The sequence below is a fragment of the Pseudomonas sp. SWRI18 genome, assembly GCF_014268345.1.
GTDB lineage: Bacteria > Pseudomonadota > Gammaproteobacteria > Pseudomonadales > Pseudomonadaceae > Aquipseudomonas > Aquipseudomonas cedrina.
In genome coordinates, this window is the sequence record NZ_JACCQQ010000010.1 from 1 (window position 1) to 113132 (window position 113132).

Below are 113132 nucleotides of genomic sequence, written 5' to 3' on the forward strand. Positions count from 1 at the left end.
CGGCATTGATGCGGCGGCTGATCAGGTGCAGGCCGTCGGCGTATTCGTAGCGGGTGACGTGGCCCAGTTCGTCGCGTTCGGAGGTGATTTTGCCGTAGGCGTTGTAGCTGTATTCCCGTGTGGCGCCACCGGGCTGAGTCAGTTTCAGCAAGCGGCCTGCGGCATCCCACTGATACTGCGTCAGGGCGCCGTGTTCGTCTTCGCGCGCAATTTGCCGGCCTAGATCGTCGTAGCGATAGCGCTTCACGCCGCCATTCGGCAGTTGCTCTTCAAGCAACTGGCCGCGCGCATTCCACACCAAGCGATGACAGCTGTGATCGGGGTACCAAACGCCAATCAGTTGTCCGTATTTGTTGTAGCTGTAGTCGGTAGAGTTACCGGCGGGATCGGTCTTACGCGTAACGTCGCCCTGTTCATTACGCTCATATTTCCAGACCGCTTCACCACGCCGCACCACCCGCACGAAACCGTTGTCATGCTCGTAGGAAGTCGGCTCATCGTCCCCCGGAAACAACGCCACCAAGCGTCCAGCTTCGTCGTACTGATACGCCGTGATCGCCCCGAGTGGGTCCTGCTCAACCGTCAGCCGGCCGTTGTCGTCATAGGATTTGAAGTGCTGAGCGCCATCCGGGTCGACCCGCTGTACCAGCCGCGCCCGAGCATCATGGACATACACTTCCTGGCTGCCATCGACGTTATGAACGACAACGCTGCCGTCATCGCCCCAGGCATACCGCGTATCCATCTGCGAAAAGCTGGCCCAATGCCGAACACACCGCGCCGCTTTGCCAGTCCGCTCCCATTCCCAATAAAAACTCGCCCCACCGGCCAAACCACGCTCAAGAATGACGTGCTGTTCGTCGTACCGATAAACCTCACTCTCCCCTACGGCATTGGTCGCCGAAACCAGCCGTCCAATGTCGTCATAGGCGTAGGAAACAACGTTTTGCTCGGTCACCCAGACAAACGGACCCTCGTCGACCGCCCGCTCAATCTGGTAGTCCACCGCCACGATGCGCCCCGACGCATAGCGCAAAAACAGCGAACGCCCGACGCCGTTATCAACCCGCTCGATGCGCCCCAAAAAATCCCGGGAAATGCGCAGCCGGTTGTCATACGCATCACTGATCGCCGTCAGCACACCGCCGCGAAAGTGATAGAACCGTGACGCTTGCGCCAGCACCAGTTCATCCGGCAACGCCCCCAGATAAATCGCCGCTTCCGCCAGGCTATTGGTAATCGCCGGCCGAGCAGCAGACGGCAAGGGCAGGGCAGTCGACCGGTTCTCATGATCGACCCACACCACCGAATCAGCGGAAACCCTCAGCCGATGCGATAAAGAATGACTCCAGCCGAACCCCAACCCGCCATCCACTTCCACCGCACTGGTGCGATACAACCGAGCCCACTCAAACGGCAAAACCCCGTCCAGCACCCCATCGGTCAGCGTCAGCAATTCCTCGCCCGTGACCATCGACACCGGGCAACCGTTGGTCGCGGTCTTATCCGAAGCCGCCGCCGCATCCCCAGCCGGATTCTTAGCAACAGCAGGCACATCGTCGACATGCTCTATCTGCTTCAGCACCGCGTTCTGCCGCGCCTTCCAGCGCATCTGCAGCGTACCTTGCTTCAGCCCGCCAACCACCCCGCGCACCGCGACGGCCTTGTAGCGATCCACCGCCTGCATGAACTGCGTCAGAATCCCTAAAAGACCCTTAACAAAGCCCACCGCAGCCTCAAAAATCCGAGCGCCATACTTGCTCAGCCGCAAGCTCAAATACGCCACGCCCGCCGCTGGCAACGCGATGGTCAATACTGCGCCAATTACCAGGTCAATCAGCAACGACACCACGAAACCGGCGACCACCTCAGCAATATCACTGGGCGGCAATGCGGCCAACCAGATCATCGCCGTGCGCAGCATCAGGAACAGCGCCGCTTCATCACTGGCCAGCAACATCGCCTGTTCCATGACCTTGGGCGCATCCATAGCGATCCGCGCCAACTGGGCGGCCTGATCACCCAATTGCTCGACGAATTTCAACGGGTCTTCAAGAATCGCCTGCACCAGCTTGATGCTGTCCCACACATCGCGAATCGCGGCCCAACTGCCCGCCAGCACGCCGCTGCCAATCGCGCTGACGGTAGAGCGCTCCCAATGCGGCTTGAAACCAGACCACTGCGACCGAAGCCAGCGCTCCAGATCCCCCATCAGCCCGGCGTAAGAGGCAAACAACGCGTCCACCTGCTCGGTAGAAACGCCGCCCTGCACCCGCACCTGATAGCGCCCGCCCGCCGCGCAGTAGTGCGAGCCTTTGCCCTGTTCATCCAGCATAATCAGGCTGGAACTACCGTCATCCAGTCCGATCACCTCAACCGGGATATTGCCGATCGGCACGTCATACACCGACTCGAACAGACTCTCGATCTTCAGCTCGCCGCCCACCGGGCACTGGGCCACGGTGGCAAATTCAGAGTCGGAAATACTCACGGAACGCTGCGAATCCCCCACCCGCACCACCCGATCCATCCCCAGCAATGACGGCATGTCCATCGCATGGCTCACTGAATCCAGCGCACGGGAATACCAGGCGTTCATCTGCTGGCGATAAACCTCCAGGCTCTGATGAAAGCCATTGAGCTCAAATTCGATAAGGGCAATGTGGGCAGCGTGGGTCATCCGTGACGCCTCAACGAGGGGCAAGGCGTCGGAGAATGCCGCAGCGAAAAGCTACTGGATGAACGGTTGGGAAAATCAGATTGGGCTTACGAAGGGGCTGCCAAAGTCAGCGCTAACTCGCGCTGAAGAGCTACGTCAAATAGCGACCATACTGATTGACGAGCATTTGCCCCGATATTCTGATCCGCCAGGCCGAACAGGGAGGTACCAAGGCTTGCACAGTTGCCCAGGTATCACCAACTGGCTCTGCTGGATAAACTCCCCGGCCCCGAAACCCGACGCTGATGCGTTAGCCAGGCAATCGAGCACAACTGGTCGCGCAACACGCTGGTGATGCCCATCGAAAACCGTCTGCTGGAGCGCAGTGGTCAGCTGAGAACTGGCAAAATAACGGCGAAAGCCTGCTTCTAAGGGCAGGCTTGTCGTACGGCTTTGCTTACTTACTTCTGATGCGCCGTCAGCGCGGCATACCCATTCATCAAGTTCCGATAGTTAGGAATCCGCTGCGACAGCAAATTCCCCAACCCTTCAATATCGTTACGCCAGTCGCGATGCAGCTCACACGCCACCGAGAACCAGTTCATCAACTGCGCACCCGCCTGGGTCATCCGGCTCCACGCCGCCTGCTGCACCGTGGTATTGAACGTGCCCGATGCATCGGTCACCACAAACACATCAAACCCTTCCGCCAGTGCCGACAAGGTCGGGAACGCGACGCACACATCCGTGACCACACCGGCAATGATGATCTGCTTACGGCCGGTGGCTTTGATCGCCTTGACGAAGTCTTCGTTGTCCCACGCATTGATCTGGCCAGGGCGGGCGATGTACGGCGCGTCCGGGAACATCTCTTTCAACTCTGGAACGAGCGGGCCGTTTGGGCCTTGTTCAAAGCTGGTGGTGAGGATGGTCGGCAGGTTGAAGAACTTGGCCAGGTCGGCCAGGGCCAGCACGTTGTTCTTGAACTCGTTGGGCGAGAAGTCCTGCACCAGGGAAATCAGGCCGGTTTGGTGATCGACCAGCAAAACTACGGCGTCGTCTTTGTTGAGGCGGTTGTAGGTTGGAGTGCTCATGGTTGAATCCTTTTTTGTTTAGGTTGGTTGGGCGTTGCGTTCAACATGGGCACAGATTAATGGGTAGAAGCTGGGTGATAAATCGGCTGGAAGGCGTCTTACTGTCAACTTAAAAGGGACGATTGGATTTGGCGGTTTGTGCAGCAGCCTGTTGCACAACTCTAGGTAGCGAGTGATTGCTGTCTGGTTGGGGCCCTGATCTTGAGTGGCCAGCAGGGCCTCTCCCTTTCATTTGCAGGACGTTTCCGAGAGAATCCCAACCGCATTGCGCCAGCGGGGATGGGGGACTAGGCTGCGGATTATCACTGCACATTCAGTGATCGGGTTTAGTCGCCCGGATTCGATTGGCGTATGAGCAACTCATGAGTCAGGCACCCCTTCGCCTGCATCTTATGGTGGCTGTACGCAGGGCACCTTCGGGTGCGCCGGGTTTCCAATCGACCGGTCGACTAACCTGCGTACAGCTGCCGCCTTTTGTTTAGTCGCGGGAAGTGGCAGCTCCAAATTATCGATTGGAGGTTTGCTATGGATAACGTTGTTTCGGGTTCCCCGCCATCGGCTGCGACCAAGCCATTTGTTGTTAATGAAGAACTGAGCTTTGAGGATGCCTGGGTGCGTGTGGCTGAGCTGCTGCAGTGTGCGGTGGCGACGTCGCAGATGCTCGGGGAGCCGCAAGGTGCACCGCAAAGGGCGGTGATGCATTTGGTGGAGATGGCGAAGATGGTGGCGGATCGGGCTGTGGAGTGTATGCAGCTTAGGTAAGTCGAAGTCGCCTGTTCGGGCTTCACCGTTCAGGCGACTTAATTCTTACTGTTCAGTCATAGAGCCTAAATTCGTTGCTTTCGCGAATTAGCAGTTGCATCAGCTTGGGATGAATGAAGAGCTTCTCTTTGCCGACCTGAACCTCTCGCAAAACACCAATGGAGACCAAGTCTTTGAGGTAGCGAGCGGCGGCCTGGCGCTGAGCAATCTGTTTATCGACGACGTTGGTAATGCGGCAGTAAGGCTGTTCGAAAATTACATCCACCAGTTCACGGGAGTAGGTTTTTGGCAGACGCTCGCGAACAAACTGGCTGGTGTGTTCGGAAAGGCTACGAATGGCGGCAATTTTGGCGCTGGTCCAGCGAGCGGTTTCTTCCACCGCGGTGAGCATATACAGCAGCCAGGGTTCCCAGGCTTGATTGCGTGTGACGTCAAGCAGAAGCCGGTAGTAATCGGCCCTATGCGCAATGATGAAATGGCTAAGGTAAAGAATCGGTAGATTCAGCAGACCTTCCTGGATCAGATACAGAGTATTGAGCACTCGCCCAGTACGACCGTTGCCGTCGGTGAAAGGATGAATTGCCTCGAATTGGTAGTGCCCTACTGCCATTCGCACGAGAGGATCGAGGTCGGTCTCGTTGTGCAGGAAACGTTCCCAGTTGGCGAGCAAGTCGCGTAAGCGATCTTCGCCCTCTGGTGGGGTGTAGATAATCTCGCCGGTACGATCATTGGCGAGTTGGACGCCTGGCACTCGGCGGATGTCCATGTTTACGCCCTTGAGCGTGCGACATATCTCTACGGCCGTGCCGGTGGACAGTGGTCGCTCAGCCAACGATTGGTAACCGTTATGCAGAGCCTTGCGGTAACGCAGTGCTTCCTTGGTTGCGGGGTCTGCATGGTTGGCGCCATCCTGGGCGTGCTGGAAGAGCAAGTCCGTAGTAGTGACGATACTTTCGATCTCGGAGCTGTCCTTGGCTTCAAGCAAAGGGATGGTATTGATAAGCATCGTTTGATTAGGGATCAGCTCGGCCGCCTGTTTCAATTCAGCCAGGGCTGCACGGGCTTCAATACAGCGTTTAAGTACTGCTCGAGTTTCAAGCTCAGCAGTCGGCGGCAATGGCGGAAGCTGGTTGTAGGGCTTATCGGCCTGCCAGGGAAGATGAGGTTTAGTCATGGGAGCGCGCGCTCACTAGGTCGTACAGTTAAAGGCGAGAACGCCCGTATAAGCGTCTTTTTTCATGTCGTCAGTGTAAGCACGTGTGCCTATCGTGTCGCTGTTTTTTGGTTTTTGCGACACGTTTCGCGTTTGTGTCGCTGTTAGCGACATGTCGGATAAGGCCTGCGAGGCTCTCCACGGTATTTGCAAAAAAAAAGGGCCGCAGATGCAGTGGCCTAATCCGTTATCTGAGTTGAAGTGTGCAAGGCCGGCACATAAATGCGTAAGTCACGTTAGCTTGACGAGGTTAGGGCGAGTTTAGTCAATGGGCATTGAGCCATCGACTTGCGAATGCGAGATTCTTCAGACATTAAAAAGCCGGCTTGTGGCCGGCTTCTCGCTGACTGCTTCAGCTTGTTTTTGACAAACCTCACCAGCCTTCAAATCGCTCAGCCCACATCGCGTCGGGCTGAATAGTAGGGGCATCCGCGGGAACTCCTCCGCATCGCCGAGCAGGGTGAATAGCTTCAAGCCACCCCCTGCCAAATGTGCGGCGCATGATACCCACATCCATCTCAGTTGCCCACCTCCGGATCCGATTTAGAGCCTTCCCAGCCCAACAGGTGATCATCCAGCGGCACCGGTGGCCTGCGGTTGTTCAGCGTGGACCACCAGAACACCCAGCCCAGAATCTGGAAGTTCTGCTCAAAGCGTTGTTCGTACGTAAGGTATTCATCCGGATGTTCGCCGGCATTGTGGCTACGCATGCGCAAACCACCTCCGGGTCGGTTGTAGAGGTATTTGATGCGCAGCATGCCGTCGTGTTCTACGGCGTAGATCTCGCCGTCGATGATTTGGGTGCGGCCTCGGTCCACGGCGAGGGTGGCGCCTTGTTGGATGATGTCGATCATGCTGTTGTCGACCATGTAGGCGCCCAGGGCGCGGTCGGGGTTTACGTTGAGGGTTTCGAAGGTGTGCAGGGAAATGCGGATGCGTTCGGTTGAGGTGAATGAGGCGTGGAGGTCGATCTCCACGTCGATTTTTTCCGGGGTGCAGGCGGGGCCTGTGAGGTATTTGCCGCTTCCTTCGCGCAGTGTGGGCAGTCCTTTTCGGGTGTCCGGGCCTTCCAGCAGGAAGTTGGCCGGTGGGTGTTTGGGGCCTTCGCCGGTGCGCAGCCAACGGCTGGAGACGCAGAGCAATTCTGCGATCTCGTTGAGTCGGCCCATGGGTACACCGCGCTTGAACCAGTTGTTCACGTGTTGAGGCGTGACACCGCGGTTCTTGGCGAAGTCGGAGGCGGAAAGATGAACTTCCCGCAGTAACGCTTTTAAACGATCACCTGATGTATTCATAAACGCAGAGTTTACTGGCGGGATTTACAGATCAAATAAACCATGCGTTGAGTTGCGCGTGTAGGCTTTTGCTTAGTTGTAGCTTGATACTTCAGAATCAGGCGCTAGTTAAACGGTGTTTATAAAATATTGAACTTGTCGTTTAATTTTTTCCACAAAAAAGCCCCGAATGATCGGGGCTTTTTCAATTGCGCAGGCAATGAAGAGCAGGTATCAGCCTTTGTAGGCGGCGACCGACTTCATGATCTCGGCGCGGGCGGCTTCTGCGTCGCCCCAACCGTCGATCTTCACCCATTTGCCTTTTTCGAGATCTTTGTAGTTCTCGAAGAAGTGCTTGATCTGTTCCAGCAGCAGGGGCGGCAGGTCGGTGTATTCCTTCACGTCCACGTACAACTGGGACAGCTTGTCGTGGGGGACCGCGATAACCTTGGCGTCGCCGCCGCCGTCGTCGGTCATGTTCAGGATGCCGACCGGGCGGGCGCGGATGACCGAGCCTGGGGTGACGGGGTAAGGGGTTACCACCAGCACGTCGAGGGGGTCGCCGTCGTCAGCCAGGGTGTTGGGGATAAAACCGTAGTTGGCCGGGTAGAACATGGGGGTGGCCATGAAACGGTCAACGAACAGGCAGTCGCTGTCTTTGTCGATTTCGTATTTGATCGGCGCGTGGTTGGCCGGAATCTCGATGGCGACGTAGATGTCGTTCGGCAGGTCTTTGCCAGCCGGAATCTTGCTGTAGCTCATTGGGCGTTGCCCCCGTTAGTTGGCCATATGACATGGCCGGATTGGCCTAAAAGTGGCGGCGATTATAGGCATATTCCGGCGCCGATGCCATGCGCCAGACGTCGTACGGTCATTCGCCTTGTGGTTGATAACGCGGGTCACTGGCTTGCAGTTGGGCGAGGCGGGCCAGTGGATCCTGGCGGTAAAAGCGGCTGAGTTGGGCGTACACCTGTGGATAACTGTTAGCCAGCAGGTCCGGGGCGCTGAAAAAATATTCGCTGGTGACGGCGAAGAATTCCGCCGGGTTTTCCGCAGCGTAGGGGTCGATCTCGGTGTCGGCGTTCGGGTTGGCGTCCAGTTGGCGATTGAGGTCGTCGTAGGCGCTTTGCATCACGCTGGCCCATTCCTGCACGCGCATGTCGTTGTGCAGCGGCGGCAGGCCGTTGGCGTCGCCGTTGAGCATGTCGAGCTTGTGCGCCAGTTCGTGGATGACCAGGTTGTAGCCTTCCCAGTTGCCACTGGCCAGTACGCCGGGCCAGGCCAGGATCACCGGGCCCTGTTGCCAGGCTTCGCCGCTGTGTTCGCCGTCCCATTCGTGTTCGATGCCGCTGCTGTCGCGATGGCGCTGGGGGCTGACGAAGTCGTCGGGGTACAGCACGATTTCGTGAAAGCCCTGGTACCAGTCGAGGTCGCCCAGATGCATCAGCGGCAGTTGCGCCTGGGCGGCGAGCAGCAGGCGTTGTTCCTGGTGCAGTTCGACGCCGGGCAGGGCGGTAAGGTGTTTGTCGGCGAGGAACAGCACGCACGCTTCGCGCAGCCACTGGTCCTGCTCGGGGCTGATGCCGTCGAGAAAGGTGAGGTGCTCGCGCACCCGCTGCCAGGTGTCATCGGCAATCGGGTGCTTGGCCAGCAAGCGCTGGCGACGCCAGGCGCTGAGGGACCACATGATGGGTTACTGCTGCTTGGCTTCGGAGGACGCACGGCCAAAGCGGCTGCGGAACACGCCAATGATCATCGGCACCAGCGACAGCAGGATGATGAACACCACCAGCAGCGACAGGTTTTTCTTGATGAACGGCACGTTGCCGAAGAAGTAGCCCAGGGTCACCAGGCCGCCTACCCAGAGGATGGTGCCGAGCACGCTGAAACCGAAGAAGCGCGGGTAAGGCATTTTCGCGATGCCGGCAACGAACGGCGCAAAGGTGCGTAGAATCGGCAGGAAGCGCGCCAGGGTCACGGTTTTGCCGCCGTGCTTGTCGTAGAACTCGTGGGTTTTTTGCAGGTAGTCGCGGCGGAAGATTTTCGAGTTCGGGTTATTGAACAAGCGTTCGCCCACCGTTCGCCCGATCACGTAGTTGGTGCTGTCGCCGAGGATAGCCGCGAGCATCAACAGGCCACCCAGCAGCACCGGGTCCATGCCCCCGCCTGCAGCCACGGCGCCGGCGATAAACAGCAACGAATCACCTGGCAGGAACGGCATGACCACCAGGCCGGTTTCGCAAAAAATGACCAGGAACAGAATGGCGTAGATCCACGGACCGTAATTGGTTACCAGCAGGTCGAGGTAAACATCGAGATGCAGGATAAGGTCGAGCGGGTTGAAATCCATGGATGGCACCTGTGTGAATGGCCCGGCTCTGCAGGCCTGTGCGGAAGCTCGGGTAATAAGGCTACAAGTGTATGCCGCATTTCTTACAACCCTGAAAGGTCCGCATTATACGGATTGAGAGGTGAAAAGCGTGTTGGTTTTGTAGCGGGGGATGTCTCGGTTCTCTTGGCACACGCGGTTTAAATGTGGGAGCGGGCTTGCTCGCGAAAGCGGTGCTTCAGTCAGACAATTTATAACTGACCCACCGCTTTCGCGAGCAAGCCCGCTCCCACAGGGGGAGTTGTGGTGTTTGGGCTAGTGCGGTCAGTCTTCGTTGATAGGCAACGTGTAGTTCTTGAATTCGGTGTCCTCGCGAAACCCGATCGACTCATACGTCTTCTGCGCCACTTCGTTATCGCTGCTGGTTGACACCCGCAGCCGCACCGCGTGGGTTTCCTTGGCCATCTTCTTCGCCGTGCGTATCAGGTTGTCCGCCACCAATTGGCGTCGCGCATCTTCGGCGACATAGATGTCGTTAAGAATCCACACGCGCTTGAGCGACAACGATGAAAAGCTCGGATACAGCTGGCAAAACCCCAGCAGCCGTTTGTCGTCATCATCCGCCAGCGCCAGGTAAATCACCGATTCCTTGCGGCGCAGGCGTTTTTCCAGAAAGGCTCGCGACGAATCCGGGAAGGGCAGGGCCCCGTAGAACTCGCGGTATTTGACGAACAACGGGGTCAACAGGTCCAAGTGTTCCAGGGTCGCTTGAGTAATCCGCATGCCAGGCCTCAACTTCCTAATGGGTATGACCACGCGCGCGGCCGTGATTCGATGCTGCCTAAAGGTGCGAAAAAGCGCAATCGTGCAGCGATCAGTCCTGCGGCGGGCTGAGCAGGAAGTTACCTTTCATCAGGTCCGGATCGTCGGACTCGAGGGTCTGAACCTGCGCCTCGTCCTTGAGATTGACCCCCGACAACTGCCTGCGACATGCCTCTCGCATCAGGTACAGCAGGCGATGGGCCGCCATGCCGTAGCTGAGGCCTTCCAGGCGCACGTTGGAGATGCAATTGCGATAGGCGTCGGTGAGACCGACCTTGGGGTTGTAGGTGAAATACAGGCCCAGGCTGTCCGGCGAGCTGAGGCCGGGCCGTTCGCCGATCAGGATCACCACCATTTTGGCGCCGAGCAAATGCCCGATTTCATCCGCCACCGCCACGCGGCCCTGCTCTACCAGGATCGCCGGCGACAAGGACCAGCCCTCGGCGTCGGTGTGTTCCTCCAGTCGCGCCAGGAACGGCAAGGTATGTTTATGCACGGCCAGCGCCGATAAACCATCGGCCACCACCACCGCCAGGTCTACGCCGCCGGGATTGGCCGAGGCGTGATCACGCAAGGCCTGTGCCGAATCGTTACTGAGCCGCCGCCCCAGGTCCGGGCGTTGCAGGTAGCTGTGCCGGTCGGCGGCGGCACTGTGCAGCAGCAGGCTGTCGCGGCCGCGTTCGGCCAATTGGCGGCTGAGGCCGGCATGGTCAAACGGCAAGTGCACCGCGTCGCGCGCCTGGGCGTGGGCGAATTGGAAATCCAGCTGCGCGCTGGTGGGAAGGCTGGTGCCGGTGCGGCCCAGCGCAATGCGCGCCGGGGTGAGGCGGCGCAGTTCCAGCCATGGGTTGTCAGGCAGGTCGAGTTGCACGGGCGGCTCCTTCATCCCAGTTGCGCCAAGGCGTGGCGGAACGCCGGCGGCAGGCTGTTGCCGAAGCGCACCTTGCCGTCGGCTTGCGTGAAGATGCCCATCTTTGCCAGCCACTGTTCAAACTCCGGCGCGGGTTTCAAGCCCAATGTCTGGCGGGCATACAAGGCGTCGTGGAACGAGGTGGTCTGGTAGTTGAGCATGATGTCGTCGGAACCGGGGATGCCCATGATGAAGTTGATCCCGGCCACGCTCAGCAGGGTCAGCAGCGTGTCCATGTCGTCCTGGTCGGCTTCGGCGTGGTTGGTGTAGCAGATGTCGCAACCCATGGGCACGCCGAGTAACTTGCCGCAGAAGTGGTCTTCCAGGCCCGCGCGGATGATCTGCTTGCCGTTGTACAGGTACTCGGGGCCGATAAAACCCACCACGGTGTTCACCAGAAACGGCTTGAAGTGCCGCGCCACCGCATAGGCGCGGGTTTCGCAGGTTTGCTGGTCGACGCCAGAGTGCGCATTGGCCGACAAGGCGCTGCCCTGGCCGGTTTCGAAATACATCAGGTTCTGGCCGAGCGTGCCGCGATTGAGGCTCAAGCCCGCGTCGTAACCTTCCTGCAGCAGGCTCAGGCTGATGCCGAAACTGGCGTTGGCCGCTTCGGTGCCGGCAATCGACTGGAACACCAGGTCCAGCGGCACGCCACGATTGATCGCCTCAATGGAGGTGGTGACGTGGGTCAGCACGCAGGCCTGGGTCGGGATCTCATAGCGCTGGATGATCGCGTCGAGCATCTCCAGCATGGCGCAGATCGAGGCGGTGCTGTCGGTGGCCGGGTTGATGCCGATCATGGCGTCGCCGTTGCCGTACAGCAGGCCGTCGAGGATGCTCGCGGCGATGCCCGCCGGCTCGTCCGTGGGATGGTTGGGTTGCAGTCGTGTGGATAAACGCCCGCGCAGGCCCATCGTGCCGCGAAATTGCGTGACCACGCGGATCTTCTGCGCCACCAGGACCAGGTCCTGCACGCGCATGATCTTGGACACGGCGGCGGCCATTTCCGGTGTCAGCCCCGGCGCCAATGCGCGTAGGGATTGTTCATCGGCGGCGTCGCTGAGCAGCCAGTCACGCAGGCCGCCGACGGTCAGGTGGCTGACGGTGGCAAACGCCTGCTTATCGTGGGTGTCGATGATCAGTCGGGTGACTTCGTCGCTTTCATAGGGGATCAGCACTTCCTGCAGAAAGTGTTTGAGCGGGATGTTCGCCAGCGCCATCTGCGCCGCCACCCGCTCGCCGTCGTTCTGCGCCGCGACACCGGCGAGAAAGTCCCCGGAGCGTGCGGGGCTGGCCTTGGCCATCACGTCCTTGAGGCTGTCGAAGCGGTAGGTCTGTGCGCCCACCGCGTGGGAAAAGCTTGCCATACAGAGTCTCCTTGACGACGCGAGCAGCTGCCCGCGTCGAGGTTTACGGCATTCAGTGCAGGGCGGCCTCTGCGGCCTGGATCGCCGCGAATTCCTCTTCGGGCGTGCCCGCTACCAAGTGATGCCGGCTGTAGAAAGCAAAGTAAGCAATTAATACTCCATAGATGATCGCGGCGCCAATCACCACCCGCGGATCCACCAGAAAGCCCGCCACTACGGCCACGCAGGCCAGTACCAGCGCGACGCCCGAAGTGAAGATGCCGCCCGGCGTGCGGTAGGGGCGATCCATTTTGGGGCGGCGGATGCGCAGGGTGATGTGCGCGGCCATCATCAATACATAGGAAATGGTCGCGCCAAACACCGCCACCAGGATCAGCAAATCACCCTGGCCGGTCAGCGACAGGCCAAAACCGATGATGCCGGGGATGACCAAGGCCAGTACCGGCGCCTTGCTTTTGTTGGTCTGGGACAGCTTGCGCGGCAGGTAGCCGGCACGGGACAGCGCGAAGATCTGCCGCGAATAGGCGTAGATGATCGAGAAGAAGCTGGCGATCAGCCCGGCCAGGCCGACCAGGTTGACGAAGCTGCCCATCCAGGTCGAACCGCCGTAGGCCAGGGCCAGCGCTTCCACCAGTGGGTTGCCGGATTTGACCAGTGCATACGTGCCGGCGCCGCCCGGAGCGATGACGAGGATCAGCAGGGCAAAGCTGGTCAGCACCACAATGGCGCCGATCAAGCCGCGCGGCAGGTCGCGTTTCGGGTTCTTGGTTTCTTCAGCCGCCAGGGGCACGCCCTCTACCGCGAGAAAAAACCAGATGGCATAGGGAATCGCCGCCCACACCCCCACATAGCCGAACGGCAGGAAGCTGCTGGCGCCCTTGGCTTCGCTCACCGGGATATCCAGCAGGTTGGCGACGTTGAAGTGCGGCACCATCGCCACCAGGAATACGCCCAGGGCAATCGCGGCCACGGCGGTGATCACAAACATCAGCTTCAAGGCTTCGCCGACGCCGAAAATGTGGATGCCGATAAAGATGATGTAGAACGCCAGGTAAATCATCCAGCCGCCGATACCGAACAGCGACTCGCAATAGGCACCAATAAACACTGCGATGGCGGCGGGGGCGATGGCGTATTCGATCAGGATGGCGGTGCCGGTGAGGAACCCGCCCCAAGGGCCAAAGGCGCTGCGGGCAAAGCCGTAGCCACCCCCTGCGGTGGGGATCATGGAAGACAGCTCGGCCAGGGAAAAACACATGCACAAGTACATGGTGGCCATCAGTAATGTGGCGAGGAACATCCCGCCCCAGCCGCCCTGGGCCAGGCCGAAGTTCCAGCCGGCGTAGTCGCCGGAAATCACGTAGGCGACACCCAGGCCAACCAGAAGCACCCAGCCGGCGGCGCCTTTTTTCAGTTCGCGTTGTTGGAAATATTGGGAGTCGACTTTTTCGAAGTCGACGGAGGATCCAGTGGGTTCGCTAGGCATAGGGAAGTACCTTTCGTTTGTTATTGTTTTTAACTCGGCCTCTGTGTGCCGAATGCAGTTGCAAGTACTTGTGAAGAACTAAATGTGGGACGGGAGGTTGGTTAGAAAAAGCCCAACGGATTAATGTCGTAACTCACCAGCAAGTTCTTGGTCTGCTGGTAGTGATCCAACATCATCTTGTGCGTCTCACGGCCCACGCCAGACTTCTTGTAACCGCCGAACGCGGCATGCGCCGGGTACAGGTGGTAGCAGTTGGTCCACACGCGGCCCGCCTTGATCGCCCGGCCCATGCGGTAGGCGCGGTTGATGTCGCGGGTCCACACGCCTGCGCCCAGGCCGAACTCGGTGTCGTTGGCAATCGCCAGGGCTTCGGCTTCGTCCTTGAATGTGGTGATACTCACCACCGGGCCGAAGATTTCTTCCTGGAACACGCGCATTTCGTTGGTGCCCTTGAGCAGGGTCGGCTGGATGTAATAGCCGCCGGCCATATCGCCTTCGAGCTTCTCGACCTTGCCGCCGGTGAGCAGTTGCGCGCCTTCGCCCTTGGCGATTTCCAGGTAGGACAGGATCTTGTCGAACTGCTGCTCGGACGCCTGGGCGCCGACCATGGTGTCGGTGTCCAGCGGGTCGCCGCGTTTGATCTGCTCGACTTTCTTCATAACCACTTTCATGAAGTCGTCGTAGATCGACTCTTCCACCAGCGCGCGGGAAGGGCAGGTGCACACTTCGCCCTGGTTGAAGAAAGCCAGCACCAGGCCTTCAGCGGCCTTTTCGATGAACGAAGGTTCGGCTTTCATGATGTCGGCGAAGAAGATGTTCGGCGACTTGCCGCCCAGCTCGACGGTGGACGGAATAATGTTCTCGGCCGCCGCATGCATGATGTGCGAGCCCACCGGGGTCGAGCCGGTGAACGCGATCTTGGCGATGCGTTTGCTGGTGGCCAGCGCTTCGCCGGCTTCCTTGCCGAAACCGTGCACCACGTTGAGCACGCCCGGGGGCAGCAGGTCGCCGATCAATTCCATCAGCACGTTGATGCCCAGCGGGGTTTGCTCGGCCGGCTTGAGCACTACGCAGTTGCCGGCGGCCAGGGCCGGGGCGAGTTTCCAGGCGGCCATCAGCAGCGGGAAGTTCCACGGGATGATCTGGCCGACCACGCCCAGCGGTTCATGGAAGTGATAGGACGCGGTGTGTTCGTTGATCTCGGCGCTGGTGCCTTCCTGGGCGCGGATGCAGCCTGCGAAATAACGGAAGTGGTCAGCGGCCAATGGGATGTCGGCGTTGAGGGTTTCGCGCACGGCCTTGCCATTGTCCCAGGTTTCGGTGATGGCCAGCAGTTCGAGGTTCTGTTCGATGCGGTCGGCGATTTTCAACAGGACCAGCGAACGGTCCTGGGCCGAGGTCTTGCCCCAGGCGTCGGCGGCGGCATGGGCTGCGTCCAGTGCCTTGTCGATGTCCTTGGCAGTGGAGCGCGGGAATTCAGCGATTGGCTTGCCGTTGACCGGCGAAGTGTTGGTGAAATAGTTGCCATCGGCCGGCGCAACGAATTCGCCGCCGATGTAGTTGCCGTACTTGGCCTTGAACGAAACGATGGCACCTTCAGTGCCGGGGTGTGCGTAACGCATGGTGGGTATCTCCTGGCTTTTATGTTTATTGGGAGCGCAGCGCAAAGCGCTTGATAAAGCGTAGAGCAAAGGTTGGGCCACTGCTGTACGGGCCAGCAAACTCAAGGGGTTGGAGTTGTCGCAAGGCGTGACTGTCACGACCGTGGTACAGGCAGGGTGACAGTTTGTGCCATAACCGGTACAGCCAGTGACCGGTGGGCCGGCCCGGGATTGCATTGCCTGGATGGCTGAGGGATGCTGGGCGTTCTCACGCAGGGAGAATAATAAGAAATGCACAACGATCATTTCAGCCGGCATGCCCAGCAGGTGCTCACCGTGGCCCATGGCCGCGACCCGTCAAGCGACCCGTCCATCGCCCGCTCCTGGCTGCGTTGCCTGGAGGACTACCACCTCGACCCTGCCCAAACCATTGCTCCCACCGTGCTTGAACATGGCCGCCTGCTGGAAAGCCGCGAACGCCTGCAACAGGTGCTGCACATCGCCGGCAGTGAGATGAACAGCCTGCATCAACAGCTCTCGGGTGCGGGTCATGCCGTGCTGTTGACCGATGCGCGCGGGGTGATCCTCAACTGCGTCACCGCGCCGTCCGAACGCAAGATCTTCGAGCGAGCCGGGCTGTGGCTGGGCGCCGATTGGAGCGAAGCCTGCGAAGGCACCAATGGCATCGGCACCTGTCTGGTGGAGCGCCAGTCCCTGACCATTCATCGCGACGAGCACTTCCGTGGTCGCCACACCGGGTTGACCTGTTCGGCGAGCCCGGTGTTCGACCCCCATGGCGACCTGCTGGCGGTGCTGGATGTGTCCTCGGCGCGCGAAGCGGTGTCGCGCCAGAGCCAGTTCCATACCATGGCGCTGGTGAACCTGTCGGCGAAGATGATCGAGAGTTGCTACTTCCTGCGTCATTTCGAAAACCACTGGTTGCTGCGCTTTCACCTGCAGGCGGAGTCGGTGGGGCTGTTCAGCGAAGGACTGTTGGCATTCGACGGCGAAGGACGCGTATGCGCGGTCAACCAGAGCGCGCTGAACCTGCTGGGGCAGTTGCGTGGCCGTTTGCTGGGGCAGCCGGTGGAGGCGTTTTTCGACTGCTCCCTGGACCAGTTGCTCGAACGCGCCAGCGCCAATGCCACGGCCAGTTGGCCGTTGCGTACCCGTGATGGGCGGCAGCTGTTCGCGGCATTACGCGGCCAGGCACGCCGCCCCCCGGCGTTCGTCGCCAAGCCTGCCGCATTGGAGCGGCCGCGCCTGCCTGGTATCTGCCTTGGCGATCCAGCGCTGCAGCAGGATTTCAGCAAGGCGCTGCGGGTATTCGAGCGCGACGTGCCGTTATTGATCATCGGCGAAACCGGCTCCGGCAAAGAGGCCTTCGCCAAGGCGGTGCATCAGGCCAGCCAGCGCGCCGACAAGGCGTTCGTTGCACTCAACTGCGCCGCCATTCCGGAAAGCCTGATCGAAAGCGAACTGTTCGGCTATCGCGGCGGCAGCTTTACCGGCGCGCGCAAAGAGGGCATGCAAGGCAAGTTGCAGCAAGCGGATGGCGGCACCCTGTTCCTCGACGAGATCGGCGATATGCCCCTCGCGCTGCAGACCCGTCTGCTCAGGGTGCTGGAAGATCGATTGGTCGTGCCTATCGGTGGTGAGCCCCAAGCCGTTAACGTCAGAATTATCAGCGCTACCCACCGCAATCTGCTGGCCCGGGTAGAGGACGGCGGCTTTCGTGAGGACTTGTATTACCGTCTCAATGGCCTGGAAATTGCCCTGCCGGCGTTGCGTCAACGCAGTGACAAATCGCAATTGTTGGACCTGTTGCTGGCGCAGGAAGCCGGTGAACACGCTGTATGCCTAGAGCCGGCTGCGCGTGACGCGCTGTTGGCGTTTGCCTGGCCGGGCAACGTCCGACAGTTGCGTACGGTATTACGCACGCTGGTCGCGCTGTGCGAAGACGGCAAGGTGGGGGTGGAAAATTTACCGCCGATGATTCGTCACGCTCGTGTGCCTCACGCTCAGTTAAGTGTTTCTTCGCTGTCCCCCTTTGAAGAGGCCGAGCGGTCAACCTTGCTGGCCGCTCTGGAGCAACAGCGCTGGCATATGAGCCATGCGGCAACGCAATTGGGCGTGAGCCGAAATACGTTGTACCGCAAGTTAAGGAAGTACGAGATTTCACGAGGTTCGGTAGTTTAGCCTACAGCGTTTTTTAACTTTTATTCGCGTGTAAGTTAATACTTGACCGTGGTGTGTAAGTTGTCGGAAGTCGGCAATATTATGTCGATTTTTAATGTCGCGCGTTTTTCAGGTTTGTCCCACTCATTGAGTATGTTGAGGCGTCGGTTGTTTGGACACTCAGTCGCTGCGTTGAGGGTGGGCTATGAAGATTACAAATGTGCATGTACCCCAAATGACGACGCCCTTCAGCTCGCGAGCTGATAGGGGTGAAAATTCAATCACGATTGATAAAAGCCGCCTTTCGGCTCAATCAACTGAACGCTCAATAAGCCGAGCTGAGGCCGATGCTGAAGTCGCCCGTTCATTCGCCGCCTTATTGCTTGATGGCAGTTATAAAACTTCCCTCGAACCGCCCGATATGCAAGTTCCGCCGCACTCTACAGTGGCGCTCTGGTATGCCCAATTGGACAGTGCATTTAAAAGCGAGGGCTTTGTGGCGTGGGCTGAAAAGCAGGGGCTTGATTTGCGCTGGCTGACGCTGATTCCGGCTCGCGGAGAGATAAAAGGCTATGTAGACGGTCGGCCCAAAACCTTTTATTTGTCAGACGATTCAGGGTGGTCTGATGTTTCCCGCACGCTCCTATCCCTTGGCAGGGTGTTTGCCCCCGAGCACGGTCAAGCGCTGCGATACCCCGGGAGCGGGCAGGGTGGTGTGTCGATGACCCTGGTCGCGCAATTCTACAAAGAGCCTGACCTTTTCAACGCCGCCCAAGTCAGCGTCCGCCTCAAACAGTTCAAGGATAATCCCGGCTTCAAGCTGGATGAAGCTCACCTGTCGACCCACTCCGACGCCGCGCTGGCGGCGCATCGGCAAGCGCTGGGCGATGAGGCCAACCGGCACAGGCTGATAAGCGCATTGAACGCCCTGGTCGACGACGCCGACGGGCGTGTCGATCTGGAGAAAATCAACGTGCCCGTCGATCCTCGTTCTGCGCTATTTGAGCGTGAGCGGAGCAGTGCGATGAGCCTCGCCCACATGCTCAGGCTGGAGGACTACAAAGTGCCTGTGAACCGTGTCCAGGCTAACGCGTTGGCCTCTGCGTTGTCCTTTGACCTGGCGCACAGGGCGCCGGGCGTGTATGCCGGTGGTGTACGGCCTATCGGACGTGAGCTGTCGTCTACTTCACTGCGCAAGATGGGACTGCTTGTAAAAGCGCAGACACAGCCATCCACTACGCCAGAGGCTGCGACCGCGCCTGGAGCGAGCAGCCTCTTGAGTCGGTTGATCAACCATCTTCCAGGCCATCTGAGAAAGGCCATGACGGATTCCCCGTCAATCGCCCTTGACCAGCTCCTGCGGACACCTGAGGCGCAGCGGCTGGGTAAGTTGATCCGCAGGGAGCTCAATCTTGCCAATACACCCACGAGCGCGATTGAAAGTCTCAGCGTTGCCCTGGTGCAGGAGCTCGATCCTGGCCTGGGCAAGTCGCCGTTCAACCTGGCGGGATACAACCTTTACAGCGGCGATAATGCGGGCGCCTCCGTGGCAGAGATCGTCAAACGCTTCACGGCGCATCTGGCCGGCAAGATTGGCGACGAGGGTGCAGCCGTCGCCGCACGCCTTTTATTATCGGCAGCAGCCCCTGAGTTTCTAGTTAAAAACATCCCGCCCAATCTTGTATACGGTTCCCATACTTGGACGAATTTTTGTATAGAGGTTTCGCGAATAGAGCAGCAAGTGCCTGGCGCGGCGGCGAACATGACGTTCAGCCAAGTGATGGCTTTCGGTAATACGCCGCCGGTTTCTATTGAGGGCGAGGATCAACTGAGCGTCGCCGCGCGCGACCCCATCATTGCGTGGGGTATTGCCAATCGGGTCATCGACACCAGCGCGAGTCATGCCTATTCGGATGCTCAGGCCGAGCATGCGCAAGAGGTACTCAACAAGCAGCAAAAAGAGCTTCGCTGGGCGAGTGATGCCATGAAGACAGCGCCGACGACGCGTCGGGAATTGGCGCTGGCAGAGTTGAAACGAGTATTTCCGGAGGTGGACCCAACGCTTGAGGTGGTGGAACAGGCATCCGTGAAACATAAACCGATATCGTTGTTGGATATTTACATGACGGGGCCGATCCAGCCGGACTCTTGGGTATCCAACGATGAGCGGCGTTTTCCCTATGAACGCATGAAGTCGCGTTTGTCTGAACTGACACCTGATATTAATAAAGTGTTTGCAACGAGGTTTCAGGAGTACCGCAAGGTACAGGCAAGTGCCTGGGCTATCCTGTTCAAATATCAGCTTTCACTGTTGCCCGTGGCGGACAAGGCACGTATCAGCCAGTCGGACATAAGTTTTTTTGAGGTGTCTCGCGCCTATATCGAGAACGGGCCTTGTACCTCCGGTTTGTTGACACCCAGGGAATGCCTGCCTCCAGCGCCCACGGCGCAGGAGCTTGAAGCGTTGAAAGGCAAGCATGGGTTACTGATGAAGGTGGTAGAGCCTGATGGGGGCGTCAGCGCCTACAGTTACTTTCCCGCCGAAGGCAAGATCATTAAAGAAGATGGCTTTCCGGGCAGGCGGATCGACCTGGATGACCGTGCTTTTTTTGGAGGGAAAAGCGAAGGGTATATTCCGGGCTTGCCGCATACCTACGCGCAGTATGGGAAAACCGATAAAAAACGCGATCTGCCCGCGCCGGAGGGAAAGAAACAAGGTGATTATTTCTCTGATAAATATGGTGTGCTCGCACAAACGGCAGGTGGTTATTTCACCAAAGACTATAGCGCTCTTGCCAATGAAACGGCGGGTGTCACCGACCTTGAAAAAGGACGCGCTTATGACCAAAAGTTGAAGGGTTTTTTTCTGAGCCTCGTGCCTTTTTATGATGGTGTTCAAGACGCCATCAACGGCGACGTAGGTGGGGCGCTTTTCAATATTGGGTTCGATATTCTCGGCTTTGTCATTCCGGGCGCGAATGCCGCGCGAAAAGCCGCCAAGGCCGGCAAAAGTGCCTTGAATATAATTAAAAGTGGCGTGGTGGCGGGTGTCGGGGCGTCCGTGGGTTATACCGATTCCGTCAATATTGCCAAAAACTTAAATAAAGGCGCACGCGCCGGTTATAAAGATGTGAAATTCTTGGCGGAGCAGGGTCAGGATGTGTTGTCGCGCTTGAGAGGGCATTATGGAAGTTACGATGTTACTAAAGTCTATAAGGAGGGCGATATTGTAAAAGGTTTTTTTCACGCAACCGAGGAAGGTGTATGGCGGCCGACCGTGGCAGTCCTCAAAAAAGGTGCATGGTATGCCTATAACGTTGTCACTAAAACGCCGTTCGGTGTTCAGCTGGCACAGTTTGGTGTTGTAAGTTCATTGCAGACTTGAATCGGGGATGTGTTCAGGTCGTGGAGTGTTTCCAAAGTAGCCTATTCATTCGACAGGAAATATGAATGTTTTTTACCTACCCAATAAGGTGAATGACGATGAAGCGTTCAACAACAAGAACAACGACGTTACTTTCTATCCGCACTTCGATTGTATTCAAAGCGGGTACCGGTCACAAAAAAGCGTATCGAGTTATCAAATGTTCAAAAATTGGTGGATTAATTGGCGGTATCCTGAGGAGCGGCTCCAGAGAGAGTTTGCCGAGTCCGGCACGGGTTGAAGCGCCCAGCTCTGGAGGTACCCTACGCGGCAATGTGGACGCAGGTCATCAAACGTTCGATCAAGCGTTCGTGAATTCCAAAGTGAATGGTTTTGATGGCCCAGGTCATGCGAGTGGAACCCGGCAGCCGGACGACGCATCCTCCTCAGGCGCTGGACAAACCCCCGAAATGGCCGCGTATGTAGAAAAACAGCGAAAAGCCTGGCGCACCGCCAGGGATGCGCGAATCCGTGACCAGTTGTTCGGTCAGCCCAGTCCTGGCCGTGTCAATGGGCAAGATGCCGGACCCTTTTCCGCGCATACCCTTGAAGAGAATGCCAAAGCCGCCGTCAAGGAGAAGGAGACAGCCCTTCCACCGACTAACAAGACCCTGCTCAAGACAGCAGCGATCACGACGGCGATCAACGTACCGGTAACGTCGATTTTCATGGTTGCCGTCGGGAGTGCCAACGAACGGCTCAAGCCAATTATCAATCCGACGGCTGAACCCGCGACTCAAGAAAACATCGAAGAGGAGCGGCTCGTCGATCATGCGCAGAACAGCGTTTTTCTGTTGGTCAACACCTTGTCGAAACTGCGTGACGAGCAGAGTGTCGGGCCGAACCTGAAATGGGTGATGCAAACAAGAGAAGAGCGCCTTGACTCGCTTGAGGCCATGATCGGTTATGTCGAGGGGCAGCTGGGTAAAGACGCCAAGGCCCAGGGAATTGACTTCCAACCGGCGTCCACGGGGCCTGATAAAGACGACATCAAGGAGCGCGTTATCGATCTGGAGAGCCGGATGGCAGCCCTTTCTGCCTTGCTGGGGGCCCTGAAAGTCACGTCTGTGCCTAAATCCAATACGCCCGTGCTGCCTATGGATAAAGTATCGGACCGGTTGATCACTCTCCAGGATGGCTAGCGTCGCGTTAACCCTGCCCATGCGCCCGTCGTATCCCACCGACGGGCGTTTCGCCCTCAGCTAAAGCGTGCGAACTTTTCCACCCTGCGCTAACCTGCCTCGATGTTTTACGAGGTCGACTATGCACATTCATATTCTCGGTATTTGCGGCACGTTCATGGGTTCGATGGCGGTACTTGCCAAAGAGCTGGGCCATCACGTGACGGGCTCCGATGCCAACGTTTACCCGCCCATGAGCACGCAACTCGAGGCCCAGGGCATTGAGCTGACCCAAGGCTACGACCCCTCGCAGTTCAACCCGGTCCCGGACCTGGTCGTGATCGGCAACGCCATGTCGCGCGGCAACTCGGCCGTCGAATACGTGCTCAATAAAGGTTTGCCTTATGTGTCCGGCCCGCAATGGCTGGCGGACCATGTGTTGCAAGGCCGCTGGGTGCTCGCGGTTGCCGGCACCCACGGCAAGACCACCACCAGCAGCATGTTGGCCTGGGTGCTGGAGCATGCGGGCATGGCTCCGGGTTTCCTGATCGGCGGCGTGCCGCAGAACTTCTCGGTGTCGGCGCGCCTGGGCGATACGCCGTTCTTCGTGATCGAGGCGGATGAGTATGACAGTGCCTTTTTCGACAAGCGTTCCAAGTTCGTTCACTACCGCCCGCGCACGGCGATCCTGAACAACCTGGAATTCGATCACGCTGACATTTTCCCCGATCTGCCAGCCATTGAGCGTCAGTTCCACCACTTGGTGCGCACCATTCCAAGCGAGGGCCTGGTGATCCATCCCACCACCGAGCCCGCCTTGCAGCGCGTGATCGAGATGGGCTGCTGGACCCCGGTGCAAACCACCGGCGCGGGCGGGCAGTGGCAGGTCAACCTGCTCAGCGAGGACGGCTCCAGGTTTGAAGTGCTGTTCGAAGGCCAAGCCCAAGGCATTGTCGAGTGGGACATGACCGGCCAGCACAACGTTGCCAATGCGTTGGTCACGTTGGCTGCCGCACGGCATGTGGGCGTGGTGCCGTCCATGGGCATTGCCGCGCTCAGCGTCTTCAAGAGCGTGAAGCGGCGCATGGAAAAAGTCGCCGACGTGAACGGGATTACCATCTACGACGACTTTGCCCACCACCCGACTGCAATCGCTACTACCTTGGATGGCCTGCGCAAGCGTGTCGGCGATGCGCCAATCATTGCGATTGTCGAGCCGCGTTCCAACTCCATGAAGTTGGGCGCCCACCGTGATGGCCTGCCGCAAAGCGTCGACGATGCCGACCAGGTGGTGTGGTACGCGCCGGCCAATCTCGGCTGGGACCTGCCGGCGATTGCAGCGTTGTGCACGGTGCCGTCCACCGTGTGTGATTCCATCGAAGGCATCATCGAACACGTCAAGCGCTTGGCCACGCCCGGCACGCACGTGGTGGTCATGAGCAACGGCGGCTTCGGCGGCCTGCATGGCAAACTGGCCGAGGCGCTCGAATGAGCGGCCCGGAGCGCGTCACCCTGGCGATGACCGGTGCATCCGGCGCGCCCTATGGTTTGCGCCTGCTCGATTGCCTGGTGCGTGAAGACCGTGAGGTGCACTTCCTGATCTCCAAGGCCGCGCAGTTGGTGATGGCGACCGAGACCGACGTGGCGCTGCCGCCCAAGGTGCAGATGATGCAGGCCTTCCTGACCGAATACACCGGTGCGGCGGCGGGGCAGATCAAGGTTTACGGTAAGGAAGACTGGATGTCGCCAGTGGCCTCCGGCTCCGGTGCGCCGGCGGCGATGGTGGTGGTGCCGTGTTCCACCGGTACCTTGTCGGCGATTGCCACCGGTGCCTGCAACAACTTGATCGAGCGCGCGGCGGACGTGACGTTGAAGGAACGGCGCCAGTTGATCCTGGTGCCCCGTGAAGCGCCGTATTCGAGCATCCACCTGGAGCACATGCTCAAGTTGTCGAACATGGGCGTGACGATCCTGCCGGCCTCGCCAGGGTTTTATCACCAGCCGCAAACCATCGATGACCTGGTGGACTTTGTGGTGGCGCGCATTCTCAACCTGCTGAACATCCCTCAGGACATGCTGCCGCGCTGGGGCGAACACCATTTGAGCAATGATGAATAAGGTCCTGTTGGTGGTGCTGGCGTTGCATCTCACGGGCTGCGCCACCGTGCGCACGCTGGACGCGGCGCAGCCAAACGCGCCGGTGGTGTATGCCGGTACGCGCCTGGATCTGTATGCAATGAATGGCGGTTGCTGCGCCAAGGACAGGTTTGGTGCCGAGGCGCCGGGTTACCCCGGTCTTGACCTGCCGGCGAGTGCGTTGCTCGACACGCTGCTGTTGCCCTTGTCGGTGTTGACGGTGATTGGGGTGGGTTTCAACGCCACCGGCGGTCTGTAGCGTAATCTCACTGGCAACACAAAAATAATGTGGGAGCGGGCTTGCTCGCGAAGGCCGTGCATCAGTCGACTAGTAATGTGACTGATCCATCGTATTCGCGAGCAAGCCCGCTCCCACATTTGGATCTCTGTCAGTCAGTTAAATCGGATTACTTGCCCAGCTTGCGCAACTCATCCGACTCCACCACCCGCACCCCATCCTGCTCTTCGAGCGCCAGACGCCACATGGCTCGGGCCAGCTCGCACACTTCAATGCCGTGGTACTTGCCTGGAATCAGCCGTGACAATGGCCCGGCCAGTTGCTCGGCCAGGCGCGGTTCCAGCCGTTCCCCCAGTAACAGCGAAGGCCGCACGATGGTCAGTTGTGGCCAGCCCTGGGCCTTGAGCGCCTCTTCCATTTCGCCTTTGACGCGGTTGTAGAAGATCGAGGATTTCGGATCGGCGCCGATTGCGCTGATCACGATCAGGTGCCGCGCCCCCATGTCGCGCGCACGCCTGGCGAAGGCCACGACCAGGTCCAGGTCGACGGCGCGAAAGGCGGCTTCGGAGCCCGCTTGTTTGATGGTGGTGCCCAGGCAGCAGAAGGCGATGTCCACCCGGCCGCTCAGTTGCGGCAGGATCACCGCCGGGTCGCCGACGGGGTTTTCCAGATGCGGGTGTTCGGCCAGCGGTTTGCGACTCGGTGCAAGCACGCGGGTCACGGTGGGTTCGTTGAGCAGGCGGTCGAGCAGGTGTTCGCCGGTAAGGCCGGAGGCTCCGGCAAGCAGGATATGCTGAGGCGTCAGGTACATGGTGTTTCCCCCTTGTTACACGTTACAGCTTAGTTGCCTTTGGCTTCCTTGCTATTCATTGAGACGCTTTCGAGCGCCTTTCGTGCCTGCTGCTTGCGTAATAATTGCCAGTGGGCGATGACGCCCTTGGGGGCCCAGATCTGTGGTTCAGAGGCTTCGAAGTTGTCCGCCTGTTCGCGTTCGGCCACATGCAGTTGGGCCAGTTTGAAGGCGTGCTGCAAGTCGTCGGTCTGGTTGAAGGCCTGGGCGAAGAGGGCGTCGCCGAAGTAAGTGAAATCGGCTTCCTCCGAGCAGCCGAACGACACGCGATCGGCCCGGGAGGCGGTCATGATCAGGGTGCGCTCATCTTTCAAGGCCGGGATGAAGCCGCCGGAGTAGCAGGCCGAAATCACCACGATCTTGTCGCGGTTCTTCAGTGGCGCCAGCACGGCGGCCAGCTCATCGGCGGGCAGGTCGGCCAGTTCCATGCGCGGTTGGTCCAGCACCAATTCATGTTCGTGGGTGCCGTGGCTGGTCATGTAGATAAACACCAGGTCTTCCGGCCCGGTGCGTTCGGCCAGGGTTTGCACGGCGCGACGCAGGCTTTCTCGGGTGGCCAGCGGGCGGTCGGTGATGTGGTCGCGGTGGTTGACCAGGCGTACCTGCCCGCGCGCGCCGAAACGGGTGGCTAGCAGGTTGCTGACGTAATCGGCCTCGCGCAGGAACACGCTTTGCTTGCCGTCGCCGGCCACGGCCAGGGTGTACAGCTCCACCGCAGGCGTGGAGGCGGGCACGGCGATCAGGGCCGCGTCCAGCAGGCGGCCCTGGGCCAGCACGCCGATTTCCAGTGGGTCGGGCAACAAGCCGCCGTCGGCGTCACGCACGCGCATGCCGTTGACCCAGGTGCCGGCCTGTACGGTGCCGTCGGTTAGCACAAGGGTACCTTTGCCCTGGTAGCTGTCGCCGTCGAAGCCGCCGATATAGAAGCTGCCGTCGGTGAGGTTCAGGCGGCCTTCGCCGCTGAAGCGCCAATCGCTGAACTGACCGACATAGTGGCTGCCGTCGACACCAATCAACTCGCCCTTGCCGCTGAGCGCGCCTTCCTTGAATTGGCCGATCCACACGTCGCCGTCGGCGTTCTCATAGCGGCCTTTGCCGTTGAGCTGGTTCTGTTTGAACTGGCCAACATAGATGTCGCCATCGGCGCTGTTGAACGTGCCGTTGCCTTCCAGTTGGCCATCGACGAAATGGCCGCTGAACTGGTTACCGCTGTCGTCGTTGCGCTGGCCTTCGCCATTGGGCTTGCCGTGGGCGAACTGGCCCTGGTACTGGCTGCCGTCGGCCAGCTCCAGGCGACCGAGGCCGGAGTACTGGTCGTCCTTGAACTCGCCGCGATACGTCATCTTGCCCTCTTTGAGGGTGCCTTCGCCGTTGCGTCGCCCGTTCTTGAACCCGCCCACGTACTGGCTGCCCGCGGTGGTCAGGCTGCCCTGGCCATCAAACAGGCCCTGCTTGAACTGGCCCTTGTAGACTTCGCCGTTGCTGCCATGCCACTCGCCCTGGCCGTGCCATTGGCCCTTGTCGAACTGCCCGGCGTACCAGCTGCCATTGGGATAGTCCACGCGACCCTGGCCTTGCAGCAAGCCATCGACCACGTCGCCCCGGTAGCGCCCGCCATCAGGCAGGCGCGCATCGGGCGGCAACAGCGATTCGCCGTCTCCGCAAGCGGTGAGCAACAGGGCAAGGGCAAAGGGAGCGAGTGGGCGCATAGCGGGATCCGGATAATTGAGCGCCGAGTATGCCGCAGCTGCGAGTTTCATACATAAATTTACATACACTGTGGCAAGGTTTATTGCCTCGCCACAGGTACGGCCCTACACGAAGCAGAGGGACAGCGACTCGGCGATGTAAGCGGGTTTTTCCTGGCCTTCGATCTCCAGGGTGGCGGTGGCCTTGAACAGCCATTGGCCAGGTTTTTTCTCGGTCACGTCGGTGAGGGTCACGTTCAGGCGCACCTTGGAATCAACCTTCACCGGCTGGATGAAACGCACGCTGTCCAGGCCGTAGTTGACCGCCATCTTCAGGCCTTCGGGCATGATCAGGATGTCTTCCATCAGCATGGGCATCAGCGACAGCGACAGGAAACCGTGGGCAATGGTGCTGCCAAACGGCGTCTGCGCGGCCTTGACCGGGTCGACGTGGATGAACTGATGATCGCCGGTGGCTTCGGCGAACAGGTTGATGCGTGCCTGGTCGATGGTGAGCCATTCGGAACGTCCCAGTTCCTTGCCGACGTAATCTTTGAGCTGCGCTACGGGTACAGAGGGCATTGCGTCTCTCCTTGGTTCATCAGTTGTTATGGGTGACAGAGAACCAATGTAGATCATCATGGCCATTGGGCCCGGTCAACCCTCCATGCTTTTGGCGAATGCCGATGCATAGGTCGGGCGTGCTTATAATGCAGGCGAGTCTTGAGGGGGAATGACGGATGCTGTTACGTGGCCTGACCTGGCTGGTGCTGTTTCAACTGATCGGCACGGCGATCAATCATTTGCTGCTACCGGTATTGCCGGGGCCGATCATCGGCTTGCTATTGATGCTGGGCTTTCTGGTGTGGAAGGGCGAAGTCGGCGAGCCCTTGAGCTTGGCGGCCAGCAGCCTGTTGCGTTACCTGCCGTTGCTGCTGGTGCCGCCGGCGGTCGGGGTGATGGTGTACGCCAAGAACATTGCCGCAGACTTCTGGGCCATTGTCGGCGCCCTGGTCCTGTCGCTGGTGATCGCCATGGGTTTTGTCGGTGTGCTGATGCAGCACCTGGTCAAGCGCAAGGAGGGGGATCAATGATCTTCGACTGGCAGGGTGCGTGGACGGCGGTGATTCATCATCCGTTGTTCGGCATCGGCATTACTCTGGGCGCCTATCAACTGGTGCTGGCAGGGTTTGAGAAAACCCGCTGGATCTTTCTGCAACCGGTGCTGGTCTCCATGCTGTTGGTGATCGGCGTGCTGCTCACCTGTGGCCTGAGCTATGCCGAATACCGCAAGAGCACCGAGATCATGGGCGTCCTGCTGGGCCCGGCGACGGTGGCGCTGGCCGTGCCGCTCTATCTGAACCTGCGACGCATTCGGCAATTGTTCTGGCCGATTTTTACTACGCTGGTGGTAGGCGGGGTGTTGGCTACCGGCCTGTGTGTGCTGCTGGGCTGGTGGTTCGGCGCCGAGCACAGGATGTTGATGACCATGGCGCCCAAGTCGGTGACCTCGCCGATCGCCATGCTGGTGGCCGAGCAGATCGGCGGCGTCGCGGCATTGGCGGCGGTGTTTGTGCTGATCACCGGGGTGGTGGGCGCGATGGTCGGCCCGGCGCTGCTTTCACGCTTGGGTGTGTACAGCGTTGAGGCGCGCGGCATGGCCCTGGGCATGACCGCCCACGCCGTCGGCACCTCGGTGGCCCTGCAGGAAAGCGAAGAGTGCGGCGCCTTTGCGGCGCTGGCGATGAGTCTGATGGGCGTGGCCACGGCGGTGTTCCTGCCGCTGGTCGTGTCGGTGATTGTTTAAACCGGGTTTAAGGAAACCTTTATGAGTCTGGCGCTGTTCCCGCTCAATACCGTGCTGTTCCCTGGCTGCACCCTCGACCTGCAACTGTTCGAGGCGCGCTACCTGGACATGATCAGCCGCTGCATGAAAAAGGGCGAAAGCTTCGGTGTGGTGTGCATCCTCGACGGCACGGAAGTGGGCCAGGCACCGGACGGCTATGCGCTGGTTGGCTGCGAAGCGCTGATTCGCGACTTCAAGCAACAGGACAACGGCCTGCTGGGGATTCGCGTCGAAGGCGGGCGCCGGTTTCGCGTGCGGGATGCGGGCGTGCAGAAGGACCAATTGCTGGTGGCCGAGGTGCAATGGCTTGAAGAGCTGCCGGACCGGCCATTGGAAGAAGAGGACGCCGACCTGCTTGCGCTGCTCCAGGCGTTGGCAGAGCACCCCATGGTGGCGTCGCTGGACATGGACGCCCATGCGCAAGGGCAGCAAGCCCTGGGTCATCAGCTGGCGTATCTGCTGCCCTTCTCCGAGGCCGACAAGATCGACCTGCTGCAACTCGACGACCCGCAGCAGCGCCTGGATGCGATCCAGATGCTGCTTGATGAGTTGCAGGGCGAGCTGTTTACCTGATGGGGATCTTGTAGTGAGCGGGCTTGCCCCGCGCTGGGCTGCGAAGCGGCCCCAATCCAGGCACCGCCGAACTCAGGTAGAACCAGGTCGCCTCGGTTGGGGCGGCTTCGCCACCCAGCGCGGGACAAGCCCGCTCACTACATGTTCCTGTGTGTGCTCAATAGGCGTAGCGCAGCAGCGCGTGCGATGTGCCGGCCAGTGCGATAAAGCTCAGTACCGCCACCAATGCCGGCAGCAGCAGCCACCAAACTTTTTGCGACATGGCCGGCAGCGGGCGGCGGTATTCGCTGATGCCCAGGCTGAACGCGCACACCGTCATGGCCAGTAGCGTGCCGGCGAGAATGTCGGTGGGCCAATGGGCGCCTAGGTAAACCCGCGACAGCGCGATGAATGCCGCAGGGATGCAGCCCAGCAGCATCCAGGTCAGGCGCAGCCGCGTGGGTTGGCCGCGCCCGGCCAGAACCGCCAGGGCCAGAAAAAACGCGAACGCGCCGGACGCGTGGCCGCTGGGCATGCTGAAACTGGTCAAGGGGTCTGTCAGGATTTCCGGGCGGCCGCGCGCAAAAAACAGCTTGGTCGCGGTGTTGATCACCGCAGCCCCGGCCAGCGTCACGCCGACAAACAGCGCATGACGCCATTGCCGCGCCAGCAGCAGCAAGCCGGTGAACAGGGCGCTGGCTACAAACATCTTCTTGAATTCGCCCAGTTGGGTGATGCGCACCATCACTTCGTCCAGCCAGGGGCTGCGGTGTTCCTGCACGAGGGCGCTCAGGCCGTGGTCGAAGTTATCCAGCGAGTGGTAGCCGATAAACAGCGCGATCAACAGCACCAGGCTGGCGCAACCAATCCATAAGGTGGCGCGCCGATGGCCGCGCAGGCTGCTGTTCAGGCTCAGCCCGATCACCACCGCCAGGCACCCCGCGACCACCGCCGCCTCGGGCCAGAACCCTTCGGGCAACGGCAGGCGGAACGCGGCGCCGGTCGCCCAGCCCGGTAGGAGATACGCCACCGACCAGCCCGCCGCCGCCACGATGCTCACGATCGCGAAGCGTGGGAAGGGCATGTCGCACATCCCGGCCACCATCGGCAGCATGGGCCGCAGCGGACCGATGAAACGGCCTACCAGCAGGCTGGCGATGCCGTACTTGTGAAAGTAGGTTTCGGCGCCGTTCATCCATTCCGGGTGCTGGCGCAGACCGGGCAGGCGCCGGATGTTCTGATGGAAATGTCGGCCCAGGAAGTAGGAAACCCCATCACCCAGCAACCCGCCAAGGAAGCCCAGCAGCAAGGTTTCACTGAGCGACAGTGCGCCGCTGCCGGCGAGCGCCGCAATGGCGAACAACAATACCGTGCCCGGCACGATCAGGCCGGCGATGGCCAGGCATTCCACGCAGGCAACGATGAATACCGCCACCGCCAGCCATTCGGGGTTCTGGCTCAACCAGCCGGTAATGCTATCGAGCCATTGGCCCATACAATCCACTCCATCAATGCAATACATTCTTCAGAACACTGAAGATCCAATTGTGGGAGCGGGCTTGCTCGCGAATGCGGTCGATCAGTCACTACTTCGGCGACTGACACACCGTATTCGCGAGCAAGCCCGCTCCCACACAAGCCAACTCCCACATGGGATCTGCCGTGCTGCAGGTCTCAATGTTTACTCAATCAAAAAATAGTCGCGCCCTTCGACCTGGCCCCTGCGCAACGGGTTCCGTGTGCAATAAGGCGCATAGCTTGCATCGACGAAGCGGTACATCAGGTGTTCATCGCGACCGATTGGAATACCCAGGCGCGTCGTCTGGATGATCTGGGCCGGTGTCTGGCCCACATCCTCGACATAGAGCAACTCCTGATCGAAGCGTTTGGCATCCCACATCGGCACCTTCAGCCCCAGGGCTTTGCACAACAGGGTCTGGCCGGCGCACAGCTTGTGGGACGGGCGCGGGCTGCCGTCGGGATTGGGGTTGTTCAACAACATTTGCGCCAGGCTGGCCGGGCCGGATAACGCGTCGACCCACGGATACGCCGATTTGATCAGCACCGCATTGCCGGGCCCGTGTGCGCTGAAGTTCAAGGAGTCGCCGCCGCGGGCGTAGTACATGTAGATGTGGCCGCCATCCAGAAACAAAGCCTTACGCTTTTCTGTGTAGCCCAATGAAGAGTGACTGCCCTTTTCGGCCGCGTAATACGCCTCGGTTTCAATAATTCGCGCCGAAAGCCAAATTTCGCCGACACGATGGCGGATGACTTTTCCGAGCAACTGCTGTGCAAGCAATTGCGCGTCTCGGTCGAAGAAGCTGTCGGGCAGGGCGCTGGCGGGGAGTTGCGGCATTGAACTGGGCATGGCGGTCAGGGTAAATACGGCTAAATGTGACGGAATCATAACAAGTCCCGCCTTAATTACGGCTGAACACAAGGTTTTTACAGTTCATTTCGACCATCCGCCCCTCACCGCTGTCAGTCAGGCGGCGTCACAGCTATAATCTGCCGCTTTCCTCTTTGCCAAGACTTCCCGACCCAATGACTGAGTCCGTTCTTGACTACATGACCCGCCTGGGTCGCGCTGCCCGTCAGGCCTCGCGGTTGATCGCCCGTGCGAGCACCGCGCAGAAGAACCGTGCCCTGCTGGCCGCCGCCGACGCTCTGGATGCTTCGCGCGCAGGGCTCGCCGCCGCCAATGAGCTGGACCTGGCCAACGGCCGCGCCAATGGCCTGGAACCGGCCCTGCTGGACCGCCTGGCGCTGACCCCGGCACGTATCGACGACATGATCGAAGGCCTGCGTCAGGTGGCCAAGCTGCCTGACCCCATCGGTGAAATCCGCGACATGCGTTACCTGCCGTCCGGCATCCAGGTCGGCAAGATGCGCGCGCCCCTGGGCGTGATCGGCATCATTTACGAGTCGCGTCCGAACGTAACCATCGACGCCGCGAGCCTGTGCCTCAAGTCCGGCAACGCCACCATCCTGCGTGGCGGTTCCGAGGCCATCCATTCCAATCGAGCCATTGCTGCGTGTATCCAGCAAGGCCTGGCCGTGGCCGAACTGCCCGCTGAAGTGGTGCAGGTGGTGGAAACCACCGACCGCGCGGCCGTCGGCGCGCTGATCACCATGCCGGAATTCGTCGACGTGATCGTACCGCGCGGCGGCAAGAGCCTGATCGAGCGCGTCAGCCGTGAGGCCAAGGTGCCGGTGATCAAGCATCTGGACGGCGTGTGCCACGTGTTCATCGACGTCGCCGCCGACCTCGACAAGGCGATCCGCATCGCCGACAACGCCAAGACGCACCGCTACGCCCCGTGCAACACCATGGAAACCCTGCTGGTGCACGCCGGTATTGCCGAGCGCGTGCTGCCGCCGCTGGCCGCCATCTACCGCGACAAGGGCGTGGAGCTGCGCGGATGCGTGCGCACCCGAGCACTGTTGGGCGCGGACGTGATCGAGGCGACCGAGCTGGACTGGTACACCGAATACACGGCGCCGATCCTGTCGATCAAGATTGTCGACAATCTGGACGAGGCCATCGAACACATCAACACTTACGGCTCCAAGCACACCGATGCCATTGTTTCCGAGCATTTCAGCGATGCGCGGCGTTTCCTCAACGAAGTGGATTCCGCTTCGGTGATGATCAACGCCTCGACGCGCTTTGCCGACGGCTTCGAGTACGGCCTGGGGGCGGAGATCGGTATCTCCACCGACAAGCTTCACGCCCGTGGCCCGGTTGGGCTGGAAGGCCTGACCAGCGAGAAGTACGTGGTGTTCGGCGACGGTCATGTGCGCACTTGATGGCTAAACGCATCGGGTTGCTCGGCGGTACTTTCGACCCCGTGCACATCGGCCATCTGCGCAGTGCGTTGGAAGTGGCGGACGCGCTGGCGTTGGACGAGCTGCGGCTGATCCCCAATTTCCGGCCGCCGCATCGCGACACGCCGCAGGTGGCGCCGCAACAACGCCTGGAAATGGTGCGCCTGGCGGTTGAAGGCATTGCGCCGCTGGTGGTGGACGATCGCGAGCTCAAGCGCGACAAACCGTCCTACACTGTCGACACCCTGGAGCTGATGCGCGCCGAGTTGGGCGCCGATGACCAGTTGTTTCTGCTTTTGGGCTGGGACGCATTTTGCGGCCTGCCCTCTTGGCATCGCTGGGAGGAACTCCTCCAGCATTGCCACATCCTGGTTTTGCAACGCCCGGATGCCGACAGCGAACCGCCGGATGCCTTGCGCAACCTGCTGGCCGCGCGGTCGGTAAGTGACCCCTTGGCCCTGACCGGGCCGAACGGGAATATTGCATTCGTCTGGCAGACCCCGCTTGCGGTGTCCGCCACCCAGATCCGTCAACTGCTGGCCAGCGGGAAGTCGGTACGTTTCCTGGTGCCTGACGCGGTCCTGGCCTACATCGATGCGCACGGGCTTTACCGTGCGTCGAACTGAAAAGGCGCGCTTGAACCTACGCACAGTCGTAGCGCGAGCGCCCGAACATACGAGCAAAACAGGTTTTATATGACGAACAAAGACGTAAGCAAAGTTAAGCGCAAAGGCACGTTCAAAAGCGCCCCGCTGCCGGTTGAAGCCCACGTTGGTCCTGAGCTGGCTGGCGAAGAGCTGGTAAAAGTCGCCGTGGCGGCCCTGGAAGACGTGAAAGCCCAGGACATCCAGGTGCTGGACGTGCGCGACAAGCAGAGCATCACCGACTACATGATCATCGCGACCGGTACGTCGAACCGCCAGATCGGCGCGATGCTCGACAAGGTGCGCGAAGCCGTCAAGGCCCAGGGCGTCAAGCCGCTGGGTGAAGAAGGCAAGGGCGACAGCGACTGGGTGCTGCTGGACATGGACGACGTGATCGTGCACATGATGACTTCCAACGCCCGCCAGTTCTACGACCTGGAGCGCCTGTGGAAAGGCGCCGAACAGAGCCGTGCCGCCGATGGCAAGCACCACAGCCCGGAAGTGGGTCACGCGCACTTCGACAAGCTCAACAAAGACCAGGAATAAGGAACGGCTGTGCGCCTGCGTCTGATTGCTGTCGGTTCACGCATGCCCAAGTGGGTGGAAGAAGGCTGGCACGAGTATGCCAAGCGTCTGCCCGCCGAGCTGTCGCTGGAACTGGTAGAGATACCGCTCAATACTCGGGGCAAGAATGCCGATGTGGCGCGCTTCATCCGTCAGGAAGGCGAAGCCATGCTGGCCAAGGTCGGCCCCAACGAGCGCATCGTCACTCTTGAAGTGCACGGCAAACCCTGGAGCACCGAGCAACTGGCGGTGGAACTGGATCGCTGGCGCCTGGACTCGCGTACCGTCAACTTCATGGTGGGCGGTCCCGAAGGGCTGGCGCCGGAAGTCTGTGCGCGGGCGGACCAGCGTTGGTCGTTGTCTGCGCTGACGCTGCCGCATCCGTTGGTAAGGATCCTGATCGGTGAACAGCTGTATCGCGCCTGGACAGTTCTGTCCGGGCACCCTTACCACAAATAATCTGCGCCCCTGCCGATGACCCAGCCGATCCGCATCAAGGACCACGAGAAAGACGCACGTCTGGTACGCGCTCGCGTGGTGTTCGGTGCCTTTATGGTGGTGGGTTTGATCGGCGTGCTGATCGCGCGCCTGTATTTCCTGCAGGTCATCCAATACGACTATCACTCCACGCTGTCGGAAAACAACCGGGTGCATGTGCAACCGATTCCGCCGACCCGTGGGCTGATATTCGACCGCAATGGCGTGGTGGTGGCGGATAACCGGCCCAGCTTCAGCCTGAGCATGACCCGGGAACGTTCCGGCGACTGGCAGCAGGTGCTCGACGTGATCGTCGAGGTGCTGCAGCTGACGCCGGAAGACCGCGTGATCTTCGAAAAGCGCATGCGGCAAGGGCGCCGGCCATTCGAGCCGGTGCCGATCCTGTTTGAGCTGACCGAAGAGCAGATCGCGCGGATCGCGGTGAACCAGTTCCGTTTGCCGGGGGTGGAAGTGGTGGCGCAGTTGGTGCGGCATTACCCGCAAGGGCCGCACTTTGCGCACTCGGTCGGCTACATGGGGCGGATCAACGAGAAAGAGCTGAAAACCCTCGACCCGGTCAATTACAGCGGCACCCATCATATCGGCAAGACCGGCATCGAGCGCTTCTACGAGCCGGAACTGCACGGGCAGGTGGGTTACGAAGAAGTCGAGACCAACGCCCGTGGCCGTGTGCTGCGGGTGCTCAAGCGCACCGACCCGGTGCCGGGCAAGGACATCGTGCTGAGCCTGGACATCAAGTTGCAGGAAGCCGCCGAGATGGCCCTGGGCGGTCGTCGCGGCGCGGTGGTTGCACTGGATCCGAAAACCGGCGAAGTGCTGGCAATGGTCAGCCAGCCGAGCTTCGACCCCAACCTGTTCGTGACGGGGATCAGCTTCAAGGCGTACGCCGAATTGCGCGATTCCATCGACCGGCCGTTGTTCAACCGCGTACTGCGCGGCCTGTATCCGCCGGGTTCGACGATCAAGCCGGCGGTCGCGATTGCCGGGCTCGACGCCGGTGTGGTCACTGCCTCCAGCCGCGTGTACGACCCCGGTTACTACATGCTGCCCAACTACGATCACAAATACCGTAACTGGAACCGCACCGGTGACGGCTATGTCGACCTGGATACCGCCATCATGCGTTCCAACGACACCTATTTTTATGACCTGGCCCACAAGCTGGGCATCGACCGATTGTCCACCTACATGGGCAAGTTCGGCCTGGGTCAGAAAGTCTCCCTGGACATGTTCGAAGAGTCCCCCGGCCTGATGCCATCCCGGGAGTGGAAACGTGCCACCCGCCGGCAGGCCTGGTTCCCGGGCGAAACCCTGATCCTCGGTATCGGCCAGGGCTATATGCAGGCCACGCCACTGCAGTTGGCCCAGGCCACGGCGCTGGTGGCCAACAAAGGTGTGTGGAACCGTCCGCACCTGGCCAGGACTATCGAAGGCGAGAAGCCGGTGGATGAAAACCCGATCCCGGACATCGTTCTGCGCGACCCCTCCGACTGGACCAAGGTCAATCACGGCATGCAGCAGGTGATGCATGGCGCCCGCGGCACCGCGCGCAAGGCAGCCATCGGCGCGCAATACCGTATCGCCGGCAAAAGTGGTACGGCCCAGGTGGTCGCGATCAAGCAGGGCGAGAAATATGACCGCTCCAAGGTGCAGGAACGCCACCGCGACCACGCCTTGTTTGTGGGTTTCGCGCCGGCGGACGACCCCAAGATCGTGGTGGCGGTGATGGTCGAGAACGGCGAATCCGGCTCCGGCGTTGCGGCCCCTGTAGTGCGCCAGATCATGGACGCCTGGCTGTTGGCGAGCGACGGCAGACTCAAACCCGAATATGGCGGCCCCCCTACAAGCACCGAGGTTACGGCCGATGAAGAGTAATTTTGACCGCATCCTTTCCAGTGAAGATGTGATGCGTCGCCGTGCAACGTTGCTGCAACGCATGCACATCGATGGCCCGTTGCTGATCCTGCTGCTGACCCTGGCGGCCGGCAGTCTGTTCGTGTTGTATTCGGCCAGCGGCAAGAACTGGGACCTGCTGATCAAGCAGGCGTCGTCGTTCGGTCTGGGTCTGTTGTCGATGGTCGTCATTGCGCAGCTTGAACCGCGCTTCATGGCGCGCTGGGTGCCGTTGGGTTATGTGGCCGGCGTGTTGCTGCTGGTGGTGGTGGACGTGATGGGCCACAACGCCATGGGCGCGACCCGCTGGATCAACATTCCGGGGGTGATCCGCTTCCAGCCGTCGGAATTCATGAAGATCCTGATGCCGGCGACCATTGCCTGGTACCTGTCCAAGCGCACCTTGCCGCCGCAGCTCAAGCACGTGGGCATCAGCCTGCTGCTGATTGGCATACCGTTCATCCTGATCGTGCGCCAGCCGGACCTGGGTACCTCGCTGCTGATCCTGGCGGGCGGTGCGTTCGTGCTGTTCATGGGCGGCTTGCGCTGGCGCTGGATCCTCAGCGTGCTGGCCGCAGCCGTGCCGGTGGCCGTGGCCATGTGGTTCTTCTTCATGCACGACTACCAGAAGCAGCGGATCCTGACCTTCCTCGACCCGGAAAGCGACCCGCTCGGCACCGGCTGGAACATCATCCAGTCCAAGGCCGCGATCGGTTCCGGCGGCGTATTCGGCAAGGGGTGGTTGCTGGGAACGCAGTCACACCTGGACTTTCTGCCCGAAAGCCACACCGACTTCATCATTGCGGTGCTGGGCGAAGAGTTCGGCCTGGTGGGCATCTGCGCGCTGCTGCTGATCTACCTGCTGTTGATTGGTCGCGGCCTGGTGATCACCGCGCAGGCGCAGACGTTATTCGGCAAACTGCTGGCCGGCGCGCTCACCATGACTTTTTTTGTTTATGTTTTCGTCAACATCGGTATGGTCAGTGGCCTGCTGCCGGTGGTGGGGGTGCCGTTGCCGTTCATTAGCTACGGCGGAACTTCGCTGGTGACGTTGATGTCAGCGTTTGGGGTTTTGATGTCGATTCATACGCATCGCAAATGGATCGCACAGGTTTGAATAAGGTGAAGATGTCAATGCAAGTAATGCGCGGCTGGGCGACTCGGCACGCGTCCTGGATGGGCCTGATCGGGCTGCTGGGCGCAACGCAAGAGGCGCGGGCCGGTGACTATGATGGTTCACCCCAGGTCGCCGAGTTTGTCGGTGAAATGACCCGTGACTATGGCTTCGCCGGCGAACAGCTGATGGGCGTGTTCCGCGAAGCCCAGAAGAAACAGGCGATCCTCGACGCCATCTCCCGCCCTGCCGAGCGCGTGAAGCAGTGGAAGGAATACCGTCCTATGTTCCTGACGGACGCCCGCGTGGCCCGGGGTGTGGACTTCTGGCGCCAGCACGAGGCGGTACTGGCCCGCGCCGAGCAGGAATACGGCGTGCCGGCGCAGGTGATTGTCTCGATCATCGGCATCGAGACCTTCTACGGGCGCAACACCGGCAGTTACCGGGTAATCGACGCCTTGTCGACCCTGGGCTTCGATTACCCGCCGCGCGCCGACTTCTTCCGCAAGGAGCTGCGCGAATTCCTGTTGCTGGCGCGCGAAGAGCAGGTCGATCCGCTGACCCTCAAAGGCTCCTACGCCGGTGCTATGGGCCTGCCGCAGTTCATGCCGAGCAGCTTTCGCGCCTATGCGGTGGATTTCGACGGTGACGGCCATATCAATATCTGGAGCAACCCCGACGACGCTATCGGCAGCGTGGCCAGCTACTTCAAGCGCCACGGCTGGATGGCCTTTGATCCGGTGGTGGCCCGCGCAGAGGTCGCCGGCGATCGTGCCGACGAGGGCCTGACCCAGGGCATCGAGCCGGCGAAGACGGTCGGGGAGTTGCGGGCGCTGGGCTGGTCGAGTCAGAATGCGCTGCCTGACGATATGCCAGTGACGGCGTTCCGCCTTGAAGGCGAAAATGGCCCGGAATACTGGATGGGCCTGAAGAATTTCTACGCAATCACGCGTTATAACCGCAGTGTGATGTACGCCATGGCCGTGCATCAACTGTCAGACATGCTGGTCCAAGCACGGGGCAACAAGTAATGCGGGCATCGCTGTTCAATCAACCGCTCAAGCTGGTGGCGTTCGCCGCGTTGTCCCTGCTGGTCGTCAGTTGTTCCACCAGCCGCGGGCCGGTGCAGCAGAAGTCCGGGGGCGCGGTGGTCCGTGCCCAGCCGGGCCTGGACATCAACCGCGCGCACAAAGACGGCGCGCCGTGGTGGGATGTCGACGTGTCGAAGATCCCGGACGCCACGCCGACCCTGCACACCGGCCCGTACAAGGCCAATCCCTATACGGTGCTGGGCAAAAACTACTTCCCGCTGCAGGATTCCAAGACCTACGTTCAATCGGGCACGGCGTCCTGGTACGGCACCAAGTTCCACGGCCAGAACACCGCCAACGGCGAAGTGTATGACCTGTATGGTATGAGCGCGGCGCACAAGACCTTGCCGCTGCCCAGCTATGTCCGCGTGACCAACCTGGACAACAACCGCACCGTGATCCTACGGGTCAACGACCGTGGGCCGTTCTATTCGGACCGCATCATCGACTTGTCCTACGCGGCCGCGAAGAAGCTCGGTTACGCCGAAACCGGTACCGCGCGCGTGAAGGTCGAAGGTATCGACCCTGCGCAGTATTGGGCCCAGCGTGGCAAGCCGGCGCCGTTGATGCTCAACGAGCCGCCGACCCCGCAGCCGCAAGTGACCGCCTCGACGGGCAAGATCGAGCAATGGACGCCTCCGCCACAGCAGCATGCGCCGGACACGGTCGTCGTGCCCAGGGCTGCGCCGGGCGCAGCGGCAGCGGGTGGCCAATACCTGCAGGTCGGCGCTTTCGCCAACCCCGACGCGGCAGAACTGTTAAGGTCCAAACTCAGCGGCATGGTCAACGCGCCGGTCTTCATCAGCTCCATCGTGCGTAACCAGCAGACCCTGCACCGGGTACGCATGGGCCCGATCGGCTCGCCGAGCGAGGTCGCACAAGTGCAGAACAGCGTGCGCCTGGCCAACCTGGGGCAACCCAGCGTCGTCACGGCTGAATAATAAAGAATTGATGGCTCTGGCTCGTCGGGCCTGGGCTGTGGTTGTTGGCTCGTTGAACAATAAAAACCCCGGGGCAAGGGGTGAGCGGGCAACCGAACACGCGACAGTCTGGCAACGGGCTGTCTGAATAAGTTTTGCCCGCGAGGGCAAGTTTCCATAAGCAATTTCGAGAGACGGATGAACATCACCACCTTAGCCAAACGCACGTGCCTGCTTCTTTCGCTGATCATCACCCCGGCCGCCTGGGCGGTTGAAATGGTGCCGGCCTCCCCGCAACTGGCCGCCAAGGCCTGGGTCCTCATGGATGCCGCCAGCGGCAACGTGCTGGTCGAGAACAACGGTGACCAGCGCCTGCCGCCGGCCAGCCTGACCAAACTGATGACCGCCTACATCGCGACCCTGGAAATCCGTCGCGGCCAGATCGGCGAGAACGACCCGGTGACCGTCAGCGAAAACGCCTGGCGTACCGGCGGTTCGCGGATGTTCATCAAAGTCGGTTCGCAGGTCACGGTGAGCGACCTGCTGCACGGCATCATCATCCAGTCCGGCAACGACGCCAGCGTGGCCCTGGCCGAGCACATCGCCGGCAGCGAAGACGCGTTCGCCGACATGATGAACAAGACGGCCGGCGACCTGGGCATGACCAACAGCCACTTCATGAACCCGACCGGCTTGCCGAACCCGGAGCACTATTCGTCGGCTCACGACATGGCCCTGCTGGCGCGCGCGATCATTCGCGTCGACCCGGTGCACTACGCGATCTACTCCCAAAAGGAGTTCTTCTGGAACAACATCAAGCAGCCTAACCGCAACCTGCTGCTGTGGCGCGACAAGACCGTCGACGGTCTGAAGACCGGCCACACCGAAGAAGCCGGCTACTGCATGGTGTCGTCCGCCGTGCGTGACGGCCAGCGCCTGATCGCCGTGGTCTTCGGCACCAACAGCGAGCAGGCCCGTGCGGCCGAGACGCAAAAACTGCTGACCTACGGTTTCCGCTTCTTCGAAACCCAGACCTTCTACCAGAAGGGTGCGGAGCTCGCGACCGCGCCGGTGTGGAAAGGCGCAACTTCGCAAGTCAAGGCCGGCCTGGCTGAAGACCTGACCCTGACCATGCCTAAAGGCCAGCTGAAAAAGCTCGCGGCCAGCATGACCATGAACCCGCAATTGGTGGCGCCGATCGCCAAGGGCGACGTGATTGGTAAAGTCGAAGTCAAGCTGGACGACAAGGTGGTGCACAGCGCCGACCTGATCGCCCTGGACGCCGTCGACGAAGGTGGTATCTTCCGCCGCGTGTGGGATAGCATCCGTCTATTCTTCTACGGCTTGTTCAACTGATAGTGTGCACCTGCAAAGCCCCGCGTTGATCCGACGCGGGGCTTTGTTGTCGCCAAGGCTTACGCTTACGAGGCCGTTACGCCATGACCGATACCGAAGTAAAGGCGCCAAAGATCGAATTCCCGGTGGTGGACTATCCGATCAAGATCATCAGCGATACCGGCGTAGGCCGCAAAGATCTGATCCTCGAGATTGTGCGTAAGCACGCGACGATCAATGACCAGCGTGTGGACGAGCGATCCAGCTCCACAGGCAAATACACCACAATCCAATTGCACATCGTTGCAATCGGGCAAGACCAGCTCTACGACATCAACAGTGAACTGCGGGCCACCGGCTTCGTGCACATGGTGCTGTGATGCCACAGGTATTGGGCTTTCGCGAGCTCGGCCGGATGGCCTACGAGCCCGTCTGGCATGCCATGCAGCGCTTTACCAACGAGCGCGGCAGCACCGCCGCCGATGAAATCTGGCTGGTGGAACACCCGCCGGTGTTCACCCAGGGCCAGGCCGGCAAGGCCGAGCATCTGTTGCTGCCGGGGGATATTCCGGTGGTGCAGGTCGACCGAGGTGGCCAAGTGACTTACCATGGGCCGGGTCAACTGGTGGCTTACTTGCTGCTGGACGTGCGCAAGCTTGGGTTTGGCGTACGCGACCTGGTGAGCCGCATGGAGGCTTGCCTGATCGAGCTGTTGGCCAGTTACGGCGTGACCGCCGCGGCCAAGCCCGATGCACCCGGTGTGTATGTGGATGGCGCGAAAATCGCGTCCCTCGGCTTGCGCATTCGCCACGGTTGTTCCTTTCATGGCCTGGCCCTGAACGTGGACATGGACCTGGCGCCGTTCCGGCGGATCAACCCGTGCGGTTATGCCGGGTTGGCGATGACGCAACTGAGTGACCACGCCACACCGATTAAATTTGCCGAGGTAAGTGCCCGGCTGCGTGCGCAGCTCGTCAAACACCTCGACTATGCTGAGCAGACGACCCTTACGGGCGGAATCGACTGACTATGACTACTGATGCAGTGCAAACCATGATCCCGACGGTCGACGTGACCGACCGTCCGGCCCCGGCCCCGCGTGCCAAGGTGGAAGCCGGCGTCAAGCTGCGCGGCGCCGAGAAGGTTGCACGCATCCCGGTGAAGATCATTCCGACCACCGAACTGCCGAAGAAACCCGACTGGATCCGCGTGCGCATCCCGGTTTCGCCGGAAGTCGACCGTATCAAGGCCCTGCTGCGCAAGCACAAGCTGCACAGCGTGTGCGAAGAAGCTTCCTGCCCGAACCTGGGTGAGTGCTTCTCCGGCGGCACCGCCACCTTCATGATCATGGGCGACATCTGCACCCGTCGTTGCCCATTCTGCGACGTCGGCCACGGCCGGCCGAAGCCTCTGGACGTCAACGAGCCGCAAAGCCTGGCTATCGCCATTGCCGACCTGAAACTCAAATACGTGGTGATCACCTCGGTCGACCGCGACGACCTGCGTGACGGCGGCGCCCAACACTTTGCCGACTGCATCCGCGAAATTCGCAAGCTGTCGCCGAACGTCATGCTCGAAACCCTGGTGCCGGACTACCGTGGCCGCATGGACGTGGCGCTGCAAATCACCGCCGCCGAGCCGCCGGATGTGTTCAACCACAACCTGGAAACCGTACCGCGCCTGTACAAGGCCGCGCGTCCGGGTTCGGATTACCAGTGGTCGCTGACCCTGCTGCAGAAATTCAAGCAGATGATGCCGCACATTCCGACCAAATCCGGCTTGATGCTGGGCCTGGGCGAGACCGACGAAGAGGTGATCGAGGTCATGAAGCGCATGCGCGAACACGACATCGATATGCTGACCCTGGGCCAGTACCTGCAACCGTCCCGCAGCCACTTGCCGGTGCAGCGTTTCGTGCACCCGGACACCTTCGCCTGGTTCGCCGAGGAAGGCTACAAGATGGGCTTCAAGAACGTGGCGTCCGGCCCTCTGGTGCGCTCCTCGTACCACGCGGACGAGCAGGCCAAGCTGGTCAAGGCTAGTTTGGTGTCGTAATACAGACTTGGCCAACACCGCTGATCCAATGTGGGAGCGGGCTTGCTCGCGAAGGCGGTGTTTCAGTCACCTGATTTATTGACTGACACTGCGCCTTCGCGAGCAAGCCCGCTCCCACATTTCGTTCCGCGTCTGCCAAGGAGAGTTGTGGATGAGCATTGCCGTACCTTCCTTGCAATCCGAAGGCACCATCGCCCTGATCGCCCCCGCCGGCCCCGCCGCGCTGGACGTCGAAAAAGCCGGCCAATGGATGCGCGCCCGCGGCTATGACCTGCGAATCTTCCCTGGCGTGTATGAGCGAGACGGCTACCTCGCCGGCAGCGATAAAGTCCGCCTCAACGACCTGCACAGCGCCTTCGCCGACCCTGCCATCGACGCCATCTTCTGCCTGCGCGGCGGCTACGGCACGCCACGTCTGCTCGACAGCCTGGATTTTGAACTGCTGCGCGCCAACCCCAAGCCCTTCGTGGGCTACAGCGACATCACCGCCTTGCACCTGGCGATCAACCGCTACGCCGGTTTCGTGACCTTCCACGGCCCCATGCTCAATGCCGACTTGCTCGGCGGCAAGCAGCCGCCTACCGAGTCGTCATTGCTCGGCCTGCTGCGCGGTGACCTTGGTGCGGGCAGCGTGCTGGCTCACCCGGCCGCCTTCCCGTTGACCACCCTTGAGCCGGGCATCGCCTGTGGGCGTTTGCTGGGCGGCAACCTGTCGATGATCGCGGCAGTGATGGGCACGCCTTACGAGATCGACGCCGACGGCATCATCCTGTTCATCGAAGACATCAACGAGCCGATCTACCGCATCGACCGCCTGCTCACGCATTTGCGCCTGGCGGGCAAGCTGGCCCAGGTGGCTGGCGTGCTGGTGGGGGATGTGGCGGGTGTGGAAGCTGTTGCCCTGGAGCGGCTGCTGAAGCAGACCTTCGAGCCGCTGTGCATCCCGGTGTTGTCCGGCTGGCGCAGCGGGCATTGCGACCCGAACCTGACGCTGCCGATGGGCGCTTGGGTGCGGTTGGATGCAGGGGAGCAGCGGGTGGTGCTGGAGCAGGATGTGGTCTTTAGCTAGTTGTTGCCTGGCAGGGTCTCATCGCAGGCAAGCCACCTCCCACAGGGGAAATGCATTCCAAATGTGGGAGCTGGCTTGCCTGCGATAGCGACGGTCGCCATAAGCCGGTTTAGCGGTTCTGCAACGATTCCAGCAGTTTCACCGTCGGATACCCATCCGCCGGCCAGCCCAGTGCCTGCTGCGCCGCGCGGATCGCCTTGCGCGTATTGGCGCCGATGATCCCGTCCGGGTTGCCCGCGTCATAGCCATTGGCACTCAACGCCGTCTGCAAATCGATACGCTGTGAGCGGCTCAACGGCAGCTCATCCTTTGGCCAATCGCCACGAATCACGCCGCCACCGCCGAACCGCTCCGACAGCAAGCCAACCGCCAGCGCGTAGGACGACGAGTTGTTGTACTTGAGGATCGCGCGGAAGTTATCCAGTACCAGGAATGCCGGCCCACGGTAGCCCGACGGCAACAGCAGCGCGGCGGACAGTTGGTCGACGTTGGGCGGCATGCTTGCGCCCGGTGGCAGTTGGACGCCCAATTGCAGCCATTCGGCAACAGTCTTGCGGATGCCGCCATCGGCGAGGGCGTAATCAAAGTTCGTCGGCAGTTGTTTTACCTCGAAACCCCATGGCTGGCCTTTCTGCCAGCCGGAGCTTTGCAGGTAGTGCGCGGTGGAGGCGAGGGCGTCAGCCGGGCTGTTCCAGATGTCGCGGCGACCGTCGCCATCAAAGTCCACGGCGTGGGTGTTGTAGGTGGTCGGGATAAATTGGGTCTGGCCCATGGCGCCGGCCCAGGAGCCTTTCATCTGGTCGGCCTGGATGTCGCCGTGTTGGATGATCTGCAACGCCGCCAGCAGTTGCGCCTGGGCAAACGCCGGGCGACGGCCTTCGTAGGCCAGGGTCGCCAGCGAGCGGATCACCGAGTTATTGCCCTGGAACTGGCCGAAGTTGCTTTCCATGCCCCACACCGATACCAGCGCCTGGCGGTCAACGCCGTAGCGTTGCTCGATGCTCTGCAGGATGTCGGCGTACCTGACCAGCAAGGCCTGGCCGTTGCGCACGCGCACCGGCGAGAGGGCGCCGTCCAGGTATTCCCACACCGGGCGGGAAAATTCCGGCTGGCTGCGGTCGGCGCGGATCACTGCCATGTCGGGCGTGACGTCGGCGAAGGCAGTGTCGAACACGGCGGCAGTGATGCCGGCCTGCAGGGCTTGCGCGCGAAAGCCGGCCTGCCATTCGGCAAAGGTCTGGGTGGGTTGGATATCAAGGTTGTCCACGGCCAGCGGGGCCACTACGGCAGGTGCGACCACCGGGGCGGTCTGGAGTTTGGGCAGTGGTTGAGCGTCGGCGGCGGTTGGTTTTTCCGCGCAGGCGACAAGCAGAATGAGGCTGGAGGCAGCGATCAATTGGCGAAGGTGGCAACGACGGGAAAGACTAGAGGGCATGCACAGGTCCAGGGATTACAAATCAGAAGCAGACCTTATCATGCCGGAGGGGCGCTTGCCTTCAGGCAGCCAGAAAGTAAGAAGCCTCCCAGCTATTAGACTGGAAGGCTTCGCGGCGGTAGCTGCCTTTGCCCTTGCCGGCGCGTTCCTGACGGCTGCGGAACAGTGGCTGGGCGATGATGGATTTGGCCTTGTTGGGGCCATGCTTGGATGGCTTTTTGCTCATGATGGTTACTCTCGTGGGTGGGTGGAGCGGTGCAAATAATCCGCCGAAGTGAGGCTGCTGTAAAGCCTGAGAATTGTAAACGCGTTCAAAATGTGGGAGCGGGCTTGCTCGCGAATGCGGTGTGTCAGCCAACTGATTAATTGACTGATACTCCGCATTCGCGAGCAAACCCGCTCCCACATTGGAACTGCGGTTATTCGGCGGGAAGGGTCAGGCGCTGGCCGCACATCAACAGCGACAAACGGCTCAGGCTCATCCACGGCGAGCCGGCTGCCTGGCCCTTGATCTGCGCATCGATGCGCTGCGCTTCCAGCAAAAGCTGCGCCCAGCGTTGCGCCGAGTGCCGTTGCAGGGCTTTGCTCATCAGGGGCTTGCGCTTGTCCCAGACCGGCGGTCGAGCCTGGCTGAAACATTTGTCCAGCGGTGTGCCCTGGCTGTATTGCAAGGCAATATTGGCCAGCACCCGCAGCTCCCTGGCCAGGGCCCACAGGATCACCGGTGGCTCCACGCCTTCGCCGCGCAGGCCTTCGAGCATGCGCAGGGCGTGAGCGGGTTCGCCGTTGAGGATTGCGTCCACCAGCCCGAACACGTCAAAGCGCGCGCTGTCAGCCACGGCGCCCTGAACGGTTTCGACGGTGATCTGCCCGTCTTCAGCCATCAGCTTGAGCTTTTCGATCTCCTGGGCGGCGGCCAGCAAGTTGCCTTCGACCCGCGCGGCGATCAGCTCCACCGCATCCTGGGTGGCCGACAACCCCGATTGAGACAGGCGCTGGCGAATCCACTGCGGCAACTGGCTGCTGTCCACCGGCCAGATCTGGATGAACTGGGTGTGCGCCCCTTCCACCAGGGCCTTGCCCCATTTGGTTTTCTGCGCACTGCCATCGAGCTTGGGCAGGCTGATCAACAGCACCGTGTCTTCGGCAGGCCGTGAGCAATATTCCATCAAGGCTGCCGCACCCTTGTCGCCGGGCTTGCCTGAAGGCAGGCGCAGTTCCAGCAGGCGTTTTTCGGCAAACAGCGACATGCTCGCGCCGGCTTGCAGCAACGTGCCCCAGTCGAAACTGGCGTCGGCGCTGAACACCTGGCGTTCATCGAAGCCTTGCTGGCGCACGGCGGCGCGGATGGCGTCGGTGGCTTCCTGGCACAGCAGCGGATCATCGCCGCTGACGATGTAGACAGGCGCGAGGCCACCTTGCAGGTGCTTGGCGAGTTGGGCGGGGGCGAGTTTCATAGGCAGGGCGAACGGGGCGCTTGGCGCGCCCCGTCTGGCTTACTCGACAGGGACTTCAACAGGCGATTGTTTCGGCGTGTTGTCTTCGTACTCCTGGGCAGCCTTGAGTGCGTCGGCGTCAGCCTTGGCCTTGTCGTCAGCCCGTTGCTGCAGGACCTCGAGCTGTTGCGGCGTGATCATCGCCAGGCGCAGCATCATGCGCTGTACCAGTTCGCGACGCATTTCCTTGCGCACCTGGATGACTTCGGAGTCCGAACCCACCAGGTTGTTGCCGTCGTGGCTGACGATTTTCTGGATCTGGATGTCGTCACCCATCAAAGGCAGCTTGTCGTGGCCCTGGATTTCAAAGCTGAGCACGGTGCTCAGTTCGATATCGGACGCACGCCCGGCGCTGGCATAACTCAGGTTGCGCTGGGTTTCCCGTTCGTTGGCCAGGAACAGCTTGTAGGTCGCGCCGGTGTAGACGTGTACGCCACTGTTTTCCAGGACCTGACGCAACTGGGTCACTGTTTCGCTGTAGGCGTCGCGGGCACTGACGTCCAGTTCCTTGATCGCCAGTTCCTGGGTGCCGGTACCGCGCAGTTGGAAGCCGCAAGCGCTCAGCAGCACGGCAAGGCCCATAACCAGCAAATTGCGTTTGATCATTTTGTTGCTCCCCTTGAAACCATGTGGGCCTTATCGAGGCCCTGAAGGCTTTGTTCGGCGCAGGGCTCAAGCCCTGCGCCCGATCCGATTAGCTAGCGACGATATTGACCAGTTTGCCAGGCACCACGATCACTTTGCGGATCGTCAGGCCCTCGGTGAAGCGCAGCACGTTTTCGTTGATGCGGGCGGCCGCTTCCACGTCTTCGCGGCTGGCGCTGGCCGGCATGTCGATCTGGCCGCGCAGTTTGCCGTTGACCTGGATCACCAGTTGCAGCGTGTCCTGTACCAGGGCGCTGTCATCCTGCACCGGCCAGCGCGCATCAATGACCGCTTCGCTGTGGCCCAGACGGTTCCACAGGTCGTGGCTGATGTGCGGCGTGATCGGGGCCAGCAGCAGGGTGACCGTTTCCAGGCCTTCCTGCACCAGTGCGCGATCCTGTTCAGTGGCTTGTGGGGCTTTTTCCAGCACGTTCATCAGCGTCATCACCTGGGCGATGGCGGTGTTGAACTTGTGGTGCTGGCCCACGTCCTGGCTGGCTTGCTTGATGGCCAGGTGGGTGCTGCGGCGAATGGCTTTCTGCTCGTCGCTCAAGGTCGCCACGTCCAGCTTGCCCGGCAGGCCCTGGCTGATGTGCGCGTGCGCCAGGCGCCAGACGCGCTTGAGGAAGCGGTGCGAACCTTCGACGCCGGAGTCGGACCATTCGGCGCTCATGTCGGGCGGCGAGGCGAACATCATGAACAGGCGGCAGGTGTCGGCGCCGAACTGATCGATCATCGACTGAGGGTCGACGCCGTTGTTCTTCGACTTGGCCATCTTCTCGGTGCCACCGATTTCCACTGGCAGGCCGTCGGCGATCAGCTTGGCGCTTATGACCTTGGCTTTGCTGTCGCGTTCGAGCTCGACGTCGGCCGGGTTGAACCAGGTGTAGGCGCCATTGGCTTCACGGCGATAGTAAGTCTCGGCGACCACCATGCCCTGGGTCAGCAGGTTCTTGAACGGCTCGTCGGAACTGACCAGGCCTTCGTCGCGCATCAGCTTGTGGAAGAAGCGCGCGTACAGCAGGTGAAGAATGGCGTGTTCGATACCACCGATGTACTGGTCCACCGGCAGCCAGTGGTCGGCTGCGGATTTTTCTACCAGGCCGCCTGCATAGTGCGGCGAGGCGTAGCGGGCGTAGTACCACGAGGACTCGACGAAGGTGTCCATGGTGTCGGTTTCACGCTTGGCAGGCTGGCCGCATTTCGGGCAACTGCACTCGTAGAACTCGGGCATGCGCGCCAGTGGCGAACCGGCACCGTCCGGTACCACGTCTTCCGGCAGCACGACCGGCAGTTGGTCTTCCGGCACCGGCACGTCGCCACAGCTTTCGCAGTGGATGATCGGGATCGGGCAGCCCCAATAGCGCTGGCGGCTGATGCCCCAGTCGCGCAGGCGGAACTGAGTGCGCGAGGCGCCGAGGTTTTTCTTGATCAGGGCGACTTCAATCGCGTCGAAAGCACCCTGGAAATCCAGGCCGTCGAACTCGCCGGAGTTGATCAGCTCACCGTGCTCGCCGTAGGCGTCCTGCCACGGGGCCGGGTTGGTGTCGCCCGCGCTGGTGCGCACCACGGACTTGATCGGCAGGTCGTATTTGCTGGCGAATTCGAAGTCGCGCTCGTCGTGGGCCGGCACTGCCATTACGGCGCCATCGCCGTAGTGCATCAGCACATAGTTGGCGACCCATACCGGCAGTTTCTCGCCCGTCAGCGGGTGCTCGACAAACAGCCCGGTCGGCAGGCCTTTTTTCTCCTGGGTGGCGACGTCGGCTTCAGCCACGCTGCCGCCTTTGCATTCGGCGATGAACGCCTGCAGCTCAGGGTTGTTGCGTGCGGCCTGGGTGGCCAGCGGGTGTTCGGCGGCCACGGCGACGTAGGTCGCGCCCATCAGGGTGTCCGGACGGGTGGTGAAGACTTTGAGCGCGCCCGCTTCGCCGATCGAATCGACGTTGTACGGGAACTGCACTTCCATGCCCTTGGACTTGCCGATCCAGTTGCGCTGCATGGTCTTGACCTGTTCAGGCCAGCCCGGCAGGTCGTCGAGGCTCGACAGCAGTTCATCGGCGTAGGCGGTGATCTTGAAGTAGTACATCGGGATTTCGCGCTTCTCGATCAGCGCGCCGGAGCGCCAGCCGCGACCGTCGATCACCTGCTCGTTGGCCAGCACGGTCTGGTCGACCGGGTCCCAGTTCACGGTGCCGCTCTTTTTGTAGATCACGCCTTTTTCGAACAGGCGCGTGAACAGCCATTGTTCCCAGCGGTAGTAGTCCGGCTTGCAGGTGGTCACTTCGCGGGACCAGTCCACCGCCAGGCCCAGGCTGCGCAGCTGGTTCTTCATGTAGGCGATGTTTTCGTAGGTCCACTTGGCGGGCGCCACGTTGTTTTTCATCGCGGCGTTTTCCGCCGGCATGCCGAAGGCGTCCCAACCCATGGGTTGCAGGACGTTCTTGCCTTGCATGCGCTGGTAGCGGGAAATCACGTCGCCGATGGTGTAGTTGCGCACATGCCCCATGTGTAGCTTGCCGCTGGGGTAAGGGAACATCGACAGGCAGTAGAAAGTCTCCTTGCCTGGCTGTTCGCTGACTTCAAAGGACTTTTGCTCGTCCCAGAAGGTTTGGGCGGCATTTTCTATTTCACGGGGCTGATAGTGTTCGTGCATGGCTACTTTTGAACTGGATAGGGGTGGCCTAATCCTCTTCGGTGCAACGTTCAGGTTGATCGACACCAGAAAGCGGCGCGTCCGTGCCCAAACCCTGCGGGAAGTGGAGTGACAGGAAGCGCCGTAGCATACATGAGCCCACTCTATCGAGGGAAACCCTGATTGCGCAGGCCAGGCCGTCTGTCGCGGCGCCGGGCAGGCGCAGCAACGGGGACTACGCTGTTTATTGGGGAGCAAGTCTTTCTTCAATGAGGTGAGGGGATGGTTGAATCGCAGCGAATCGTATCGAAACCGGATATCTACGAAGGATTGATCGACCGTTTGGGTCGTGCATTGGATGCGGCGAGGACGGCGGGCCGATTGCGTGATGAACGGCCCGTTGAGTTGGAGTTGCGCGGTTTGAGCCGCGCGGAGCTGGAGCTGATCAAGGCTTACCTGGAACGCAATGGGCGTACCACGCCTCCCTGGGTGGCGACCCCGCCGGCCAAGGGGCCTGCTCACTCTGCCAAGGTGGTGTGGCTCAAGGACTTGTCTGCCGGTCGTGGCCCGGAAAAACTCCGGTCCGCCCGCTACACGTAGTCAACCGCTCTCCTGTACCGCATCACCGCGCCATTTCACCGTAAAGATTGTCGCTAAACCCCGTTACACCTTAGGCTTCGGGCATCTATGGAGATGCTCGATGCCTATTCGTTATTTCATCAAACAACTGCTCCTGCCGCCCGGCATTCTCTTGCTGTTGCTGGCCCTTGCCTGGTGGTTTCGTCGCAGCCGCCCACGCCTGGCGGCGTGTTGTTTTGCCTTGGGGTTCGGGGGGATGTGGCTGATCAGCCTGCCGGCGGTGGTGGAGTGGGGCGCACGGGCCCTGGAAACCGTACCGCCGCTTGCGCGGGAAGAGTGGTCGACCCTGGCTGGGCGCGCCGACGCCATTGTGGTGCTGGGGTCGGGACGCGAGCGTGGAGACCCGGCCTGGGGCACCGACCAGCCCACCGGTATCGGCCTGGAACGCCAGCGTTACGCCGCGCGCTTGGCCAAGGCGTCCGGTTTGCCGGTGCTGGCCACCGGCGGCCTGCATTACGGCACGCCGCCCAGCGAGGCCGAGTTGATGGCGGTGTCGATGCGCGATGACTTCGGCGTGAACGTGCGCTGGAAGGAAGAGCGCAGCCGCACTACGTGGGAAAATGCGCAGATGAGCGCTGAGATACTACTGCCCGAAGGCGTCAAACGTGTGGTGGTCGTGACTCATGCCTCGCACATGCCGCGGGCGGTATGGAGTTTTGAGAAGGCCGGTTTCAGCGTAGTGCCTGCGCCGGTGGGGTTTCTGGGCGTGGATAACGCTCGCCCGCTGGGTGGCTGGATGCCGGAGTTCAAGTCGATATGGCAGAGCGGGCAGTTGATCAATGAAGCGGTAGGGCAGGTGGGTTATCGGTTGTTCTATAGATAACACCTCAAATCAAACTGTGGGAGCGGGCTTGCTCGCGAATGCGGTGGATCAGTCAATACATCTGGTGACTGACACTCCGCATTCGCGAGCAAGCCCGCTCCCACATTGGTTCTGCGGTGTCTGTCAGACCGTTTTGGCCATCCGGCTTGCCAGCAGCGCCCAGCCGAACAGTCCGAGACACACAATAATCAACGGCCACGACCGCCATTGCAGGTACGGCGTGAGATTGTGCATCGGCACCACTTCACCGTAGAGAATGCCGCGCTCGAATTGCGGGATCTGTGCGGTGATCTGCCCGAATGGGTTGATCAGGCCGGTCACGCCATTGTTGGTGGCGCGGATCATCCAGCGGCCCGCCTCCAGTGCCCGCATCTGCGCCATTTGCAGGTGCTGCAAGGGGCCGATGGAGCGGCCGAACCAGGTGTCGTTGCTGATGGTCAGCAACAGGTCGCTCTGGGCCGACAGGCCGGCGGCGAATTCCGGGTACACCACTTCGTAGCAAATGAACGGCGCAATCTGGTAGCCCTTGGCCTGCAACATCGCCTGGTCGGCGGGGCCGCGGGCGAAGTCCGACATCGGCAGATCGAAAAAGGCGATCAGGCCGCGCAGCATGTCCTGCAATGGCACGTACTCACCGAAGGGCACCAGTTTCTGCTTGAGGTAGGTGCCGTCGCCTTCGCCGACCACGGTGATGCCGTTGAAGTAGCGCTTCTGGTGATGCACTTCCTGGCGGATCGGCACGCCGGTGATCAGCGCCGTATGCCGATCGGCGGCGAACTTGCCCATCATGCCCAGGTAGCCTTCGACGGACTCCTTGAGAACGGGCACGGCGGTCTCCGGCCACACCAGCAGGTCGACGCGCTTGGAAGCGAAGCTCATGTCACGGTACAGCGCGAGCTGCGCATTGAGCTGCTCCGGGTCCCACTTCATGCTTTGTTCAACATTGCCTTGAAGAGCTGCAACGGTCAGCGGCGCGCCAGACGGGCTGGTCCAGGCGTGATGCTTGAGCGCCAGGCCGATCGCCCAGGGCGCCACCAGCAGCACCAGGCCCGCGCCGATAAACGCGTTGCGCTTGCCTGCCAGCAGGCGCGGCAGGTTGCACAGCAGCGCCGCGGTCAGTGCGAGGGCAAACGAAATCAGCCACATCCCGCCCACCGGCGCCAGGCCCGAGAGGGGGCCGTCAAGCTGGCTGTAACCGGAGTACAACCACGGAAAGCCAGTAAGGAACCAGCCCCGAAACGCTTCCTGGCCGACCCACAATGCGGCGAATGTCAACGCATCCGCCAGCGGTGCCTCATTGCGACGCAGCCAGCGCGCCCACAGCCAGGCGGGCAGGGCGAAGAACCAGGCGATGGCGGCGGTAAACAGCAGCATCAGCAAGCCCGCCAGCAGCACCGAAGCGCCGCCGAAGTGGTGAATGCTGTAGTAGATCCAGCTGGTGCCGGCGCCAAACAGGCCGAAACCGAAACACCAGCCACGGCCCAAGGCCTGGCGTGGGCTCAGTTCCCGCAGCCCCACGTAAAAGAACCCGGCCGCCACCAAGGCAAGCGGCCACAGATCGAACGGCGCCAACGCCAGGGTGGTGATGGCGCCGGCCACCACGGCCAGCAGATTACCGGGCCAGCCGGGTGCGATCAGACGGCGCATTTGAGTCCTTATCGGGCAATAGGGGTCAGACGGATCAGGTGGATACGACGGCTGTCGGCATTCAGGATGCGAAAGCGATACGCGCCGATCTCGGTGGTTTCGTTACGTTTTGGCAGATGCCCGAACGCGCTCATCACCAGGCCGCCGACGGTGTCGAACTCGTCGTCGGAGAACTCGCTGTCGAAAAATTCGTTGAAGTTCTCGATCGGCGTCAGCGCCTTGATCAGGAAATCACCGCTGGGCAGTGGCTTGATGTAGCTGTCTTCCTCGACGTCGTGCTCGTCTTCGATGTCGCCGACGATCTGCTCCAGCACGTCTTCAATCGTCACCAGGCCGGCCACGCCGCCGTATTCGTCGATCACAATGGCCATGTGGTTGTGATTGGCGCGGAATTCACGCAGCAGCACGTTCAGGCGCTTGGATTCGGGCACGAAGGTGGCCGGACGCAGCAGGTCCTTGATGTTGAAGCTGTCGCCGTTCTCCTTGAGGATCAGCGGCAGCAGGTCCTTGGCCAGCAGGACGCCCATGACGTCGTCATGGCTTTCACCGATTACCGGGTAGCGCGAGTGCGCCGAGTCGATCACGGCCGGGAGGAACTCCCGTGGGGTCTGGGTCGCCTTGATGCTGATCATCTGCGAGCGCGGGACCATGATGTCGCGTACTTGCAGGTCAGCCACCTGGATGGCGCCTTCGACGATGGCCAGCGCTTCGCTGTCCAGCAACTTGTTCTGGTGGGCCTCGCGCAGCAGCTCAAGCAGCTCCTGGCGGTTTTTCGGCTCGTGGGCAAAAGCCTGGGTCAGTTTCCCCAGCCATGACTTCTGCCCGTTGCTCGATCGGTCTTCGCTCATAGCGATTACTCTGAATCCTTTAGTGTGACAGTTGAGTGTTTTTAAACTTCGTCGTCCGCATACGGGTCCGGATGGCCCAGTTCTGCAAGCAACGTTTGTTCCAGTGCTTCCATTTCCTCGGCTTCGTCATCGTCTATATGGTCGTAACCCAAGAGATGCAAGCAGCCGTGGATGACCAGATGGGCCCAATGGGCCTCAAGTGCCTTGCCCTGTTCCTTCGCTTCGCGTTCCACCACCTCGACGCAGACCACCAGATCGCCCAGCAGCGGGATATCCAGCAGCTCATCCGGTACATCAGCGGGAAAGGACAACACGTTGGTTGCGTAATCCTTTTGACGCCAGGTGTGGTTCAGCGCTCGACCTTCGGGCTCATCCACCAGACGGATGGTCAGTTCCGAGTCGGCGCTGCGCTGGCGCAGGGCCAGCGCACACCATTGGCGAAACTGTGCTTCGCTGGGGACGGATGCTTCGGTGGCCAGCTGCAGGTCAAGCTCAAGCATCGCGGCGCGCGTCCTTGGCCGGTGCGTCGTCGCGATGATCGAAGCGCTCATAGGCCTCGACAATGCGCTGCACCAGCGGGTGGCGCACCACGTCCTTGGGCATAAAGTGCGTGAAGCTGATACCCGGCACGTCCTTGAGCACCTCGATCACCTGGGCCAGGCCCGATTTGGTGCCCTTGGGCAGGTCAACCTGGGTGACGTCACCGGTGATCACGGCGGTGGAGCCGAAACCGATGCGGGTGAGGAACATCTTCATTTGTTCGACGGTGGTGTTCTGGCTCTCGTCGAGGATGATGAAGCTGTTGTTCAAGGTGCGTCCGCGCATATAGGCCAGCGGAGCGATTTCGATCACCTGGCGTTCGATCAGCTTGGCCACATATTCGAAGCCGAGCATCTCGTAGAGCGCGTCATAGAGCGGGCGCAGGTACGGGTCGATCTTCTGGGCCAGGTCGCCGGGCAGGAAGCCGAGCTTCTCGCCGGCCTCGACCGCCGGGCGCACCAACAGGATGCGACGCACCTGCTCGCGCTCCAGCGCGTCGACCGCGCAGGCCACGGCCAGGTAGGTCTTGCCGGTACCGGCGGGGCCGATGCCGAAGTTGATGTCGTTGCCGAGGATTTCCTTGACGTACTTCTGCTGATTCAAGCCGCGCGGGCGAATCATGCCTTTTTTGGTACGCAACGCCACGCTGGCTTCGGCCACGGGGTTGTTGGCGAGGTCTTCGACCGCCGATTCCTGCAGGTACAGGTGCACGGTTTCCGGCGACAGCTCGCTACCCTTGGTTTCGCGGTAGAGGCGGCGCAGCAGGTTTTCTGCGGACGTCGTGTGTTGGGGGTCACCAATGAGCTCGAACTGATTGCCGCGGTTGCGGATCTCGATGCTCAGGCGTTGTTCGATCAGGCGCAGGTGCTCGTCGAACTGTCCGCACAGGTTGGCGAAACGGCGAGCCTCAAACGGCTCGAGAATGAAACGATGGGGTTCTACTATGGGTGCGTTCAAGGTCGCTTTTAGCCGCCCTTTGGCTGTTGAGGTGGATTAGAGAATAACGCCAGCCGCCCGTGTGCGAAAGCACTTACGTCATTGGAATGTTGCACTGTTTTCAATGTGGGAGCGGGCTTGCTCGCGAAGGCGTAGTGTCAGCCAGCCGATATGTCGACTGATACACTGCATTCGCGAGCAAGCCCGCTCCCACATTTTGATCTCCATCAGTCAGTGACACTGGTGGGCAACTGGATCAATGAACCCCGCAACGAATGCGGTTGCGCCGCATCGATATGCACATCGGCAAACTGGCCGATCAGGGTCGGATTGTCGCAGCGGAAGTTGACGATCCGGTTGTTCTCGGTGCGGCCCTGCAATTCGCCGGGGTCTTTTTTCGAATAATCGGTGACCAGGATCCGCTGGGTCGAACCAACCATTTGTCGGCTGATCTCGAAACCCTGCTGGTTCAGGCGATGTTGCAGCGCATTCAGGCGCTCTTTTTTCAGCGTTTCCGGGGTTTCATCCGCCAGGTCGGCCGCCGGGGTGCCGGGGCGCTGGCTGTAGACGAACGAGTAGGAGAAATCGAAACCGACGTCTTCGATCAGCTTCATGGTCTGCTCGAAGTCTTTCTCGGTCTCGCCGGGGAAGCCGACGATAAAGTCCGAGCTGATGCAGATGCCCGGCACCGCCGCGCGCAATTTGCGCAGTTTGGATTTGTACTCCAGGGCGGTGTGGTTGCGCTTCATGGCCGCCAGGATGCGGTCCGAGCCCGATTGCACCGGCAAGTGCAGGTGCTTGACCAGCTCCGGCACTTCGGCGTGGGCCTGGATCAGGCTGTCGGAAAACTCCAGCGGGTGCGAGGTGGTGTAGCGAATGCGCTCGATCCCGTCCACGGCGGCGACCACGCGGATCAACTCCGCCAGGTCGGCCAGGCGGCCGTCGTGGGTCAGGCCGCGATAACCGTTGACGTTCTGGCCCAGCAGGGTCACTTCACGCACGCCATTTTCGGCCAGGTGGATAATTTCTGACATGACATCGTCAAACGGCCGGCTGACTTCTTCGCCACGGGTATAAGGCACCACGCAAAAGGTGCAGTACTTGCTGCAGCCTTCCATGACCGACACGTAGGCGCTCGGCCCGTCGATGCGCGGTTCGGGCAAATGGTCGAATTTTTCGATCTCGGGGAAGGACACGTCGACCTGCGGCAGCTTGGTGAGGCGCGCGGCGTCGATCATTTCCGGCAGGCGGTGCAGGGTCTGCGGACCGAAGACCACGTCGACATAGGGCGCGCGGTCGCGGATCGCGGCACCTTCCTGGCTGGCCACGCAACCGCCGACGGCGATCACCATGTCCGGGTTGGCCAGTTTCAGTTCGCGCCAGCGGCCCAGCTGCGAGTAGACACGGTCCTGGGCCCGCTCGCGGATCGAGCAGGTATTGAGCAGGATCACGTCGGCATCTTCGGCGCGGGCGGTGACTTCCAGGGCCTGATGTTCGCCCAGCAGGTCGACCATGCGCGAGCTGTCGTACTCGTTCATCTGGCAACCGTGGGTTTCGATGTAAAGCTTCTTGGCCATGGGAATCGTCAACTGGTGGTAAAGAACCGCGCATTATAGGGGGCATGCCCATTGGTTCCTAGCGCTGTGCATCGGGTGCCATGCTATAGTTCGCGCCCTCTTTTATATCCCCGATGTGTTATCCGCCCACCATGACCAAACGTGAAGCTCCAATCTATAAGGTGATTTTCCTCAACCAGGGCCAGGTGTTCGAAATGTACGCCAAGCAGATCTATCAGAGCGATCTGTGGGGTTTCCTGGAGGTGGAAGAGTTCGTCTTTGGCGAGCGCACCCAGTTGGTCGTCGACCCGGGCGAAGAGAAGCTCAAAGCGCAGTTTGAAGGCGTGGTGCGCAGTTTTGTGCCGATGCATTCGATTGTGCGCATCGATGAGGTCGAGCGCATGGGCACGCCGAAGATCAGCGAGGCGCGGGGCACCAGCAATGTGATGCCGTTTCCGATGCCGATGCCTGAGAAGTAGGGCGTTAGACCGCGTCGCGTCCATCGCAGGCAAGCCAGCTCCCACAGTCGATCGAGTTCCAACGTTGGAATGCATTGAACTGTGGGAGCTGGCTTGCCTGCGATGGCGGTAGAAGGGTTTAGCTGAAATCAGGGCAAGGGTGAAAAAGGCGAACGCCCGTCGGCACTCTGCAATTCCTGCAAATAATTGCGGAAAATCTGCCCCAGCACCTGCGTCGCCACTTCCAGCTCATCGCGCTGCATGTGCTCGGCCACTTCATCAGCCGTGTCCAGTGCGTCTTCGGCGCCGTTGACTGCGGCCATTTTCAGCACGATGTACGCCTGCACGTTGTTGGCCGGTACGCCTTCGCCTTTGAAAAACATGCTGCCCAACTGAAACTGCGCCTGGGCATGGCCCTGCAACGAAGCTTTCTCGAAGTAGCTCAAGGCCTTGTTGAGGTCACGTGCCGGGTTTTTGCTGTCGTGGAAGTACTCGCCCAACTCGTATTGCGCCTGCGCATCGCCGCCGTCGGCCTGTTTTTGGCACGCGCTCAGGGCTTCGGCCTGGCTGTCTGGCTGGGTATTGAGGGTGCAGCGACCCATCGCTGGGATTAACAACGAGTTGCCGCCTGCTTGTGCATGCGCCAGCAGCGGCTGAAGGAGCAACAGGCAGCCCAGAACCAGGGTGCGGCCGGTGCGTTTCATGGGAATCGACTTACCTCTGACGGGGCGCGCGGACCCTCGGGGGATCCAATAAGCGCGCATTATGAAATAAGCAGGCCTCTGCTTACAAAGTCTTTACTCGTTTTTCTGCTGGTTGGGCAAGTTATCTGCCGGATTGCAGGTAATTTCTCGAAAAAAGTCGGAAATATCTGTCAGTAAAGTAGCAATCAGGCACCGTTTGCGCGGTGCCTGTGGGTTGCGGCCGATTACTTCAGTGCAGCGAAGGCTCGCTCGGCGGCGTCGAGGGTCAGTTTCAGCTCGGCGTCGCCATGGGCAATCGAGGTGAAGCCGGCTTCGAAAGCGCTCGGCGCCAAGTACACGCCGCCTTCGAGCATAAGGTGGAAGAAGCGCTTGAACAGATCGGCATCGCTGCCCATCACGTCATCGAAGGTGACGATATCGTCGGCGCCGCTGAAGTACAGGCCGAACATGCCGCCCGCCTGGGTAGTGACAAAGGGGATACCGGCCGCATCGGCGCGCAGTTGCAGGCCATCGAGCAGGCGCGTGGTGTAGTCGGTCAACTCGGCGTGGAAGCCTGGGCGGCTGATCAGGCGCAGGGTGGTCAGGCCGGCGGCCATCGCCAGCGGGTTACCCGACAAGGTGCCCGCCTGATACACCGGGCCCAGCGGCGCGATGTGCTGCATGATTTCGCGTTTGCCGCCGAAGCAGCCCACCGGCATGCCGCCGCCGATGATCTTGCCGAAGGTGCTCAGGTCCGGCGTCACACCGTAGTAGGCCTGGGCGCCGCCGAGGGCGACGCGGAAACCGGTCATCACTTCGTCAAAGATCAGCACCACGCCGTGCTTGTCGCACTGCTCGCGCAGCCCTTCGAGGAAGCCTGGCGCCGGCGGTACGCAGTTCATGTTGCCGGCCACCGGTTCGACGATGATGCACGCCACGTCCTGGCCCACTTCACTGAGCATCTGCTCGACGGCGCCGATGTCGTTGAACGGCAGGGTCAAGGTGTGTTTGGCAAACGCCGCCGGCACGCCGGCCGAGCTCGGTACGCCTTGGGTCAGCGCGCCGGAGCCGGCTTTTACCAGCAGGCTGTCGGAGTGGCCGTGGTAGCAGCCTTCGAACTTGATAATGCTGTCGCGGCCGGTGAAACCACGGGCCAGGCGGATTGCACTCATGGTGGCTTCGGTGCCGGAGCTGACCATGCGCACCATTTCCATCGACGGCACAATGCTGCACACCAGGTCAGCCATCTCGGTTTCCATGGCGGTCGGCGCGCCGTAGGAAAGGCCGTGTTGCAGTTGCTGACGCACCGCGTCCAGCACGTCCGGGTGGCTGTGGCCGAGGATCATCGGGCCCCAGGAACCCACGTAGTCGACGTAGCGTTTGTCATCTTCGTCGGTGACGTAGGCGCCTTCGGCATGCTTGAAGAACAACGGCGTGCCGCCCACGCTCTTGAACGCACGCACGGGGGAGTTCACCCCGCCGGGGATGTGTTTCTGGGCATTGGCAAACAGGGTTTCGGAACGGGACATGATGGGCTCTCTGAAATCAAATCTTGAAAAGGGCGTTGAACGCACGGGCGCGACGCGTGACTTCCTGGGTGCTGTCGGCACCGAACAGGCCGTGCACCACCGCCAGCAGGTCGGCACCGTGGGCCACCAGGGGGTCGGCGTTCTCCAGGGTGACGCCGCCGATCACGCAGATCGGCAGGTGCAGGCGCTTGCGCGCATCGGCGAGCATCTCAACGGTGGCAGCCGGTGCTCCGGGCTTGGTGCTGGAATTGAAAAAGCGGCCGAAGGCGACGTAGCTGGCGCCTTCCTTGGCGGCCTGTTCGGCCAGTTCGATCTGGCTGTGGCAGGTGGCGCCAATGATCGCCTTGGAACCGAGCAGCGCACGGGCCGGGGTCAGCGGGCCGTCGGTCTGGCCCAAGTGCACGCCGACGCCGAGGCGAGCGGCCAGTTCAGCGTCATCGTTGATGATCAGTTGAGTCTTGTAGCGCGAGCACAGTTCCCGCAGTTTTTGCGCTTCACGCAGGCGCCGGGCTTCGTCGCTGCTTTTGTCGCGGTATTGCAGCAGGGTCACGCCTCCGTCCAGCGCCGCTTCGACGTAGGCGAGGAATTTGCCGGCCAATAATTGGCTGTCGGTAATGGCGTAAAGGCCACGTAGTTTCATCGGGCGAGCCTCTCGGCGTTACGAACAGAAATCCAGCGGTAACCGGCGCGGTACAAACTGGCCCTGGCCGAGTTGTTCGGCATCACGCAGGGTGCGCCAAGTGTAGTTGAGCGCCGATTGCACAGCGCTGACCAGGCCTTCGCCCTGGGCGATTCGCCCGGCCAACGCGCTGGCCAACGTGCAGCCCGAACCGTGATAACTGCCCGGCAGGCGCTGGCAGGTAAAGGTCTGGCGCGTGCCGTCGCGACTGTACAGCCGGTTGTGCACTTCGTGCTCGTCGCCGTGGCCGCCAGTGATCAGCAGATGCTTGATGTACGGCAACAGCTTCTCGGCGCACTCATCCGCCGTGCCTTCAGGCAGTTCTGCGAGGATGCGCGCTTCGGGCAGGTTCGGCGTGGCGATCAGCGACAACGGCAACAGCCGCTCGCGCATCGCAAAGCCGACTTCGTCCTTGCCCAGGCTGCCCCCGCCACCGGCGCGCAGCACCGGGTCGCACACCACCGGCAGGTTCGGGTGCGCCTGCAGCAGTTCAACCACGGTGTCGACCATCGCGGTGGAACCGAGCATGCCCAGCTTGACCGCCGCCACCTCGGAATCGCCGAGCACGGCATTGGCCTGGGCCAGTACCCACTCGCGGTCGAGCACGCGGAAATCGCTGACGTTGACGGTGTTCTGCACGGTCAGGGCGGTGACGGCTGGAGCCGCATGGCAACCCTGGGCGAGCAGGGCTTCGATATCTGCCTGCAAGCCGGCGCCACCACTGGGATCATGGCCGGAGAGACAGAGGACAACGGGGCGAGAGCTGTAGATATTCATGGTGCGCGAGCTTACCACCAAACGCTTTTGGCGGGGCCTTCCGGCGATGTTTGAATGATTGGCGCATTTATCGCCAGTTATAGCGGTTTGCTAGTATTTGCTGGGTGCGTCAGAACGCGCTGTAACCCTCGTTCTAGAGCCTTCAGTAATTTTATTTCAATGGTGTCCATTGGCCTTTAGCGGCTATGCTAGAGTGGATCCAAACGACTAACTGTATTGCCGGTGTACGTCTTCTCAAAAGGATGGGGGGCTTTTTGACATAACCGGACAGGCCACGCTGGGGCTCTATGCGCTATTTGCTGATGTTACTGTTGTGCGGGCTGCCAATGCTCGCCGGCGCCGTTGAGTTCACCCAGGACACGCGAAGCCTGCCGTTGGGCCGGGCCATGCAAGTGCTCGAAGACCCGACAGATGCCTTGACCATCGCTGATGTCAGCGCGCCTTCCGCCGCCGTGCAGTTCAAACCCCACGATAAAGACACCCTGAATGCGGGCTACTCGCGCTCAGTGTTCTGGCTGAGGGTCAATCTGCACTACCTGCCCGATAATGCCGATGCGCAACGCACCTGGTTGCTGGAACTGGCCTACCCGCCGCTCGATCATCTTGACCTCTACTTGCCCGACAGCACCGGCACCTATCGCCTGGCCGGGCGAACCGGGGATGCGCTGGCGTTTTCCACCCGCGAGATCCGGCAGAACAACTACCTGTTCAAGGTCGACTTTGCCCCTGGGGAGGCGAAAACCGTCTACCTGCGCCTGCAAAGTGAAGGCTCGATCCAGGCGCCATTGACGCTCTGGTCCAGCACCGCCTACCTGGAGCAGCAACCGCTGCGCCTGTACGTATTGGGGCTGATTTATGGCGTGTTGCTCGGCATGCTGGTCTACAACCTGTTCATCTACCTCAGCGTGCGCGACACCAGCTACCTCTATTACATCTTCTATATCGCTTCGTTCGGCATGTACCAGCTGTCGGTCAACGGCGCGGCGGTGGAGTACTTCTGGCCGGACAACCCCTGGTGGGCGAATGCCGCGACGCCGTTCCTGATCGGTGCGTCGGCGTTGTTCGGCAGCCTGTTTGCGCGCAGCTTTCTGCACACGGCCCAGCACAGTCGCTGGATCAACCGCTTGCTGCTGACACTGGTGGCCTGCGGTGGCGTGGTGATGCTGCTGTCGTTGATGACCAGCTATGCCCTGGCGCTGCGCCTGGCCACCGGGTTGGCGCTGGTGTTCACCGTGACTATCTTTGTGGCGGCCATCAAGGCCTGGTATTGCGGCCAGCGAGTGGCGCGCTACTTCATCATCGCTTGGTCGGCGTTCCTGCTGGGTGGGGTGGTGAATACAATGATGGTGCTGGGCTACCTGCCCAATGTGTTCCTGACCATGTACGCCAGCCAGATCGGCTCGGCGATTGAAGTGGCGTTGTTGTCCCTGGCCCTGGCCGACCGCATCAACGCCATGCGCGAGCAACAGGCGCAGATCCTGTTCGACGCCAGCCAGAAGCTCGAAGTGCTCAACCAGCAATTGGCCCGCAGCAACCGCCTCAAGGATGAATTCCTCGCCACCCTGACTCACGAACTGCGCACGCCCATGAACGGCGTGATCGGTTCCCTTGAACTGATGCAAACCCTGCCCCTGGACGCGGACCTGGCGAGCTACCAGCAAACCGCGGCGGGTTCGGCGCGGGACATGATGCGCATGGTCAATGGTATCCTCACCCTCACCGAATTGCAGGCTGGACGCTTGAGCGCCCAGCCCCAGGCGTTCAGCCTGCGCGCCACGCTCGACACCTTGCGCCAGCAGTTCAACGCCAGTGCCCAGGGCAAAGGCCTGGCGTTTTCCATCGACGTGGCGCACGAGCTGCCGGACCGCGTGCTGGGCGATGCCGATAAACTGCTGCAGTGCCTGGACTGCTTGCTCGATAACGCCTTCAAGTTCACCCACGAAGGCTCAGTGCGCCTGCGTGTGGTCGGCGTGCCCCAGAGCGACGGTGCCCTGCACATGAGCTTTATCGTCACCGACACCGGTATCGGCTTTGCTTTCCTCGATGAGGCTACGCTGTATCAGCGGTTCTTCCAGCTCGATGGCTCGACGACGCGCGAGTACGGCGGTCTGGGTATCGGGTTGGCGATCTGCCGTCAATTGATCGAGTTGCTGGGTGGGCGCCTGACCCATCATTCCGAACCGAGCAAGGGCAGCCGCTTCCAGCTGGACGTAACACTCAGCCCGGTTGCGCCCGAAGCGAAGCCTGCGCCAGAGCGGCAGCGTTCGCCCCAGGAGTGCGCGCTGCTGTTGGTTGATGACAACAGCGTCGGCCAGTTGGTGGTGCGTGGCATGCTGCTCAAGCTGGGTTACCGGGTGAAAACCGTCGACACGGGTCCGAACGCGTTGGCGGCCTTGCAGGGTGGCGATTTCGACGCGGTACTGCTGGATATTCCCGAAGGCGGGTTCTCATTGTGCTGTCAGATTCGGGCACTGCCTGGCTGTGGTGAGTTGCCGGTGATCGCCTTGAGCACTTCGCTCAATGTGTCGGAGCGGGAGGGTTGCCATGGTGTGGGTGTCTCTGATCGCCTGGCCAAGCCGGTGCGTTTCGAGGCGTTGCAAGCGGTGTTGGAACGCCGCTTGTTGTGTCCAGCAGAGGGCAAAAGCGCCGCGTATTCGGCAGGTTTACCACTTTTTTAAGCGGGTTGACGGTGCTTAACTGAAAACCAGGCCTCAATCAGACGTGGCCTTTTTTCAGGAGGCCCGTATGAACCTGCATCAGTTCGCCGAAACCCACGACGTCACCAACCAGCCCCCGTCCCTGGACGGCACCAACCTGTACCGTATCGATGTGCCCCTGCGAGAATGGTCGCGCCGCTTTGGCGCCGGCTGGGCGCAACCGCGCATCGATGCCTATGGAGCGCTGGCCGGCGGGCCGCTGATGGAGGCCGGGTTCCTGGCGAACCAGAACAAACCGGTGTTCAACAGCCATGACCGTTATGGTCACCGTATCGACCTGGTGGAGTTTCATCCGGCCTATCACGAACTGATGCGCACCGCCGTCGAGCACGGCCTGCCGTCGCTGCCGTGGGCCCATCCCCAGCCCGGCGCCCATGTGGCCCGCGCCGCCATGACTTACCTGCACACCCAGGCCGAAGCCGGCACCGGTTGCCCGCTGACCATGACCTTCGCCTGTGTACCGGCCCTGCGTTTGCAGCCGGAGTTGGCTGACACCTGGCTGCCGAAAATACTCAGCACCCACTACGACCCGCGCAACGTCGGCATCGCCCACAAGGCCGGCGCCACCATCGGCATGGCCATGACCGAAAAGCAGGGCGGCACTGATGTGCGTGCCAACACCACCCGCGCTTATCCAGTGGGCGCCGGCGGCCCGGGCCAAGCCTATGAGCTGGTGGGCCATAAATGGTTCTGCTCGGCGCCGATGTGCGACGCGTTCCTGACCCTGGCGCAGACCGACAAGGGCCTGACCTGTTTCCTGCTGCCCCGGCACCGCCCGGACGACACACGCAACGCGTTCTACATCCAGCGTCTCAAAAACAAGCTCGGCAACTGCTCCAATGCGTCCAGCGAAGTGGAGTTTCGCGGCGCCCTGGCCTGGATGATCGGCGAAGAGGGCCGCGGCGTGCCGACCATCATTGAAATGGTCGCCATGACCCGCTTCGATTGCATGGTCGGCTCCAGCGCCCTGATGCGCCAGGCGCTGACCCAGGCCAGCCATCATTGTGCCCATCGCTCAGTCGGCGGACGCGTACTCAGCGAGCAACCGCTGATGCAAAACGTGCTGGCTGATCTGGCGCTGGAAAGCGAAGCCGCCCTGGCCTTGAGCCTGCGCATGGGCCGCGCGTTGGACCACTTGGGCGATGAGCAGGAAGCCAAGTTCGCGCGACTGGTGACTGCGGTGGGCAAGTATTGGATCTGCAAGCGCGCCCCGGCGATGATCAACGAGGCCGCGGAGTGCATGGGCGGCGCTGGGTATGTCGAGGACAGCATCCTGCCGCGCCTGTACCGCGAGGCACCGGTGAACTCGACGTGGGAAGGCTCCGGCAATGTGCAGTGCCTGGACGTGCTGCGGGCGTTGTCGAAGGAGCCGGGCGTGCTGGAGGCGTTGTTTGTCGAGCTGGGGGACGGGCATGGGGACAAGCAACTGGCGCGGCGGATTGAACAGCTGAAGTCGGCATTCATGGACACCCAGGACATCCAGTACCGCGCGCGACAGCTCACCGAGGATATTGCCGTGGCGTTGCAGGCCAAGTTGCTGCTGGAGGCGGGGAATGGGGCGGTCAGCGATGGGTTTATTGCCGGCCGGTTGGGGGAATCGTCCGGTCGGGTCTACGGCGCCTTGCCGCGTGGCGTGGATGTGGAAGCGCTTGTCGCAAGGTCTACGCCAAACCTGACTGAATAAACACGGACAAAATGTGGGAGCGGCGGTGCGACGATTCGACTTGCTCGCGAAAGCGGTGTATCAGCTACAGATTCGTCAACTGACAGACAGCATTCGCGAGCAAGCCCGCTCCCACATTATTTACCGCATTCCAATCCCACTGTTTAAGTGAGGCCTCGATACAGGCAAGATAAAGACCTGCAACTCAGTACACAGGATGCTTACCGTGACCGAAGCTTTTGTTGTCGTTCAAACCGCCGAAGAAGCCGTGGATCGGCTGGCGGCCCTGCATGAGCGTGCTACCGGCGCGCTCAATCAAGCCCTCAAGCAATACCTCAAGGACCGCGTAGAGCCCGACGCCGAACAACGCGCGCTGTTTCGCTACCCGGAACTGCGCCTGACCTACCACTGCCACGGCGAAGTCCCACAGACCACCCGGGCGTACGCCAAGGTCCAGTTGCCGGGAACCTACAGCGTTACCGTCACCCATCCGGCGGCGTTCCGTAAATACCTGCTGGAGCAACTGGTGCCGCTGATGCACGACTTCACCGTGACGGTGGAAGTGGGCGTCAGCCAACAGAACATCCCGTATCCGTATGTAGTGGAGCAGGGCGACGAGCTGGCCGGTTCCGGCGTGACCGCCGCGACCCTGGCCCGCGTGTTCCCCAGCACCGACCTGTCGGCCGCCACCGATGGCATCGCCGATGGCCTGTACGACTGGGAAAACACCGACCCGCTGCCCCTGGCGTTGTTCGACGCGGCACGCGTGGACTTTTCCCTGCGCCGCCTGGTGCATTACACCGGCAGCGACTGGCGCCATGTGCAGCCGTGGATCCTGCTGACCAACTATCACCGCTATGTCGACCAGTTCATCCTGCATGGCCTGGAACAACTGCGCAGCGATCCGCGGTTCATTCGCATGGTGCTGCCGGGCAATGTGATCATCGACAAGAGCATGGACCATGGCGAAGCGTCGGCGATTGCCGCCGGCGTGGTCTGGCACCGCTACCAGATGCCGGCCTACCACCTGCAAGCCACTGACGGCCACGGCGTGACGCTGGTGAACATCGGCGTCGGCCCGTCCAACGCCAAGAACATCACCGACCACCTGGCCGTACTGCGTCCGCATTGCTGGCTGATGATCGGCCACTGCGGCGGCCTGCGCCAATCCCAGACCATCGGCGATTACGTACTGGCTCACGCCTACATGCGTCGCGACGGGATTCTGGACCGCGTGGTACCGCCGAACATCCCGATCCCGGCCCTGGCCGAAGTACAGATGGCTCTGCAGCAAGCGGCCGCCAACGTGACTGGCGAAAAAGGCGAAGAGCTGAAAAAACGCCTGCGCACCGGCACCGTCCTGACCTACGACGACCGCAACTGGGAACTGCGCTGGGCTCAGGAACGGCCGTTGATCAACCTGTCCCGCGCCGTGGCGGTGGACATGGAAAGCGGCACCATCGCCGCCCAGGGTTACCGCTTGCGGGTACCGTACGGCACGTTGCTGTGCGTATCGGACAAGCCGCTGCACAGCGAGATCAAGCTGCCGGGTTCGGCCAACGCGTTTTATGAGCGTGCGGTCAGCCAGCACCTGAAGATCGGTATAGAGGCGGTCGACCTGCTGCGCACCGAACTCAACTCGCTGCACTCGCGCAAACTGCGCAGCTTCGACGAGCCGCCGTTCCGCTAAGCGTTGGGGATGGTCATTTAACGGTCGGGCCACTAGCATTGTCGGTCCTGACCGTTAGATGTTCCTTGCCATGTCCCGTCCCACCCGTCCCGATTCGCGCCGCCCTGGCGCGAAACCTCCGTATTCTGCCGCGCGTCGCGTCGCCAAGGCGCCGCCGGCCGAGCCGAAGTTGATCCTGTTCAACAAGCCGTTCGACGTACTGACCCAGTTCAGCGACGAAGGCGGGCGCGCGACTCTCAAAGACTTTATCGATATTCCCGGCATCTACCCGGCCGGCCGCCTGGACCGTGACAGCGAAGGCCTGTTGCTGCTGACCAACGATGGCCAGTTACAGGCGCGCATTGCCGACCCCAGGCATAAGCTCGCTAAAACCTATTGGGTGCAAGTCGAAGGCGAGCCCAGCGAAGAACAGTTGCAACGCCTGCGCGACGGCGTGGAGCTCAACGACGGTAAAACCTTGCCCGCCGAAGCCCGGCCGTTGGATGAACCTGAGTTATGGCCACGCAACCCGCCGGTACGCTTTCGCAAAAGCGTGCCCACCCATTGGTTGGAGCTGGTGATTCGGGAAGGGCGCAATCGTCAGGTACGCCGCATGACGGCGGCCGTGGGCTTGCCCACGTTGCGGCTGGTGCGTGTGCGAATTGGCGATTGGACCCTCGACGGCCTGGATCAAGGCCAGTGGCGGGAAGTACCGGCGCGTTTATAAGGCGCCGGACTCGATCAGGCCGATCACCACGCTCTTGATGATGAACGCGGCCACGCCCAGCCCCAGCACGAAGAACAGGATAAACGAGCCAAAGCGCCCGGCCTTGGACTTCTTTGCCAGGTCCCAGACGATAAAACCCATGAAAATGATCAGGATCGTGACCAGGCCGGTCATCATCCATTCTTCAAACAGGACGGGGTCGATGTTGTTCATGGGGCTGTTCCGACAAGACAAGCGAGGAGTATACGGCAGCGTCAGGGGCGCAACATTGACCTGAGTCGAAGTGCAATCCAAATGTGGGAGCGGGCTTGCTCGCGAATGCAGTGTGTCAGTCACATATTCATCAACTGACCCACCGCATTCGCGAGCAAGTCGAATCGTCGCACCGCCGCTCCCACAGGGGATCTTCATTGTTCCTGGGGTCAGGTACGCAGGTGAGTCAACGGCAGTTCGGTACTGTTGAGCACCTGGTTCAGCACAAAACTGGAACGCACACTGGTCACGCCTTCAATGCGGGTCAAATGCCCCAGCAGCAGTTTCTGGTAGTGGTCCATGTCCGGCACCACTACTTTCAACTGGTAATCGGCATCCATTCCCGTCACCAGGCTGCACTCCAGCACTTGGGGCAGGGTGCGGATCGCCGCTTCGAAATTCTCGAAACGCTCGGGAGTGTGGCGGTCCATGCCGATCAGCACATAGGCCGTGAGGCTCAGGCCGAGCATCTTGCGGTCGAGCAGCGCGACCTGGCGGGCGATGTAGCCGTCGTCTTCCAGCTGCTTGACCCGGCGCGAGCACGGCGAAGGCGACAGGCCGATTCGCTCGGCCAACTCCTGGTTGGAGATCCTCGCGTCACGCTGCAATTCCGCCAGAATACTCAGGTCGTATCGGTCAAGCTTGCTCATTGGGTTGGCCTTTGTCGTAACTATTGCGGTGAATTATCCATGAAGGGTTAAAAATTGCGCAAGCACTGTTTATTGACGCAATCTTCGCAATCATCTGTCGGGCGCGGGCGGGTATCTTTATCAACAGAATCACCGCCTGGACAACAGTCCATAGCAGCTCGCCCAATCAGGCCCGCTGCGGCCGCCACCCCAGCAGGGTTGAGCCGGCCTCCAGGCTGCATACTGTCCACAAGACGGCGTGAGGTGAGCCAACGCCAAAAGCGTTGAGCCAGGACGAAGTTCTCAAGGGGTGGCCGACGGGTCGCCCCTTTTCTTTTGCCTGCTGATAACCTGTGTCAGAACCGGGCCTCGCTTTTCCAGTCTCATGGACAGGCCCTAATCCGCAGTGAGGAATAGCATGAAGCGCATCTGGCGTATGGCAGGTGTTGGTTTGCTGGTGGTCAGTGTCGGCACGCAGGTAGTGGCCGATGAGCGCGATAACTCACCGAATCAGGGGCAGCGGCCGCAGGGAGGTGGTGGGCAGCATGAGCGCGGTTCTGAAGGCGGGCGGCCAGAAAATAATCCGCCGCGCCCCGAGAACAATCAGCCACGTCCGCAGAATCAGCATTTTGAACGTGGCGGCCCTGACGGCGGCGGTCAATGGCAAAGCCGTCCGCAAAACAATGAGCAGCCTCGGCCGGCGCCGCAGCCCCAGCCGGCGAACAACCTGCCGATCCAGGGCCGGCCCGATACCGTGCGCCAGACCCAGGAACCGCGCCAGGGCTACTACCGCGACATTCCCCGGCGCAACGACGACAACCGACACTGGGAGGCGGGCGGACCCGGTTCGCGCCCCGGCTACAACGGCCATCCCAACGATAACCGCTGGCCAGGCCGTCCCGACGGCCACGGCAATGGCTGGGGCCCGGGCCCGCAGTATCGCCCCGGCTATATCGTCGACCGCTTCCCGGAGCGTAATTACCGTGTGCCCTATCGTGGCCAGGATTACTTTTTCTCGGGCGGCTACTGGTATCGCCCGCAAGGCCCGCGCTATGTCGTCGTAGCACCGCCGTATGGCATCCGCGTGCATTACTTGCCGGACTATGCCCGGGAAGTATGGGTGGGCGGCTCGCTGTTGTTCCTCGCCGCCGGCGCTTACTACGCCTACGAAGAAAGCACCCAGCAGTACGTGGTGGTGCAACCACCGGCGGCTGTGCCCACGCCGCCGCCCGCGCCCCAGGGCAACGGTTATGACGTGGTGGCGTACCCCGCCAACGGCCAGTCACCGGCCCAGGTGCAGCAGGACGGCAATGACTGTTATCGCTGGGCGGTGCAGCAAAGCGGCTTCGACCCCCAGCAAGTCACCTACGCCCCCGACCCGGCCGTGGTGCGCACCTACCGCCAGGCCCAAGGCAACTGCCTGAGCAGCCGCGGCTATCAGGTGCAGTACTAGGCCTTATTGCCCGTGACCACTTCCCGTGGGTCGGCGTGCACCAGCACTTCGGCGCGCGGGTAGGCTTGGTGGATGGCATCGGCGGCTCTGTCGCTGATGCCGTGGGCGACGGACAGCGTCAATTCCCCCGGCAACTCCAGGTGCAATTGCACAAACCAATGGTTGCCTGACACGCGCGTGCGCAAGTCATGGGCACCCAATACCCCCGGTACGCCACGGGCCAGTTCCAGCATGTGCTGGCTCACGTCCGGCGGCAGCTCCTCATCCATCAGCACCGCAAAGCTTTCGCGGGCGATCTGGATCGCGCTCCACAAGATGTAGCCGGCGATGCCCAGGCCGAACCAGGCGTCCACCTGATGGTAGCCAAGCCCCGCCAACACCAGTGCCACCAGAATGCTGCCGTTGAGCATCAGGTCCGAGCGGTAGTGCAGCGAGTCGGCGCGCACGGCATTGGAGCCGGTTTCACGGACCACCCGGTGTTGCAGCATCAACAACGCGACGGTCAGTATCAGAGAGAAGACGATCACGCCGATGCTCAACCACGGCGCGCCCACCGGTTCCGGGTGTTGCAGGCGCCCGTAGGCCTGGAACGCGATCAGCACCGCGCTGCCGCCGATAAACAACGCCTGGGCCATGCCCGACAGCGACTCAGCCTTGCCATGCCCATAGCGGTGGTCGTCGTCGGCCGGACGCAGCGCGTAATGCACCGCCACCAGGTTCAGCAGCGAGGTCACGCCGTCCAGCAGTGAGTCGGTCAGCCCGGCGAGCATGCTCACCGAGCCGCTGAACCACCAGGCGATGGCCTTGGTGACGATCAGCACACAGGCCACGCCTACCGACGCGCGGGTGGCCAGGCGCAAAAGCCTGGCGTGTTCGGCACTGCTGGTCATAAACGGTCCTTAGGCGGCGGGCTGCAGGCCCAAGGCCGCGAGTTGCTGCACGCTGCCCTTGAACTGGATCATGCGCGGATCGTCCAGCGGCAAGGTACGGCCGGTTTCTTTCTGGATGATGCTTTGCAGCTTGGCGTTGTCGACCTTGCCGTCGGCGCCAATGGCTTCGTGGAGTTTTTCCGGGGCGACCTGGGCGGTCTTGCCCGGTTCGAAGTAAATGGCGCCGGTGGCGAAGTCCACGCCAAAGGCGATCAGGCCGGGGATCACGTAGAACAAAAGGCCGATGGCGTCGAGCGCAGCGATGGCCGGGTCGATCTTGCCGTCGATCTGGCCGCGGCGGTCGGGGTAGAAGATCGAGCCGCAGGCGGTGAGTTGGCTCAGCAGGGTGACGGCGAGGACACCGCCGATGACACGGGAAGCAGTACGCATAAAATTCTCCTGAACTCGTTTGAAAGGTGACTATAAGCCAGATCTACCAGGCGACGATCATCCAATGTGGGAGCGGGCTTGCTCGCGAATGCGGTGTATCAGCTACAGATTCGTCAACTGACAGACAGCATTCGCGAGCAAGCCCGCTCCCACATTCAACCGCATTCCTCTGTAGGGTCAGGTTGTGTCTTTAAGACCATCATCGGCATCCGGCAGTTCGCCGTTATACTCGCCGCTCTGCTTTGGAGCCAGTATGAATTCGTTGCCGATTGATGAAGTTTTACCTGCCCTGCGTGACGCTTTGGCCAACCGCCATGAAGCCGTGCTGGAAGCGCCGCCCGGCGCCGGTAAAACCACCCGCGTGCCCCTGGCTTTATTGAACGAGCCCTGGCTGGCCGGGCAGACCATCCTGATGCTCGAACCCCGGCGCCTGGCCGCCCGCGCCGCAGCGGAGCGATTGGCCAGCGAATTGGGCGAAAAGGTCGGTGAAACCGTCGGTTATCGCATCCGCCTGGACAGCAAGGTCGGCCCCAACACCCGCATCGAAGTGGTCACCGAAGGCATTCTTACGCGCCGCCTGCAGGATGACCCGGCGCTGGACGGCGTGGGTCTGCTGATCTTTGACGAGTACCACGAACGCAGCCTCGATGCCGACCTGGCGCTGGCCCTGAGCCTGAACGGTCGCGATCTGTTTCGTGATGAGCAGCCGCTGAAAATCCTGCTGATGTCCGCCACCCTGGAAGGCGAGCGCCTCTCCGGTTTGCTGGACAACGCGCCGATCCTGCGCAGCGAAGGGCGCATGTTCCCGGTGCGGATGCGCTGGGGGCGGCCGTACCAAGCTGGGGAATTTATCGAGCCGCGGGTGGTGCAGACCATCCTTGAAGCGCTGCATGATGAAACCGGTAGCGTGCTGGTTTTCCTACCGGGCCAGGCGGAAATTCGCCGGGTCAATCAGCAACTGGCCGACGCTCTGGGTAACCGCCCGGATGTGCTGCTGTGCCCGTTGCATGGCGAGCTGGACCTCAATGCCCAACGCGCCGCCATCGACGCCGCGCCCGCCGGTAAACGCAAAGTGGTGCTGGCCACCAACATCGCCGAGACCAGCCTGACCATCAACGGCGTGCGCGTGGTGATCGATGCCGGCTTGGCGCGTGTGCCGCGTTTCGACCCGGGCAGCGGCATGACCCGCCTCGATACCCAGCGCATTTCCCGCGCCAGCGCCACCCAGCGCGCCGGCCGGGCAGGGCGCCTGGAGCCGGGCGTGTGCTATCGCTTGTGGTCCGAAGACCAGCACGAAGGCCTGGCCGCTTATGGCAGTGCCGAAATTCTCGCGGCAGATCTAGCCGGCCTGGCCTTGCAGTTGGCGCGCTGGGGCGTCACGCCCATGCAGTTGGTGTGGCTGGATCTGCCGCCGGCCGCTGCATATGCCCAGGCCGAGGATTTGCTGGTGCGCCTGGGCGCATTGAAGGAAGACAAGCTGACCGCCCATGGGCAGAAGATGGCCGAGTTGCCGGCCCATCCGCGCATCGCCCATTTGTTGTTGCGCGGGCAGGACCTGGGGTTGGCGGCGATGGCGTGCGAGGTCGCCGCGCTGTTGGGTGAGCGCGATATCCTGCGCGGCGGCGGCGCGGACCTGCACAGCCGCCTGGCGCTGCTGTCCGGCGAAGAACGTGCGCGCGGTACTCAAGGCGGCGTACAGCGCGCCAAGCAACTGGCCCGGCAATATCGCGGCTACCTGAGAGGCCAGGCCACGCAACCGGTTGGCGACCCCGATCACCCGCGCTGGCTCGGCGCTTTGCTTGCCCTGGCGTACCCGGACCGCGTCGCCCAGCAACGCCGCCCCGGTGGTGCCGAATACCGCCTGGCCAACGGTCGCGCCGCGCTGTTCGCCGAGGCGGACAGCCTGATGAAGCAAGCCTGGCTGGTCATCGCCGACCTGGGCAGCCGCCAGGGCCAGCGTGAAGAGCGCATTTACCTGGCGGCGGAGTTTGATCCGGCATTGTTCGATACGGTACTCGCCGAACAAGTGCGCACTGTCGACCAGTTGGACTGGGATGAACGCGAAGGCGTACTGCGCGCCGAGCGCCAGCGCAAGGTCGGCGAATTGGTGCTCAGCCGCGAACCGCTGACTGGCCTCGACGAGGCCGCGCGCAGCCAGGCGCTGGTCAACCTGGTGCGCCGCAAAGGCCTGGAACTGCTGCCGTGGACCCCCGAGCTGCGCCAATGGCAGGCCCGCGTCATGCTGCTACGGCACCTCGACGCCGGCAAAACCAGCGAATGGCCCGACTTCAGCGACAGCGCCTTGCTCGCCAGCCTCGAACACTGGTTGATGCCTTACCTGGGCAAAGTCTCGCGCCTGAGTCATTTCGCCAATCTGGATATCTCCAGCTTCCTGCACAACCTGCTGCCCTGGCCTTTGCCCCAACGTCTCGACGAACTGGCGCCGCAGCATGTGAAAGTGCCGTCTGGCTCGTCGGTGCGCCTGGACTACAGCGAACAGCCGCCGATTCTGGCGGTGCGTTTGCAGGAGCTGTTCGGGCTGGCGGATACGCCACGCATCGCGGGCGGGCGTCAGGTGGTCAAGCTGCACCTGCTGTCCCCGGCACGGCGGCCGGTGCAGGTGACGCAAGACCTGGCGAACTTCTGGCGCAGTACCTACGCCGAGGTAAAGAAGGATTTGAAGGGGCGGTACCCCAAGCATTACTGGCCGGATGATCCGTTGATCGCCGAGCCCACTGCGCGGATCAAACCGCGCAAGTAGCCGCGACAGAGGTCAAATGTGGGAGCTGGCTTGCCTGCGATGATATCGCTGCGGTGTAACTGACAAACCGCGTCGTCTGCATCGCAGGCAAGCCAGCTCCCACATGGGTTTTGTGGTGTGGGTTATTGCGCGGCCGGCAACAGAAACCGCGCAATCACCGGCAGATGATTTGAAATGCGCAGCGTATCTTCCTGTCGCACCTTCGCCTCCACCCGCTTGATTCGCGGGCTGTAGAACAGGTAATCAAGCGTGCGATCCGGCCCGTCCACGCTCGGGTCGTTGGGGAAGTGGGTCAGCCATTTTTCACGGTCAATCCCGCTGGATTGGCTGTTGCTCGGGATCATCGGGTATTTGTCCCACAGCAGATGCAGTTCGCTGTCCGGTGAGTACTGCCCGCGTTTGCCGGCGTCCAGACGCAGGAATTGGCCCAGGGGCAGCAGGTTGAAATCCCCGCCGATCAGCCAGGGCGTGCCACGGCTTTCGAATTTATCCAACAGCTTGACCGTGGTTTTGACCTGCTCCTGTACCGCGCTGCGCCCAGGGCCATCGCCGTCCAGCCGCGTGTTAAGCACCGCCAGTTGGCCACCGTCGCTCAGCGGCAGGTAGGTCAGCAGCAGGGCCGGCTTGGGCTGGAACTGGCGGCTCAGGATATTGGCTTCGGGCGCCGGCAATTGCAGGCGTTCGGCGTGTTCGATCTGGTAGCGGCTCAGGGTTGCCAGTTTGCGGCCGACGCTGCCGAAGATGTGCAGGTCTGGCACGAAGTCGGCTTTCCAGTCGAAGGCTTGTGCGCTGCACGGGTAAAGATCGACCAGGCGTTCCTGCAGCAGTGCGAACTGGTCCTGGTAGTGGGAGGGCTTGGCGTTTTCGTCGAGTTCCTGCAACAGCAGGATGTCCGGTTGTTCGTCGCGAATCACCCGCGCCACTTCGTCAAGGCTGGCGGCCATGTCCTCGACCGTCGGGCGGTCGTCGGGGCCGCTGCCGTCGGCGGTGTCATACCAGAACACATAGTTCTTGCCGGCCAGGTATTGCACGTTCCAGGTCATGACCTTGAGCGCCTGGCCCGGCAACAGCGTCGGCGCACGGGGCGCGACGCAGCTCACCGGCAGGGTTTCCTTGGCTTCGGGGCGCCAGGTCGCGCTATAGATCAGGGTCGCGAGCAGGCCTGCGATGATCAACAGGCCCAGCAAGGTGATGCGCAATAAACGGGTCATCGGCTCGGCTTATAGCGTTTCAGGAGTGGGGCGGAGCATATCACCGCGCGTCGGCATCGCCACCGATCAACATGAATAAACGGAACAGCACCACGCTGGTGAACAGTTGCAAAAAGCTGTGAGCGCTGTCGAGCAACAACCCGACCAGCGGCGCAGGCGTCGGATACGCCGCCACGCTGGCGCCCTTGAGCAACCACAGCGGCGTCATCACGCACAGCAGGCACACCAGGATCCGCCAGAAATGCCCACGGGTCAGGCGAAAGCTTTCCTTCATCGCCTCCAGTGCCGGCATCCCGCGCAGTACCAACAGGTACTCGGCGAAGGCCAGCACCACCATCAGCCACAGGCCCGGCAGGAAATACAGCGACAGCCCCAGCAGAATCAGCAGCGTGCTCATAGCCGTCAGCAGGGCGAAGCGCGGCCACAGGGTCAGGGCCCTGGCCCACACGTCCTGGGTGCGCGGCGACTCGCCACGGGTGCGGGCGTCGAGAAACAGGATCAGGGCACCGGTGTACAGCGGGTACACCAGCAACCCCACCACCACGCTGTATCCGGCAAACGCATCCGGGCCGACGACGTGGTTGAGCACCTGTTGCAGCAGGGCTTCGAAGATCACCAACGGCAAACACAACTGGACGATAGCGCCCAGGTTGTGCCGAGTGAAACGCAAGGAGTCACGCAATACGTCTAACGGATTCATCAAGTTCATCGCAGGCCTGAGAGCAAGGGCGACACTTTAACCGATCAGCACCGACGATGAGCAAACGTAAACCTTGAGTAAAGACCATTGAAACAACTCGTAACACCCCCATAACTGGAACGGCGCCTGATACCAGGCGAAACCACGATTTCCAACGGCAATCTAACGAGGTCGCCATGAACAGCGAAGAGCAAACCCTGATCGATGGACTGTTTTCACGGTTGCAACAAGCCGAAACGGACTCAGCCCCCCGCGACGCCCAGGCCGAAGCGCGGATCAAGGAGCACATGACTCGCCAACCGGCCGCCGGGTACTACATGACCCAGTCGATTCTGGTGCAGGAACACGCGCTCAAAAGTCTCGACGCGCAGAACAAGCAACAGGCGCAGCAGATCCAGCAATTGCAGGATGAGCTGCAACGGGCCAAAGCCACGCAGCCTGCCGCTTCGGGTGGCGGTGGCTTCTTGTCGAGCATCTTTGGCGGTGGCGGTTCGCGTGAACCGCAACCGGCCCAAAACGCACCGGCATCGTCGAACAGTGGCTGGCGTGAACCGGCGCGGCCTGCGTTTGGCCAGCCTGCGCCGCAGCAGAACTATCAACAGCCGCCACAACAAGCTGCCGCCGCAGCGCCAATAGGCGGCGGCTTCCTCGGCGGCGCGATGAAAACCGCTGCAGGCGTGGCCGGTGGTGTTTTGCTGGCCGAAGGCATCAGCAGTTTGTTCCACCACAACCAGCAGCCGCAGGTGGTGGAGGAAATCATCGAGCAACCGGCACCGGCCAGCGACACAGGCGGCTGGGGCAATGACGACCAGAAATTCGCCGGCAATGACAGCTGGGGCAGCAACAATTCGGACAGCTTCGCAGACAGCGATTATTCCGACGACTCCTCCTCTTTCGGCGACGATGATTCCTTCGTCTGACCCTCCCGGATCGGGGCGCAACGTCGCCCCGGTCTGATTTTTCCCGGAAACATCCTCGTGGCTGGCATACTTGCACCCTTTCCGGGCCCTGGCGCCTGGCTGTCATGGGGAAGTGCGGTGAAGAAAATTGCAGTGTTCGCCGATGTGCAAAACCTCTACTACACCGTTCGCCAGGCCTATGGCTGCCACTTCAACTACGCCGCCCTGTGGGCTGATATCAGCGCGCGCGGGCAAATCGTCGAGGCGTACGCGTATGCCATCGACCGTGGCGACAGCAAGCAGCAGCAATTCCAGCAGATCCTGCGCAACCTGGGCTTCACGGTAAAACTCAAGCCGTACATCCAGCGCAGCGACGGCTCGGCCAAAGGCGACTGGGACGTGGGCATCACCCTCGACATCATGGACGCCGCCGACCACGTCGACGAAATCGTATTGGCCTCCGGCGACGGCGACTTCGACATGCTGCTCGATCGCGTCATCCACAAGCACGGCGTTGAAGCCGTGGCCTACGGCGTACCGGGGCTGACGGCCAACTCGCTGATACGCGCCGCCAGCCGCTACGTGCCGATCGAAGGCGCGTTGTTGCTCAAATAAATGCTTAAACGGAGTTGAAACAGGTTTGGAACGTATAGCGGTCATCGACTTTGAAACCACCGGCATCACCCCGAGCAGCCACTGCCGAGCCACGGAAATCGGCGTAGTCATCCTTGAGCGTGGGCAAATCGTGGACCGCTACCAGAGCCTGATGAATGCCGGCGTGCGCGTCCCCGGTTTCATCGAGCAGCTCACCGGTATCAGTAACGCCATGCTGCGCAACGCGCCGCCGGCGGAGCGGGTGATGAACGAAGTCAATGAATTCGTCGGCACCACGCCGTTGATGGCGCACAACGCCGCGTTCGACCAGAAGTTCTGGGACTTTGAGCTGGGCCTGATCCGCCGAACCCGTCTGCAGAAGTTCGCCTGTTCCTTATTACTGGCGCGACGGTTGATGCCTTCGGCGCCCAACCACAAGCTCGGCACGTTGAACGCGTTCGCGCAACTGCCCCACACCGGCAAGGCTCACCGGGCGCTGGCGGATGCGGAGATGGCGGCGAACCTCACGGCGCACCTGGCCAAGGAACTGCGTGGGACTCACGGGTTGCGTGAACTGTCCCATGAGTTGCTGTGCAGTTTGCAGAAAGTGCCGGCGGCGAAGATCAACGAGCACCTGAAGAAACATCGCGGGTTCTGAGCCTTCGGCAATCCCAAAAACACTGAAGATCCAACTGTGGGAGCGGGCTTGCTCGCGAAAGCGCAGTGTCAGTCAACACATGCATAGCTGACCCACCGCATTCGCGAGCAAGCCCGCTCCCACAGGGGGTATGCGGCGCTCATCGCGGCTGTGTGCAGCCCAACGCCTGGTCCACCACAACCTTCGCCATCTCCACCAAATGCATCACCGCCCGCTGCTGCACGTTCATCGCTTCAGCGGGTGAATGCGCCGTCTCGACCGCGCACTGCAGCAGATCGGCCGCATGGGCGAGGGCGTCTTCGAGGCTCAGGTTGTCGTTCAGAATAAAGGCGGGCGCATCCGGGGCGGACGCTTTGAGGTAGTAGTCGATGGCGCGGCGGTTGAGCAGGGCGTCTTCGCTGAGGAAACGGGGTGGATCGGGGGTGACTTTGACCATGGTGTAACTCCTCTTGTAAAGCAGGAGCTGCGTCTATTCGCTTGCACGCGATTAGGGTGGCAGCGGCACGCGGGTGTGCAAGACCGGGACAAAAGGCAAACCCAGCAGATCCGAAGATCTCCCGCGCACAGCTGCCATAACAGATCAGGCCTGGTCGCAATGACTGGGCGCTGATTTGCGGAGCATCTGTAAAGCCTATGTTTGATCGGACTTGCACGTCCGGTCACCGAACATTCGATGACGGAGCGAGACTAGCTACCCAATCCGACGGAAACAAGGCCGTGAGATTCTCTCGGAAACGTCCCTCAAATGAAAGAGATCGGTCTTGCTGGCCATTGAAACCTCAGCTTTTTATGGGGGCTTTTATCTGCTTTCTGAATCGTCAGTAGGCTTAGCCCTGCTGCCTCGTCGGACCTTTCTGAATTTTCTCTTCATCCGCCTATCGCCCTTTGCTGCCCCCTACCATCCCGCTGTCATTTGCTTACAGGGACTATGTCATGCAGGAAAGCGATCTTCACACAGCAATCATGCGAAGCCAGTTTGAGCTTCAACGCAACGGCATCGATTTTGGCTCACCTTCAAGCATGGCCTTTCATTTAGGAAACACGATGACAAGCTGCCCGGCAGTCATGGTCTTGCCTAATTCGCCAAGCCTTAACAACGGAGGTAGTTACCAAGTCCTTAGACCCATACATGCCGACTCTCAGGCCCCGAGTACGACTATCGATGACCTCTGGAAATGCACGCAGGAACACTACGGGTTGACGGCAGCAACACTTATTACCGGCGCGACAGGCATACCGATCAGCAAAATAGCCGTGGATACTTGGGTTCACGTTGGCTCCAGCAGGACGACCAACCTGGCGAGCCTTATCGGAATGCGCTTCTTCCCCCGTACGTTGATCAGGCAGCCGACAGCGGCCAGGATCGCGAAAGCAACGTTTGGCACGGTGCGAGTTTTTGGCATTATCGGCCGAGGTATTCCCTTTGTTGCAGCGGGTTTGGCTGTCTTTGATCTAATCAGTATTGGCAAGTGTGCTTATGAGGCAAGAAATGGAAGGTAGTCTGACCAGAGCGGAAATCAGCGAGAAGGTCATTCAACTGTTTGTCGATGTCATCGGTTTCATCGACCGAAGCCAGGTGACTGAGCAAACGGATTTCATCCATGACTTCAAGATCATCGATGACGATTTGACCTGCTTCGTCATGCAGATCAAATGGCAATTCAAGCTGCGAGCGACTCAGGAAGATTGGGACCACATCACGACCATCCAGCAAATTGTCGATTTGATCGTTCAGCGCTCAACTCTTCGTTGAGGCCACTGACGCCATCGCAGGCAAGCCAGCCCCCACAGGTGAACGTATTCGTCTCAGGCAACTAGGTCTACTGTGGGAGCTGGCTTGCCTGCGATAGCGGTAGATCAGCTAGCACTTTTCCCATTCCCCTCCAACTGCCCCAACGGCACCCGCCGTTCTATCGCACTCGACAAGATGATCGAAGTCTTGCTGAACCCAAACTTCGCGATCCGATTGATCAAGTCTTCCAGCTCCGGCATCGAGCCCACCGCCGCCTGCATGATCACGCACGGATCGCCCGTCACCCGGTGGCATTCGGTCAGTTCGGGAATCTCGGCCAGGGCGTCGTATACCTTTTGGCTGCCATGATTGGTCAACCTCAGCTCAATCACGCACTGAATCGGCAAACCCACCTTGGATAAGTCCACCTTGGCCTGATACCCGGTGATCACGCCGCTGGCCTCCAGCTTGGCCACGCGTTCGGCCACGGCGGGGGCGGAGAGGTTTACCGTGCGGGCCAGTTGCGCGTAGGAAGCGCGGCCGTCTTCGAGCAGGGCGCTGAGGAGCATGCGGTCGTATTTGTCCATGATAAGGCTCCGGTTGCGCTTGGCTTTCGAAAGCATGGTTTATAGCCTCCACAACCATGCTTTGAAAAGTGTATGGGCGGTTTAAACAGGTTTTGTAACTTATGTTTATTCCCCTTCGTTTCTAGAATAGGCCTCCCATCTACTGCCAAAGAGCCACCCAATGCCTGGCCCACGTCGCTTTCCCTTACCGTTGATCGCCGCCTTTTTTGCGTTGTATGTAATCTGGGGTTCCACCTACCTGGTGATTCGTATCGGCGTGGAGTACTGGCCGCCGCTGTTGTTGGCGGGGATCCGGTTTTGCACGGCAGGCGCGTTGATGTACGGCTACCTGAGGTGGCGCGGTGTGCCGGCGCCGACCTGGTCGCAATGGAAGGCGGCGGGAATGATCGGTATTTTGCTGCTCACCTTCGGCAATGGCGGCGTGAGCGTGGCGGAACACACGGGCGTGTCGTCCGGCGTGGCGGCGCTGGCGGTGGCGACGGTGCCGCTGTTTACCTTGTTATGCGGGTATTTCTGGGGCGCGCGCAATACTCGCCTGGAATGGGCCGGGGTGATCCTGGGGATTATCGGCATCGCCATGCTCAACATGGGCAGCACCCTGCAATCGAGCCCGATGGGCGCGGCGTTGTTGTTGTTTGCGGCGGCATCCTGGGCGTTCGGTTCGGTGTGGAGCCGGCACTTGCCGTTGCCCCAGGGCGCCATGGCCAGCGCGGCGGAAATGCTGGTGGCCGGTGTGGCGCTGTTGATTGGCAGCGCGGCGTCCGGCGAGCACCTGCAGGCCATGCCGCCGCTGGAAGGCTGGCTGGCGCTGGCCTATCTGACGGTGTTCGGATCGATCATTGCGTTCAATGCCTACATGTACCTGCTCAAGCACGTACGCCCGGCGGCGGCGACCAGCTATGCCTACGTCAACCCCGCAGTAGCCGTGTTGCTGGGGATCGTGTTCGTCGGCGAGACCATTGGGTTGGAAGAAGCCTTGGCCATGCTGGTGATCATCAGCGCCGTGCTGTTGATCAGCCTGCCCCAATGGCGAAAGCCAAAACCGGAAATAAGGTAAACTGCCGCGCAATTGCGACGTGCGCTGAACTTTTCCTACGGTAAACACATGACTTTCGCCACCCTTGGCCTGATCGAACCCTTGCTGCGCGCCCTTGAGACGCTTGGCTACCAGACCCCGACGCCGGTGCAGGCGCAGGCCATCCCCGCGGTGCTGGCCGGTCGCGACCTGATGGCCGCGGCCCAGACCGGCACTGGCAAGACCGCCGGCTTCGCCGTGCCGCTCCTGCAACTGCTGACCCTGGAAGGGCCGAAAGTCGCCGCCAATTCGGCGCGCGCGCTGATCCTGTGCCCGACCCGCGAGCTGGCCGAGCAGGTTCATGCCAGTGTCGCCGAGTACGCGCAAAACCTGCCGCTGACCACCTACGCGGTGTACGGCGGCGTGAGCATCAACCCGCAGATGATGAAGCTGCGCAAGGGCGTCGACATCCTGGTCGCCACGCCTGGCCGCCTGATCGACCTGTTCCGCCAGAACGCCTTGAAGCTCAATCAGCTGCAAACCCTGGTGCTGGATGAAGCCGACCGCATGCTCGACCTGGGCTTTTCCGAGGAGCTGGCGAACATCTACCGCATGCTGCCGAAAAAGCGCCAGACCTTGCTGTTCTCCGCGACCTTTTCCGATGAGATCCGCCTGCTGGCCGGGCAGATGCTCAACGACCCGCTGACCATCGAAGTCAGCCCGCGCAACGTCGCCGCCAACACCGTGAAGCAGTGGGTGGTGCCGGTGGACAAGAAGCGCAAGGCGGAGCTGTTTGTGCACCTGATGCGCAAAGGCCGTTGGAAGCAGGTGCTGGTGTTCGCCAAGACCCGTAACGGCGTGGACGCGCTGGTGGATAAGTTGCAGGGCCTGGGCATCAATGCCGACGGCATTCACGGCGACAAACCGCAAGCCACGCGCCAGCGTGCGCTGGACCGGTTCAAATCCAGTGACGTGCAGATCCTGGTGGCCACCGATGTGGCCGCGCGCGGGCTGGACATCGAAGACCTGCCGCTGGTGGTCAATTTCGACCTGCCGATCGTGGCGGAAGACTATATCCACCGTATCGGGCGTACCGGGCGTGCGGGCAATACCGGTGAAGCGATTTCCCTGGTGTGCGCCGATGAGGTGAACATGCTGTCGGCCATCGAGATGCTCACGCGTCAGACCTTGGCCCGGCACATGGAGCAGGATTTCGAACCGGAGCACCGCGTGCCGGACACCGATGCCAGCGGGCAGGTGGTGAAGAAACCGAAAAAGCCGAAGAAGCCTAAATCGTCGGGGGGCGGCGGTAAGCGCAACCTGGGCAAGTGGGTGGACAGCGGGGAGGTGGCGCCGGCGGAGCCTTCGATCAAGCCGGTGCGCAAGGTGCCTGTCTTTAACACTGGGCCGCGCAAGAAGAAGTAAGATTTTCGGCGCTGCTGATGGCCTCTTCGCGAGCAAGCCCGCTCCCACATTTGACTGCATTCCAACGTTGGAACTCGGTCAAATTTGGGAGCGGGCTTGCTCGCGAAGGCGGCTTTGAATCCACCGCAAGACTTAGTGCTTAAGCCATTCCAACAGGCCAAGCCCAGCCGCCCTGCCACTGGCAAAACACCCGGTCAGCAAATATCCCCCGGTCGGCGCTTCCCAATCGAGCATCTCCCCCGCACAAAACACCCCCGGCAGTTGCTTGAGCATCAGCCGTTCATCCAGCGCTTCAAACGGCACACCGCCCGCCGTGCTGATGGCTTCATCAATCGGCCGCGTTTTCACCAGCGTCAGCGGCAACGCCTTGATATCCACCGCCAACTGCGCCGGATCGTTGAAGTGCTCAGCCGGCGTGACCTCACGCAATAACGCGGCCTTGACCCCGTCCAGCCCCAACTGGCTGTGCAGATGTTTGCTCATCGAGCGCGAGCCACGGGGTTTGGCGAGTGCCGCCTGCACCTTGTCCAGCGGCTTGCTCGGCAGCAAATCGATATGCACCGTGGCGGCGCCGTCGCGATTGATCGCCTCACGGATCGGCGCCGACAGCGCGTAGATCAGGCTGCCCTCGATGCCGGTGGCGGTGATCACGCATTCGCCCAGTCGTGGTTTGTCATCCCCCAACCCGATGGCGACGTTTTTCAACGGCGCGCCGGCGAATTTGCTGATCATCAGGTCGCTCCAGGCCGAGACCTCGAAGCCACAGTTGCTCGGCTGCAAACGCACGTAAGGCACACCTTTGCCTTCGAACACGTTGAGCCAGGCCCCATCGGAGCCCAGGCGCGACCAGCTTCCGCCGCCGAGGGCCAGCAGCACGGCGTCGCTGTGGACAACGTGTTCGCCTGTCGGGCTGTGGATAAGTAAATCGCCTTGGGCATTCCAGCCGGTCCAGCGATGCCGGGTGTGGATAACCACGCCCTGGTCGCGCAGGCGCTTGAGCCAGGCGCGCAGCAGCGGTGCGGCTTTCATGTCGGTAGGAAAGACTCGGCCGGAGGTGCCGACGAAGGTTTGAATGCCCAAACCATGGATCCATTCGCACAACGCCTCGGCACCAAACCCTCGCAGCAACGGCGCCATCTGCGCTGCGCGCTCGGCGTAGCGCGACACAAACGCCGGGTACGCTTCGGAGTGGGTGATGTTCATGCCGCCCACCCCGGCCAGCAGGAATTTGCGCCCGACCGAAGGCATGCCGTCGTACAGGTCCACGCGCACCCCGGCCTGGCTCAAGACTTCGGCGGCCATCAGCCCGGCTGGGCCGCCGCCGATAACGGTGACGCGGTGAGGTTGGGTCTGAGGCATGGGCAGGGCTACGGCGCTGTGAATAGGCCGAACATTCTACCGGACAGAGCGGCGCCTGCCTGATCAAAAAATGTACACTTTCCTACAAGCCTTGCTGCGGCGTGTTCTTAGCCGCTTACGCTCAAGTTATCCACAGGCCGTTCCACAGCCATTGTGGGTAACGCCCACACCTCAATGACAACCTGATGACGTCCATACCCGTTGTGCGCTGTGGTGCAGAATGCCATGGCGGCGCGCCAGGGCCGGGCGGTCCTTGCTGTAGCCGCCGCCGATCACGCCCATCACCGGAATGTCGCGGCCCAGGCAGTGGCGCATCACGCTTTCGTCGCGTTCGGCGACGCCTTGGTCTGTCAGCTTGAGGTAGCCGAGAGCGTCGTCTTTATGCACATCGACGCCGGCGTCATACAGCACCAGATCAGGTTGATAGAGCGGCAACAGGTAGTTGAGCGCGTCGTCCACCACCTTGAGGTAATCGGCATCGCCCATGCCCATGGGCAACGGAATGTCCCAGTCGCTCTGGGCCTTGCGCGCGGGGAAGTTCTTTTCGCAGTGCAGCGACACGGTGATGGCGTCCGGTGTGTCGTGGAGGATGCGCGCGGTGCCGTCGCCCTGGTGCACGTCGCAGTCGAAGATCAGCACGCGGTTGACCCGGCCGCTGGCCAGCAGGTAATGGCTGATCACGGCCAGGTCATTGAAGATGCAAAAGCCCGCCGGATAGTCGTAGTGCGCGTGGTGAGTGCCGCCCGCCAGGTGGCACGCCAGGCCGTGCTCCAGCGCCTGTTCCGCCGCCAGGATGGAACCGCCCACCGCCCGCACGGTGCGGCGCGCCAGGGCCTCGTTCCAGGGCAGGCCGAGGCGCCGTTGGTCTTCGCGGGACAACTCGCCGCCCATGTAGCGTTCGATATACCCAGCGTCATGGGCAAGCGCCAGAATCTCGGGCGGGCACAGGTCTGGGCGCAGCAACTGGCTGTCTTCGGTCAGGCCGCTGTCCACCAGGTGGTCGCGCAACAGGCGGAACTTGTCCATGGGGAAGCGATGGTCCGCCGGGAACTCAGGGCTGTAGTCATCGTGGTAGATCAAAGGCAAGGGCATGGGATTTTCTGACGGGAACCTGCGACGGATCTTACCAGCGCTGTACACTCACGCACATGGCAAGGAGAGGGGCCCCATGGAGCCGATACTGCAATTGGAAAGCGCACGCCTGGTGCTGCGCCAATGGCGCGACAGCGACTTGCCGGACTTTGCGCGCATGTGCGCGGACCCGCAGGTGATGCGCTATTTCCCGGCCAAATTGAGCCACCTGGAAAGCGCCGCGTTGATCGGCCGTATTCGCGGCCACTTCGCCGAATACGGCTTTGGTTTTTGGGCCTTGCAGCGCAAGGACACCGGCGAATTCATCGGTTTGACCGGGCTGCAGAACGTCAGCTTTGAAGCCGGCTTCACGCCTGCGGTGGAAATCGGCTGGCGCCTGGCCCGTGAGCATTGGGGCCTGGGTTACGCCAGCGAGGCCGCCTGGACCGCACTGCGCTGTGGGTTCGACCGCCTACAGTTGGATGAAATGATTGCATTCACCACCGAAGCCAATCTGCCATCACAAAAAGTCATGCAGGCCATCGGTATGCATTACGATCCGCTGGCAGATTTCGAACACCCCAAGGTCGCAGCCGATGACCCGCTGCGCCATCACGTTTTGTACCGCATCACCCGCGCCCAATGGTTGGACACGCTGCACGGATAAGCAGCGCGGAATGCCCCGTAGATTGTAGGAGTTGCTCTATGAGCCAAGTATTGGAAGATCTGGTGGACTTGCTGACCCTGGAACCGATCGAGGAAAACCTCTTTCGCGGCCGCAGCCAGGACCTGGGCTTTCGTCAACTGTTCGGCGGCCAGGTGCTCGGCCAGTCGCTGTCGGCGGCCAGTCAGACCGTGGAAGAAGCGCGGCACGTGCACTCTCTGCACGGTTATTTCCTGCGTCCGGGTGACGCGGCGTTGCCGGTGGTGTACTCGGTGGACCGGGTGCGCGACGGTGGCAGTTTCAGCACCCGCCGCGTGACGGCGATCCAGAAGGGTCACCCGATCTTCACCTGCAGCGCCTCGTTCCAGTACGACGAAAAAGGTTTCGAGCACCAGACCACCATGCCCGTGGTGGTCGGCCCGGAAAACCTGCCGTCGGAACTGGAGTTGACCAAGCAGCGCGCGCACCTGATCCCCGAGCACATGCGTGACAAGTTGCTGTGTCCCAAGCCGATCGAAGTGCGCCCGGTCACCGAAAAAGATCCGTTCAACCCGCAGCCGTCCGATCCGGTCAAGTACGTGTGGTTTCGGGCCGACGGCGCCCTGGCCGACGCGCCGGCGCTGCACAAGTACTTGCTGGCCTACGCTTCGGATTTCGGCCTGCTGACCACGTCCTTGCTGCCCCATGGCAAGACCGTGTGGCAAAAAGATATGCAAGTGGCCAGTCTGGACCACGCGCTGTGGTTCCACGCCGACCTGCGTGCCGATGACTGGCTGCTTTACGCCATGGACAGCCCATGGGCCGGCAATTCCCGGGGTTTCTCCCGTGGCAGCGTGTACAACCGCGCCGGGCAACTGGTGGCTTCGGTGACCCAGGAAGGCTTGGTCCGCCATCGCAAGGACTGGGCATGAGCCTGAGCGCGGTCAAGCATTGGGTGTTCGACATGGACGGCACCCTCACGGTGGCCGTGCATGATTTTGCCGCCATTCGCGTGGCCCTTGAGATTGCGCCCGAGGACGACATCCTCACACACCTGGCCGCGTTGCCGGCGGATGTCGCGGCGGCCAAGCATGCCTGGTTGCTGGAGCACGAGCGTGAGCTGGCGCTGGGTTCGGTCGCGGCGCGAGGCGCGGTTGAGCTGGTTCGCGAGCTGGCCGGGCGCGGGTATCGCTTGGGCATCCTGACGCGCAACGCGCGGGAGTTGGCGCATGTCACGTTGCAGGCGATCGGCCTGGCTGACTGCTTTGCCATCGACGATGTGCTGGGGCGTGAGGATGCGCCTCCCAAACCCGACCCCGGCGGTTTGCTGAAACTGGCGGCGGCCTGGGACGTGGCGCCGAGCGAGATGGTGATGGTGGGGGATTACCGCTTCGACCTGGATTGCGGCCGGGCAGCGGGGGCGCGGACGGTGTTGGTCAACCTGCCGGAAAACCCGTGGCCGGAATTGGTGGATTGGCATGCCGAGGATTGTGCGCAATTGCGCCGGATGATCCAGCCCAGGCAATGAAGAACCAATGTGGGAGCGGGCTTGCTCACTACACACGGTCATCGCAGGCAAGCCAGCTCCCACAGGGTGATTGGGTTTCTTCAGGGGCTATTGAGGAAACAGTACTTTCTGCCCCTCCTGCGATGTAAACATCTTATCCCCGTCATGTCCCACGCCCGATACCTCCACCAGCCTGTGGCTCAACTGCGGATGCCGCAGCTTCAAGGCGTCAAAATAGTTATGCCCTCGAATCAACCGATAAGCGCCCTGGGTCTCGGCTTCGCAGCCTTTGTCGAGCGCCGGGTGGTTGGGGTCGGTGTCCCGCTGCCCCAGCAGATACGTGATATCCCGTGACACATAAGCCTGTTCCAACTGCTGGGGCCCGCGGCCCTCGGCGTAGGCTGGCAACGTCTGCATGCCGTACTTCCAATCGTTGAAGCTCGGGCAATCGGCCACGGCGAATTCTACAGGGCGTTGTGGGTTGAAGTAGGCATAGGACGAAGGGTTGGCCACTACATAACGCAGGCTGATGCCTTCGCTGTGCAGGGCAGGGTGGTCGTGACCCATGAGGGCGAAACGTTGCACCACCTGGCCGCCGCCGGAATGACCCGCCACCACGATTTCCTTGAGCGCCGGGAATAAGCTGCGGTTGCCCAGGTGCTTGATGATCTGGTCCAGGGCGCCGAAGGAGCTGATATGGCCGGGCCCCGTCGATGCCTCGCCGGCCATCCAGTCGTTGCCGTTCCAGCGCAACACCTGGTTACCCAAGTGGTTGCGCTTGATGTCGGCGTCGTTGAGAAACTGCGGCGCAATCACCAGCGTGGTGCCGCCAACCTTCGCGTGCGCAGCCGCAGCCTCACCGCTTTGCAGATAGGTCTGCGCGTTACGCAGGCGGCCATGCACGATGATCAGCACGCGGGTGACGTTCGGCAGCGGCTGGCGCCAGTCCTGGCTCATGCCCAGGCTGAGGTCGCCGGCCTGCAGGTGAAAGCGATCGGGGCTGACCACCTTCACGCCATGCTCGGCCGCCAGGGTGGGACACGCCAATAACACCGCCAGCAGCCATCCCCATCGTGTTTTCATTTAAAGGCTCTTGGCGGCAAAGGTGTCGCATTGCGAGATCTGGCCCTGGGCAAAGCCGGTCTTGAACCAGCGCACCCGCTGCGCGGAGGTGCCATGGGTAAACGAGTCCGGTACCACGCGGCCCTGACCCTGTTGCTGCAAACGGTCGTCGCCAATGGCGTTGGCCGCATTCAGGGCCTCCTCGATGTCGCCGGGTTCCAGCCAGTTCAAGCGCTTCTGCGCGCGGTTGGCCCACACCCCGGCGAAGCAGTCGGCTTGCAGTTCCTGGCGTACCAACAGCCCGCCGTCACCTTCCATCTGCCGGCCCTGTTGGCGCGCGGCCTGGATCTTCGACGAAATGCCGAGCAGCGTCTGCACGTGGTGCCCGACTTCGTGAGCGATCACGTAGGCCTGGGCAAAGTCGCCGGCGGCCTGGAAGCGTTGCGACATTTCCCGGAAGAACTCCAGGTCCAGGTACACCTGCTGGTCAGCCGGGCAGTAGAACGGGCCGCTGGCCGAGGTAGCGCCGCCGCAGGCGGAATTCACCCGGCCACGGAACAGGACCAATTTGGGGTTCTTGTAGGCCAACCCGTTTTCCTGGAACACCTGGCCCCAGGTGTCTTCGGTATCGCCCAGCACGGCGCGCACGAAATCAGCCTGCTCATCGTTGGCCGGCGGCGCCTGGCGCGACTGTGTGCTCACCGAAGGCGCCTGTTCCATCTGCCCGGTCAGTTGGCCGAGGATCTGCATCGGGTCCTGGCCGGTCAGCCAGCCGATGCCGACGATCAGCACAATGGCCGTGAGGCTCAGGCCCTTGCCGCCACCGAAGCGCATGCCGCCACCGCCGCCGCCATCGCGGGCATCCACCACGTTGTCGCTGCGTCGGCCTTTTTTCCATAGCATGTGGGCAATCCTCTGGGTGATGACAGTATTTGAGTATGGCTGTAATTAGCGGCAGTAGCCTTCGCCGGTATCGACAATCAGGCAGTCCTTCTTGTCGGCCAGCCATTTCAGCCCGGTGGCTTCACCGTCGCCGGCACGCAAGAGCTGCGGGCCGTCCGGGCGATTGAAGGCGATGCCGTCCTCGGCGGCCTCACCCTTGAAAGTGCCCGAGTCGTCGGCATCGAGGCCGTATTGCATGGTGAGCAGGTAGTGACCGCGGCCGACGCTGTCGTCCTTGGCGATGGTCAGGTAGAGGCCTTCGACGCCGATCCATTTACCGACCCATTTGTCGGTGGGCGGGGTTTCCGGCACCAGGGTGGCCTGCACGGAAGCCGGCGCGGGTTTAGGCGCGTCCTTGGCTTCTTGATTGCACGCGGAGAGCAGGGCAAGGGCAGACAAGGCGAAGAGTATTTTTTTCATAGTGGCAGGGCCTTGGTTAAAAAATGTACAGCACGGAGATCAATGTGCAGCGTTGGACTCGAATCCCGTGATTTAGTGCGCTGTTCGCACGGTGTTTGGTTATGCTCTTGGGGCAGACTCTGGCCCAACTGCTAGATTATCGGGTTGAACGCCATCGCGCTTCCCACACGAGGATTCAATGACACTCAGCACCCCCCTTTCCGGCGTCAACCATCCTTTCAAAGGCATTTTGCTGATTGTGCTGGCGACATTTCTGTTCTCCAGCCACGACGCGTTGTCCAAATACCTGGCCGGGTTCTATCCGATCGTGATGGTGGTGTGGGCACGTTACCTGGTGCATACCCTGTTGATGGCGGGCATTTTCCTGCCGCAATCAGGCCTGCGCGTACTGCGCAGCAAACGGCCTGGCATGCAGGTGGTGCGGGCGTTGTGCCTGTTGGGCACCAGCCTGTTTTTCACGGCGGCGCTGCATTACATCCCGTTGGCCGAAGCCACGGCGGTGAACTTCCTCGCGCCGATCCTGGTGACAGCGCTCTCTGTGCCGCTGCTCGGCGAGCACGTGACGCGTGGCCAATGGCTGGCGGTGATCTGCGGGTTTGTCGGCGTGGTGATCATCATCCACCCCGGCGGCGAATTGTTTACCCCGGCGGTGCTGCTGCCGCTGTGTTCTGCGACGTTTTTCTGCTTCTACCAATTGCTCACGCGCATCCTGAGCAAATTCGACACGCCGACCACCAGCAATTTCTTCGCCGGGCTGTGCAATACCCTGGTGATGAGTGCGATGGTGCCGTTCTTCTGGCAGGTGCCAACCCTTTGGCACGGCGTGTTGATGCTGGCGCTGGGCACGTGCGGGATGACCGCGCACTTGATGCTGACCCAGGCCTTCCGCTTCGCAGCGCCGGCGTTGCTGGCGCCGTTCGGCTATTGCCAGATCGTGTTCGCCGGCTTGCTTGGCTGGCTGGTGTTCAGTCATACCCCCGACATGACCACCGTGGTCGGCATCGGGGTGATCTGCATGAGCGGGTTGGCCGCTGCCTGGCAGCAGCGGCGCAGGTAGATCAGGCGTCTACGGCGGGAATCCTGCGCGGCGCCATGAAGTACATCCAGGTCAGCGCAATGAAGTACATCGCCGGGATCAGGGTGAACAACACGGTGTAGTTGTTGTGGGTCACCGTCAGGATGTGACCGACGATCTGGGTCATGAACATGCCGCCGATGGCCGCGCACATGCCGCCGAAACCGAACACCGTGCTCATCATGTGCTTGGGCGTGTAGTCCATCACCAGGCTCCAGATGTTGGCGGTCCAGGCCTGGTGCGCGCCAATCGCCAGAGAGATGGCAAACACCGCGACCCACAGCTGGCTGGAGCCGGCGGCCATGATCACACCGACGATGCAGCAGGCAAACAGCAGCATCGACAGCAGCCGCGCCTTGATTGAGTTCATCCCGCGACCGATCAGAAATGAAGAGAGAATCCCGCCCCCCACGCTGCCGAAGTCCGCAGTCAGGTAGATGATGATCAGCGGGATACCCATCTGGGTCACGTTAATGCCCAGGTTGTATTGCTGGTTCAGGAACGGCGGCAGCCAATACAGGTAGAACCAGAACACCGGTGCGGTCAGCGCGTAGGCAACGGCGAACGCCCAGGTACCACGCATGCGCAGGATGCGGCTGAACGGTACGCCAGGTTGTTCCGGCTCAACCTGCTGTTGCACGTAATCCAATTCGGATTGTTTAACCGTCGGATGCTCTTCGGGGTTGTAGTACTTCAACCCCCAGAACACCAGCCAGATCGCGCCGAGCGATGCCATGCACAGGAACGCCGCTTGCCAGCCCCACACGTGCAGGATCAAGGGCAACAGCATCGGCGTCATCATTGCGCCGACGTTGGTGCCGGCGTTGAAGATACCGGTGGCCACCGCACGTTCACCCGCCGGGAACCACAGACGTGTGGTTTTGACGCACGCCGGGTAGTTGGCCGCTTCGGTCAGCCCGAGGATGAAACGACACACCATAAAGCCCACCGCCGACGTGGCCAGGCCGTGGGCGCCGGTCGCCAGGCTCCACAGCAATACGGCGCAGAAGAACACGCGTTTCACGCCCACCCGGTCGATCAAGCGGCCTTGCAGCACAAAGCCGATGGCGTAGCCGACCTGGAACCAGAAGTTGATGTTGGCGTAGTCCATCGCCGTCCAGCTCATTTCCTTGGCCAGGATCGGTTGCATCACGCCCAGTGCGGCGCGGTCGATGTAGTTCAGGGTGGTGGCGAAAAACACCAGGGCCAGCATGCCCCAGCGCGTTTTACCCACGGCCAGGGCGCCGCGGATCTTGTCGCCGATGCCGGCGTGCGGGTTGCCTGGGCGATCGGCCAGGACGGAGTTTTGCAGAGGCATGAGGTCGTACCCGTTTTTTGAAATTTTTATGGTGTGTTTTGGGTCTTCTTTGCGTGATCGATGGTGCGCAGTGGCTAAAAAATCGTCAATTCGCCAAACCGGCATAGTGTTCGATAATCGCACTAAAAACTAACCGGTTCGTACATTTTAATTGCTGCGTGTAGGCTGGGGGCGAATAATTTGCTGCAAACAACAATTGCCGGGAGTCGCCCATGCAACGTTCCATTGCCACCGTTTCCTTGAGCGGCACCCTGCCGGAAAAGCTCGAAGCCATTGCCGCCGCCGGGTTCGACGGGGTTGAAATATTCGAGAACGACTTGTTGTATTACGACGGCAGCCCGCGCGAAGTTAAGCAGATATGCGCCGACCTGGGCATTGCCATCACGTTGTTCCAGCCGTTTCGCGACTTCGAAGGCTGCCGCCGCGACCGCCTGGCGCGCAACCTTGAGCGCGCCGAGCGCAAATTCGATCTGATGCAGGAACTGGGCACCGACCTGGTGCTGGTGTGCAGCAATGCATCGGCCGATTGCGTGGGCGACGAGTCTGTTTTGCTCGATGATCTCAGTCTGCTCGCCGAACACGCCGGCCGCCGTGGCCTGCGCATTGGCTACGAAGCCTTGGCCTGGGGCAAGCATGTGAATACCTGGCAACAGGTGTGGAACCTGGTGCGCCAAGTCGATCATCCGGCCCTTGGCGTGCTGTTGGACAGCTTTCATACCTTGTCCCTCAAGGGCGACCCGAACGCCATTGCGCAGATCCCCGGCGACAAGATCTTTTTTGTGCAGATGGCCGATGCGCCGATCCTGGCCATGGACGTATTGGAGTGGAGCCGGCATTTTCGCTGCTTTCCCGGCCAGGGCGAATTCGACTTGGCGGGGTTCCTCGCGCCGATCATCAAGAGCGGCTATACCGGGCCGTTGTCCCTGGAAATTTTCAACGATGGTTTTCGCGCCGCGCCCACCCGGGCGAATGCGGCGGATGGCTTGCGCTCCCTGTTGTACTTGGAAGAAAAGACCCGCGAGCGCCTGAAACAGGAGGCCACCGCGCAACCGGTGGAGATTCTGTTTGATACCCCAGCCGCCAGCGAGTACGACGGCATCGAATTCCTGGAGTTCGCGGTGGATGAAAGCCTCGGCGCCAAACTCACGCACTGGCTGGAGCGCCTGGGCTTCGTCAAGGCCGGGCAGCATCGCTCCAAGAGCGTGAGCCTGCTGCGCCAGGGCGATATCAACCTGATCCTCAACTGCGAGCCCTATTCCTTCGCGCACAACTTCTTCGAAGCCCACGGGCCGTCGTTGTGCGCCACTGCGATGCGGGTCAAGGACAGCGCCAAGGCCCTGGAGCGGGCGGTGGCTTACAAGGGCCAGCCCTATCGCGGCCTGGTCGGGCCCAATGAGCTGGAGCTGGCGGCGGTGCGCGCGCCGGACGGCAGCCTGATCTACCTGGTGGACCCGAGCGAAGGCAGCCTATACGACACGGATTTCAATCTGCAACCGCCATCGTCATCCAGCGGTGGCTTGCTGCGCATCGACCACATGGCCATGGCGCTGCCGGCCGACAGCCTTGACAGTTGGGTGCTGTTCTACAAGAGCCTGCTGGACTTCGAAGCCGACGATGAAGTGGTATTGCCCGACCCTTATGGCCTGGTCAAAAGCCGTGCATTGCGCAGCCGTTGCAGCTCGATTCGCTTGCCGTTGAATATCTCCGAGAACCGCAACACGGCCATTTCCCACGCGCTATCAAGCTATCGCGGCTCGGGCGTGCACCACATTGCGTTCGACTGCGCGGATATTTTCGCCGAGGTGCGCCGCGCCAAAGAGGCCGGGGTGCCGCTGCTGGATATCCCGCTCAACTATTACGACGACCTGGCGGCACGCTTTGATTTTGACGAGGAGTTCCTCAGCGAGCTGGCCTATTACAACGTGCTGTACGACCGCGACGCGCAGGGCGGCGAGTTGTTTCATGTGTACACCGAACCCTTCGAGGGGCGGTTTTTCTTCGAGATCATCCAGCGCAAGAACGGCTATGCCGGCTATGGCGCGGCCAATGTGGCGGTGCGCCTGGCGGCGATGGCCAAATCGCGCAGCGGTGCGGTGCGCCAGGCACGTTTATAACGGCGGGCGAGGTGCTTCCTTTCGTTGCGCATCGCGGCCCATAATCATGGCCTGCATACACTGGCCGTGAGCGCACCATGACCTCCGAGGCACCCCGCAAGAGTCGTAAGAACAATCCGGAAAAGACCCGCGAGAACATACTCCAGGAAGCCATTGTCGAGTTTGTCCAACAGGGCCTTTCCGGCGCTCGTGTGGACGCAATCGCTGAGCGCATCCACACCTCCAAGCGCATGATCTACTACTACTTCGGCAGCAAGGAGCAGTTGTACGTCGAGGTGCTCGAGAAGCTCTACGGCGATATCCGCAACACCGAGACCCGCATGAACCTCACCGCCCTGGAACCGCGCGAAGCGATCCGTCGGCTGGTGGAGTTCACTTTTGATCACCACGACCAGAACGTGGATTTCGTGCGCATCGTCAGCATCGAAAATATCCACAATGCCGAATTCGTGAAGCGCTCGGATGCGATCAAGGCGATGAACAGCAACATCCTCGAAGCGTTGGGCGCAACGTTGCGCCGTGGAGCGCAGATGGGGTTATTCAGAGAGGGGCTGGAGCCGCTGGACGTGCACCTGCTGATCAATTCATTCAGTTTTTACCGCGTGTCCAACCGCCATACGTTCAGTGAGATCTTTCAGATCGAGCTGTCGGATGAGGCGGTCAAGCAGCGGCATCGGGACATGATTTGCGAGTCGGTGTTGCGCTACTTGCAGGCCTGAGTACACGCAACGCTCCAAGCTGGAATGCAATCCATGTGGGAGCCGGGCTTGCCCGCGATAGCAGTGTGTCAGAGCTACACCTTCGCCTGGCAAACCGCTATCGCAGGCAAGCCAGCTCCCACAGGTTAATTCGGTTTCGGCAGTCAGGTATTCAGGCTCTGGAAGTGCGCCAGCATGCGTTGCGCATCCGCCGCTTGCCCGCTGAACAACTCAAACGCCTTCACCGCCTGAAACACCGCCATGTTGCCGCCATCCAGGGTGCGGCAACCCAGGGCGCGGGCATCGCGCAGCAGTTCGGTTTCCAAAGGGAAATAAACAATTTCCGCCACCCATAGCTCTGCCCGCAACAGGGCCGCTGGCACCGGCGTTCCGGGCAGCTTGGTCATGCCCATCGGCGTGGTATTCACCACACCATCCGCCTCGGCCATCGCGTTTTCCAGATGGCCGCCAACCTGGGCGCGACCGGTGCCGAAATGCTGCGCAAGGTTATCCACAAGGTCGCGGGCGCGTGTGACGTCCACATCGAAAATACTCAGGTGCTCCACGCCTTCTGCCAGCAACGCATGCGCCACCGCCGCGCCAGCCCCGCCGGCGCCCATCTGCACCACGCGTTGACGGGCCACGTCATTCAAATTGCGTCGAAACCCTTCAGCAAAGCCCAGGCAATCGGTGTTGTGGCCGATGCGTTTGCCGTCCTTGAACACCACCGTGTTGACCGCGCCAATGCCGCGGGCCTCTTCGGACAAGCCATCGAGCAGCGGCAGGATGGCCTGCTTGCATGGGTAAGTGATGTTCAGTCCGGTGAACTGCATCAACTCGGCGGCGTGCAGCAGGTCGGGCAGGGCGTTGATGTCCAGGTGCAGCGGCTCAAGGTCGATCAAACGGTACAGGTAGCGCAGGCCCTGGGCGTCACCTTCCTGTTCATGCAAAGCGGGCGTGCGAGAGGCCTGGATGCCGGCGCCGATCAGGCCGGCGAGGATGCGCGGTTTCATTGTGCCGACCCTTTGAGCAGGTGGCTGAAATGTTCCAGGGCCAGGTGGTAGCCCTGGCTGCCGAACCCGGCCAATACCGCTGTGGCAATGGGCGAGACGAACGAGTGATGACGGAACGCTTCACGGGCATGCACGTTGGACAGATGCACCTCGATCACCGGCACTTCACTGGCGACCAATGCGTCACGAATCGCCACCGACGTGTGGGTCCAGGCCGCCGGGTTGATCACGATGCCGGCGCAACGCGCGCGGGCACCGTGGATCCAGTCGAGCAATTCGCCTTCATGATTCGTCTGGCGGAATTCGATTTTCAGCCCCAGTTGTACGGCGCTGCGGCCACACAGGGCGGCGACGTCGGCCAGGGTTTCATGGCCGTAAGTAGCGGGCTCACGGGTACCGAGCAGGTTCAGGTTGGGGCCGTTGAGCACCAGCACGAGGGGCGGCATAAGGGGGTCTCCACAGTTCTTGTCAGTTGTGCGGACAAAATGTACTGGTTGGTTACTTTGGTCAATTCGTGTGGGCGGATATGTTCGATTATCGAACCTTTAATTGTCGCCCGAAGAAGCCAAGGTATTACGGGGGATTGCTGGGCGGGCAGGGATTGCCGAGCGTCGGCCGCGTATTTCCAACCATTGGCATGAGCGGTTACAACCCCACGTTCGCCGGTTTTTTAGTCGTTACTAGTCTGTGAAGCAGCTTCGGAAAAAGAAGCCGGTTGTCGGGTGGCACGGAAAAATTGTTACCTGACGGAAAATAACCTAACGGATGGGTTAGTATGAGAGTAGGTGCTTACAAAGGATATGTAATTTCAGTATTTCTCAGGGACGAGCATTGCCCACCCCATGTGCATGTCAGGGGACGGGTATGGGATGCGCGTTTTCGTTTCAGTTTCCTGGATGGGGAAGTGGAGTTGTGGGATGTAAATCCTGAACGCAGCCGGCCACCTCAAGCGGTCCTGAAGGACATACGCGAGGCAATAATGCAGCGACACTATCTGGCGCGGGCACGCAGGATCTGGTGGGAAAAGCTGCAAACGGTTTGCCTGGAGAATCATTCCTGGAATTGGGACGCTGGTGAATTGGTTCCAGGGCTGGTCATTCGACGTGGTGTCTATGTCATTGCAAACGCCCGGCACGACGTAGTAGAGCAACGGACAATTTTGAATCTGGTAAGAGCGCCTGATAACGTGGGAATTAATTTATGAAAATCGTAAAAGCCAAAGTCATACCCTATGTCCCCCTCACCGACGCTGATGTCGAAAAGGCAATAGCCCGCGGGCGCAAGCTCAAGCGTCTGTATGCCAACGCCAGCAACGTGCGCTATCAAGACGACTGCATTTCCATTGGCTTCAGCGACGGCAGCCGTGTCATGTTGCCGGTGGCCGGTCTGCCGGAGTTCGAGGGGTTTTCCGCGCAGGACTTCCAGCAGTTGGAAGTGGGGTTCGGCGGCAAGGCGCTTTGCTGCGAGGCCAAGGATCTGGACGTTTCGATCACGGGCCTGATCGCGACAAGCCAGCCGCTGATGGACCTCGCGACAAGCCTGGTGGCCTCCCGCAATGGTCGCAAACGCAGCGCCGCCAAATCGGCGGCCGCCCGGGCCAATGGCAAGAAGGGTGGCCGGCCCCGCAAGGAAGTCGTGGAGCCCGGCGATTCAACGGATGTATGAAATTCCAGTGTGGGAGCTGGCTTGCCTGCGATAGCGGACTGAAGTGCCAACCGGTGTTTGGCTGATACACCGCTATCGCAGGCAAGCCAGCTCCCACAAGGGATTGCTGGTGTAGGGCAGGCTTATCGCCGGGTCAGCAACACCCCGGATTCCATATGGTGCGTCCACGGGAACTGGTCAAACATCGCGCATTGGGTAATACGATGAGTGTCGTGCAACTGCGCAATGTTCGCCGCCAACGTCTCCGGGTTGCAGGAGATGTACAGGATGTTGTCGAAGCGTCGGGTCAGTTCACAGGTGTCTGGGTCCATGCCGGCGCGCGGCGGGTCGACGAACACGCTGCCGAACTCGTAGCTTTTCAGGTCGATGCCGTGCAAGCGGCGGAACGGGCGCACTTCGTTGAGGGCTTCGGTGAGCTCCTCGGCGGAGAGGCGCACCAGGGTGACGTTATTCACCGCGTTTTCATCAAGGTTGCTCAGCGCGGCGTTCACAGAGGTTTTGCTGATCTCGGTGGCCAGCACTTTGCGCACGCGGGTCGCCAGCGGCAGGGTGAAGTTACCGTTGCCGCAGTACAGCTCGAGCAGATCGTCCGGGCGATCGCCCAAAGCTTCGTATGCCCAGTTGAGCATCTTCTGGTTCACGGTGCCGTTGGGCTGGGTGAACGCGCCTTCAGGTTGGCGATAGCTGAAAGTACGGCCGCCGACTTCAAGTTTTTCCACCACGTAGTCATGGCCGATCACATCGCGCTTGCCCTTGGAGCGGCCGATGATGCTCACGTTCAGGTCTGCTGCCAGCTTGTTCGCGGCGCTATGCCAATGCTCGTCCAGCGGGCGGTGATAGCACAGGGTGATCATCGCGTCGCCGGCCAGGGTGGTCAGGAACTCCACCTGGAACAACTTGTGGCTCAGGGCGGCGCTGGCTTGCCAGGCGGCCTTGAGTTGCGGCATCAGTCGGTTGATGCGTTGGCTGGCAATCGGGAAGTCTTCGATCAGGATCGGCGTGCGCTTGTCGTCCTGCGAGAACATCGCATAGTGGCGCTCGCCGTCCTCGCGCCACAGGCGGAACTCAGCCCGCAGGCGGAAGTGCTGCAGCGGTGAGTCGAATACCTGCGGCTCGGGGGCGTCGAACGGCGCCAACAGATCACGCAAGCGCGTGACCTTGTCCTGCAGTTGAGCGGTGTAGCGTGTGGCGTCAAGAGTCATGCGTTGAACCAGCCCAGCTTGATCACAAACAGAATCGACAGAATCACCAGTGCCGGGTTCAGCTCACGGTAGCGGCCCGAAAGCAGCTTGATGGCGGTCCAGGCGATGAAACCGAAGGCGATGCCGTTGGCGATGGAGTAAGTGAAGGGCATCGCCAGGGCGGTGATCACCACCGGCGCTGCAACAGTAATGTCGTCCCAGTCGATTTCGGCCAGGCCCTGGGTCATCAGCACCGCTACAAACAGCAGCGCGGGTGCCGTGGCGTAGGCCGGCACGCTGGCCGCCAGTGGCGAGAAGAACAACGCCAGCAGGAACAGGATCGCGACCACGATGGCGGTCAAGCCGGTACGGCCACCGGCGCTCACGCCCGCGGCCGATTCGATGTAGCTGGTGGTGGTCGACGTACCCAACAGCGAACCGGCCATGGCGGCGGTACTGTCGGCGATCAGCGCACGGCCCATTTTCGGCATATGGCCGTCCTTGCCCATCAGGCCGGCACGCTTGGCCACGCCGATCAGGGTTCCGGAGTTATCGAACAAGTCCACGAACAGGAAGGCGAAGATCACGCTGACCAAACCGATATCCAGCGCACCCTTGATATCCAGTTGCAGAAAGGTTGGCGCCAGGGACGGTGGTACCGAAGTCACGCCGATGAATGGGGTAAAGCCCAATACGATGGAGGCGATGGTCACCGCCAGGATGCCGATCAGCACCGCGCCGCGTACGGCCAGGGCTTCCAGCGCGACGATCAGCACGAAACCCAGGGTGGCCAGGATCGGCGCCGGTTGTTTCAGATCGCCAAGGCCCACCATGGTGGCGGGGTTGCTCACCACGATGCCGGCGTTGTGCAGCGCGATCAGCGCCAGAAACAAGCCGATACCCGCGGCAATCGCCGAGCGCAGGGGCAGCGGAATGGCGTTGATGATCCATTCGCGGATGCGAAAAATCGACAGCAGGAAGAACAGCACCGCGGAGATGAACACCGCGCCCAGCGCCACCTGCCAGGTATGGCCCATGTGCAGGACCACCGTATAGGTAAAGAACGCATTGAGGCCCATGCCCGGCGCCAGGGCGATCGGGTAGTTGGCGATCAGGCCCATCACGGTCGAACCGATGGCGGCCGCCAGGCAGGTCGCGACGAACACCGCGCCCTTGTCCATGCCGGTCTCGCCGAGGATGCTCGGGTTCACGAACAGGATGTAGGCCATGGCCAGGAATGTCGTGATGCCCGCGAGGATCTCGGTGCGCACGTTGGTGTTGTGTGCCTTGAGTTGAAACAGCTTTTCCAGCATGCCTGCTCCCTGTGACGCTTGGTTGCGTCGTGATTTGTTGACCTCTAAGTCAAAGCACAAACTGCGCCAAGCGCCTGTGGTTTCAGAGAGGATCGGAAAAAGCGGCGCATCATACCAGCAGCCGAGGCCTTGAGGCATACTGCGCCGACGTTTAAACGAAGGTCACCCGCCCCATGAAAAAAGCCAACCTGTGGAGTCTAGCCCTGATCCCTTGTCTGAGCCTGTGCCTCGGCGCAGCACCGGCGTGGGGCGCCACTGCACCGCCCTTGAGCGAGGTGCGTGTGTTCAAGGTCGAGTCGGCGGGTTGCACCGAAACCATCCCTGAACGCGTGAACACCACGCAGATGTGCACGCACCGCGGAGCCACCAAGGTCTCCGTGATGGAAGTCGGCCTGGGCAATAATCCGGTTGGCCGCTTCAATGGTGCCGTGCTCGATGGCCAGCGAACCGCTGTGTGCCAAGTCGGCAGCATCAGCCAGGCCTGCAGCGGGGCGGGTACGCTGATGGGCTATATCTACGTGTTTGAGCTGAATGTGCAGGCGCAAGGCTGGTTCGAATACAGCAACGCCTCCATCAACCCGCCGCGCAACACCCTCAAGACGCTGCTCGATATCCGCTGATCAATCCGCTTGAACGCTCAAAACCCCAGGAAGTCGTACCCCTGAGACGGCGACTTCCCAGAACGCCGCGGATGTACACCAACCCGTGAGGTGTTTATGAGCGCGACCCCCAATGGCGCGGCGGATCAACCGTTCGTCAGCCACTCCATACGCCTGAGCCTCAACGGCCAGGATCGCCAGCTGGATGTGCTGCCCTGGACCACCCTGCTCGACCTTTTGCGCGAACAGCTAGATCTGGTGGGCAGCAAGAAAGGCTGCGACCACGGCCAATGCGGTGCCTGCACGGTGTTGCGCGATGGCAAACGGATCAATGCCTGCCTGACCCTGGCCGTGATGTGCGACGGCGCCGAGCTGACCACCATCGAAGGCCTGGCCACCGGCGACCAGTTGCACCCGATGCAGCAGGCCTTCATCAAGCACGACGCCTTCCAATGCGGTTATTGCACCCCCGGCCAGATCTGCTCGGCCGTCGGCCTGGTCAACGAAGGACGCGCCCATGACAGCGCACAGATCCAGGAACTGATGAGCGGCAACCTGTGCCGCTGCGGCGCCTACAACAATATTCGCGATGCCGTGCAGGAAGTCTTGGGAGGTGAGCAGTGAATCCCTTCCATTACAGTAAACCGGTCGATGTGCAGGAGGCCGTGCACCTGAGCAGTGGCGCTTCACGTTTTATTGCCGGAGGCACCAACCTGCTGGACCTGATGAAAGAAAACATCAGCCGCCCCGAGCACCTGATCGATATCACCGGGCTGCCGTTAAACCATATTCAGGAGACGGCCGAGGGCGGTGTGCTGATCGGCGCGCTGGTGAGCAATGCCGATCTGGCCTGGCACCCGCTGATCGAACAGCGTTATCCACTGCTGTCCCAGGCGATCCTCGCGGGCGCCTCGCCGCAACTGCGCAACATGGCCAGTACCGGCGGCAACCTGTTGCAACGCACACGGTGCTACTACTTCTATGACACCAACGTGCCCTGTAACAAGCGCGAACCCGGCAGTGGCTGCCCGGCGCGCACCGGCCTGAACCGAATCCACGCGATTCTCGGCGCCAGTGAACAGTGCGTCGCGACCCATCCTTCAGACATGTGCGTCGCCCTGGCAGCGCTGGCAGCGCGGGTGCATGTCGAAGGTCGCGGCGGCGCGCGGGTCATCGAGTTCGCCGACTTCCACCGTTTGCCCGGTGATGCGCCGCAGCGCGACAACCAATTGGCCGATGACGAGCTGATCACCGCCATCGAACTGCCCGCCGACAACCTGGCGAGCCATAGCAATTATCTGAAAATCCGCGACCGCGCCTCCTATGCGTTCGCCCTGGTGTCCGTGGCCGCAGCGCTCGAGCTGGACGGCGACACCATTATCGATGCGCGCCTGGCGTTGGGTGGCGTGGCTCACAAACCCTGGCGTGACCGCGCGGTGGAAGCGTCGCTGATCGGCCAGGTGGTCAGCCGCGAAACCTTCAGCCAGGCCGCCGACGCGCTGCTGCAGGACGCTGAGCCGCTGGTGCACAACGGCTTCAAGATCAAGCTGGCACGCCGGGGGATTATTCGTGCCCTGAGTGACGCCGCTGTCGCAGGAGAACGCCCATGACCGCTATCGGAAAACCCCTGGACCGTGTCGACGGTCTGCTCAAGGTCACTGGCCAGGCGCGTTATGCCGGTGAATTTCCTGAACAAGGCTTGCTCCACGGCAGCGTCGTGTCGAGCAGCATTGCCAAGGGCCGCGTGATTAAGATCGATGCGTCCCGGGCCCTGGCGTTGCCGGGCGTGGTGGAAGTCATCCACCATCTCAACCGGCCCAAAATCGCGAGCTACGACGATGCCTTCCAGGATGCGGATGCGGCCGACGGTTCGCCGTTTCGCCCGCTCTACAACGACCGCGTGCTGTACAGCGGCCAGCCCCTGGCCCTGGTGATCGCCGATAACCTTGAGCTGGCGCGACATGCCGGTTCCCTGGTGGAGATCGAGTACGCAACCGAGGCCTTCGAAACCGACCTGGCGGCAGTGCAGGAACAGGCCCACCCCTCACCGCAAACCCCGCCAGGTCCGCGCGGCAACTTCCAGGCCGAATGGGCCGGCGCCGCCATCAGCCTGGACCTGCACTACAGCACGCCGGTCGAACACCACAACCCCATGGAACCCCACGCCAGCACCGTCCTGTACCAGGCGGACGGCACCCTGCATATCCATGACAAGACCCAAGGCCCGCAGAACTGCCAGGCCTACGTGCAGAAAGTGTTTGGCCTGGATAAAAGCCAGGTGCGCATCTTTGCCGCGTTCGTTGGCGGCGCTTTTGGCTCCGGCCTGCGCCCGCAGTATCAATTGCCGCTGGCGGTGATGGCCTCGCTGGCGCTCAAGCGTTCGGTGCGGGTCACGCTGACGCGCCAGCAGATGTTCACCTTCGGCTACCGCCCGCGCACCTTGCAACGCTTGCAAATGGGCGCCGCCGCCAACGGGCGTCTGCTGGCATTGGGGCATACGGCTATCGGCCAGACGTCGCGCTTCGAGGACTTCAGTGAGCATGTGGTGGAATGGAGCGGCATGCTCTACCACTGCGACAATGTGCAGCTGACGTATAAGCTGGCGCCATTGGACGTGTTCACGCCTTTGGATATGCGCGCGCCGGGCGCGGCCCTCGGGGTGATCGGCCTGGAATGCGCCATGGACGAGCTGGCCTGCGCCTTGGCCATCGACCCGGTGCAACTGCGCTTGATCAATTACGCCGAGCGCAACCAGAACGAAGACAAGCCCTGGTCGAGCAAGGCCCTGCGCGAGTGTTACAGCGAAGGTGCCGAGCGTTTCGGCTGGAGCCAGCGCAACCCGGAACCGCGCAGCATGCGCGATGGCCGCCAGTTGATCGGCTGGGGCATGGCCGGCGGCGTGTGGGAGGCTATGCAAATGAAGGCCAGCGCCAAGGCGCGGATCGACGCGCACGGCAAGCTCACTGTCAGCAGCGCCACCACCGATATCGGTACCGGCACTTACACGGTGATGACCCAGATCGCGGCGCAGGCCAGCGGCGTATCGGTCGACGATGTGACATTTGTGCTGGGTGATTCCTCCTTGCCCACAGCGCCGCTGCAGGGCGGCTCGTTTACCGTGTCCTCCGTCGGCACGGCCGTGCAGCAAGCCTGTGAAGCCTTGACCGCCAAGCTGCTGGAAATTGCCCGGCAGACTTACCCGGTGTTCAAGGATGCCGAGTCCGTGCGCTTCGAAGAGGGCCATCTCCACGCCGGCGACGTGAGTGTATCGCTGGCGCAGCTGGTCAAGGACAGCGGCCAAGACGCAATGGAGGTGCAGGTCGACAGTGAGCCGGACAAGAAACGTGAAGGCTACGCCACGGCGACCCATTCGGCAGTGTTCGTCGAGGTGCGCGTGGACGAAGACCTGGGCACCATCAAGGTCAGCCGCGTGGTCAGCGCCATTGCCGCCGGGCGCGTGGTCAACCCGAAGATGGCGCGCAGCCAGATCCTCGGCGGGGTAGTGTGGGGCGTCGGCATGGCCCTGCACGAAGAGACCCAGATCGACCATCACTTGGGGCGCTACATGAATCATAGCCTGGCGGAATACCACATTCCGGTGAACGCCGATATCGGCGAGATTGACGTGTTGTTTGTCGAAGAACACGACGAGATCGTCAACGCCCTGGGCTCCAAGGGCGTCGGTGAAATCGGCATTGTCGGCGTAGCGGCGGCGGTGGCGAATGCGATTTATCACGCCACCGGAAAGCGGGTGCGGGAGTTTCCGATTACCTTGGATAAGGTGCTCTAGCGCCAACCTTCAACCCATCGAAGATCCAAAATGTGGGAGCGGGCTTGCTCGCGAAAGCGGTGGGTCAGTTAACTGTGTATCGACTGACACGCCGCCTTCGCGAGCAAGCCCGCTCCCACATTTACTGTATTCCAACAATAAGATGGCGGCGGGCCTAAACCTTAGGCTCTTGCACCGGCACATGCATCCGATCCCGATTGGCCAGGGTTGGAAACAACTTGATCCACACCCCGGTCACCACCAGCGTACCGATCCCGCCCATGACCACGGCGGGCACGGTGCCGAACCAGTGCGCGGTAATCCCGGACTCGAACTCGCCCAACTGATTGGACGCGCCGATAAACAAGCCGTTGACCGCACTGACGCGCCCGCGCATTTCATCCGGCGTTTCGAGCTGCACGAACGACGCACGGATCACCATGCTGATCATGTCGGCTGCGCCCAGTACCACCAGCACCGCCAGGGAAAACCAGAACGAAGTGGACAGCCCGAAGGCGATGGTCGCCACGCCGAACACGCCCACGGCAGTGAACATCACGCGGCCGACGTGGCGGTCGACAGAGAACCGCGCCAACCACAAGGACATCAGCAACGCACCCACCGCCGGTGCCGAACGCAGCAGGCCCAGGCCCCAGGCGCCGGTCAGCAGGATGTCCTTGGCGAACACCGGCAGCAAGGCGGTGGCGCCGCCCAGCAGCACCGCGAACAAGTCGAGAGAGATGGCGCCGAGGATGTCCGGGCGGCTGCGGATGAAGCGGATGCCGGCCAGCAGCGAATCCATGGTCGCCTTGGCTTTATTCAGCGGTGTCTGGCGCGCGGGCAAGTTCAGGGTCAGTGCGCAGGCAATGAGGTACAGCACCACCGTGGGGCCATACACCCACACGCTGCCAAATGCATAAAGCAAACCACCGAGGGCCGGGGCGACAATGGTTGCCAACTGCTGGGCCGACTGCGACGAAGCCACGGCCCGCGGGAACAGCGCGCTGGGCACGATGCTCGGGAGCATCGCCTGGGTGGTGGGCATTTCGAACGAGCGCGCGGCACCCAGCAGGAAGGCGAGGATAAAGATCATCTCGCGGGTCACGTTGCCGGTCAGGCCACCGATGGCCAATGACAGGGCAATCAACGCCTGCACGGTCTGGCAGATGGCGGCGACCTTGCGTCGCTCATAGCGGTCGGCGACATGCCCGGTGTGCAGCATGAACAACACGCGCGGTACGAATTCCACCAACCCGACCAATCCCAGGTCCAGCACATTGCCGGTCAGTTGGTAGAGGTTCCAGCCGATGGCCACGGTGAGCATCTGGAAGCCGCTGGCGGTAAAGATGCGCGCCAGCCAGAACGCGATGAAAGGGCGGTGGTGACGCAACAACAACGCGGGTTCACTGGGCATTGGGAGTTCAGGTCAGGGCCGGAGGAAGCGCCGAGATTATCATTAAGTTGTAACAGATAGTTGCGCCAACTGAGCTGAGACACTCTGTCACGCGGCAAAAGACCACGCCGCTTTCCATTGAAAATGGGACTACTCTTTCAGCAATGCTTGATCCAGATCAATTTCCGCACCTTGGTCTGGCGGCCTCAGGGCCTGATTCCCTGCACGGCGGGTAAAAAAAGAAACGAATCGAAATTCGCCAGACTCCATATCCGTGGGGGCAGTGGGTGCAGGCTTGCGCCCGGAACCGGTATCACCTGACAGAGGAAGACTTATGTTCGGTTTGGAGGCGCTAGATCTCGCCCGAATCCAATTTGCGTTTACCATCTCTTTCCACATCCTGTTCCCGGCGATCACCATCGGCCTGGCCAGTTACCTCGCGGTGCTGGAAGGCTTGTGGCTCAAGACCAAAAACGACACCTACCGCGATCTTTACCATTTCTGGTCGAAGATCTTTGCCGTCAACTTCGGCATGGGTGTGGTGTCCGGTCTGGTCATGGCCTATCAGTTCGGCACCAACTGGAGCCGCTTCTCGGACTTCGCCGGCGCCGTCACCGGGCCGCTGCTGATGTACGAAGTGCTCACGGCCTTCTTCCTCGAGGCCGGCTTTCTCGGCGTGATGCTGTTCGGCTGGAACAAGGTGGGGCGCAACCTGCACTTCTTCTCCACGGTCATGGTGGCCGTGGGTACCTTGATTTCCACGTTCTGGATCCTGTCGTCCAACAGCTGGATGCAGACGCCCCAGGGCTTTGAAATCGTCGACGGCCGCGTGATTCCCACCGACTGGTTTGCCATCGTCTTCAACCCGTCGTTCCCCTATCGCCTGGCGCACATGGCCACGGCGGCTTTTGTGGCCACCGCGTTCTTCGTCGGCTCCTCGGCGGCCTGGCACCTGTTGCGTGGCAAGGACAACCCGGCGATCCGCAAAATGCTCTCTATGGCGATGTGGATGGCCCTGATCGTGGCGCCTATCCAGGCGGTGATCGGTGACTTCCATGGTCTCAATACCCTGGAACACCAGCCGGCGAAAATCGCTGCGATCGAAGGCCATTGGGAGAACAAAGGCAACGAGCCGACGCCGTTGATTTTGTTTGGCTGGCCGGACATGAAGGCCGAAAAAACCAAATACGCGGTGGAAATCCCTTACCTGGGCAGCCTGATCCTTACCCATTCCCTGGACAAGCAGGTGCCGGCCCTCAAGGAGTTTCCACCCGAGGACCGCCCCAACTCGACCGTCGTGTTCTGGTCGTTCCGGGTCATGGTCGGCCTGGGGTTCCTGATGATCTTCACCGGTCTGTTCAGCCTCTGGCTGCGCCGGGGCGACAAGATGTACACCTCCAGACCGTTCCTGTACCTGGCGTTGTGGATGGGCCCGTCCGGCCTGATCGCGATCCTCGCGGGTTGGTTCACCACCGAGATCGGCCGCCAGCCGTGGGTGGTGTATGGCTTGATGCGCACGGCGGATGCTTCATCCGGGCATAGCCTGGCGCAGATGACTATCACCCTGGTGCTGTTCGTGGTGGTGTACTTCGCGCTGTTCGGTGCGGGCCTTGGCTACATGATGCGCCTTGTGCGCAAAGGCCCGGTCACCCATGACGTCACTGAGCCAACCCATGGCGGGCCCGGCCAGAAACGCACACCGGCGCGTCCGTTGTCGGCTGCCGATGATGGCACCGAGAATGACACTACATCCCAGCACGACGACATCCAGCACAAGGGGCATTGAGATGGGTATTGATCTTCCGCTGATCTGGGCCGTGATCATCATCTTCGGCATCATGATGTACGTGATCATGGACGGCTTCGACCTGGGGATCGGCATTCTTTTTCCGTTCGTTCCGGGCAAGACCGACCGCGACGTGATGATGAACACCGTAGCGCCCGTGTGGGACGGCAATGAAACCTGGCTGGTGCTGGGCGGCGCGGGGTTGTTCGGCGCCTTCCCGCTGGCCTATTCGGTGGTGCTGTCGGCGCTGTACCTGCCGCTGATCCTGATGCTGATCGGCCTGATCTTTCGCGGCGTGGCCTTCGAGTTTCGCTTCAAGGCCAAGGACGACAAGCGGCACCTGTGGGACAAGGCGTTTATCGGCGGCTCGATTGCCGCCACCTTCTTCCAGGGCGTGGCGCTGGGCGCATTCATTGATGGTTTCCCGGTGGTCGACCGCCAGTTCGCCGGCGGTTCGCTGGACTGGGCCACGCCGTTCACGATGTTCTGCGGCGTGGCGCTGATCGTGGCCTATGCCTTGCTTGGCTGCACCTGGCTGATCATGAAGACCGAGGGGCCGCTGCAGGAAAAGATGCACAACCTGGCACGGCCGCTGGCGCTCGTGGTGTTGGCGGTGATCGGCATTGTTAGCCTGTGGACGCCGCTGACGCATCCGGAAATCGCCTCGCGCTGGTTCACTCTGCCGAACCTGTTCTGGTTCCTGCCGGTGCCGATCCTGGTACTGGTGACCCTGTACGGGCTGTTCCGCGCCGTGGCACGGCATGCGCATTACACGCCGTTCCTGCTGACGCTGGTGCTGATCTTCCTGGGTTACAGCGGGCTGGGGATCAGCCTGTGGCCCAATATCATTCCGCCGTCGGTGTCGATCTGGGACGCTGCCGCGCCGCCGCAAAGCCAAGGCTTCATGCTGGTGGGCACGTTATTCATCATCCCGCTTATCCTGGGTTACACGTTTTGGAGCTACTACGTGTTCCGCGGCAAGGTCACCCACGAAGACGGTTATCACTAGGAGGGTATTTCCATGTCCGGCAAACCTTCGTTACACGAGATTGAACAGGCCGAGAAGCGGCCGTTGTGGCGGCGCCTGGGGTGGCTGGCGATGATCTGGGCCGGCAGCGTGCTGACCCTGTTCGTCGTGGCCAGCCTGATGCGCATGTTCATGAATGCGGCCGGCCTGACCACGCACTGACTTCCCATCCCGTTGCCTTGCGGCACGGTTTTTTGGTCTTGCCTCTCTTCGGAGTGGCAGGGCCTTTTTTTTACTTGCGCGCCTTGAGGATCACGAATTTCGGCGTGGTGGCGACGTGTTCGACGCCCCGGAACAAGCGCGCCAGCTTGGTGTGATAACCCAAATGCCGGTTGCCCACGATATACAGCGCACCGCCGACCACCAGCGCTTCCCGCGCCTGTTGGAACATGCGCCAGGCGAGGAAATCACCGACCACTTGCTGCTGGTGGAACGGCGGGTTGCACAGCACCACTTCCAGAGAGTCGGCGGCCTGGCCCGCCAGGCCATCGGCGGCACGCACGACTACATCGCGCTCACCCAGCGCGGCTTGCCAATTGGCGGCGGCCGATTGCACGGCCATATACGATTCGTCCACCAAGGTGTACTGCGCGTCAGGGTTTTGCAGCGCACTGGCGATGGCCAGTACGCCGTTACCGCAACCCAGGTCGGCCACCCGCGCGTTGCCGAGGTTTTTCGGCAGGTGCGGCAGGAACGCGCGGGTGCCGATGTCGAGGTTTTCGCGGCAGAACACATTGGCGTGGTTCAGCAGTTCAATGGCCGGTGCGTCCAGCGTGTAGCGGGTGGGGTAAGGCGAGACGGCAACCGGGCGGTCTTGCACCGTGGCGATCAGCAAGCGTGCTTTTTTGACCGCCAGCGACGCCTGCATCGGCCCGATATAGCGCTCCAGCAACTCGCCTGCCGCCCTTGGCAAGTGCTTGATCATCGCCCCTGCGACGACCTGGGCACCCGGCGCCAAGTGCCCTTGCAGGCGGATCAATTGTTCTTCAAGCAGTGCCAGGGTTTTCGGCACACGAATCAGCACGCAATCGAAAGGCCCGGCGGGTGTCTGGCTGGCCGGAATGAACGGTACAGCGTCAAAGCCCTTGCCGTTGCGTATCAGGTTTTTCTCCAGGCCCTGGGCCGCCAGGAATGAGTCGCCGCTGGAGGTGACCTGCATGTGGCCCTGAAGGCTGGCCGCCAGGGCGCCGAAGCTGTCGTTGAGCACCAGCACGCGGCTTGCAGCAGGCAGCTGCTGTTCGGCCAGATGATTGAGCAGGTACTCGTCAGCGGCATCGAACGCTTGCAGCGGATCGTTATGTTGCTCTGGCTGGCGGATCAGATCGAGCTGGGCGAAGGGGCTTTCGAGCAGGGGCATGGCGGGGGAGGCTCTGGGTAAACGATGAGTGTTCGGCAGTGGCCGGCCGAACCGTCTGAGTGAACTGCGTGCTGCACCGGTGGGCTGCTTAACACTCAGAATGGGCCGCAAATATTACTTTTTTTTCGGCGGGATGGCATGGCGTTTCTCGTTGGGCTAAAACAGCCCCATTTTTGATGCGCGGAGCACGGCGGCGATTTTGTTATTGACGCCTAGCTTCCTGAGTATGCGGCTGATGTGAAAGCCTACCGTCCGCGGTGTGATGGAAATAATCGCGGCAATCTCGTCAGCCGTCTTGCCCATGGCCGACCATTTGAGTATTTCGGTTTCCCGTGGGGTCAATGTGCTGGCGGGGTGGGCATGGGGTTTGTCGGCATGCTTATGCACCATTACCGCATGCATCGCATGGCAGAGCCATAACATCAGCGCGGCTTTTTCGTACAGTTCTTCCGGTGTGACTGCGCCCCTGGAGCGACTCAGGGTCAACATGCTGAATACGCCCCGGAAATCATGCACGGTCAAGGTCACCGCGTTGTGCAAGTGCAAGGCTTGCGCCAGTTCCCAGAGGCCTGGTACGTCTTTGAATGTTTCTGCACCCCAGACAAGGGGTAAGACATTCTCGTTGCAGTACTTCACCACAGGGTCTACGACGGAGAACTTTGCCTTGGCATACGTTGTTTTCCATTCATCTGGATAGTTGGTGAGTTCAATCGGAGGGGTTTGCTCTTTAGGTAAGTTGGAACTCATCTTGAAGTAACAGTGGTGGAAGCCGAGTTCATAGGTTTTAGTCTTCACCATATCAAAAATCTCGGTGACCTCATCCTCGCCTTTATATGGGGGGGCTGTGTATTTTGCCAGCGGATCATTGAATACTCTCCATGCCATGCCATTTTTCCGTGCCGTGAGGTACTTCCTGAACCCCTCCAACGCTGCACGAAAATGAGTGTAGGACAAGGGCTACATTCCAAGAGGAAAATTTCGTTATTGAGCGGAAGGATTTTAGAATTTTCTGCAAGGCTATCCGCAGATGCTCTCCGGCAGGCCGTTGGAAATCAAAGCTTATTAAAGGTTTGAAGCGTACTGTAACGATCAACTAACACCGTCTTATGACGTTCCTAAAAAGGCTAATAGCGAATTGATTAGCGGTGAAATTATATTGCCATTACTGCTGTTTGCAGGATGCCATCACTCGCCGTAGGTGTTTCCCCGCGCTACTTTGAGAGACACTAGGGCACCTGTTGAACGGAGGCCCCCATGACGGCCAGTGCTGAGAAATTTACCCGCCAGACCTTGCTCGATGTGCAATCGCTGACCCCCAGCCTGTTTACCCTGCGCACCACCCGCGATCCTGGGTTTCGTTTCACGGCGGGCCAGTTCGTGCGCCTGGGGGTGACCAAGGCGGATGGCAGCACCGTATGGCGCGCTTACTCGCTGGTGTCGTCGCCGTTTGACGAGCACTTGGATTTCTTCTCCATCGTCGTCCCGAACGGTGAGTTCACCAGTGAGCTAAGCCGTCTGCGGGTAGGCGACACGCTGCTGGTGGAACGTCAGGCAACCGGCTTTCTGACCTTGAGTCGTTTCGTCGATGGTCGCGATTTGTGGATGCTGGGCACCGGCACCGGCGTTGCGCCGTTCCTATCGATTTTGCAGGATTTTGAAGTCTGGGAAAAATTCGAGCGCATCATCCTGGTGTACAGCGCACGCGAAGCCAGGGAGCTGGCGTATCAGGCGCTGATCAAGGAACTGGGTGAGCGCGAGTACCTGGCCGAATACGCGCACAAGCTCACCTACGTTCCCATCGTCACCCGTGAACAACATCCAGGCGCGCTGAATGGGCGCATCACCACCCTGATCGAAAATGGCGAACTGGAAAGGGCGGCCGGCGTGGAGTTGACCCCGGAGCATTCCCGCGTACTGATTTG

Annotated in this window: 107 protein-coding genes and 1 pseudogene (1 of these 108 running past the window's edge); 56 read left to right on the forward strand and 52 right to left on the reverse strand. The window is 61.3% G+C overall.

The window, feature by feature from the left end:
* The coding region (locus tag H0Z09_RS12980; protein WP_186690982.1) for a DUF6531 domain-containing protein at positions 1–2680 on the reverse strand (2680 nt) is incomplete at its 3' end.
* A 216-nt stretch (positions 2681–2896) separates the two neighbouring features.
* On the opposite strand from H0Z09_RS12980, the pseudogene H0Z09_RS27330 reads away from it, so the two are divergent.
* A pseudogene (locus tag H0Z09_RS27330) lies at positions 2897–3052 on the forward strand (DUF1016 domain-containing protein); the annotation flags it as partial.
* A 68-nt stretch (positions 3053–3120) separates the two neighbouring features.
* Here H0Z09_RS27330 and ycaC read toward each other — a convergent pair.
* Positions 3121–3753 carry an isochorismate family cysteine hydrolase YcaC gene (gene ycaC, locus H0Z09_RS12985; RefSeq protein ID WP_186690983.1) on the reverse strand — a complete coding sequence of 211 codons (633 nt, stop codon included), beginning with the start codon at positions 3751–3753 and terminating at the stop codon, positions 3121–3123.
* A gap of 525 nt (positions 3754–4278) precedes the next feature.
* Between ycaC and H0Z09_RS12990 the strand changes: the two genes are divergently transcribed.
* Complete coding sequence (locus H0Z09_RS12990; protein WP_076952640.1) at positions 4279–4515, forward strand: hypothetical protein; 237 nt, start codon at positions 4279–4281, stop codon at positions 4513–4515.
* Positions 4516–4567: 52 nt separating this feature from the next.
* Here H0Z09_RS12990 and H0Z09_RS12995 read toward each other — a convergent pair whose 3' ends face one another.
* The 10 genes from H0Z09_RS12995 to H0Z09_RS13040 all read right to left on the reverse strand — a co-directional run bounded on the left by H0Z09_RS12995 (position 4568) and on the right by H0Z09_RS13040 (position 15538).
* The gene (locus H0Z09_RS12995) at positions 4568–5689 is read right to left on the reverse strand and encodes a Fic family protein (protein WP_186690984.1); all 1122 of its coding nucleotides are present in this window, start codon (positions 5687–5689) and stop codon (positions 4568–4570) included.
* A 557-nt stretch (positions 5690–6246) separates the two neighbouring features.
* Entirely contained in the window at positions 6247–7023 is a 777-nt protein-coding gene (locus H0Z09_RS13000; RefSeq protein WP_186690985.1) for a helix-turn-helix transcriptional regulator, read from the reverse strand.
* A gap of 213 nt (positions 7024–7236) precedes the next feature.
* On the reverse strand, positions 7237–7764 hold the full coding sequence (gene ppa, locus H0Z09_RS13005) for an inorganic diphosphatase (RefSeq protein ID WP_049711351.1): 528 nt from the start codon (positions 7762–7764) through the stop codon (positions 7237–7239).
* A 109-nt stretch (positions 7765–7873) separates the two neighbouring features.
* Entirely contained in the window at positions 7874–8689 is an 816-nt protein-coding gene (locus tag H0Z09_RS13010; RefSeq protein ID WP_186690986.1) for a M90 family metallopeptidase, read from the reverse strand.
* 6 nt (positions 8690–8695) lie between these two features.
* On the reverse strand, positions 8696–9352 hold the full coding sequence (locus tag H0Z09_RS13015; protein ID WP_169376721.1) for a DedA family protein: 657 nt from the start codon (positions 9350–9352) through the stop codon (positions 8696–8698).
* Positions 9353–9655: 303 nt separating this feature from the next.
* Positions 9656–10114: a GNAT family N-acetyltransferase gene (locus H0Z09_RS13020; RefSeq protein WP_076952646.1), complete on the reverse strand. Its 459-nt coding sequence runs from the start codon at positions 10112–10114 to the stop codon at positions 9656–9658.
* Between the two features lie 91 nt (positions 10115–10205).
* A complete protein-coding gene (gene eutC, locus H0Z09_RS13025; RefSeq protein WP_186690987.1) occupies positions 10206–11039 on the reverse strand; it encodes an ethanolamine ammonia-lyase subunit EutC in 834 nt (277 codons plus the stop codon).
* Positions 11036–12430, reverse strand: a complete 1395-nt coding sequence (locus H0Z09_RS13030) for an ethanolamine ammonia-lyase subunit EutB (protein ID WP_186690988.1) — start codon at positions 12428–12430, stop codon at positions 11036–11038. Before H0Z09_RS13030 ends, eutC begins: the two co-directional genes overlap by 4 nt.
* Before the next feature lie 52 nt (positions 12431–12482).
* Positions 12483–13916, reverse strand: a complete 1434-nt coding sequence (eat, locus tag H0Z09_RS13035) for an ethanolamine permease (protein WP_076952649.1) — start codon at positions 13914–13916, stop codon at positions 12483–12485.
* 101 nt (positions 13917–14017) lie between these two features.
* Entirely contained in the window at positions 14018–15538 is a 1521-nt protein-coding gene (locus H0Z09_RS13040) for an aldehyde dehydrogenase family protein (protein ID WP_186690989.1), read from the reverse strand.
* Between the two features lie 270 nt (positions 15539–15808).
* Between H0Z09_RS13040 and H0Z09_RS13045 the strand changes: the two genes are divergently transcribed.
* The 6 genes from H0Z09_RS13045 to H0Z09_RS13070 all read left to right on the forward strand — a co-directional run bounded on the left by H0Z09_RS13045 (position 15809) and on the right by H0Z09_RS13070 (position 24635).
* The gene (locus tag H0Z09_RS13045; protein WP_186690990.1) at positions 15809–17716 is read left to right on the forward strand and encodes a sigma-54-dependent Fis family transcriptional regulator; all 1908 of its coding nucleotides are present in this window, start codon (positions 15809–15811) and stop codon (positions 17714–17716) included.
* A gap of 214 nt (positions 17717–17930) precedes the next feature.
* Entirely contained in the window at positions 17931–21080 is a 3150-nt protein-coding gene (locus H0Z09_RS13050) for a hypothetical protein (RefSeq protein ID WP_186690991.1), read from the forward strand.
* A 98-nt stretch (positions 21081–21178) separates the two neighbouring features.
* Entirely contained in the window at positions 21179–22261 is a 1083-nt protein-coding gene (locus H0Z09_RS13055; RefSeq protein WP_186690992.1) for a hypothetical protein, read from the forward strand.
* A 121-nt stretch (positions 22262–22382) separates the two neighbouring features.
* Complete coding sequence (gene mpl, locus H0Z09_RS13060; RefSeq protein WP_186690993.1) at positions 22383–23732, forward strand: UDP-N-acetylmuramate:L-alanyl-gamma-D-glutamyl-meso-diaminopimelate ligase; 1350 nt, start codon at positions 22383–22385, stop codon at positions 23730–23732.
* Positions 23729–24358 carry a flavin prenyltransferase UbiX gene (gene ubiX, locus H0Z09_RS13065; RefSeq protein WP_076952653.1) on the forward strand — a complete coding sequence of 210 codons (630 nt, stop codon included), beginning with the start codon at positions 23729–23731 and terminating at the stop codon, positions 24356–24358. Before mpl ends, ubiX begins: the two co-directional genes overlap by 4 nt.
* On the forward strand, positions 24351–24635 hold the full coding sequence (locus H0Z09_RS13070; RefSeq protein ID WP_186690994.1) for a YceK/YidQ family lipoprotein: 285 nt from the start codon (positions 24351–24353) through the stop codon (positions 24633–24635). The genes ubiX and H0Z09_RS13070 overlap by 8 nt, the downstream gene beginning before the upstream one ends.
* Before the next feature lie 148 nt (positions 24636–24783).
* Here the strand turns inward: H0Z09_RS13070 and H0Z09_RS13075 are convergent, their stop codons facing one another.
* From H0Z09_RS13075 to H0Z09_RS13085, 3 genes are all read right to left on the reverse strand, one after another.
* Positions 24784–25425 carry an oxidoreductase gene (locus tag H0Z09_RS13075; RefSeq protein ID WP_186690995.1) on the reverse strand — a complete coding sequence of 214 codons (642 nt, stop codon included), beginning with the start codon at positions 25423–25425 and terminating at the stop codon, positions 24784–24786.
* A gap of 29 nt (positions 25426–25454) precedes the next feature.
* The gene (locus H0Z09_RS13080) at positions 25455–27173 is read right to left on the reverse strand and encodes a C13 family peptidase (protein WP_186690996.1); all 1719 of its coding nucleotides are present in this window, start codon (positions 27171–27173) and stop codon (positions 25455–25457) included.
* Positions 27174–27278: 105 nt separating this feature from the next.
* The gene (locus tag H0Z09_RS13085; protein WP_186690997.1) at positions 27279–27734 is read right to left on the reverse strand and encodes a MaoC family dehydratase; all 456 of its coding nucleotides are present in this window, start codon (positions 27732–27734) and stop codon (positions 27279–27281) included.
* 158 nt (positions 27735–27892) lie between these two features.
* Here H0Z09_RS13085 and H0Z09_RS13090 point away from each other — a divergent pair, with 158 nt between their 5' ends.
* Genes H0Z09_RS13090 through H0Z09_RS13100 form a run of 3 tightly spaced genes read left to right on the forward strand, consistent with a single transcriptional unit; the run spans position 27893 to position 29571 of the window.
* Positions 27893–28246: a CidA/LrgA family protein gene (locus H0Z09_RS13090; RefSeq protein WP_186690998.1), complete on the forward strand. Its 354-nt coding sequence runs from the start codon at positions 27893–27895 to the stop codon at positions 28244–28246.
* A complete protein-coding gene (locus H0Z09_RS13095) occupies positions 28243–28959 on the forward strand; it encodes an LrgB family protein (RefSeq protein WP_186690999.1) in 717 nt (238 codons plus the stop codon). Before H0Z09_RS13090 ends, H0Z09_RS13095 begins: the two co-directional genes overlap by 4 nt.
* Before the next feature lie 21 nt (positions 28960–28980).
* Positions 28981–29571: an LON peptidase substrate-binding domain-containing protein gene (locus tag H0Z09_RS13100; RefSeq protein ID WP_076952660.1), complete on the forward strand. Its 591-nt coding sequence runs from the start codon at positions 28981–28983 to the stop codon at positions 29569–29571.
* A gap of 157 nt (positions 29572–29728) precedes the next feature.
* Here the strand turns inward: H0Z09_RS13100 and H0Z09_RS13105 are convergent, their stop codons facing one another.
* Both H0Z09_RS13105 and H0Z09_RS13110 read right to left on the reverse strand, forming a co-directional pair.
* Positions 29729–31045, reverse strand: a complete 1317-nt coding sequence (locus H0Z09_RS13105; RefSeq protein ID WP_186691000.1) for a bifunctional DedA family/phosphatase PAP2 family protein — start codon at positions 31043–31045, stop codon at positions 29729–29731.
* A 186-nt stretch (positions 31046–31231) separates the two neighbouring features.
* Positions 31232–31918 (reverse strand): DNA-3-methyladenine glycosylase, encoded by a 687-nt coding sequence (locus H0Z09_RS13110; protein WP_186691092.1) that lies wholly within the window; start codon positions 31916–31918, stop codon positions 31232–31234.
* A gap of 176 nt (positions 31919–32094) precedes the next feature.
* Between H0Z09_RS13110 and H0Z09_RS13115 the strand changes: the two genes are divergently transcribed.
* From H0Z09_RS13115 to H0Z09_RS13175, 13 genes are all read left to right on the forward strand, one after another.
* Positions 32095–33360, forward strand: coding sequence for a glutamate-5-semialdehyde dehydrogenase (locus H0Z09_RS13115; RefSeq protein ID WP_186691001.1), 1266 nt, complete (start codon positions 32095–32097; stop codon positions 33358–33360).
* Positions 33360–34004, forward strand: coding sequence for a nicotinate-nucleotide adenylyltransferase (gene nadD / locus H0Z09_RS13120; RefSeq protein WP_076952663.1), 645 nt, complete (start codon positions 33360–33362; stop codon positions 34002–34004). Before H0Z09_RS13115 ends, nadD begins: the two co-directional genes overlap by 1 nt.
* A gap of 69 nt (positions 34005–34073) precedes the next feature.
* Complete coding sequence (gene rsfS / locus H0Z09_RS13125) at positions 34074–34568, forward strand: ribosome silencing factor (protein WP_003237041.1); 495 nt, start codon at positions 34074–34076, stop codon at positions 34566–34568.
* A 9-nt stretch (positions 34569–34577) separates the two neighbouring features.
* Positions 34578–35045, forward strand: coding sequence for a 23S rRNA (pseudouridine(1915)-N(3))-methyltransferase RlmH (gene rlmH / locus H0Z09_RS13130; RefSeq protein ID WP_003176297.1), 468 nt, complete (start codon positions 34578–34580; stop codon positions 35043–35045).
* Positions 35046–35060: 15 nt separating this feature from the next.
* On the forward strand, positions 35061–36959 hold the full coding sequence (gene mrdA / locus H0Z09_RS13135) for a penicillin-binding protein 2 (protein WP_186691002.1): 1899 nt from the start codon (positions 35061–35063) through the stop codon (positions 36957–36959).
* A 31-nt stretch (positions 36960–36990) separates the two neighbouring features.
* Positions 36991–38094: a rod shape-determining protein RodA gene (rodA, locus tag H0Z09_RS13140; protein ID WP_169376807.1), complete on the forward strand. Its 1104-nt coding sequence runs from the start codon at positions 36991–36993 to the stop codon at positions 38092–38094.
* 17 nt (positions 38095–38111) lie between these two features.
* On the forward strand, positions 38112–39122 hold the full coding sequence (mltB, locus tag H0Z09_RS13145; protein ID WP_186691003.1) for a lytic murein transglycosylase B: 1011 nt from the start codon (positions 38112–38114) through the stop codon (positions 39120–39122).
* A complete protein-coding gene (locus tag H0Z09_RS13150; protein WP_186691004.1) occupies positions 39122–40123 on the forward strand; it encodes a septal ring lytic transglycosylase RlpA family protein in 1002 nt (333 codons plus the stop codon). Before mltB ends, H0Z09_RS13150 begins: the two co-directional genes overlap by 1 nt.
* Positions 40124–40300: 177 nt before the next feature.
* Positions 40301–41458 (forward strand): D-alanyl-D-alanine carboxypeptidase family protein, encoded by a 1158-nt coding sequence (locus H0Z09_RS13155; RefSeq protein WP_186691005.1) that lies wholly within the window; start codon positions 40301–40303, stop codon positions 41456–41458.
* Between the two features lie 83 nt (positions 41459–41541).
* Positions 41542–41817, forward strand: a complete 276-nt coding sequence (locus tag H0Z09_RS13160) for a DUF493 domain-containing protein (RefSeq protein WP_048724650.1) — start codon at positions 41542–41544, stop codon at positions 41815–41817.
* A complete protein-coding gene (gene lipB / locus H0Z09_RS13165) occupies positions 41817–42464 on the forward strand; it encodes a lipoyl(octanoyl) transferase LipB (protein ID WP_076952668.1) in 648 nt (215 codons plus the stop codon). The genes H0Z09_RS13160 and lipB overlap by 1 nt, the downstream gene beginning before the upstream one ends.
* Positions 42465–42490: 26 nt before the next feature.
* The gene (lipA, locus tag H0Z09_RS13170; RefSeq protein WP_186691093.1) at positions 42491–43492 is read left to right on the forward strand and encodes a lipoyl synthase; all 1002 of its coding nucleotides are present in this window, start codon (positions 42491–42493) and stop codon (positions 43490–43492) included.
* Positions 43493–43643: 151 nt separating this feature from the next.
* Positions 43644–44561, forward strand: coding sequence for an LD-carboxypeptidase (locus H0Z09_RS13175; RefSeq protein ID WP_186691006.1), 918 nt, complete (start codon positions 43644–43646; stop codon positions 44559–44561).
* Between the two features lie 109 nt (positions 44562–44670).
* On the opposite strand, the gene H0Z09_RS13180 is transcribed toward H0Z09_RS13175, so the two are convergent.
* The 5 genes from H0Z09_RS13180 to leuS all read right to left on the reverse strand — a co-directional run bounded on the left by H0Z09_RS13180 (position 44671) and on the right by leuS (position 50793).
* The gene (locus H0Z09_RS13180; protein ID WP_186691007.1) at positions 44671–45996 is read right to left on the reverse strand and encodes a lytic murein transglycosylase; all 1326 of its coding nucleotides are present in this window, start codon (positions 45994–45996) and stop codon (positions 44671–44673) included.
* A 61-nt stretch (positions 45997–46057) separates the two neighbouring features.
* Positions 46058–46222, reverse strand: coding sequence for an alternative ribosome rescue factor ArfA (gene arfA / locus H0Z09_RS13185; RefSeq protein ID WP_003176285.1), 165 nt, complete (start codon positions 46220–46222; stop codon positions 46058–46060).
* A gap of 193 nt (positions 46223–46415) precedes the next feature.
* On the reverse strand, positions 46416–47453 hold the full coding sequence (gene holA, locus H0Z09_RS13190) for a DNA polymerase III subunit delta (RefSeq protein ID WP_186691008.1): 1038 nt from the start codon (positions 47451–47453) through the stop codon (positions 46416–46418).
* 39 nt (positions 47454–47492) lie between these two features.
* Complete coding sequence (lptE, locus tag H0Z09_RS13195; protein WP_186691009.1) at positions 47493–48098, reverse strand: LPS assembly lipoprotein LptE; 606 nt, start codon at positions 48096–48098, stop codon at positions 47493–47495.
* An 88-nt stretch (positions 48099–48186) separates the two neighbouring features.
* Complete coding sequence (gene leuS, locus H0Z09_RS13200; RefSeq protein WP_186691010.1) at positions 48187–50793, reverse strand: leucine--tRNA ligase; 2607 nt, start codon at positions 50791–50793, stop codon at positions 48187–48189.
* Between the two features lie 261 nt (positions 50794–51054).
* Between leuS and H0Z09_RS13205 the strand changes: the two genes are divergently transcribed.
* Positions 51055–51372, forward strand: a complete 318-nt coding sequence (locus tag H0Z09_RS13205) for a hypothetical protein (protein ID WP_076952675.1) — start codon at positions 51055–51057, stop codon at positions 51370–51372.
* A gap of 100 nt (positions 51373–51472) precedes the next feature.
* Complete coding sequence (locus H0Z09_RS13210) at positions 51473–52234, forward strand: YdcF family protein (protein WP_186691011.1); 762 nt, start codon at positions 51473–51475, stop codon at positions 52232–52234.
* A gap of 123 nt (positions 52235–52357) precedes the next feature.
* Here the strand turns inward: H0Z09_RS13210 and lnt are convergent, their stop codons facing one another.
* The 5 genes from lnt to miaB all read right to left on the reverse strand — a co-directional run bounded on the left by lnt (position 52358) and on the right by miaB (position 57782).
* Positions 52358–53881: an apolipoprotein N-acyltransferase gene (lnt, locus tag H0Z09_RS13215; protein WP_186691012.1), complete on the reverse strand. Its 1524-nt coding sequence runs from the start codon at positions 53879–53881 to the stop codon at positions 52358–52360.
* An 8-nt stretch (positions 53882–53889) separates the two neighbouring features.
* Positions 53890–54729, reverse strand: a complete 840-nt coding sequence (locus H0Z09_RS13220) for an HlyC/CorC family transporter (protein WP_010206772.1) — start codon at positions 54727–54729, stop codon at positions 53890–53892.
* Positions 54730–54770: 41 nt separating this feature from the next.
* The gene (gene ybeY, locus H0Z09_RS13225; protein ID WP_186691013.1) at positions 54771–55229 is read right to left on the reverse strand and encodes an rRNA maturation RNase YbeY; all 459 of its coding nucleotides are present in this window, start codon (positions 55227–55229) and stop codon (positions 54771–54773) included.
* A complete protein-coding gene (locus H0Z09_RS13230) occupies positions 55222–56226 on the reverse strand; it encodes a PhoH family protein (protein ID WP_186691014.1) in 1005 nt (334 codons plus the stop codon). Before H0Z09_RS13230 ends, ybeY begins: the two co-directional genes overlap by 8 nt.
* Before the next feature lie 206 nt (positions 56227–56432).
* Entirely contained in the window at positions 56433–57782 is a 1350-nt protein-coding gene (gene miaB / locus H0Z09_RS13235; protein WP_186691015.1) for a tRNA (N6-isopentenyl adenosine(37)-C2)-methylthiotransferase MiaB, read from the reverse strand.
* A 131-nt stretch (positions 57783–57913) separates the two neighbouring features.
* Between miaB and H0Z09_RS13240 the strand changes: the two genes are divergently transcribed.
* Entirely contained in the window at positions 57914–58240 is a 327-nt protein-coding gene (locus H0Z09_RS13240; RefSeq protein ID WP_076952681.1) for a DUF1820 family protein, read from the forward strand.
* A 128-nt stretch (positions 58241–58368) separates the two neighbouring features.
* Here H0Z09_RS13240 and H0Z09_RS13245 read toward each other — a convergent pair whose 3' ends face one another.
* The 4 genes from H0Z09_RS13245 to H0Z09_RS13260 all read right to left on the reverse strand — a co-directional run bounded on the left by H0Z09_RS13245 (position 58369) and on the right by H0Z09_RS13260 (position 61887).
* Positions 58369–58923 carry a tetratricopeptide repeat protein gene (locus H0Z09_RS13245; protein WP_076952682.1) on the reverse strand — a complete coding sequence of 185 codons (555 nt, stop codon included), beginning with the start codon at positions 58921–58923 and terminating at the stop codon, positions 58369–58371.
* Between the two features lie 224 nt (positions 58924–59147).
* A complete protein-coding gene (hemL, locus tag H0Z09_RS13250; protein ID WP_186691016.1) occupies positions 59148–60431 on the reverse strand; it encodes a glutamate-1-semialdehyde 2,1-aminomutase in 1284 nt (427 codons plus the stop codon).
* A gap of 16 nt (positions 60432–60447) precedes the next feature.
* The gene (gene thiE, locus H0Z09_RS13255; RefSeq protein WP_186691017.1) at positions 60448–61071 is read right to left on the reverse strand and encodes a thiamine phosphate synthase; all 624 of its coding nucleotides are present in this window, start codon (positions 61069–61071) and stop codon (positions 60448–60450) included.
* 18 nt (positions 61072–61089) lie between these two features.
* Entirely contained in the window at positions 61090–61887 is a 798-nt protein-coding gene (locus H0Z09_RS13260; protein WP_186691018.1) for a hydroxymethylpyrimidine/phosphomethylpyrimidine kinase, read from the reverse strand.
* Between the two features lie 287 nt (positions 61888–62174).
* Between H0Z09_RS13260 and H0Z09_RS13265 the strand changes: the two genes are divergently transcribed.
* From H0Z09_RS13265 to H0Z09_RS13280, 4 genes are all read left to right on the forward strand, one after another.
* Positions 62175–64565: a hybrid sensor histidine kinase/response regulator gene (locus tag H0Z09_RS13265; RefSeq protein WP_186691019.1), complete on the forward strand. Its 2391-nt coding sequence runs from the start codon at positions 62175–62177 to the stop codon at positions 64563–64565.
* 67 nt (positions 64566–64632) lie between these two features.
* Positions 64633–66288 (forward strand): acyl-CoA dehydrogenase family protein, encoded by a 1656-nt coding sequence (locus H0Z09_RS13270; protein ID WP_186691020.1) that lies wholly within the window; start codon positions 64633–64635, stop codon positions 66286–66288.
* A gap of 196 nt (positions 66289–66484) precedes the next feature.
* The gene (gene amn, locus H0Z09_RS13275) at positions 66485–67957 is read left to right on the forward strand and encodes an AMP nucleosidase (protein ID WP_162232034.1); all 1473 of its coding nucleotides are present in this window, start codon (positions 66485–66487) and stop codon (positions 67955–67957) included.
* Between the two features lie 70 nt (positions 67958–68027).
* On the forward strand, positions 68028–68663 hold the full coding sequence (locus H0Z09_RS13280) for a pseudouridine synthase (RefSeq protein WP_076952875.1): 636 nt from the start codon (positions 68028–68030) through the stop codon (positions 68661–68663).
* Here the strand turns inward: H0Z09_RS13280 and H0Z09_RS13285 are convergent.
* Together H0Z09_RS13285 and H0Z09_RS13290 are read right to left on the reverse strand one after the other, a co-directional pair.
* Positions 68658–68867, reverse strand: coding sequence for a DUF2788 domain-containing protein (locus tag H0Z09_RS13285; RefSeq protein WP_049713471.1), 210 nt, complete (start codon positions 68865–68867; stop codon positions 68658–68660). The genes H0Z09_RS13280 and H0Z09_RS13285 overlap by 6 nt on opposite strands.
* A gap of 218 nt (positions 68868–69085) precedes the next feature.
* Positions 69086–69565: an Lrp/AsnC family transcriptional regulator gene (locus tag H0Z09_RS13290; protein WP_003194418.1), complete on the reverse strand. Its 480-nt coding sequence runs from the start codon at positions 69563–69565 to the stop codon at positions 69086–69088.
* Positions 69566–69962: 397 nt separating this feature from the next.
* Between H0Z09_RS13290 and H0Z09_RS13295 the strand changes: the two genes are divergently transcribed.
* Positions 69963–70997 (forward strand): DUF6515 family protein, encoded by a 1035-nt coding sequence (locus H0Z09_RS13295; protein WP_186691021.1) that lies wholly within the window; start codon positions 69963–69965, stop codon positions 70995–70997.
* On the opposite strand, the gene H0Z09_RS13300 is transcribed toward H0Z09_RS13295, so the two are convergent.
* Together H0Z09_RS13300 and H0Z09_RS13305 are read right to left on the reverse strand one after the other, a co-directional pair.
* On the reverse strand, positions 70994–71887 hold the full coding sequence (locus H0Z09_RS13300; RefSeq protein ID WP_186691022.1) for a cation diffusion facilitator family transporter: 894 nt from the start codon (positions 71885–71887) through the stop codon (positions 70994–70996). The genes H0Z09_RS13295 and H0Z09_RS13300 overlap by 4 nt on opposite strands.
* A 9-nt stretch (positions 71888–71896) precedes the next feature.
* Positions 71897–72316: a polyribonucleotide nucleotidyltransferase gene (locus H0Z09_RS13305; RefSeq protein ID WP_186691023.1), complete on the reverse strand. Its 420-nt coding sequence runs from the start codon at positions 72314–72316 to the stop codon at positions 71897–71899.
* A 253-nt stretch (positions 72317–72569) separates the two neighbouring features.
* On the opposite strand from H0Z09_RS13305, the gene hrpB reads away from it, so the two are divergent.
* A complete protein-coding gene (gene hrpB / locus H0Z09_RS13310; protein WP_186691024.1) occupies positions 72570–75077 on the forward strand; it encodes an ATP-dependent helicase HrpB in 2508 nt (835 codons plus the stop codon).
* Positions 75078–75199: 122 nt separating this feature from the next.
* Here the strand turns inward: hrpB and H0Z09_RS13315 are convergent, their stop codons facing one another.
* Together H0Z09_RS13315 and H0Z09_RS13320 are read right to left on the reverse strand one after the other, a co-directional pair.
* A complete protein-coding gene (locus tag H0Z09_RS13315) occupies positions 75200–76288 on the reverse strand; it encodes an endonuclease/exonuclease/phosphatase family protein (RefSeq protein ID WP_186691025.1) in 1089 nt (362 codons plus the stop codon).
* Positions 76289–76328: 40 nt separating this feature from the next.
* A complete protein-coding gene (locus tag H0Z09_RS13320; protein WP_076952876.1) occupies positions 76329–76988 on the reverse strand; it encodes a YciC family protein in 660 nt (219 codons plus the stop codon).
* Between the two features lie 176 nt (positions 76989–77164).
* Here H0Z09_RS13320 and H0Z09_RS13325 point away from each other — a divergent pair, with 176 nt between their 5' ends.
* The 3 genes from H0Z09_RS13325 to H0Z09_RS13335 all read left to right on the forward strand — a co-directional run bounded on the left by H0Z09_RS13325 (position 77165) and on the right by H0Z09_RS13335 (position 79139).
* Positions 77165–77908 (forward strand): DUF2076 domain-containing protein, encoded by a 744-nt coding sequence (locus H0Z09_RS13325; RefSeq protein WP_186691026.1) that lies wholly within the window; start codon positions 77165–77167, stop codon positions 77906–77908.
* Between the two features lie 117 nt (positions 77909–78025).
* A complete protein-coding gene (locus H0Z09_RS13330) occupies positions 78026–78502 on the forward strand; it encodes an NYN domain-containing protein (RefSeq protein ID WP_025858209.1) in 477 nt (158 codons plus the stop codon).
* 25 nt (positions 78503–78527) lie between these two features.
* Positions 78528–79139 carry a 3'-5' exonuclease gene (locus H0Z09_RS13335; RefSeq protein ID WP_169376770.1) on the forward strand — a complete coding sequence of 204 codons (612 nt, stop codon included), beginning with the start codon at positions 78528–78530 and terminating at the stop codon, positions 79137–79139.
* Between the two features lie 139 nt (positions 79140–79278).
* Here H0Z09_RS13335 and H0Z09_RS13340 read toward each other — a convergent pair whose 3' ends face one another.
* The gene (locus H0Z09_RS13340; RefSeq protein WP_186691027.1) at positions 79279–79575 is read right to left on the reverse strand and encodes a DUF3077 domain-containing protein; all 297 of its coding nucleotides are present in this window, start codon (positions 79573–79575) and stop codon (positions 79279–79281) included.
* A 497-nt stretch (positions 79576–80072) separates the two neighbouring features.
* On the opposite strand from H0Z09_RS13340, the gene H0Z09_RS13345 reads away from it, so the two are divergent.
* Both H0Z09_RS13345 and H0Z09_RS13350 read left to right on the forward strand, forming a co-directional pair.
* Positions 80073–80639 carry a hypothetical protein gene (locus tag H0Z09_RS13345; protein WP_186691028.1) on the forward strand — a complete coding sequence of 189 codons (567 nt, stop codon included), beginning with the start codon at positions 80073–80075 and terminating at the stop codon, positions 80637–80639.
* Positions 80629–80892 (forward strand): acyl carrier protein, encoded by a 264-nt coding sequence (locus tag H0Z09_RS13350; protein WP_186691029.1) that lies wholly within the window; start codon positions 80629–80631, stop codon positions 80890–80892. The genes H0Z09_RS13345 and H0Z09_RS13350 overlap by 11 nt, the downstream gene beginning before the upstream one ends.
* 104 nt (positions 80893–80996) lie before the next feature.
* Here H0Z09_RS13350 and H0Z09_RS13355 read toward each other — a convergent pair whose 3' ends face one another.
* Positions 80997–81458, reverse strand: coding sequence for an Lrp/AsnC family transcriptional regulator (locus H0Z09_RS13355; protein WP_186691030.1), 462 nt, complete (start codon positions 81456–81458; stop codon positions 80997–80999).
* 160 nt (positions 81459–81618) lie between these two features.
* Here H0Z09_RS13355 and yedA point away from each other — a divergent pair, with 160 nt between their 5' ends.
* Together yedA and H0Z09_RS13365 are read left to right on the forward strand one after the other, a co-directional pair.
* Complete coding sequence (gene yedA, locus H0Z09_RS13360) at positions 81619–82515, forward strand: drug/metabolite exporter YedA (protein ID WP_186691031.1); 897 nt, start codon at positions 81619–81621, stop codon at positions 82513–82515.
* A gap of 48 nt (positions 82516–82563) precedes the next feature.
* Complete coding sequence (locus H0Z09_RS13365) at positions 82564–83898, forward strand: DEAD/DEAH box helicase (protein ID WP_169376776.1); 1335 nt, start codon at positions 82564–82566, stop codon at positions 83896–83898.
* Between the two features lie 132 nt (positions 83899–84030).
* Here H0Z09_RS13365 and H0Z09_RS13370 read toward each other — a convergent pair whose 3' ends face one another.
* Together H0Z09_RS13370 and H0Z09_RS13375 are read right to left on the reverse strand one after the other, a co-directional pair.
* Complete coding sequence (locus H0Z09_RS13370; protein ID WP_186691032.1) at positions 84031–85257, reverse strand: TIGR03862 family flavoprotein; 1227 nt, start codon at positions 85255–85257, stop codon at positions 84031–84033.
* 171 nt (positions 85258–85428) lie between these two features.
* Positions 85429–86349 carry a histone deacetylase gene (locus tag H0Z09_RS13375; protein WP_186691033.1) on the reverse strand — a complete coding sequence of 307 codons (921 nt, stop codon included), beginning with the start codon at positions 86347–86349 and terminating at the stop codon, positions 85429–85431.
* A 76-nt stretch (positions 86350–86425) separates the two neighbouring features.
* Here H0Z09_RS13375 and H0Z09_RS13380 point away from each other — a divergent pair, with 76 nt between their 5' ends.
* From H0Z09_RS13380 to H0Z09_RS13390, 3 genes are read left to right on the forward strand one after another with little or no spacing between them, the layout of a single operon-like run.
* Positions 86426–86995, forward strand: a complete 570-nt coding sequence (locus H0Z09_RS13380) for a GNAT family N-acetyltransferase (protein WP_076952700.1) — start codon at positions 86426–86428, stop codon at positions 86993–86995.
* Positions 86996–87033: 38 nt separating this feature from the next.
* Entirely contained in the window at positions 87034–87903 is an 870-nt protein-coding gene (gene tesB, locus H0Z09_RS13385) for an acyl-CoA thioesterase II (RefSeq protein ID WP_076952701.1), read from the forward strand.
* Positions 87900–88499, forward strand: a complete 600-nt coding sequence (locus H0Z09_RS13390; protein ID WP_186691034.1) for an HAD family hydrolase — start codon at positions 87900–87902, stop codon at positions 88497–88499. The genes tesB and H0Z09_RS13390 overlap by 4 nt, the downstream gene beginning before the upstream one ends.
* 87 nt (positions 88500–88586) lie before the next feature.
* Here the strand turns inward: H0Z09_RS13390 and H0Z09_RS13395 are convergent, their stop codons facing one another.
* The 3 genes from H0Z09_RS13395 to H0Z09_RS13405 are packed head-to-tail and all read right to left on the reverse strand — an operon-like array spanning position 88587 to position 90902.
* Positions 88587–89561: an alpha/beta hydrolase gene (locus H0Z09_RS13395; RefSeq protein WP_186691035.1), complete on the reverse strand. Its 975-nt coding sequence runs from the start codon at positions 89559–89561 to the stop codon at positions 88587–88589.
* Complete coding sequence (locus H0Z09_RS13400) at positions 89562–90443, reverse strand: neutral zinc metallopeptidase (RefSeq protein WP_076952704.1); 882 nt, start codon at positions 90441–90443, stop codon at positions 89562–89564.
* Between the two features lie 45 nt (positions 90444–90488).
* Positions 90489–90902, reverse strand: a complete 414-nt coding sequence (locus H0Z09_RS13405) for a lipoprotein (RefSeq protein ID WP_186691036.1) — start codon at positions 90900–90902, stop codon at positions 90489–90491.
* 178 nt (positions 90903–91080) lie between these two features.
* Here H0Z09_RS13405 and H0Z09_RS13410 point away from each other — a divergent pair, with 178 nt between their 5' ends.
* Positions 91081–91959 (forward strand): DMT family transporter, encoded by an 879-nt coding sequence (locus H0Z09_RS13410; protein ID WP_076952706.1) that lies wholly within the window; start codon positions 91081–91083, stop codon positions 91957–91959.
* A 1-nt stretch (position 91960) separates the two neighbouring features.
* Here the strand turns inward: H0Z09_RS13410 and H0Z09_RS13415 are convergent, their stop codons facing one another.
* On the reverse strand, positions 91961–93295 hold the full coding sequence (locus tag H0Z09_RS13415) for an MFS transporter (protein WP_186691037.1): 1335 nt from the start codon (positions 93293–93295) through the stop codon (positions 91961–91963).
* Between the two features lie 212 nt (positions 93296–93507).
* On the opposite strand from H0Z09_RS13415, the gene quiC reads away from it, so the two are divergent.
* Both quiC and H0Z09_RS13425 read left to right on the forward strand, forming a co-directional pair.
* A complete protein-coding gene (gene quiC / locus H0Z09_RS13420) occupies positions 93508–95409 on the forward strand; it encodes a 3-dehydroshikimate dehydratase QuiC (protein ID WP_186691038.1) in 1902 nt (633 codons plus the stop codon).
* Between the two features lie 77 nt (positions 95410–95486).
* Positions 95487–96128 (forward strand): TetR/AcrR family transcriptional regulator, encoded by a 642-nt coding sequence (locus H0Z09_RS13425; RefSeq protein ID WP_186691039.1) that lies wholly within the window; start codon positions 95487–95489, stop codon positions 96126–96128.
* A gap of 143 nt (positions 96129–96271) precedes the next feature.
* Here H0Z09_RS13425 and H0Z09_RS13430 read toward each other — a convergent pair whose 3' ends face one another.
* A complete protein-coding gene (locus H0Z09_RS13430; protein ID WP_186691040.1) occupies positions 96272–97120 on the reverse strand; it encodes a shikimate dehydrogenase in 849 nt (282 codons plus the stop codon).
* Complete coding sequence (gene aroQ / locus H0Z09_RS13435; RefSeq protein ID WP_186691041.1) at positions 97117–97566, reverse strand: type II 3-dehydroquinate dehydratase; 450 nt, start codon at positions 97564–97566, stop codon at positions 97117–97119. The genes H0Z09_RS13430 and aroQ overlap by 4 nt, the downstream gene beginning before the upstream one ends.
* 329 nt (positions 97567–97895) lie before the next feature.
* On the opposite strand from aroQ, the gene H0Z09_RS13440 reads away from it, so the two are divergent.
* Together H0Z09_RS13440 and H0Z09_RS13445 are read left to right on the forward strand one after the other, a co-directional pair.
* Positions 97896–98324, forward strand: a complete 429-nt coding sequence (locus H0Z09_RS13440; protein WP_186691042.1) for a DUF4160 domain-containing protein — start codon at positions 97896–97898, stop codon at positions 98322–98324.
* A complete protein-coding gene (locus tag H0Z09_RS13445) occupies positions 98321–98785 on the forward strand; it encodes a DUF2442 domain-containing protein (protein WP_076952713.1) in 465 nt (154 codons plus the stop codon). The genes H0Z09_RS13440 and H0Z09_RS13445 overlap by 4 nt, the downstream gene beginning before the upstream one ends.
* Before the next feature lie 122 nt (positions 98786–98907).
* Here the strand turns inward: H0Z09_RS13445 and trmA are convergent, their stop codons facing one another.
* Complete coding sequence (gene trmA, locus H0Z09_RS13450) at positions 98908–99987, reverse strand: tRNA (uridine(54)-C5)-methyltransferase TrmA (protein WP_186691043.1); 1080 nt, start codon at positions 99985–99987, stop codon at positions 98908–98910.
* On the reverse strand, positions 99984–101279 hold the full coding sequence (locus tag H0Z09_RS13455; protein WP_076952715.1) for an NCS2 family permease: 1296 nt from the start codon (positions 101277–101279) through the stop codon (positions 99984–99986). The genes trmA and H0Z09_RS13455 overlap by 4 nt, the downstream gene beginning before the upstream one ends.
* 173 nt (positions 101280–101452) lie before the next feature.
* On the opposite strand from H0Z09_RS13455, the gene H0Z09_RS13460 reads away from it, so the two are divergent.
* The 4 genes from H0Z09_RS13460 to H0Z09_RS13475 all read left to right on the forward strand — a co-directional run bounded on the left by H0Z09_RS13460 (position 101453) and on the right by H0Z09_RS13475 (position 105668).
* Entirely contained in the window at positions 101453–101899 is a 447-nt protein-coding gene (locus tag H0Z09_RS13460; RefSeq protein WP_186691044.1) for a DUF4879 domain-containing protein, read from the forward strand.
* A gap of 96 nt (positions 101900–101995) precedes the next feature.
* Positions 101996–102502: a 2Fe-2S iron-sulfur cluster-binding protein gene (locus tag H0Z09_RS13465; protein WP_238340239.1), complete on the forward strand. Its 507-nt coding sequence runs from the start codon at positions 101996–101998 to the stop codon at positions 102500–102502.
* A complete protein-coding gene (locus H0Z09_RS13470) occupies positions 102499–103488 on the forward strand; it encodes an FAD binding domain-containing protein (protein WP_186691045.1) in 990 nt (329 codons plus the stop codon). The genes H0Z09_RS13465 and H0Z09_RS13470 overlap by 4 nt, the downstream gene beginning before the upstream one ends.
* Complete coding sequence (locus tag H0Z09_RS13475; protein ID WP_186691046.1) at positions 103485–105668, forward strand: xanthine dehydrogenase family protein molybdopterin-binding subunit; 2184 nt, start codon at positions 103485–103487, stop codon at positions 105666–105668. Before H0Z09_RS13470 ends, H0Z09_RS13475 begins: the two co-directional genes overlap by 4 nt.
* Before the next feature lie 154 nt (positions 105669–105822).
* Here H0Z09_RS13475 and H0Z09_RS13480 read toward each other — a convergent pair whose 3' ends face one another.
* On the reverse strand, positions 105823–107061 hold the full coding sequence (locus tag H0Z09_RS13480; RefSeq protein ID WP_186691047.1) for an MFS transporter: 1239 nt from the start codon (positions 107059–107061) through the stop codon (positions 105823–105825).
* Positions 107062–107374: 313 nt separating this feature from the next.
* Between H0Z09_RS13480 and H0Z09_RS13485 the strand changes: the two genes are divergently transcribed.
* Genes H0Z09_RS13485 through H0Z09_RS13495 form a run of 3 tightly spaced genes read left to right on the forward strand, consistent with a single transcriptional unit; the run spans position 107375 to position 110015 of the window.
* Entirely contained in the window at positions 107375–108826 is a 1452-nt protein-coding gene (locus H0Z09_RS13485) for a cytochrome ubiquinol oxidase subunit I (RefSeq protein ID WP_076952721.1), read from the forward strand.
* Between the two features lies 1 nt (position 108827).
* Entirely contained in the window at positions 108828–109835 is a 1008-nt protein-coding gene (gene cydB, locus H0Z09_RS13490) for a cytochrome d ubiquinol oxidase subunit II (protein ID WP_076952722.1), read from the forward strand.
* A gap of 12 nt (positions 109836–109847) precedes the next feature.
* A complete protein-coding gene (locus H0Z09_RS13495) occupies positions 109848–110015 on the forward strand; it encodes a DUF2474 domain-containing protein (RefSeq protein WP_186691048.1) in 168 nt (55 codons plus the stop codon).
* Between the two features lie 70 nt (positions 110016–110085).
* Here H0Z09_RS13495 and H0Z09_RS13500 read toward each other — a convergent pair whose 3' ends face one another.
* Both H0Z09_RS13500 and H0Z09_RS13505 read right to left on the reverse strand, forming a co-directional pair.
* Positions 110086–111210, reverse strand: coding sequence for a methyltransferase (locus tag H0Z09_RS13500; protein WP_186691049.1), 1125 nt, complete (start codon positions 111208–111210; stop codon positions 110086–110088).
* A 156-nt stretch (positions 111211–111366) separates the two neighbouring features.
* The gene (locus H0Z09_RS13505) at positions 111367–112164 is read right to left on the reverse strand and encodes a LuxR family transcriptional regulator (RefSeq protein WP_346656792.1); all 798 of its coding nucleotides are present in this window, start codon (positions 112162–112164) and stop codon (positions 111367–111369) included.
* 300 nt (positions 112165–112464) lie between these two features.
* Here H0Z09_RS13505 and H0Z09_RS13510 point away from each other — a divergent pair, with 300 nt between their 5' ends.
* A protein-coding gene (locus tag H0Z09_RS13510; RefSeq protein WP_186691050.1) for a ferredoxin--NADP reductase crosses the window boundary here: on the forward strand, positions 112465–113132 show its 5' portion. Its footprint extends 109 nt past the window's final position; the window shows 668 of its 777 coding nt (coding positions 1–668); its start codon is at positions 112465–112467; its stop codon lies off the right edge, out of view.

Coding starts and splice junctions, on each gene's coding strand:
- ycaC (WP_186690983.1), bottom strand. CDS start 3,753: ATGAGCACTCCAACCTACAACCGCCTCAACAAAGACGACGCCGTAGTT.
- H0Z09_RS12990 (WP_076952640.1), top strand. CDS start 4,279: ATGGATAACGTTGTTTCGGGTTCCCCGCCATCGGCTGCGACCAAGCCA.
- H0Z09_RS12995 (WP_186690984.1), bottom strand. CDS start 5,689: ATGACTAAACCTCATCTTCCCTGGCAGGCCGATAAGCCCTACAACCAG.
- H0Z09_RS13000 (WP_186690985.1), bottom strand. CDS start 7,023: ATGAATACATCAGGTGATCGTTTAAAAGCGTTACTGCGGGAAGTTCAT.
- ppa (WP_049711351.1), bottom strand. CDS start 7,764: ATGAGCTACAGCAAGATTCCGGCTGGCAAAGACCTGCCGAACGACATC.
- H0Z09_RS13010 (WP_186690986.1), bottom strand. CDS start 8,689: ATGTGGTCCCTCAGCGCCTGGCGTCGCCAGCGCTTGCTGGCCAAGCAC.
- H0Z09_RS13015 (WP_169376721.1), bottom strand. CDS start 9,352: ATGGATTTCAACCCGCTCGACCTTATCCTGCATCTCGATGTTTACCTC.
- H0Z09_RS13020 (WP_076952646.1), bottom strand. CDS start 10,114: ATGCGGATTACTCAAGCGACCCTGGAACACTTGGACCTGTTGACCCCG.
- eutC (WP_186690987.1), bottom strand. CDS start 11,039: ATGAAGGAGCCGCCCGTGCAACTCGACCTGCCTGACAACCCATGGCTG.
- H0Z09_RS13030 (WP_186690988.1), bottom strand. CDS start 12,430: ATGGCAAGCTTTTCCCACGCGGTGGGCGCACAGACCTACCGCTTCGAC.
- eat (WP_076952649.1), bottom strand. CDS start 13,916: ATGCCTAGCGAACCCACTGGATCCTCCGTCGACTTCGAAAAAGTCGAC.
- H0Z09_RS13040 (WP_186690989.1), bottom strand. CDS start 15,538: ATGCGTTACGCACACCCCGGCACTGAAGGTGCCATCGTTTCGTTCAAG.
- H0Z09_RS13045 (WP_186690990.1), top strand. CDS start 15,809: ATGCACAACGATCATTTCAGCCGGCATGCCCAGCAGGTGCTCACCGTG.
- H0Z09_RS13050 (WP_186690991.1), top strand. CDS start 17,931: ATGACGACGCCCTTCAGCTCGCGAGCTGATAGGGGTGAAAATTCAATC.
- H0Z09_RS13055 (WP_186690992.1), top strand. CDS start 21,179: ATGAAGCGTTCAACAACAAGAACAACGACGTTACTTTCTATCCGCACT.
- mpl (WP_186690993.1), top strand. CDS start 22,383: ATGCACATTCATATTCTCGGTATTTGCGGCACGTTCATGGGTTCGATG.
- ubiX (WP_076952653.1), top strand. CDS start 23,729: ATGAGCGGCCCGGAGCGCGTCACCCTGGCGATGACCGGTGCATCCGGC.
- H0Z09_RS13070 (WP_186690994.1), top strand. CDS start 24,351: ATGAATAAGGTCCTGTTGGTGGTGCTGGCGTTGCATCTCACGGGCTGC.
- H0Z09_RS13075 (WP_186690995.1), bottom strand. CDS start 25,425: ATGTACCTGACGCCTCAGCATATCCTGCTTGCCGGAGCCTCCGGCCTT.
- H0Z09_RS13080 (WP_186690996.1), bottom strand. CDS start 27,173: ATGCGCCCACTCGCTCCCTTTGCCCTTGCCCTGTTGCTCACCGCTTGC.
- H0Z09_RS13085 (WP_186690997.1), bottom strand. CDS start 27,734: ATGCCCTCTGTACCCGTAGCGCAGCTCAAAGATTACGTCGGCAAGGAA.
- H0Z09_RS13090 (WP_186690998.1), top strand. CDS start 27,893: ATGCTGTTACGTGGCCTGACCTGGCTGGTGCTGTTTCAACTGATCGGC.
- H0Z09_RS13095 (WP_186690999.1), top strand. CDS start 28,243: ATGATCTTCGACTGGCAGGGTGCGTGGACGGCGGTGATTCATCATCCG.
- H0Z09_RS13100 (WP_076952660.1), top strand. CDS start 28,981: ATGAGTCTGGCGCTGTTCCCGCTCAATACCGTGCTGTTCCCTGGCTGC.
- H0Z09_RS13105 (WP_186691000.1), bottom strand. CDS start 31,045: ATGGGCCAATGGCTCGATAGCATTACCGGCTGGTTGAGCCAGAACCCC.
- H0Z09_RS13110 (WP_186691092.1), bottom strand. CDS start 31,918: ATGCCCAGTTCAATGCCGCAACTCCCCGCCAGCGCCCTGCCCGACAGC.
- H0Z09_RS13115 (WP_186691001.1), top strand. CDS start 32,095: ATGACTGAGTCCGTTCTTGACTACATGACCCGCCTGGGTCGCGCTGCC.
- nadD (WP_076952663.1), top strand. CDS start 33,360: ATGGCTAAACGCATCGGGTTGCTCGGCGGTACTTTCGACCCCGTGCAC.
- rsfS (WP_003237041.1), top strand. CDS start 34,074: ATGACGAACAAAGACGTAAGCAAAGTTAAGCGCAAAGGCACGTTCAAA.
- mrdA (WP_186691002.1), top strand. CDS start 35,061: ATGACCCAGCCGATCCGCATCAAGGACCACGAGAAAGACGCACGTCTG.
- rodA (WP_169376807.1), top strand. CDS start 36,991: ATGCGTCGCCGTGCAACGTTGCTGCAACGCATGCACATCGATGGCCCG.
- mltB (WP_186691003.1), top strand. CDS start 38,112: ATGCAAGTAATGCGCGGCTGGGCGACTCGGCACGCGTCCTGGATGGGC.
- H0Z09_RS13150 (WP_186691004.1), top strand. CDS start 39,122: ATGCGGGCATCGCTGTTCAATCAACCGCTCAAGCTGGTGGCGTTCGCC.
- H0Z09_RS13155 (WP_186691005.1), top strand. CDS start 40,301: ATGAACATCACCACCTTAGCCAAACGCACGTGCCTGCTTCTTTCGCTG.
- H0Z09_RS13160 (WP_048724650.1), top strand. CDS start 41,542: ATGACCGATACCGAAGTAAAGGCGCCAAAGATCGAATTCCCGGTGGTG.
- lipB (WP_076952668.1), top strand. CDS start 41,817: ATGCCACAGGTATTGGGCTTTCGCGAGCTCGGCCGGATGGCCTACGAG.
- lipA (WP_186691093.1), top strand. CDS start 42,491: ATGATCCCGACGGTCGACGTGACCGACCGTCCGGCCCCGGCCCCGCGT.
- H0Z09_RS13175 (WP_186691006.1), top strand. CDS start 43,644: ATGAGCATTGCCGTACCTTCCTTGCAATCCGAAGGCACCATCGCCCTG.
- H0Z09_RS13180 (WP_186691007.1), bottom strand. CDS start 45,996: ATGCCCTCTAGTCTTTCCCGTCGTTGCCACCTTCGCCAATTGATCGCT.
- arfA (WP_003176285.1), bottom strand. CDS start 46,222: ATGAGCAAAAAGCCATCCAAGCATGGCCCCAACAAGGCCAAATCCATC.
- holA (WP_186691008.1), bottom strand. CDS start 47,453: ATGAAACTCGCCCCCGCCCAACTCGCCAAGCACCTGCAAGGTGGCCTC.
- lptE (WP_186691009.1), bottom strand. CDS start 48,098: ATGATCAAACGCAATTTGCTGGTTATGGGCCTTGCCGTGCTGCTGAGC.
- leuS (WP_186691010.1), bottom strand. CDS start 50,793: ATGCACGAACACTATCAGCCCCGTGAAATAGAAAATGCCGCCCAAACC.
- H0Z09_RS13205 (WP_076952675.1), top strand. CDS start 51,055: ATGGTTGAATCGCAGCGAATCGTATCGAAACCGGATATCTACGAAGGA.
- H0Z09_RS13210 (WP_186691011.1), top strand. CDS start 51,473: ATGCCTATTCGTTATTTCATCAAACAACTGCTCCTGCCGCCCGGCATT.
- lnt (WP_186691012.1), bottom strand. CDS start 53,881: ATGCGCCGTCTGATCGCACCCGGCTGGCCCGGTAATCTGCTGGCCGTG.
- H0Z09_RS13220 (WP_010206772.1), bottom strand. CDS start 54,729: ATGAGCGAAGACCGATCGAGCAACGGGCAGAAGTCATGGCTGGGGAAA.
- ybeY (WP_186691013.1), bottom strand. CDS start 55,229: ATGCTTGAGCTTGACCTGCAGCTGGCCACCGAAGCATCCGTCCCCAGC.
- miaB (WP_186691015.1), bottom strand. CDS start 57,782: ATGGCCAAGAAGCTTTACATCGAAACCCACGGTTGCCAGATGAACGAG.
- H0Z09_RS13240 (WP_076952681.1), top strand. CDS start 57,914: ATGACCAAACGTGAAGCTCCAATCTATAAGGTGATTTTCCTCAACCAG.
- H0Z09_RS13245 (WP_076952682.1), bottom strand. CDS start 58,923: ATGAAACGCACCGGCCGCACCCTGGTTCTGGGCTGCCTGTTGCTCCTT.
- hemL (WP_186691016.1), bottom strand. CDS start 60,431: ATGTCCCGTTCCGAAACCCTGTTTGCCAATGCCCAGAAACACATCCCC.
- thiE (WP_186691017.1), bottom strand. CDS start 61,071: ATGAAACTACGTGGCCTTTACGCCATTACCGACAGCCAATTATTGGCC.
- H0Z09_RS13260 (WP_186691018.1), bottom strand. CDS start 61,887: ATGAATATCTACAGCTCTCGCCCCGTTGTCCTCTGTCTCTCCGGCCAT.
- H0Z09_RS13265 (WP_186691019.1), top strand. CDS start 62,175: ATGCGCTATTTGCTGATGTTACTGTTGTGCGGGCTGCCAATGCTCGCC.
- H0Z09_RS13270 (WP_186691020.1), top strand. CDS start 64,633: ATGAACCTGCATCAGTTCGCCGAAACCCACGACGTCACCAACCAGCCC.
- amn (WP_162232034.1), top strand. CDS start 66,485: ATGCTTACCGTGACCGAAGCTTTTGTTGTCGTTCAAACCGCCGAAGAA.
- H0Z09_RS13280 (WP_076952875.1), top strand. CDS start 68,028: ATGTCCCGTCCCACCCGTCCCGATTCGCGCCGCCCTGGCGCGAAACCT.
- H0Z09_RS13290 (WP_003194418.1), bottom strand. CDS start 69,565: ATGAGCAAGCTTGACCGATACGACCTGAGTATTCTGGCGGAATTGCAG.
- H0Z09_RS13295 (WP_186691021.1), top strand. CDS start 69,963: ATGAAGCGCATCTGGCGTATGGCAGGTGTTGGTTTGCTGGTGGTCAGT.
- H0Z09_RS13300 (WP_186691022.1), bottom strand. CDS start 71,887: ATGACCAGCAGTGCCGAACACGCCAGGCTTTTGCGCCTGGCCACCCGC.
- H0Z09_RS13305 (WP_186691023.1), bottom strand. CDS start 72,316: ATGCGTACTGCTTCCCGTGTCATCGGCGGTGTCCTCGCCGTCACCCTG.
- hrpB (WP_186691024.1), top strand. CDS start 72,570: ATGAATTCGTTGCCGATTGATGAAGTTTTACCTGCCCTGCGTGACGCT.
- H0Z09_RS13315 (WP_186691025.1), bottom strand. CDS start 76,288: ATGACCCGTTTATTGCGCATCACCTTGCTGGGCCTGTTGATCATCGCA.
- H0Z09_RS13320 (WP_076952876.1), bottom strand. CDS start 76,988: ATGAATCCGTTAGACGTATTGCGTGACTCCTTGCGTTTCACTCGGCAC.
- H0Z09_RS13325 (WP_186691026.1), top strand. CDS start 77,165: ATGAACAGCGAAGAGCAAACCCTGATCGATGGACTGTTTTCACGGTTG.
- H0Z09_RS13340 (WP_186691027.1), bottom strand. CDS start 79,575: ATGGTCAAAGTCACCCCCGATCCACCCCGTTTCCTCAGCGAAGACGCC.
- H0Z09_RS13345 (WP_186691028.1), top strand. CDS start 80,073: ATGCAGGAAAGCGATCTTCACACAGCAATCATGCGAAGCCAGTTTGAG.
- H0Z09_RS13350 (WP_186691029.1), top strand. CDS start 80,629: ATGGAAGGTAGTCTGACCAGAGCGGAAATCAGCGAGAAGGTCATTCAA.
- H0Z09_RS13355 (WP_186691030.1), bottom strand. CDS start 81,458: ATGGACAAATACGACCGCATGCTCCTCAGCGCCCTGCTCGAAGACGGC.
- yedA (WP_186691031.1), top strand. CDS start 81,619: ATGCCTGGCCCACGTCGCTTTCCCTTACCGTTGATCGCCGCCTTTTTT.
- H0Z09_RS13365 (WP_169376776.1), top strand. CDS start 82,564: ATGACTTTCGCCACCCTTGGCCTGATCGAACCCTTGCTGCGCGCCCTT.
- H0Z09_RS13370 (WP_186691032.1), bottom strand. CDS start 85,257: ATGCCTCAGACCCAACCTCACCGCGTCACCGTTATCGGCGGCGGCCCA.
- H0Z09_RS13375 (WP_186691033.1), bottom strand. CDS start 86,349: ATGCCCTTGCCTTTGATCTACCACGATGACTACAGCCCTGAGTTCCCG.
- H0Z09_RS13380 (WP_076952700.1), top strand. CDS start 86,426: ATGGAGCCGATACTGCAATTGGAAAGCGCACGCCTGGTGCTGCGCCAA.
- tesB (WP_076952701.1), top strand. CDS start 87,034: ATGAGCCAAGTATTGGAAGATCTGGTGGACTTGCTGACCCTGGAACCG.
- H0Z09_RS13390 (WP_186691034.1), top strand. CDS start 87,900: ATGAGCCTGAGCGCGGTCAAGCATTGGGTGTTCGACATGGACGGCACC.
- H0Z09_RS13395 (WP_186691035.1), bottom strand. CDS start 89,561: ATGAAAACACGATGGGGATGGCTGCTGGCGGTGTTATTGGCGTGTCCC.
- H0Z09_RS13400 (WP_076952704.1), bottom strand. CDS start 90,443: ATGCTATGGAAAAAAGGCCGACGCAGCGACAACGTGGTGGATGCCCGC.
- H0Z09_RS13405 (WP_186691036.1), bottom strand. CDS start 90,902: ATGAAAAAAATACTCTTCGCCTTGTCTGCCCTTGCCCTGCTCTCCGCG.
- H0Z09_RS13410 (WP_076952706.1), top strand. CDS start 91,081: ATGACACTCAGCACCCCCCTTTCCGGCGTCAACCATCCTTTCAAAGGC.
- H0Z09_RS13415 (WP_186691037.1), bottom strand. CDS start 93,295: ATGCCTCTGCAAAACTCCGTCCTGGCCGATCGCCCAGGCAACCCGCAC.
- quiC (WP_186691038.1), top strand. CDS start 93,508: ATGCAACGTTCCATTGCCACCGTTTCCTTGAGCGGCACCCTGCCGGAA.
- H0Z09_RS13425 (WP_186691039.1), top strand. CDS start 95,487: ATGACCTCCGAGGCACCCCGCAAGAGTCGTAAGAACAATCCGGAAAAG.
- H0Z09_RS13430 (WP_186691040.1), bottom strand. CDS start 97,120: ATGAAACCGCGCATCCTCGCCGGCCTGATCGGCGCCGGCATCCAGGCC.
- aroQ (WP_186691041.1), bottom strand. CDS start 97,566: ATGCCGCCCCTCGTGCTGGTGCTCAACGGCCCCAACCTGAACCTGCTC.
- H0Z09_RS13440 (WP_186691042.1), top strand. CDS start 97,896: ATGAGAGTAGGTGCTTACAAAGGATATGTAATTTCAGTATTTCTCAGG.
- H0Z09_RS13445 (WP_076952713.1), top strand. CDS start 98,321: ATGAAAATCGTAAAAGCCAAAGTCATACCCTATGTCCCCCTCACCGAC.
- trmA (WP_186691043.1), bottom strand. CDS start 99,987: ATGACTCTTGACGCCACACGCTACACCGCTCAACTGCAGGACAAGGTC.
- H0Z09_RS13455 (WP_076952715.1), bottom strand. CDS start 101,279: ATGCTGGAAAAGCTGTTTCAACTCAAGGCACACAACACCAACGTGCGC.
- H0Z09_RS13460 (WP_186691044.1), top strand. CDS start 101,453: ATGAAAAAAGCCAACCTGTGGAGTCTAGCCCTGATCCCTTGTCTGAGC.
- H0Z09_RS13465 (WP_238340239.1), top strand. CDS start 101,996: ATGAGCGCGACCCCCAATGGCGCGGCGGATCAACCGTTCGTCAGCCAC.
- H0Z09_RS13475 (WP_186691046.1), top strand. CDS start 103,485: ATGACCGCTATCGGAAAACCCCTGGACCGTGTCGACGGTCTGCTCAAG.
- H0Z09_RS13480 (WP_186691047.1), bottom strand. CDS start 107,061: ATGCCCAGTGAACCCGCGTTGTTGTTGCGTCACCACCGCCCTTTCATC.
- H0Z09_RS13485 (WP_076952721.1), top strand. CDS start 107,375: ATGTTCGGTTTGGAGGCGCTAGATCTCGCCCGAATCCAATTTGCGTTT.
- cydB (WP_076952722.1), top strand. CDS start 108,828: ATGGGTATTGATCTTCCGCTGATCTGGGCCGTGATCATCATCTTCGGC.
- H0Z09_RS13495 (WP_186691048.1), top strand. CDS start 109,848: ATGTCCGGCAAACCTTCGTTACACGAGATTGAACAGGCCGAGAAGCGG.
- H0Z09_RS13500 (WP_186691049.1), bottom strand. CDS start 111,210: ATGCCCCTGCTCGAAAGCCCCTTCGCCCAGCTCGATCTGATCCGCCAG.